Source organism: Streptomyces iranensis (genome assembly GCF_017874715.1).
GTDB classification, from domain to species: Bacteria; Actinomycetota; Actinomycetes; order Streptomycetales; family Streptomycetaceae; genus Streptomyces; species Streptomyces iranensis.
In genome coordinates this window covers 225193-327789 of record NZ_JAGGLR010000013.1, presented here as the reverse complement: position 1 = coordinate 327789, position 102597 = coordinate 225193, and the positions used below count along the sequence as shown (strand labels likewise).

General features: G+C 69.1%; 76 protein-coding genes and 2 pseudogenes. 32 read left to right on the top strand and 46 right to left on the bottom strand.

Features of this window, described 5'->3' with window-relative positions; translation table 11 throughout:
- Positions 1-751: 751 nt before the first annotated feature.
- The 9 genes from J2Z30_RS25125 to J2Z30_RS25085 form a co-directional block, all read right to left on the bottom strand.
- Complete coding sequence (locus J2Z30_RS25125; RefSeq protein ID WP_281062754.1) at positions 752-1234, bottom strand: ATP-binding protein; 483 nt, start codon at positions 1232-1234, stop codon at positions 752-754.
- Between the two features lie 774 nt (positions 1235-2008).
- Complete coding sequence (mads8, locus tag J2Z30_RS49860; RefSeq protein ID WP_044569973.1) at positions 2009-7681, bottom strand: methylation-associated defense system ATP-binding protein MAD8; 5673 nt, start codon at positions 7679-7681, stop codon at positions 2009-2011.
- Positions 7678-9345 carry a methylation-associated defense system protein MAD7 gene (gene mads7 / locus J2Z30_RS25115; RefSeq protein ID WP_044569975.1) on the bottom strand — a complete coding sequence of 556 codons (1668 nt, stop codon included), beginning with the start codon at positions 9343-9345 and terminating at the stop codon, positions 7678-7680. Before mads7 ends, mads8 begins: the two co-directional genes overlap by 4 nt.
- Positions 9336-13658 (bottom strand): methylation-associated defense system protein kinase MAD6, encoded by a 4323-nt coding sequence (mads6, locus tag J2Z30_RS25110; RefSeq protein WP_044569976.1) that lies wholly within the window; start codon positions 13656-13658, stop codon positions 9336-9338. The genes mads7 and mads6 overlap by 10 nt, the downstream gene beginning before the upstream one ends.
- Positions 13658-15079, bottom strand: a complete 1422-nt coding sequence (gene mads5 / locus J2Z30_RS25105; RefSeq protein ID WP_044569977.1) for a methylation-associated defense system restriction endonuclease subunit S MAD5 — start codon at positions 15077-15079, stop codon at positions 13658-13660. Before mads5 ends, mads6 begins: the two co-directional genes overlap by 1 nt.
- Positions 15076-17217: a methylation-associated defense system DNA methyltransferase MAD2 gene (mads2, locus tag J2Z30_RS25100; protein WP_078956640.1), complete on the bottom strand. Its 2142-nt coding sequence runs from the start codon at positions 17215-17217 to the stop codon at positions 15076-15078. The genes mads5 and mads2 overlap by 4 nt, the downstream gene beginning before the upstream one ends.
- 269 nt (positions 17218-17486) lie before the next feature.
- Positions 17487-19466 (bottom strand): AIPR family protein, encoded by a 1980-nt coding sequence (locus J2Z30_RS25095; RefSeq protein ID WP_308280046.1) that lies wholly within the window; start codon positions 19464-19466, stop codon positions 17487-17489.
- Between the two features lie 503 nt (positions 19467-19969).
- Positions 19970-20164: a DUF397 domain-containing protein gene (locus tag J2Z30_RS25090; RefSeq protein ID WP_044569980.1), complete on the bottom strand. Its 195-nt coding sequence runs from the start codon at positions 20162-20164 to the stop codon at positions 19970-19972.
- 2 nt (positions 20165-20166) lie between these two features.
- Positions 20167-21039 carry a helix-turn-helix domain-containing protein gene (locus J2Z30_RS25085; RefSeq protein WP_044581391.1) on the bottom strand — a complete coding sequence of 291 codons (873 nt, stop codon included), beginning with the start codon at positions 21037-21039 and terminating at the stop codon, positions 20167-20169.
- Between the two features lie 144 nt (positions 21040-21183).
- On the opposite strand from J2Z30_RS25085, the gene J2Z30_RS25080 reads away from it, so the two are divergent.
- Positions 21184-21657: an ATP-binding protein gene (locus J2Z30_RS25080; protein ID WP_044569983.1), complete on the top strand. Its 474-nt coding sequence runs from the start codon at positions 21184-21186 to the stop codon at positions 21655-21657.
- On the opposite strand, the gene J2Z30_RS25075 is transcribed toward J2Z30_RS25080, so the two are convergent.
- From J2Z30_RS25075 to J2Z30_RS25045, 7 genes are all read right to left on the bottom strand, one after another.
- Entirely contained in the window at positions 21635-24928 is a 3294-nt protein-coding gene (locus J2Z30_RS25075; protein ID WP_044569985.1) for an AAA domain-containing protein, read from the bottom strand. The genes J2Z30_RS25080 and J2Z30_RS25075 overlap by 23 nt on opposite strands.
- 193 nt (positions 24929-25121) lie before the next feature.
- Complete coding sequence (locus tag J2Z30_RS25070) at positions 25122-25460, bottom strand: hypothetical protein (protein WP_044569988.1); 339 nt, start codon at positions 25458-25460, stop codon at positions 25122-25124.
- Positions 25461-25569: 109 nt separating this feature from the next.
- Complete coding sequence (locus tag J2Z30_RS25065; RefSeq protein WP_209468822.1) at positions 25570-27192, bottom strand: hypothetical protein; 1623 nt, start codon at positions 27190-27192, stop codon at positions 25570-25572.
- A 185-nt stretch (positions 27193-27377) separates the two neighbouring features.
- Positions 27378-28430 (bottom strand): beta family protein, encoded by a 1053-nt coding sequence (locus J2Z30_RS25060; RefSeq protein ID WP_044569991.1) that lies wholly within the window; start codon positions 28428-28430, stop codon positions 27378-27380.
- 414 nt (positions 28431-28844) lie between these two features.
- Positions 28845-31172, bottom strand: coding sequence for an ATP-binding protein (locus J2Z30_RS25055; protein ID WP_052701360.1), 2328 nt, complete (start codon positions 31170-31172; stop codon positions 28845-28847).
- 94 nt (positions 31173-31266) lie between these two features.
- Entirely contained in the window at positions 31267-31905 is a 639-nt protein-coding gene (locus tag J2Z30_RS25050; protein WP_044569995.1) for a DUF6879 family protein, read from the bottom strand.
- Positions 31898-32167, bottom strand: a complete 270-nt coding sequence (locus tag J2Z30_RS25045) for a hypothetical protein (RefSeq protein ID WP_044569998.1) — start codon at positions 32165-32167, stop codon at positions 31898-31900. Before J2Z30_RS25045 ends, J2Z30_RS25050 begins: the two co-directional genes overlap by 8 nt.
- A gap of 569 nt (positions 32168-32736) precedes the next feature.
- On the opposite strand from J2Z30_RS25045, the gene J2Z30_RS51775 reads away from it, so the two are divergent.
- From J2Z30_RS51775 to J2Z30_RS25030, 4 genes are all read left to right on the top strand, one after another.
- Positions 32737-33132, top strand: coding sequence for an effector-associated constant component EACC1 (locus J2Z30_RS51775; protein WP_372453297.1), 396 nt, complete (start codon positions 32737-32739; stop codon positions 33130-33132).
- Positions 33133-33138: 6 nt separating this feature from the next.
- Complete coding sequence (locus J2Z30_RS25040) at positions 33139-35082, top strand: caspase family protein (protein ID WP_308280044.1); 1944 nt, start codon at positions 33139-33141, stop codon at positions 35080-35082.
- Positions 35083-35853: 771 nt separating this feature from the next.
- Positions 35854-36387, top strand: coding sequence for a DUF302 domain-containing protein (locus J2Z30_RS25035; protein WP_044570000.1), 534 nt, complete (start codon positions 35854-35856; stop codon positions 36385-36387).
- Positions 36388-36884: 497 nt separating this feature from the next.
- Positions 36885-37553 carry a lytic polysaccharide monooxygenase auxiliary activity family 9 protein gene (locus J2Z30_RS25030; RefSeq protein WP_044570003.1) on the top strand — a complete coding sequence of 223 codons (669 nt, stop codon included), beginning with the start codon at positions 36885-36887 and terminating at the stop codon, positions 37551-37553.
- 79 nt (positions 37554-37632) lie between these two features.
- Here the strand turns inward: J2Z30_RS25030 and J2Z30_RS25025 are convergent, their stop codons facing one another.
- The 3 genes from J2Z30_RS25025 to J2Z30_RS25015 all read right to left on the bottom strand — a co-directional run bounded on the left by J2Z30_RS25025 (position 37633) and on the right by J2Z30_RS25015 (position 39277).
- Positions 37633-38094 (bottom strand): hypothetical protein, encoded by a 462-nt coding sequence (locus J2Z30_RS25025; RefSeq protein WP_044570005.1) that lies wholly within the window; start codon positions 38092-38094, stop codon positions 37633-37635.
- Positions 38095-38184: 90 nt separating this feature from the next.
- Positions 38185-38583, bottom strand: a complete 399-nt coding sequence (locus J2Z30_RS25020; protein WP_044570008.1) for a DUF427 domain-containing protein — start codon at positions 38581-38583, stop codon at positions 38185-38187.
- 142 nt (positions 38584-38725) lie between these two features.
- A complete protein-coding gene (locus tag J2Z30_RS25015; RefSeq protein WP_044581393.1) occupies positions 38726-39277 on the bottom strand; it encodes a MarR family winged helix-turn-helix transcriptional regulator in 552 nt (183 codons plus the stop codon).
- A gap of 124 nt (positions 39278-39401) precedes the next feature.
- Here J2Z30_RS25015 and J2Z30_RS25010 point away from each other — a divergent pair, with 124 nt between their 5' ends.
- The gene (locus J2Z30_RS25010; RefSeq protein ID WP_078956641.1) at positions 39402-41804 is read left to right on the top strand and encodes an MFS transporter; all 2403 of its coding nucleotides are present in this window, start codon (positions 39402-39404) and stop codon (positions 41802-41804) included.
- Positions 41805-41890: 86 nt separating this feature from the next.
- Here J2Z30_RS25010 and J2Z30_RS25005 read toward each other — a convergent pair whose 3' ends face one another.
- Entirely contained in the window at positions 41891-42160 is a 270-nt protein-coding gene (locus tag J2Z30_RS25005) for a hypothetical protein (protein ID WP_044570011.1), read from the bottom strand.
- A 204-nt stretch (positions 42161-42364) separates the two neighbouring features.
- Positions 42365-43609: an MFS transporter gene (locus tag J2Z30_RS25000; RefSeq protein WP_044570014.1), complete on the bottom strand. Its 1245-nt coding sequence runs from the start codon at positions 43607-43609 to the stop codon at positions 42365-42367.
- A gap of 143 nt (positions 43610-43752) precedes the next feature.
- On the opposite strand from J2Z30_RS25000, the gene J2Z30_RS24995 reads away from it, so the two are divergent.
- On the top strand, positions 43753-44643 hold the full coding sequence (locus J2Z30_RS24995; RefSeq protein ID WP_044570016.1) for a LysR family transcriptional regulator: 891 nt from the start codon (positions 43753-43755) through the stop codon (positions 44641-44643).
- A 415-nt stretch (positions 44644-45058) separates the two neighbouring features.
- Here the strand turns inward: J2Z30_RS24995 and J2Z30_RS24990 are convergent, their stop codons facing one another.
- Together J2Z30_RS24990 and J2Z30_RS24985 are read right to left on the bottom strand one after the other, a co-directional pair.
- On the bottom strand, positions 45059-45571 hold the full coding sequence (locus J2Z30_RS24990) for a GNAT family N-acetyltransferase (RefSeq protein ID WP_044570019.1): 513 nt from the start codon (positions 45569-45571) through the stop codon (positions 45059-45061).
- A gap of 217 nt (positions 45572-45788) precedes the next feature.
- The gene (locus J2Z30_RS24985; RefSeq protein WP_245388421.1) at positions 45789-46883 is read right to left on the bottom strand and encodes a ferritin-like domain-containing protein; all 1095 of its coding nucleotides are present in this window, start codon (positions 46881-46883) and stop codon (positions 45789-45791) included.
- 215 nt (positions 46884-47098) lie between these two features.
- Between J2Z30_RS24985 and J2Z30_RS24980 the strand changes: the two genes are divergently transcribed.
- From J2Z30_RS24980 to J2Z30_RS24965, 4 genes are all read left to right on the top strand, one after another.
- Entirely contained in the window at positions 47099-48028 is a 930-nt protein-coding gene (locus J2Z30_RS24980; RefSeq protein WP_044570023.1) for an AurF N-oxygenase family protein, read from the top strand.
- A 318-nt stretch (positions 48029-48346) separates the two neighbouring features.
- Positions 48347-49228 carry a TetR/AcrR family transcriptional regulator gene (locus J2Z30_RS24975; protein ID WP_245388382.1) on the top strand — a complete coding sequence of 294 codons (882 nt, stop codon included), beginning with the start codon at positions 48347-48349 and terminating at the stop codon, positions 49226-49228.
- Positions 49229-49310: 82 nt separating this feature from the next.
- A complete protein-coding gene (locus tag J2Z30_RS24970; protein WP_044570024.1) occupies positions 49311-49577 on the top strand; it encodes a DUF8847 domain-containing protein in 267 nt (88 codons plus the stop codon).
- 145 nt (positions 49578-49722) lie between these two features.
- Positions 49723-51000, top strand: a complete 1278-nt coding sequence (locus J2Z30_RS24965) for a C40 family peptidase (protein ID WP_044570025.1) — start codon at positions 49723-49725, stop codon at positions 50998-51000.
- A gap of 21 nt (positions 51001-51021) precedes the next feature.
- On the opposite strand, the gene J2Z30_RS24960 is transcribed toward J2Z30_RS24965, so the two are convergent.
- The 5 genes from J2Z30_RS24960 to J2Z30_RS24940 form a co-directional block, all read right to left on the bottom strand.
- Positions 51022-52431 (bottom strand): styrene monooxygenase/indole monooxygenase family protein, encoded by a 1410-nt coding sequence (locus J2Z30_RS24960; protein ID WP_044570027.1) that lies wholly within the window; start codon positions 52429-52431, stop codon positions 51022-51024.
- Positions 52432-52508: 77 nt separating this feature from the next.
- Positions 52509-53120 carry a GTP-binding protein gene (locus J2Z30_RS24955; RefSeq protein ID WP_106969044.1) on the bottom strand — a complete coding sequence of 204 codons (612 nt, stop codon included), beginning with the start codon at positions 53118-53120 and terminating at the stop codon, positions 52509-52511.
- A 34-nt stretch (positions 53121-53154) separates the two neighbouring features.
- Positions 53155-53547 (bottom strand): DUF742 domain-containing protein, encoded by a 393-nt coding sequence (locus tag J2Z30_RS24950; protein WP_020868455.1) that lies wholly within the window; start codon positions 53545-53547, stop codon positions 53155-53157.
- Positions 53544-54035: a roadblock/LC7 domain-containing protein gene (locus J2Z30_RS24945; RefSeq protein WP_044570029.1), complete on the bottom strand. Its 492-nt coding sequence runs from the start codon at positions 54033-54035 to the stop codon at positions 53544-53546. Before J2Z30_RS24945 ends, J2Z30_RS24950 begins: the two co-directional genes overlap by 4 nt.
- A complete protein-coding gene (locus J2Z30_RS24940; protein WP_044570030.1) occupies positions 54032-57385 on the bottom strand; it encodes a sensor histidine kinase in 3354 nt (1117 codons plus the stop codon). The genes J2Z30_RS24945 and J2Z30_RS24940 overlap by 4 nt, the downstream gene beginning before the upstream one ends.
- A 390-nt stretch (positions 57386-57775) precedes the next feature.
- Between J2Z30_RS24940 and J2Z30_RS24935 the strand changes: the two genes are divergently transcribed.
- Positions 57776-58546 (top strand): protein phosphatase 2C domain-containing protein, encoded by a 771-nt coding sequence (locus J2Z30_RS24935; RefSeq protein ID WP_044570032.1) that lies wholly within the window; start codon positions 57776-57778, stop codon positions 58544-58546.
- A 94-nt stretch (positions 58547-58640) separates the two neighbouring features.
- Here J2Z30_RS24935 and J2Z30_RS24930 read toward each other — a convergent pair whose 3' ends face one another.
- Entirely contained in the window at positions 58641-59171 is a 531-nt protein-coding gene (locus J2Z30_RS24930) for a MarR family winged helix-turn-helix transcriptional regulator (protein ID WP_078956642.1), read from the bottom strand.
- A gap of 202 nt (positions 59172-59373) precedes the next feature.
- Between J2Z30_RS24930 and J2Z30_RS24925 the strand changes: the two genes are divergently transcribed.
- Both J2Z30_RS24925 and J2Z30_RS24920 read left to right on the top strand, forming a co-directional pair.
- Positions 59374-60222: a lysozyme gene (locus tag J2Z30_RS24925; RefSeq protein WP_044570034.1), complete on the top strand. Its 849-nt coding sequence runs from the start codon at positions 59374-59376 to the stop codon at positions 60220-60222.
- A gap of 179 nt (positions 60223-60401) precedes the next feature.
- The gene (locus tag J2Z30_RS24920; protein ID WP_044570036.1) at positions 60402-60980 is read left to right on the top strand and encodes a TetR/AcrR family transcriptional regulator; all 579 of its coding nucleotides are present in this window, start codon (positions 60402-60404) and stop codon (positions 60978-60980) included.
- Between the two features lie 107 nt (positions 60981-61087).
- Here J2Z30_RS24920 and J2Z30_RS24915 read toward each other — a convergent pair whose 3' ends face one another.
- The 3 genes from J2Z30_RS24915 to J2Z30_RS24905 form a co-directional block, all read right to left on the bottom strand.
- A complete protein-coding gene (locus tag J2Z30_RS24915) occupies positions 61088-61639 on the bottom strand; it encodes an NAD(P)H-dependent oxidoreductase (RefSeq protein WP_044570038.1) in 552 nt (183 codons plus the stop codon).
- A 90-nt stretch (positions 61640-61729) separates the two neighbouring features.
- Positions 61730-64147, bottom strand: a complete 2418-nt coding sequence (gene lon / locus J2Z30_RS24910) for an endopeptidase La (RefSeq protein WP_044570040.1) — start codon at positions 64145-64147, stop codon at positions 61730-61732.
- A 74-nt stretch (positions 64148-64221) separates the two neighbouring features.
- Positions 64222-64923, bottom strand: a complete 702-nt coding sequence (locus J2Z30_RS24905; protein ID WP_245388380.1) for a rhomboid-like protein — start codon at positions 64921-64923, stop codon at positions 64222-64224.
- Between the two features lie 177 nt (positions 64924-65100).
- Here J2Z30_RS24905 and J2Z30_RS24900 point away from each other — a divergent pair, with 177 nt between their 5' ends.
- The 4 genes from J2Z30_RS24900 to J2Z30_RS24885 all read left to right on the top strand — a co-directional run bounded on the left by J2Z30_RS24900 (position 65101) and on the right by J2Z30_RS24885 (position 72080).
- The gene (locus J2Z30_RS24900; RefSeq protein WP_044570042.1) at positions 65101-65829 is read left to right on the top strand and encodes a spermidine synthase family protein; all 729 of its coding nucleotides are present in this window, start codon (positions 65101-65103) and stop codon (positions 65827-65829) included.
- Between the two features lie 104 nt (positions 65830-65933).
- The gene (locus tag J2Z30_RS24895; protein WP_014054863.1) at positions 65934-66674 is read left to right on the top strand and encodes a response regulator transcription factor; all 741 of its coding nucleotides are present in this window, start codon (positions 65934-65936) and stop codon (positions 66672-66674) included.
- The gene (locus J2Z30_RS24890; RefSeq protein WP_245388379.1) at positions 66671-67981 is read left to right on the top strand and encodes a HAMP domain-containing sensor histidine kinase; all 1311 of its coding nucleotides are present in this window, start codon (positions 66671-66673) and stop codon (positions 67979-67981) included. The genes J2Z30_RS24895 and J2Z30_RS24890 overlap by 4 nt, the downstream gene beginning before the upstream one ends.
- Before the next feature lie 238 nt (positions 67982-68219).
- Positions 68220-72080: a multifunctional oxoglutarate decarboxylase/oxoglutarate dehydrogenase thiamine pyrophosphate-binding subunit/dihydrolipoyllysine-residue succinyltransferase subunit gene (locus J2Z30_RS24885; protein ID WP_044570046.1), complete on the top strand. Its 3861-nt coding sequence runs from the start codon at positions 68220-68222 to the stop codon at positions 72078-72080.
- 67 nt (positions 72081-72147) lie between these two features.
- Here J2Z30_RS24885 and fxsT read toward each other — a convergent pair whose 3' ends face one another.
- The 3 genes from fxsT to J2Z30_RS24870 form a co-directional block, all read right to left on the bottom strand.
- Complete coding sequence (gene fxsT / locus J2Z30_RS24880) at positions 72148-75417, bottom strand: FxSxx-COOH system tetratricopeptide repeat protein (RefSeq protein WP_052701363.1); 3270 nt, start codon at positions 75415-75417, stop codon at positions 72148-72150.
- Positions 75418-75624: 207 nt separating this feature from the next.
- Positions 75625-76002, bottom strand: a complete 378-nt coding sequence (locus J2Z30_RS24875; protein WP_044570050.1) for a MerR family transcriptional regulator — start codon at positions 76000-76002, stop codon at positions 75625-75627.
- A 454-nt stretch (positions 76003-76456) separates the two neighbouring features.
- Entirely contained in the window at positions 76457-77227 is a 771-nt protein-coding gene (locus J2Z30_RS24870; protein WP_044570052.1) for an SDR family NAD(P)-dependent oxidoreductase, read from the bottom strand.
- 125 nt (positions 77228-77352) lie between these two features.
- Here J2Z30_RS24870 and J2Z30_RS24865 point away from each other — a divergent pair, with 125 nt between their 5' ends.
- Entirely contained in the window at positions 77353-77535 is a 183-nt protein-coding gene (locus J2Z30_RS24865; RefSeq protein WP_044570054.1) for a DUF6104 family protein, read from the top strand.
- Between the two features lie 63 nt (positions 77536-77598).
- Here J2Z30_RS24865 and J2Z30_RS24860 read toward each other — a convergent pair whose 3' ends face one another.
- A complete protein-coding gene (locus tag J2Z30_RS24860) occupies positions 77599-78414 on the bottom strand; it encodes an AfsR/SARP family transcriptional regulator (protein ID WP_044570057.1) in 816 nt (271 codons plus the stop codon).
- A gap of 22 nt (positions 78415-78436) precedes the next feature.
- Entirely contained in the window at positions 78437-79123 is a 687-nt protein-coding gene (locus J2Z30_RS24855) for a TetR/AcrR family transcriptional regulator (protein WP_052701364.1), read from the bottom strand.
- 147 nt (positions 79124-79270) lie between these two features.
- Here J2Z30_RS24855 and J2Z30_RS24850 point away from each other — a divergent pair, with 147 nt between their 5' ends.
- Positions 79271-79891, top strand: coding sequence for a malonic semialdehyde reductase (locus tag J2Z30_RS24850; RefSeq protein ID WP_044570058.1), 621 nt, complete (start codon positions 79271-79273; stop codon positions 79889-79891).
- 111 nt (positions 79892-80002) lie between these two features.
- Here J2Z30_RS24850 and J2Z30_RS24845 read toward each other — a convergent pair whose 3' ends face one another.
- From J2Z30_RS24845 to J2Z30_RS24835, 3 genes are all read right to left on the bottom strand, one after another.
- The gene (locus J2Z30_RS24845; protein ID WP_044570060.1) at positions 80003-80425 is read right to left on the bottom strand and encodes a nuclear transport factor 2 family protein; all 423 of its coding nucleotides are present in this window, start codon (positions 80423-80425) and stop codon (positions 80003-80005) included.
- A 37-nt stretch (positions 80426-80462) separates the two neighbouring features.
- Positions 80463-81386, bottom strand: a complete 924-nt coding sequence (locus J2Z30_RS24840; protein WP_044570063.1) for an NAD-dependent epimerase/dehydratase family protein — start codon at positions 81384-81386, stop codon at positions 80463-80465.
- A 107-nt stretch (positions 81387-81493) separates the two neighbouring features.
- Positions 81494-84340, bottom strand: coding sequence for a non-ribosomal peptide synthetase (locus J2Z30_RS24835; RefSeq protein WP_044570065.1), 2847 nt, complete (start codon positions 84338-84340; stop codon positions 81494-81496).
- Positions 84341-84717: 377 nt separating this feature from the next.
- On the opposite strand from J2Z30_RS24835, the gene J2Z30_RS24830 reads away from it, so the two are divergent.
- The 3 genes from J2Z30_RS24830 to J2Z30_RS24820 all read left to right on the top strand — a co-directional run bounded on the left by J2Z30_RS24830 (position 84718) and on the right by J2Z30_RS24820 (position 88333).
- Positions 84718-85575, top strand: coding sequence for a DUF4097 family beta strand repeat-containing protein (locus tag J2Z30_RS24830; RefSeq protein ID WP_044570066.1), 858 nt, complete (start codon positions 84718-84720; stop codon positions 85573-85575).
- Positions 85575-86657: a PadR family transcriptional regulator gene (locus tag J2Z30_RS24825; RefSeq protein WP_044570067.1), complete on the top strand. Its 1083-nt coding sequence runs from the start codon at positions 85575-85577 to the stop codon at positions 86655-86657. The genes J2Z30_RS24830 and J2Z30_RS24825 overlap by 1 nt, the downstream gene beginning before the upstream one ends.
- A 914-nt stretch (positions 86658-87571) precedes the next feature.
- Positions 87572-88333 (top strand): antibiotic biosynthesis monooxygenase, encoded by a 762-nt coding sequence (locus J2Z30_RS24820; RefSeq protein ID WP_044570069.1) that lies wholly within the window; start codon positions 87572-87574, stop codon positions 88331-88333.
- A gap of 106 nt (positions 88334-88439) precedes the next feature.
- On the opposite strand, the gene J2Z30_RS24815 is transcribed toward J2Z30_RS24820, so the two are convergent.
- Both J2Z30_RS24815 and J2Z30_RS24810 read right to left on the bottom strand, forming a co-directional pair.
- Positions 88440-89402, bottom strand: coding sequence for a zinc-binding dehydrogenase (locus J2Z30_RS24815; protein WP_044581401.1), 963 nt, complete (start codon positions 89400-89402; stop codon positions 88440-88442).
- A gap of 169 nt (positions 89403-89571) precedes the next feature.
- A complete protein-coding gene (locus tag J2Z30_RS24810) occupies positions 89572-90804 on the bottom strand; it encodes an NAD(P)-dependent malic enzyme (protein WP_044570070.1) in 1233 nt (410 codons plus the stop codon).
- A gap of 511 nt (positions 90805-91315) precedes the next feature.
- Between J2Z30_RS24810 and J2Z30_RS24805 the strand changes: the two genes are divergently transcribed.
- From J2Z30_RS24805 to J2Z30_RS24795, 3 genes are read left to right on the top strand one after another with little or no spacing between them, the layout of a single operon-like run.
- Complete coding sequence (locus J2Z30_RS24805) at positions 91316-92269, top strand: ABC transporter substrate-binding protein (RefSeq protein ID WP_044570073.1); 954 nt, start codon at positions 91316-91318, stop codon at positions 92267-92269.
- Between the two features lie 43 nt (positions 92270-92312).
- Positions 92313-93251, top strand: a complete 939-nt coding sequence (locus J2Z30_RS24800; RefSeq protein ID WP_044570075.1) for an amino acid ABC transporter permease — start codon at positions 92313-92315, stop codon at positions 93249-93251.
- On the top strand, positions 93248-94009 hold the full coding sequence (locus J2Z30_RS24795) for an amino acid ABC transporter ATP-binding protein (RefSeq protein WP_044570077.1): 762 nt from the start codon (positions 93248-93250) through the stop codon (positions 94007-94009). The genes J2Z30_RS24800 and J2Z30_RS24795 overlap by 4 nt, the downstream gene beginning before the upstream one ends.
- 215 nt (positions 94010-94224) lie before the next feature.
- On the opposite strand, the gene J2Z30_RS24790 is transcribed toward J2Z30_RS24795, so the two are convergent.
- The gene (locus J2Z30_RS24790) at positions 94225-95001 is read right to left on the bottom strand and encodes a class I SAM-dependent methyltransferase (protein WP_044570080.1); all 777 of its coding nucleotides are present in this window, start codon (positions 94999-95001) and stop codon (positions 94225-94227) included.
- Positions 95002-95119: 118 nt separating this feature from the next.
- Between J2Z30_RS24790 and J2Z30_RS24785 the strand changes: the two genes are divergently transcribed.
- A complete protein-coding gene (locus J2Z30_RS24785) occupies positions 95120-95779 on the top strand; it encodes a CGNR zinc finger domain-containing protein (RefSeq protein WP_044570083.1) in 660 nt (219 codons plus the stop codon).
- A gap of 104 nt (positions 95780-95883) precedes the next feature.
- Here the strand turns inward: J2Z30_RS24785 and J2Z30_RS51770 are convergent.
- Positions 95884-96051: pseudogene (locus J2Z30_RS51770) on the bottom strand (S24 family peptidase); the annotation flags it as partial.
- Between the two features lie 253 nt (positions 96052-96304).
- Between J2Z30_RS51770 and sodN the strand changes: the two are divergent.
- The 3 genes and pseudogenes from sodN (at position 96305) to J2Z30_RS24765 (ending at position 97420) form a co-directional block, all read left to right on the top strand.
- Entirely contained in the window at positions 96305-96700 is a 396-nt protein-coding gene (gene sodN / locus J2Z30_RS24775; RefSeq protein ID WP_020868495.1) for a superoxide dismutase, Ni, read from the top strand.
- A gap of 175 nt (positions 96701-96875) precedes the next feature.
- A pseudogene (locus J2Z30_RS24770) lies at positions 96876-97067 on the top strand (hypothetical protein); the annotation flags it as partial.
- The gene (locus J2Z30_RS24765) at positions 97064-97420 is read left to right on the top strand and encodes an ASCH domain-containing protein (RefSeq protein WP_044570088.1); all 357 of its coding nucleotides are present in this window, start codon (positions 97064-97066) and stop codon (positions 97418-97420) included. The pseudogene J2Z30_RS24770 and the gene J2Z30_RS24765, both read left to right, overlap by 4 nt.
- Before the next feature lie 22 nt (positions 97421-97442).
- Here J2Z30_RS24765 and J2Z30_RS24760 read toward each other — a convergent pair whose 3' ends face one another.
- Positions 97443-98003, bottom strand: coding sequence for a TetR/AcrR family transcriptional regulator (locus J2Z30_RS24760; RefSeq protein WP_044570090.1), 561 nt, complete (start codon positions 98001-98003; stop codon positions 97443-97445).
- Positions 98004-98134: 131 nt separating this feature from the next.
- Here J2Z30_RS24760 and J2Z30_RS24755 point away from each other — a divergent pair, with 131 nt between their 5' ends.
- Both J2Z30_RS24755 and J2Z30_RS24750 read left to right on the top strand, forming a co-directional pair.
- Complete coding sequence (locus J2Z30_RS24755) at positions 98135-99061, top strand: NmrA/HSCARG family protein (RefSeq protein WP_044570092.1); 927 nt, start codon at positions 98135-98137, stop codon at positions 99059-99061.
- Positions 99062-99201: 140 nt separating this feature from the next.
- Positions 99202-101649 (top strand): SpoIIE family protein phosphatase, encoded by a 2448-nt coding sequence (locus tag J2Z30_RS24750; protein ID WP_044570093.1) that lies wholly within the window; start codon positions 99202-99204, stop codon positions 101647-101649.
- A gap of 69 nt (positions 101650-101718) precedes the next feature.
- On the opposite strand, the gene J2Z30_RS24745 is transcribed toward J2Z30_RS24750, so the two are convergent.
- Complete coding sequence (locus J2Z30_RS24745) at positions 101719-102228, bottom strand: pyridoxamine 5'-phosphate oxidase family protein (RefSeq protein ID WP_044570095.1); 510 nt, start codon at positions 102226-102228, stop codon at positions 101719-101721.
- Between the last annotated feature and the right edge of the window lie 369 nt (positions 102229-102597).

The following is a 102597-nucleotide window of genomic DNA, read 5'->3' as shown; positions in this document are numbered from 1 at the left end:
CGATGGCCGTCTGTCTATCTGGGCCCTCACCCCGACGCCGAGGAAAACCCCCGGATCAGGCGGAACCCGGTACACCACTTCCAAAGACGCAACCCGGCGGCACGGACAGACACGGGAGCAGGTGCTCCGAGATCCGCGGGCGCGCTCCCCTGCATCGGGTGCACGACCGCGACCGGCGCAAGCCACGGGGCGCACCCGCGAGAGCACCGCTCCCGTCCATTCCCCGACCGCTCCCGCCGCCCAAACCTGGCGGCATCGGCCGCCAGGCGCAGCCGCCCAGGGCCCCCGCACGCGGCCCGCGCGACCACACGCACCCGCGGGCGCACAGCACCCCTCTCGCGCCCCAGGACCGCCCCGGAGGAGCACCCCGCCCCCAGGCGCGTGACGGGCTCCTGACCCGCACCTCACCAGCCCGTCACGGGTCCCGTGCAGAACCCACGCTGCGCATGAATCCCGCAAGGAGAAAGCGTCCAGCACAGCTCGACGGCCGGGCGAGGAGCAACATGCGTGTACCGCCCCTGCCCGGCCGCACTGACCAGGTAGATCGGAATGCTTTGCTGTACCGATATACAGTCGCCCCCGCTAGCAGTTGGCTCGTCTACGGCCTGGCCTGCGGTGATGCCCGCTCGGGGGCGTCGCATCCAAGGACGGCCCCGGACACGCCGACGGAAACGACGGGGGAAACGACAGGGGAACCGCCAGCGGGCCACGTCCGGTCAGCCCACTCGCCAACGCCCCAGCCGTGCACAAGTCATTCCCCGAACCAGTCCTCCCCAATGGCGGGCAGAGGCAAGGCGATCCAAGCTGCCTTCGTGCCCAGCAACCGGCGGAACCCCCAAGCGCCTCCGGTCAGTTCACGCACGATATGCAAGCCACGACCGCGCTCTGACAACAGTGCGCACAGCACCTCCAGACCGCCACCCCGATCTCCCTCCACCGGAGCAAACAGAGCACCCACCGCAAAAGGCGGGATCTCGGGAATCCTCGGATCGTGATCCACCACTTCGCAGATGACGTCCAATGCCGTGCGGCGCAGCCGCAGCTCATACGGCCCCACCGCGTGCTCAATGGCGTTCGCCACCAACTCCGATACGGCCAGCACGGCATCACTCACCGACTCGCCGTCATACCCCAGACCGCTCAGGGCATACCCCAAGACGGCCCGGACACGAGCCGGAGCCCCCAGCTCCCCACCACGCCAACGCCACAACACAACCGGGGCGCCGTCCGACATGCCCGACGGATTCATCGCTGCCCGCCCCGAGCCGAGTGACGCCCACGCCGGACACGGCGATGTCGCCCCGCACCGGGCCCTACGACCACCCAAACCCCGGGCAGCACAAGCGGCATGAGACAGGAACCGAGCAGAGCGGATGTAACCAGAACAGGCGCCGCCACAACGGCCTCCGGGGGTAGTCGCGACCAGAACGCGACCACCACACCGTCGACCTCGCCAAGAGCGGAAGCCACCTCTCGCAAGGATTTCCCACGCAACAACATGAAACTCAGTCTCGACGTCTTCACAATACCCATGCGGCCGACGGAGTAGTGTTGAACGGCTGACCACAATCCTCGCAATCCAAGAATGAGGAGCAAGACCGCACACACTCCCGGCATCGCAAATACACCGAATAGCGGGAAAGCGTGCGGAATCAATCCATAGCAACCAGCAGAGAACTCTCGCAATCACGCACAGGAAGAAGCGACAAGTAGGTCAGTCCGTAAGCCTTTCGGGTGCCCAAGAAATTCAAGACCACACATATGGGTCCACATAAGGATCAGCATCTGCATTGACGCAGATTCCGAGATCGAGGTCGACGGCTTCGGCTCAATCTTGAGGTAGACAAACTGCGTGATCTTCTGTCGTCGCACACACAAGCAAGGTTCCACAGCTGTGCGTTACGTTCAAAGCCCTCGCAGACCTCGCCGAGGAGCGACAGAACAGGAATGCCTCCACTCACAGCAAGCAGATGACCGACCACGAAAAACCAATAGTGACCCGAATTTATCAGTCAAGCCCCGAGGCCGATGCTTCTCCAGATGCCGTCTTGGTCGCGCCTCCGTGCTTGGTCACCCTAGGACGGCACCGGACACGTACCGCACCGTGAGTAAAAGCCAGATCTGTTGCCTTGCTCGCCCATACGTACGCTTCACCGGGCTGCAACTGGGACATCTGCTCGGACCGCAGCCCGGCGAAAGCAGTATTGGCCTTCTGGAGGTGCTTCAGCCATGCCGGCGATGTGAACTTGTGCAAGATTACGTGATCGGAGAGCTCGATCAAGGAGATCGGTACGGAAGGTGGGTCCTGGCTGGCGACAAGGACGCTCATCCCCTTGTGCCGCATTTCGCGGACGGTCTCGACCAGCCCGGCGACAAGGTCGGGGCTGTCGATGTACTTGTGCGCCTCGTCGAAGACGACCAGCTTGTTGAAGTGCTCGCCGTCGCTACGCGCCTCGGCAAAGAGCTGCATCAGGACGACAAAGAGGCCAAGCGCCTCGTCTTTCTCGATGAACTCGTCACGGAGATCGACGATGATCAGACGCCCAGGCACGATGAGGCTGGTGAGCCGTGCGTTGTCATCGATGTAGTCGCCAGCAAGGTTGAGTCGCTCCTGGGCGAGCTGCTTGACATGGTCCGGCATGCCCGAATCAGCCACGCCCTGCCGGATGACGTCAAGTTTCAGCTCGTTGCGGTGCGCTCGCATGATCCGCGTCAGCTGGCGGATGTAAGTGGACTGGTTACCCACGGCCCCCATGAGGAACCGCCAGTGGGAGGCCTGAAGCTCAGCCGAGGAGAAGGCCAGCGGCTGGATCGCGATGCCGGGGAATTCCCGCTGCCGCGCGGCGACTTGGCCGGATGGCGCGAGCAACAGGACGTCTCCGAGGGCGCGCGGCTCGGCCCCATAGCGCTCCTTGAGGACCTTCAGCTGAGCCTCGTCGTCGTTGGGACGCGCCATCGAGGTGAATTCTGGGGCGTAGTCCATCGTCTGGCTGTAGTGGAAGACCACGGTTGCCAGCGGATGCGGGAGCTCGTTGACCGGCGGTGATGGAAGAGAGGCCGCCTCGATGATGCTGCCAAGGGTGTAGCTCTTCCCGCCCCCTTGGACTCCGAACAAGCTGATCGTGTGAGTTTCGTTGAGGTCGAGCGCGACCTTTTGGCCAGCAATCTCACCTAGCACACCGTGCTGCGGCGACGGGTGGGCAACACCTAGAAATACTCGAGGGGCCGACGAAGCGGACGCTGAAGGAGTCAAGGGAGGATCGACGATGCGGGCGTCGTGAAAGTTCTGTGGGGCGAGCGCTGTGGCCGAGGGGGGAGTTAGATCAGCGTTACCGGGCAGGGGGAGATCTGGTGAATCATTGCGCACGTCACCCCGCTCTGGGACAAGCTCCGCTTCCATCGAGTCCGGTGCCGAGGGGGAAGGCGCGGAGTTCACTCGGCCCCGTTGCTCTGATGCTGTAGTGGGGGCAGAGGTAGGTGCCCGGCCCGTAGCTTCGTCCTGCTCAATGACGGCCGACTCCAGCACTGGAGCATCCTCACTGCCGCTTTCTTGCGGAGCCTCCGCAGCTTCCGGCGCACGGAATTCCGCGTCGGCCAGACGTGGCACCGATAGCTCTAGCAGCGCCAAGGTGGATGCCGTGGCCTCGCCATCTGGATCCGGGATTTCGCTGTCCTGATCCTCGACAGGGGTGTCCCTGAGCGCGGGTACTCCCGGCCGCACGGTGGGGATCGCATTGATCAGTTCGGTGATCAGGTCACTGCCGATCCGGTGGAACTCAACACCGTCGTCAAGTTCGCGGTCCGTACCACTGCGGGCGAGGTCGAAGATCAGGCCGCTGCGGGTGAAGCGAAGGGTATACCCGTTGTCGAGGCTGTCGAGCAGGGTGTGTGCTGCCGCGCGGGGTTCATGGCCCATTGTGCCGTGGCGGGCAGCCCGCTCCAGATAAAAGCGCAGCATGGAGGCCAGGACAAGATTCTTGACCGTGCGGTCGACACGGTCAGGAGTGGTACGTGCCGGGTCGAAGGACTCGGCAAGAACTGTTTCACTGCGCTCCAGCTGCTGGATGACCTTCGCTTTCAGCTTCTGGTAAGCGTCAATGTCATCAAGCGCCGTATAGCACTTGACCTCGACTAGACGGCAGGTGACAGTCCGCTTTCGGGCGTCGAGGTGGAAGAGAGCAAGGTCGCTGCGCTGGAAGGAGAAGACTTCGCCAAGCTTCCGGGCCTGGCGCCGCGCTTCGGCGTACAACTCGGGGTGCGCATCGAGGGGAACAACAATCTGGTTATGGAGGACGCTCTGGTAGTCCAGGTAGAGGCGAGCCAGGGACAGGCCAAGGACTTCCGTGCGCTGGTTGGGTGCAGTGGAGGCCAGCTTGAAGGCAAGGTTGCCGGACAGCAGGCGCAGCTGCTCAAAGAAGGTGTTGAGGTGGCGTTCCTCGACATCGAGTCCGTGTTGCTGCGCTGTTGGGCCGAGCAGAGCACGCAGTTCATCAACGGAGTTGGAGCTCACCATGATCTGGTGGCCGAGCCCGCCGTCGAGGGAGGGCGCATAGTCGATCACATATTCGGGCCTGCCGTGCTGCCCGGCATGGTCGAAGTACTCCAAACCAAGGGTTCGGTCGATGGTAACGACCCAGTCGCTGGCCTGATGTGCCTGATAGAGCAGGGCCCGGTCGGCGTTGTCGAGAGAAAGGACGGTACACGGGACGTTGCGCGGTGCCTGGCCCGCGGTGGCGACATTGGCGGCCGCGCTGGCGAGCAGCTCGGGCATCCTGCTCATGAGGGTGGCGAGATCTTCTGCGTCCTCAATGGGCAAGGCCGTGCCGTGACGCGGAACGGTGCGCCAGACGATCTGCTGGTCGTTGTCCTCGTAGGTGGAGGCTGTCGTTTGAACGAGCCCATGCACCGGCACGTTGCCGATGTCACAACGCACGACGGAGCTGTACTGTTCGCCGCCAAAGGCGTCGATCAGAACGGTCAGGTGGGCGTCGAACTCGGTAGGGCGCTCGTTGAACTCCTGCACGGAACGGACGGAATAGATGAGCTTCGCAGTCCGGGTGCCGCCCTCTGTGTGCAGGAAGGCTTCGGCTTCGGCGGAGGCGATCTGGTTCTGCGCGCTGAGCAGTTCCCCCAAGGCCGACCCGGCCTCTGGTGCCTCCGGGTCAGTCACGCACAGGCGAACGTCGTATGTGAGCTCGCGAGTAGAGGTGCGGCGCTGCAGATCGAGAAGCGCGTCGGCGATGGTCTCTCCGCGTCCTGCGTTGACAACGTTCACCACGAGCGTGCGGACATAGGGGTGGAGGTGGACGTACCGTTCTATGCGGTCGGCCAGCACGGTTCCGGACAGTGCGCTCGCGCCGTTCGCGGTACGCGAGCTTGTGGCAGGGAGGCGCAGTGCGGTGGAAAGGCGGCCGAGCATGCTGCGGGGGTCCGCGGTCTCGCTGGGTAGGTAGGCACCCCAGTACGGGGTGAGGTTGTCCGCAGCGGCCATGAGTCTGCCGTCCTGGCGGGGGACGGCGAACGGGAAACCCAGTGGCAACAGGGCTTCAAGGAGGGAATCCCGGGCCGCGATAATCCGGCGCTTGTCCGCGCCGCCGAGTCGCCCGATCCACTCCTGGCCCATGGCGGACCAGGTCGCCAGCCAGATCGCGCGCAGGGGGTGGGTGGGCGAGACGAGCAGGATGGTGTCTCGCTGCCCGAGACCGTCGGTAAGGGTGATTGCAGCGCAGTCGATCTGCTGAAGCCGCGCCAGTGTCACGAGGGCAGCGCCTCGGGTGTCGTCCGTGGCCCGCTCGGCCTGGAGCGATTGGGCTGCTACGAGCTCGGCATACGCCTCGGCGTAGCCGACCAGGTCTTCACGTACACGTTCGAAATCGACCGCCTCGCTCACCAAGAGGCCCCCGGCATCCGCCTCCCCCGCGGCCTCGTCGCCCTGACCGCCCACTGCGGTGAAGTAGGACTGCCGCGCAGCGAGGAAGGTGTCGTACGCCTCGGCGGCCCGCCCGCTCAGCGCGCTCTCCAAGCCTTCGTCTGCGCCGTTGAGCGACTCTGCCGTTCCGTTCGGGTTCAGCACCACGCGGCGCAGCGTGGTGTCACCGGGTCGCGCGAGGAGGTCCTGTTGAATCTGTACGAGCAATGGGGCGAGACGAATTTCGGCGCTGCCGACCGTCTGAATTCTGACGTTGAGGACGCGCTGCGGGCTGCGCGGGGTGATCGCCTTCCAGCGGATGTCAGTGACTGCGACACGAGACGGGTCGTCGTCAGTGGCCAGGGCTTCGAACTGTAGGGACCGCAATGCCTGGACAACCCCGTCATAGCGTCCAGCGCTCCGCTCAGGCGGTTCTTCCGTCTCCGCATCGGGGATGACGTAGAAGCGTTCGCTCTCACCGCCGGGTTGCTCATGGGCAGCGGGTGCGACTTCGAGCGCATCATCCGATCTGTCGAGCGGGGTGACGCGTACGTAGTGCCACCCCTCCTCCCAGTCGATCTTGTTCAAACGGCGTAGCGGAGCCTTGTACTCGGTCTTGGCCGCCTTTCCCTTGCCGACGTGGGCGATCCGTCCGATCGGTCCGCCATTCTCGGAGACGATCTCCACCCGGAAGCGTTCGAGCCCTTCCACCTTCCGGGGATCCGGCTGGACGGCGAACCGTGCCGTCACCTCGCGTACGCCCTTCTCTCCAGCGAGCAGGTAGGGCTGTCCCACCATGGCTTGGAGTGCCGGATGGGCGCCCAGCTCTTCGGGTTTATCTCCGGCAGCGGGCAGTCCGAGCCCGCGCACCTCGATGGACACGGTCGCACGCCTTCGCTCGTCGATGTGCCAGTTACCGAAGGACAGCCCCCAGTTCTCCCGGTCGACGACGATACGGCGGGTCCAGACCACCGGGTCTTCCAGTCCGCAGCGGGCGGCAAAGCCGGCGAGCCGGGTGGCGAGATCCGCGTCGTTGAGGCCGAGATCCAGGACTCGTTGGCGTTCCGACCGGGTCGACCCGCTCAGCTTGTCGACCAGCCTCCGGTTCCGCTCGACGCGTTCCCTGACGAGGGTGGGATCGGCGAACAGATCGAAGTCGGGCACAAGCCCGAAGTGGAAGACAGCGGCACCGGCGACCTGCTCGCGGTACGCGTTGGTCTGAAGCGTCAGCAAATACATTGCGACATCGCGGTCACTCATACGACGGTCCGAGCGGTCCCGGAGAGTGGCGAGCAGCTCGTCCACGCCTTGACGCAGTCGGTCCGGCACCTGGTCGAGAAGGTGCTCTGCCAACTGTGCGTACGCACCGTCCAGCGACACTTCCTCGAACGTCGCAATGCCGAAGGAGTCTTCGGCGCTCACACGCATCCCTGGCGGCACGAAGACCAGCAACGGGCCCGGAAGGGCGCCTTCGCCCTCCGTGCGGTTACGGAGCTCGACCAGCTTGGTGCTGGTGACAGTGACGTCGTGAGTCGGCTGGTCCGGGACCAGGTTGTCGGCTGTACCGAGGACACAGACCGTGGCGTCGGGACCGAGCGCTCCACGGAGCCGGCGCACCAGCGGTGCCGCCAGTTCGGCCTCCACTTCGGTGACTCGCATGCAGTGCCCGGCGGTCCGTTGACCAACCAGCTTGGCCAGCCGGGGTACAAGGACGCCTTCGAGGGCCTCGCGGAGGTCCTTGGGGGTGATCTCTGCCAGTCCGGTTGCACTCATCGTGTCGTCACTCCCGTCTTCGCCGCAGTGCCGATGGCATACCGGGGGGTGATGGTCTGCGTCAGATAGGCGTCGGACATGTCCTGGTAGTAGCCGATCTCGCGGAGCCGGTTGAGGAATGCCGCCGAGTTGGCGCGCAGTGCTGCCTGGTCGTCGAGGTGTGCGCCTGAGAAGCCGTCGGAATGGGGCAGCTGGTCGATGTAAAGGCCGTAGCGATCCCGTAGGAGGGCGAGGAACTCGTCCACTCGCATCGGCGAGGTCTTCAGATCACCGGACGAGTCGTTGGCTTCCCGCAGAAGCGACACCTGGAGGAGCACCTCCAGGAGCCGCGCGTCCAGTACGAAACGGCGGGCGGAGTTGTCGCCACCGCTGCGGCCGCCGCGCGGCTGTGCCAGCAGCGCCCCAGGCCGGTGCTTGAGCAGCATCGAGTCGAGGCACTCGACAAAGTAGCTCCGGTAATAGCGCCCCTTGTAGTGCATGAGCATCTCGATGTATTCGTCGAAGGGGTCAAGGCCCAGCTGGGTGATCTGCTTCAGCTCTGCTGGGGTGTCCTCCTCTTCGTCGCGCACCCGATTGGTCCGCTGGAGGAAGAAGGCGTCGCGATCCTTGCGGTACGACTTGTTCAGCAGCCGCAGGGCTTCTTCCGCAGTGAAGTAGTTCCTCCCATGTGGGCGGCTGAGTTTGTCAGTCTTGACCGCGAGGTGCTCGGCAAAGTCATCGAGCTTCTTCACCTGGTAGGTCGCCTGGATGAAGCGGGGAATCCGCCGGTACCAGACCTCCGCGCTGCGTTCGGCCAGCAAGGCGGCCGGGGTGGCCGGAGTTCCATCGACGTCGAGGAAGAGCCGCGCCCTGTACGGGCATCGGTCAGCCGCATCTTTCCCCACGTGTCCCTTGCGGCAAGACGCAGGGGCCGCCCCCGCCTCGACGACGGCTGGCAGCAGCTTCATCATGCGCAGGTGGTAGAGGGACAGGTGGAAGGCGAAAAGGACCTTCAGGTAGTCCACGAGCACAGTGCGAGGCATATGGTCCTGGTGGTAAAGCAGCCGCATGACGTCCTCGCACAGCTGCCGCGCGGGCTCTGCACACAGCGGCGGGTAAGGAGTGCGGGGCCTGCTGGTGTCTGCCCGGTCCTGCATTTGGTTTCCGGCTTGCTCGACCAAGTGGAGCAGGGCCTGCGTCTCCACATCGGTACCCGGGCCGGGTGTGATCGCCCCGGTGGCGCGTTCCACGTCGGAGAAGAAGAACTCGCGGAGCCCGTCCAAGGCACCTTGGTTCTCGGCGAGCATTTCGTAAAGCTGCTCGTCAGCCCCGTACGGGCGGGACTTTCGGCTGTTACGGAAGCGGTAGGTGAATCCGTGCAGGGGCCTGGGGCTTGCCACCGCTTCGGTAGCCTTGCCCCGGTTGACCAGGTCCAGGAGATGGGTGGTCGTCCAGCGGGTGGTGGTCTCCCGGTCGAAGCCGTCGAACACCTCGGGATGCTGCAGGAACAGTTTGACGAACACGTCGACCTCAAGGGTCTTGGCCCGGCTGATCTTGCTGGGCATGCCCTGATGCCACAGCCGGGCCAGAAGCGCAGTGAGGACACGGTCCATGTCCAGCGCCTTGTAGTCGATCCGGCTGATGCCTGGGTGGTGGAAGGTGCCCAGGGATCCGGTCAGCGCCACGTCGTCGTCTCCTCCACCCGGTTGACACCGTCGACAAGCCGGTCCTCGTCGCCACTCGGCTGCTGTGCCGTCAGTACTTCCATGTGCAGTACGGAGTCCTCAGTACGGTGGATGCGACGCAGATCGTGTCCGTCCGTGGTGAGGAGCACCTCCTGGTACGGGACAGCGGCCAGCCGATTCTTGAACACGGCGAGCGCGAGCTGCTGTCCCTGGAGGTCCGCAACCGATGGCCGGTAGCCCCGCTCGAACCGCTGCAGCAGCTCGAACAGGTCAAGCCGGATGTCCAGCTCGGCCGTCCCTCCCTGGCTGCCGACCGGGTCCCGGTAGCTGAGACGCAATGAGGTGCGCCCGGATTCGATATATGCCGCGTCCGGGGCTTCTCCGGGTTCGAGGCGGAACCCCGTAGCGGGGAAGCGGCGGAAGCTGCGGATGGTTCCGCCCGACACATCGCGCACCTTCAACGCGAGGGCATCTCCGATCCGCTCAGGAACGACCAGTCCTTCCCCGCGGTTGAGCGCGCGCAGGATGCCATCCCGCTCCTTGGTGAGGGAAGTCCGCGTCGAGAGCAGCTCCATGAAACGCAGCACTGAGGGGAAGGGCAGCATCTGCCCTGCACGGTCCTCGTCGTGGATCTCGAAATAGAGCAGGCGACGGGCCGCGTCCACGTATCGACGGTGCGCCGCCGCCCTGGGGGCGCGGGCAGCGACCGACCGGCCCAGTTGCTGGAACTGCTGGCCCAGCAGCGTGCGGTCCCGGGCGCTGCGGCCGTCGACCGTGACCAGTGCACGGTCATCGAGAAGGCCCGCATAGTCGAGCCGCCGGTCGAGCTGTGGCTGGGGACCCGACGCCACGTCGGCCTCGCGTAGAAGGGACAGCAGCCGGTCCCGTTCCCGCGGAGTCCCATCGGCTGCAGGCGGGTTGCCCAGGTGTGCGGAGAAGTAGTAGCTGTCCAGGATCTCCCGCGCGTTGCCAGTCGCGTACAACTGATGGATCTCGGCGCAGTCTCGGCCCGAGGTGAGGGTAAAGGCAAGTGCCGATCTCAGGTCGCGGAGGGTGATGTGGAGCCTGCCACGCAACTGGGTCAGTTCATAGATCCGCCGCAGCCGTCGCTTGACCTGCGGGCCAGCCGCGGGGTGTTGGAAGGTCTGGGCGTTGTGCCGGGCATAGCAGGTGGCGGCGAGGTCGCAGCTCTCGCAATCCTCCCAAAACCGTTCGTGCGTCATCCGGCTGAGCATGCGCTCCAGCAGCGACTCCCCGTCCTGGGGCGTCCCATCGGCGCCGACGGGACGTGCGGCCACGTCACGCGCGTTGAGGTTGACCACCGCGGCGACCTGCCCGGTGGGCCGACCGGCCAAGCCCAGGTTGACGAGCTTGGCAAGGTGCTGGAAGCGGTCATGGTGATGGCTGAGGAAGTCGATCAGACGCCCCTCATTGATCGCGATCAGCCGGGTCTCGTTCTGGGTCGGCCACGTCGACTCGTCAGCACCGGTGAACGGCGCAAAGAACTCCTCCAAGACCTCGTCGCCGCTTGTCTCGCCCTCGTCCTGGCTACCGTCGTGATTGGTGCGGAAGCAGTGACCCTCCAAGGTGAAGTCGCTACCGTTGGGCCGCTGCGGGCCGAACTCGGCGCCGAGTTCGCGGGCCTGCCTTTCGAAGCTTTCCAGGAAGGCGGTCTTGCCGTCGCCCGCGTTGCCGGTGACTACGACGAGCGCGTGCCGACCTTCGCGAAGCGCCGGTGCAAGCTCACGGTCAAGGGCCGTCTCGATGTATACCGACATGCTGTGCGGGTCGAGTCCACGAGTGCCGCGGTTGCTGCGACGGCTCTGGCTGTACAGCGTCTGGAGGTGTGTGACAAAGGAGTTGTTATTGGGCTCACGTTGTGCTGATACGTCACCGTCGGTGGTGGCAGGTGGAGCGGGCGGCAGTTCAGCGCGCGCAGGGAGTGGCAGGGGCACGGGCTCGACGCGCGCGGATTCCAGGGCTTCCAGAGCGCGAAGCAGCTCTTCAGCCGTGGTGAAACGCTCACCGCGGTAGGGGGAGATGGTCCGCAGCATGACCTCGGCAAAGCCCGGCGAGAGATCCCCGAAGCCGCTGTACGCAGTGCGCGGATCAATCGGGCGTACTCCGGGCAACGGCCGCTTGCCGTCTCCCCACGGGTGCTGCCCGCCGGTCAGCGCCTCGTATACGGTAACTCCGAGCCCGAACAGATCCCGGTCGGTGTACCCACCTCCATCGGCGGGAACCTGATCCAGGTCAGGTGGGGTGTATTGGGGACTGGTGTAGGTGTGCCCTTCGGAGGAATCCGAAGTCTTGGCAATCCCGAAGTCGATCAGCTTGACGCCGTCGTCGGTCCACAGCAGGTTGCTCGGCTTGATGTCACAGTGCCACACCCCGAGCTCGTGGATGTGCTGCAGTCCGCGGGCCGTGTCGATCGCGAGCCGCAACACGTCCGCCGCGCCCATGCGCCCGCCGCGGATCACCTCTGCGACGTCCTTGCCGTCGATGAACTCGAAGACCAGGTACGGATACTCGTCTGGAGGCATGAGCCGATCCGCGTCCACCATCGACACCACGTTGCGGTGCGGTGCGTGCTGGAGCCGCTGCAGGACATCGGCCTCACGGCGCAGTCGTTCGAGGATCGAGTTCCGGTCCCGCAGGACCAGCTTCACCGCCCGATCGACGCTCCTTATCGTGTCGTACACCCGGTAGGCCACGCCGAACGATCCGGGGCGGCCCAGCCGGTGTCGCACCAGGTACTTCGTGCCGAGCTGGAAGTCTGCGGGCAGTTCCCGGTAGAACTCGGGGCCGCGTGAACCGTCCTGCTCGGCGGAAACGGGCCGGTCCCCCGTGGTGGCCACTGCTGCGGAGGAGCCGATGCGCTTGGACGGGACGTTCCGTGAGCCCAAGACGAGGTCGAGCCGCCGCAGTGCCTCAAGGGCGGTGGGCCGCTCGGCCGGATCTGTCGCGCACAGCTTCTGGAGCCAGTGGGCCAGCTCGACCCGCACCCCGGCGGCCTCCAGGCCACTGGCCGGCAGTCGACCGGCCGCGCCTGCCTGTTCGGTGGCCGAGGTGAAGGGCAGCTCGCCGGTGAGTAACTGGTAACCGATGACACCGACCGCGTAGACGTCCGACCTCATCCCCATCGCCGACGGGTCCGCATGGCACTCGGGCGCCAGATAGGCTCTGTCTGCTATCTGGTGCGCCTCCCGCATCACGGTGTGGGTTCGGCGCTGCGCGGTCTTCGCGTATTCGAAGCCGGTCAGCATCGCTCGGCCGTTCTGCGCGATCAGGATCGTCGATGGGTTCAGTTCCCGGTGCGCGATACGACGGCTGTGGGCATGAGCGAGGCCCATCAGGACATGCCGCACGATCCGCAACTTCGCATCGGTGGTCAGCGGATCGCCAACCCCCGACAGGTGCAACTGCAGCGCGTGGCCGGGTACGTCATCGAACACGGTGACGAAGACGTCTTTGTCCTCGTCTGCGAAGAAGTCTCGTACTCCGACGATGTTCGGGTGCGAGGGCAGTTTGCCGAGCGCCTCGTAGGCGATGCCGATCCGCTTCTGCTGCAGCAGCCGCTCTGCCTCGGGAGCGTACGGGTCGGCCTTGCGGACGGAGAGCCGGACCGTTCCCGAGCCCTGCACAGCCAGCGCGTTCTTCGCCCGATACTCGCTGTGGATGTCGTCGCCTTCGTCGGGCGCCGTTTCGCTGAGCCGCTCGATGACTTCCCAACTGCCGAAACGCAGCGGCCCGGACGGCGGTCGGGACGAACCCTGGACGGTACGCACGATCAGCTCGCGGTGCGTCGAAATGTCCGTATCGAACCGCCCGGAGGCTGTGGGCACACGGCTCACGTCGGCGAGCCGCCCGATCAGGTCGGGCAGGGTGACGGTGTCTCTCGCATCCTGTTGTCGCGGCGTACGGTCGTCGAGTACGGCATCCGGCGCGGGCAGCACGACGAGCGCGTCGGTGTAGAGCCGGGCCAAAGGCCGATGCGCCGTCTCCAAGATGGTCTTGAGCTGTTTGGCGTGCCCTCGCAGCTTCGGTAGCGGACTGCGAAACGGGGCTCGTCTCGCGGGATGCCACCGATTTCCGTCGACCTCGATACGGCCGCGCGTGCCCTTGACGTCGATGACGTACACGGCATGCCCGGTGACCACGACCAGGTCGACCTCGAACAGCTGGTTCCGATAAGGGATTTCGATGGAGTGCAGGACCGTCCAGTCGTCAGGGGCGTGATCACGCAGATGTGCGATCACCCTCCGCTCGGCATCGTTGACGGCCTCCCCAACAGCAACGATCCTTGCACCCATCAGCCAGCGGCCTCCTTGATGGCAGTTGTGAGCAGCCCGAGCGCCTTATCCTCCAGGATGTCGGCGCGGTCGCGGCATTGGTAGGCGTAGCGGACGGTGGCGGCGATACGGGCGCGGTCGGCGGGGGACGCGAGCGGGATCGGTAGCTGTCGCAGGAGGGATGGGAGAACACTTTGAGGCCCTGTACCTGCCAACATGCTCCTCACGAGGCGGTACGCCACTTCAGAACGAAAGAAAGCGAATAGGTAGGCCCCTGAAACATCACTTTCACCGGACACAATACGCAAGAAATGCTCCGTATATGCATAATTGAGCCAGCTTCCCGTGACAAAAATTGACCGCCCGAACAATCCGTTTTCGCTGATCAACCCCTGAGCAGTAACCATGATCGTCTCGTCTGTTGCGAAAATTCCCGGGTCCCCTGGATCTTTGACCCACCGGCCCTCCGGACGATTCCAGAAGGCTTGACGCTGACCGATGAGGCGAACGCCGTTCCCTTCCTTTGTTTCGACTCGCACAGTCCGCAGCCCTCTGCCTAGTTTTCCAGAATCACAAATTTCCCCTAGCATTCGGTGTGGAACTTCCGCAAAAGCGCTTTTGATCTCGCGTGCACGCCGACCGTAATTACTGGCTCTCAAACTCACAGGACTCACATTCTCCACTGCGAACCCGAGGTCCCGTTCCTTCTGGTGCCATCGGCTCTCGTTCAGATCGGAAAGCCCGTTGGAGTCGAAGAAGTCCTTCGTCGCGGCCACGAGCTCCGCCTGGTGCCGCGCACGCAGCTTCGCACTCCGCTCCACCAGCCGATGGACCCGCTCCTCAAGGCGTGCATCAAACCGAGGCACGGGAAGACCCGCGATGTGGTGCGGCTCGATGTGCTTCACGGCTGACCCGTAGACCGATCCGCGGACGAGTGACTCCCCGAACTGGCTGAGCAAGAAGGCATACAGATACCCGGACTTGATCTTCTCCGGGTCAGGTTCCACCTTGAGGATGTCCTCCGAAGCCCAGCAGTCGCCCATGTCAGGACGGGCATATGCTCTCCTGCCGGCGTTGAACCCCGAGCGCGAGATCAAGGTCATCCCGGGCTTGACCTGAAGGTAGGACAGGGTCGCCGACGTGGCGTCGGACTTCCGCAGCCGCGGCAGCCCCGTGAGGTCGGCCGTCATCATGTCTTTCGTCCCGAGGAACGGCACACTGTGCTCGGGGTCCGTGAGATAGACCCGACGGAACATGGGCCCGCTGAAGATGCCCCCGTTGTGCCCGGTGGTCAGACTCGCCAGCGGCACCGTGTTCGGCAGGCGCTCGAGCATCTTCTTCGCTTCCAGCGAGCCCGAGATGTACGGCGATGCGTCGAGCCGGAGCCCCTGGTCCGCGAGCCAGTCGGACATCACCGGGTTGGAAAGGCTGGCGACCTTCACGCTCCGACCTCCGCGCCCTTGCGAAGGTCCGCGCCAGGAACCGGATGTTTGACCCGGAACTCCCGGTATTTGTCCGCGATCACCGGCAGGTCGTTGTCGATGACCGGCTGGCTACGCTTCAGCGGCCGGGTCACCTCCTTACCCCGAATACGGAGCCGCTCCATGTCGACCTTCGTCTCCACCACGATGTCCCCGTCGGGCTCACGCTTGAAGAGCTCGTTCCCCCGGCGGTCGAAGCCAACCTTTTCGGCGACCGCCATGAAGACCGGGTACGGCTTCTCCGTCCCCATCCGGTGGTTGCGCACCTCCTGGTCAGTTTTCCGCTTCAGGAAGAGGAGCGTGGTGAGGATGTTGACGTTCGCGTCGACAACAAAGGTCTCCACCGGCAATTCGATGCTCGCAAGTACCCAGCAGTGTTCCAGGATGTACCGGCGGATCGCCTCGTCCGTCGGCCCCGGATTCGACAGGATGCCATTGGGCAGAACAATGCCGATACGGCCGCCGGGCTTGACCCACTCGATGGCCCGCTGGATGAACAACTGCTCTGGAGCCATGCTCCCCGGAGTAGTGGTCCCGCTGGCCTCGACCTCGCCGGTCTCCCTGTTCCGCCCCCACGACTTGGCGATGCCGTCGCGGAACGAGCCAAGAACCGACTCATCGCTAACGGGGATGTCGGCACCAAACGGCGGGTTGGTCAGGAGCACGTCCACGGTCTTGCCGAGCGGGATCTTCTTCTTTGCCGGCTCGACGCCCGAGAGGTGCCCGCGCGGAAATGCGAGGGAGTCCATGTGGAAGACGTTTCCCGTGGTCTGCGCGAGCGTCATGATCGCCATGGTTGTCGCGCGCACCAAGAACGGATCGAAGTCCGCACCGATCAAGTGCTTCTCCGCGTACGCCTTCAGCTTGTCGCCGTACCGCTCCCGCTCCTCATCAGTGTCAGGAAAACCGGGGGTGCCAGCCTCCTTTTTCCATTTCTGGTGCAGGTGCTTGAGCGTGGCCTGGAGGAAGCCACCGGTGCCGCAGGTCGGGTCGAGGACGGTCTCGTCCTCCTGGGGGTCGAGGATCTCCACCATCAGGTTGACCGCGCCGCGCGGGGTGAAGTACTGCCCTCGATCGCCTCGCAGATTGGTGCCCACGAGTTCCTGGTAGGCGATGCCCTTGGCGTCGACGTCCGTGCCACTCAGGTCGTACGGGGCGAGCTCACTGACGATGAAGGCGAGCGCCCGGTCGGAGAGGGTGATCTCGTCAGTGGGCTTGAAGACACCCTTGTACTCGCGCTTGACGTCCTCGAAGAGGGCCTTGACGCGCGTACTGATGGCAGCCCGTCCGTCCTCCTTGAACATCTCCTTGAGGCCCGTCCGGAACCGGCCATGCCCGGTACCTCGGCTGACTCGCTCGTCATACATTTTGGCGAACAGCAGATAGAGGAACTGCCAGAAGGCGGCGTCCTTCGGCATGCCCTCGTTGCCGTGGATGTAGTTGTGGCAGCGCTGGAAGGCGATCTTGAGCATTTCCGGATCCGCCTGGCGCAACCGCTGATGCGAAGCGACAGTCCGACTGCCGATGGTCCCGTCGGCGATCTCCCAGTCACTGCGGTCCTCGAAGTCCGCACCGAAGTCGCCGACCACCTTCTTGAGGAAGAAGAAGTCGACCCCGTCCGTCCACATGCCGTCCGCGCACAGCGGACGGTCCTCGTTGCCCATCAACTCCTGAAGCTCTTCCAGGTCTTTCCTCGCCTGGTCGGGCTCGCGGAGCTTGACGACGTTCTTTCCACGCTTGGGCTCAGGCTTGCAGATCACCACGCGGCGCAGGTTCGCCGTGGTGTGCGGGGCGCCAGACTCGAAGACCGCGATGTCGGCCTTCCTGCTCCGTTTCCGCTTGGCACCTTCTTCGCTGACCGTGACCGAGAAGTCACGCTGCATGTCATGAGGATCGATCCCGTGCTCGTGGACGAGCGCGCGGGCGATGCGCTGGCGGACCTTCTCCTTCGGGGTCTCCTTGATCGCCTTCCCGGTGATGTAGTCAACGACCTGGCCCTCTTCCAGGGCAGTGACCTGGGGCTGGGTGTCCTCCGCCGCCGGATCGGCACCATCCCCGGGCTGCCGCGGGATGTCCAGGTCCAAGGTCAGTTCCTTCATCAGCGTGCTGCTTCTTCCCTATGCTCGGTGGTGCGGGCAGGGCTTCCGGGACGTGGCCGCTTCGCGTCCATCACGCCCGTAACCTGCGATTCTACGGCCGCAGCGGCATCATCTACGGCGCTTTCGCCAGGGACGCAGGCGCGCTCCCATACGGTGCGGCGCGAGCCTACAGCGGACCACCGACAATCCCGGTTTGTCCCGGACAGCAGACTCGGCACAGCCCCACAACGATGTCGCTGGGCTCAGGAGCCGCGTCCCTCGCTCCGAGGTCATTTGCTGGACGGCTCGTCCCCCACGTCGAGTCCCTGTTCCAGGCGGACAGCCAGCGCCAATTCATCGAGCGACCCCTCCCCGGGCACGAACCACCGAAGGGTGCCCTGCACCGAAGAATCCACCCCCGATGCGAGACGGCGCATCTCCCGGGCAAGACCGCTCGGGGAATACCACTTTTCGTCCGCGTGCCACTGCAGTGGGTGGCGGCCACCGTCATTGCTCCAGGTCGCAAGCGAACGCTTGGGGTCCTCTGCCAGCCACTCGGTCATCTCGCGGCGCTCAGGTTTGCTGTACGGCCGGTACTCGAGGACCGTGCCGTCCGGGATACGGCCCTTGGCGGTCAGGGTGGTGACTGCGTTGACCTGGCGTCCCCGGGTCTCGACCTCCGTGACCTGGTAATTCTCTTCCAGCGTGGGCGCGTCGCGACCAGAGTCCAAGCCACGCAGGGCTGCCCGTACGACCCGCTCAATGCGCTCGGTGTTCCGCACTGCAGCGATGATGTGGCTTGTCTTGCCGTACTCCTCGTCGATGGCGGTCAGCGACCAGGCGAGAGTGTCCCGTACCAGGTCGGGAACCTTCGCGAGCTCTGCCGCCCAGTGGTATTCCGGGTCCTCGATGGACCGGGTGTTCAGACGGCGGAAGACGATGTGCGTGACCAGGAGATCTCCGTAGAAGGCGGCGGCGTCGGCGCGCCAGAGCAGTCCGTCGCGCAGTGCTTGGAGCTGGGCACGGATCGCACGGAGGAGCTGAACGCAGCGCCAGACGCGGAAGGCATTCGGGGACGGACCGAAAATCTCCTGGTAGGTCTCGTCCTCCCACAGGCCGGCGAGGTTCTGGTCCCGCTTGGCCACAGCAGCAAGCTGAGCGTTCGGGCTCGTGGCGGCCAGAGCCTCGGCAGCCTCCGTCATCGAGCAACCGTGCTCCGGATCCGGCGTCGTCTCACCCCGTTTGATCACGTAACTGAGGTGCAGCAGAAGGGCGAAGTCGTCGCGGAGCTGGACCTGTCCCTTGTCGAGGGACTTGAAGTCGCGCTCTTCGATCGGGTTCTGTGTATTCGTGGTCGTGGTCACATGATCGCCGAACCCGGGAGGGCAGTCCTCCAGGGAGATCAGACGCACCATCACCCGACCGTACTGCGCGGTGTCGGGGTCGGTGGTGTACGCCCGATGGATGGCGCTCACCGTCTGCGCACCGTTGACCACGCTGGCCCCAGAGAGCTGGAAGTCCCCGACCTTGCCGGGAACAGCCTTACCGACAGGCTTGATCGTCTCGCAGAGCATGGTGATGCCGTTGCTGAAGTACCAGAAGTGCTCCGGCTGCTCAAGCAGAGTGTTTCTGATCTTGATGTTGACATCGGTCAGGTCGAGGGAGTCGCGGATGTTCCGCGCGAAGAGTCCGCGTCGGTGCTCACCGTAGAGGTCGGCGAGGTCGGGCACGGTCATGGTGCCGTACAGGGCCTTGTAGGGGGTCGACTCTTGTACGAAGCCGTCCAGCCGCACCTTGGTATCGATCTTCGGCGCCGCGGCGTCGCCGAGGATGGCGCGGTGGAAGTCCCGAAGGTCGAGGATCTTGTAGTCGACCATGTCCTCGACCTGGTTCAGCTCCGCGACCTTCTCCTCCAGGAGCTCGCGAACATCCTGGTTGATCGGGGCGGTTCGTATCAAGGCGAGGACCAGCGTGATCTTCGGCGTGCCGACTTCGTACGCCCGCTCGATGTCGGGGACGAATGGCTGGAAGCGGCTGTTGAACTTGGTGAAGTGGCGGTCGAGCATCAGGTTCAGGCCCTGGATCATCTTATGAACCTCGGCCTCGCCGAATCCGCCCTTGCCCTGGTCGCTCCATTTGGCCTGCACCAGACAGATTCGCGGCTGGGCGGACCTGACCTCCACGGCGATAGAGTCAAGGCCGCGGTCATCCTGACCATCGAAGACGCTGATCGCCGCAGCACGGTCACTGCACGGGTGCTCGATCTGCACGGCGAGTGCGGCGAGACCGCGGCTGAGGAACGCCTGATGGCGCTTGTCCTCGGAGAACCGTGCCTGGTCCGTCATGTGGATCAAGCCGGTGAAACGCTCCTCGATCGCCTTGCGGACGTACCCGACGTGCAGTTTGCTCATGCCCCGCTCCCGTCAACACTCTGGCCAACGAGACCCTATCGAGCGAAGAACCTTAACGTTCCCCACGTTTCGCACCAAGGTCAAGTATGAGCCTCGATTTGCAAGATCAGCTGTTCAGCGGAGCGAATGAATCCGGTGGGCATGGGAAGAACGGCAACGCTCAGCTTTCGTGATTCGTTCAACGTTCGACTTTCTGGCCGTCGACACTCGATCGCCGACTGCCAGACTCGACAGCAGTACGTATGAGCCGATGTTACGGATGCGATCGGCTGAATCGAGCGATCGCCATCGCGACGGTGCTGGGCTGACCGCTGGGTGTACGCGGGGATACAGACCACTTGGCCGTATCCCCGCCTCGTCTGTCAGTGCCGCGTCGCGAAGTCCACGAACGCCGCCCAGCTCTGCGCCGCGAAAACAAGTTGAGCCCCCTCCGGCTCCTTGGAGTCCCGCACGTGAACGGCGCCGGGAGTCGTGGCGACCTCCACGCATTCGCCGCCCTCGTTGCCGCTGTAGCTGCTCTTGAACCAAGCGAGTCGCGCGGAATCCTCAGTGCTCATCGTTATGTCTGCATCCTCTCGATCAGTTCCAGGGACTCACGTGGCGTGAGCGCCTGGGCCCTGATGGTGCCGTAACGTGCGGCCAGGATACGGACCTCTTCAGTATCCGTCGCCAGTCGCGCATGATTCTGGACCTCGGTGTACCCGACCTGCGGTTTTCCCTTGGGGGTCAGCAGGATGAAGGGCCCTCCCATGCCAGCGTGCTCGGTGCGCTCCATCGGCATCACCTGAAGTTCGACGTTACGCAGCCGCCCCAGCCGAAGCAGCCGTTCCAGCTGCTCCTTGTGTACCTCCCAGCCACCAAGTGGCCTCCGTAGCACGGTCTCCTCCACCACCGCGGTCACCATGGGAGGCGGCCAGCGAGTGAGGATCGTCTGCCGGTCGATGCGGGAGGCCACGCGTTGCTCGATCGTCTCCTCGTCCAGCAACGGCTTTCGCATCTCGTAGAGGGCCCGCGCTCGGCGTTCGGTCTGGAACAGACCGGGAATGTCATGGTTGTTGTAGAAGTTGATCTCAACCGCCTCCCCCTCCAAACGCGCATAGTCTCTGAACCACGCCGGGTGTCGAACCCGTGCTTTCGCTTTGGCCTGTGCGATGTCCTCCTTCGTGACACTCAACAAGCCATCCGCACCAAGGAGGTCGTCCGCGGCATCGAGGAACTCCGGCTGGGGTGTCCGACGCCCGCGTTCCAGCGACGCGATCAGATCTTCGCTGTAGCCGAGCCGTTTACCGAGTTCCTTCTGAGTCCAACCTGACCGCTCCCGAAGCAACTTCACTTGCTTGCCCACGGCCCGGTTGAGGTCCGCCGCGCTGTCCGTGTCCTCCTGCGGTTCAGGCCGCCGTTCCCCCTCCGGGCCGATACTCGTATCCGTCACCCGAGTCACCACCCCATGTCGTACGCCCGGCCCGTACGGTCACGCCCGCCGCCCCTGACAACCAGCCGAACGTGCCGGTACCAGCACACTGTGTACTGGCCGTCTTGCTGGTCAGCGTAGGAGGCTCCGGCCACGCTCTGTGACATGTCGCAGGAAATTCACCCTCATCAACTCGTCCAGGGCTCCCGCCGCTTCAGCCAGCGCCTCAGTCCCACCCGGCGCGGTGCGCGCCTCGCCCGTCTTCTCGCCGTACAGCAACTCGCCGACTGGGGCTGGGACCACAACAACCAGTCCACGCACACCGCCGCGCTGCTCGTTGCCGAGCTCGCCGCGAATGCCGTGCAGCACGGTCGTGTGCCCGGCCGGGACTTCCTTCTGGCTCTCGTCCTGGCAACGCCCGAGTCAGGGGGCGCAACCTTGCGAATCGAGGTCGCTGACTGCCGGGACGAGCGGCTTCCCCTGCCTGTCTCCGTCGCACCTCCGGGCGCCGAGGACGAGCATGGGCGAGGTCTGCTTCTCGTCGAATCGCTGGCGACGCGGTGGGGCGTTGATCCCAGGCACCCGTGCGGCAAGACCGTTTGGGCCGAGATCCAGCTCAGCCCCGGCGTGCCGTCCTGAACCGCACGGCCGTCTCCCACGCCCGGTGGCCCCGTCGCCCCGGGCACGTCCGGTTGAAGCACCGCCAGTACCAGGATCCGTTCACCCGGCGGCGCAGATCCACCTCGTCACCCTTGCACGCACCGCATCGCGGTGGCCTCGCGAAGTCCTCGGCGTGCTCGTGGGCGAGGATCTTGCGGGCGAAATGGTGCCCCTTGATCGTCAGCATGACTTCGCGCGAGTGGCTCTGGGAAAGGGAGTTGAGGCTTCCCAGCAGGGTTGTGTATTCGTCGATGACGACGATCTTCTGGTGCATCACATTGACGCGGACGACGGTCTGCACCACGTCTCGAAGGTGCTGGACCAGCGCGGTCTGTTTCTTCTGACCTGTGTCGTAGGGGTCCCGTACGAAAATGGTGACACGGACTCCGCGGCGTACGGCTTCCTCAAGTACCGGAAGTAGGCCGATCAGCCGTTTCGCCGTCCACGGAGACCAGATCCATAGGGAGGTATTGGCCTCGGCGAGGCGGGCGGCGAAGGTCTCGTAGAAGGAGATCTCGTCGTCGACCTCGGAGACCTCGACATGACGCGAAAGGACCTCGGCGAGGCGGGAGCCGAATTCGCCGAGGCCGGTGACAGGCCGCGCGGCAGGGGCGATGAGCCGGGTTGCGGGGATAGAGCGGGTGCGGCCGGCGCGGATGAGCGCACCCAGTTTGCCGAGGGCCGTCTCCTCTCCCGAGGCGAGGATTCGGCTGCGGCTGCCGATGACGTAGAGCCTGGTCTGGACGCGGGTGACGGCAACGTTGCACAGGCGTACGCCATCGCGGGCCCAGGCCGTTGCCTCAGAGGCCCGGGAAGCATGGGCCATCCAGAGACCGTCACCGTAGTCGTCCTCGACCGTGTCGAAGATAACGACCGGAAACTCGCGGCCCTGGAAACGGTGGGCGGTGCCCACCTCAGTAAGCTGCCCACCCATCTCGGTATCTCGGAGAGCCTCCAGGGTGGCCTCGGCCTGCACTGAATACGGCGTGACCACACCAGCCGATTCGCTGTCCTCGCGGTGCAGGTCGATGAGTGCGCGTGCGAGCAAGGATCCCGCCGGCCACCATCCTTTGCGGCGACCGGTGCGGTGAGCGTGGGCCAGGCTCTGGAGGCCGTCGGTATCGATGATCACGATTTCGGGATCGCCCGACTCGCGTCTTTCAGCACGCCGCACGACGTCGGGGCCGGGCTTCAGTACGCCGTCGTACGCAAGAGTGTTCGCCAGGTCCATGACGTCAAGCCCGAATCGGTGCTGGACATCCAGCACGACACACCCGTGGTGGTTCACCGCTGCCGTCGGCGACTCGATGCCGAAGTGTTCAAAGACCTCACGCAGAATCCACTTCGCGATATCAGGCCGCTTGCTGCCATCCAGTTTCGGCAGGATGGGACCAATCTGCATAAAGTCGCCGAGCAGTACAGCCGTCGCCTTGGCCTTGCCGACCGCGAGGAGCACTTCGGGCAGGGTTGTCGCACCGGCCTCATCGACCAGAACGACGTCGTAATCGCCTTCGAACACCGCCTTGACAGTGCGGAAACGCGCGAGGGTGGTGGCAACGACCTTCGCACCACGAATGATCTCGCCTTGTGCGTCGCGTGCGAGTTTGTCGTACTCCTCCTGCAACTCTCGATGTCGGCGTTCCAGGGCCGGGCGATTCTCCTTGTCCGCTGTGACCTGAGGCTTCAGCGTTACTGCCGCAGCATGGCGGTGGGGGTGTCCGAGGCGATCGGCCTCCATGACACGTGCTTCGGCCGCCCTTGACAGGTCGAGTTGCTTGGCGAGGGGAGAAAGCCGGACAGCCGCCGCCCTCTCCACTCGCCATGCGTCCTCCCGATCGGTCTCCACAGTGCGCAGGGTCGCCTGTCGGAACGTGATCTCCTCCTTGCTGAAGGAGATCTTGGCGCGGTGATCCTCAAGCCGTGCTGTGTATTCCTGCTCGGTTCGGGTGAGTACGGACCGGGCCTCCGCTGCTTTCGTCTGGGCCTTCTCGGTCTCGGTGCGGGCCGTCTCCAGGCGAAGGCGCGCCTTCTCCCTGTCCCGCTTGGCCCGGCGCTTCGCCAAGCCGGTCAACCGCTCAAGGTCCATCAGGGCACGGTCGGCCGCATCGCGCTCGTTCTCCGCGAGCAGTGCCTTCGCCTCCACCGCTGTCACGGCAACTCGGAGCTCGGCGAGGTCTGCCTGCACGTTGTCGTATGCCTTCCAGTCGGCCTGGGCCTGCTCCGTGGCGCGCACGGCCGCAGCAGCCGCCTTGTACTCCTCCTCCAGTTGCTCGACCCGCTTCCCGGCTTCCTCTGCTTCGCGATCCGCCTGACGACGCGCGCGTATCAGAGCTGCAGAGGTGCGGGTGGGATCGTCCAACCGGGTGCGGTCCGCGGCGTACCCGATGGCATCGAAGTTCGCGAGGCTCCGCTCCAGCTCCTCCAGCTCGCGCGCCCGCGCCTGCACTTCAACCAGCTGCGCGGCAACCGCCCGTCGTCGTTCGTCGACATCGGCGAGCCGTTCGCGCACCATCAGTGTCAGACAGACGCTTGCGTCCTCAGCCACTTCACGCAGATGGGGCGGTCCGACACGGACGATGTGACCGTCCGCGTGCCGCCGCTCCTTCATCACGCCCCACAGGGCGTTGTCCACGGCGACATTGGTCGCGGACACCAGCAGGATGCGTTTGCCGCGCGCCATCAGATCCACAATGGCCCGCTTGAGGACCGTGGTCTTCCCGGTGCCGGGAGGTCCCCACACCAGCCACAGCCCTTCGCCCGTGCATGCGCGATACGCGAGGTCCTGAGCGGGCAGCAGCGCTCCCGGTGGCAGCCCGGTCGCCGCGAGCCGTCCCGTCCCGGCTTCGCCTCGCGCCATGAGGTGAGCGAGAGGGGCATCGGTGAGCGCGGCCAAGCCTTCACGCAATGCCTTCACAAGGAAGCCGGCGGGCTGCGGCTTCATCCATAGATGAGGGTCGGCGGGGTCGGCGAACTCGGCGACACGCACCCGCAGTGCGGTGCCGTCCTTGAACACGTCGAGCACGGAGTGGCCTGCGTCCACACCGCCTTCGTCCGGCCCGGCCAGCCTCAGGCTGTCGCCTTGAAGTTGGTCTGTCGTGATGTCGGTGCCACGTACGTCGACGACGTACTCCCCCGGCTTCCCACTCTTCGCCGCTCGCCCCAGCGGACGCCACCGCGGCTCACGCGCCGGCACGCCTTCGTGCGCGACCCAGGCGTCCAGCGCCGAGACGACTTCTTCCTGCCAGCCCACGTTCCCCCGCTACGACGGCGCTGCCGAGTTCTTGTCCCCCGTGGTACCAGCGAAGTCGAGCGATAACCACAGGGGATCTCGCCAAGGTCGGCCTGCCCATGCCCAAAATGCTCCTCAGTGCGTGAGCGGTGGTTCGGGGGCCATGAGAAAGCCAACCCAGATGCACTCGATCACGATGGCTCGGCGGCACTCCTCAATCCCATGGGGCGGTCAAGCCATGCTCTCCAACGGCCCAGGCCAGCGTGTTCTCCACGGCAGTGACATAGTCGAGCCCCTGCTCTTCGGCAACTGCCAGGAGGCTGGGTTCGGCGAGCACGCTCATCGCCTCGTAGGCTCGATCTTGCTCCTGGTACGCATCTGAGGCAGACACAGGGCGGCCAAGCGGAACGTCGCTGACCGGCGGTGCAGCAGTCAGACCGGCGACCCAGTGGAGCGCCGCTAGCAGGCCCCGGGCATACCCGGCGCTGCTGTACCCGTGCTGGCTGACATGGTTGATCATCGCGATGATCTCGTCATGCCTCCGCAGTTCCATGATGCCCCCGCTTCCTGACTTTTCCTCGGTCCAGCCGAATAGCCGTATGGATCGTCACCTGGCCGAAGGCGCTGCCCCTTGTTGCCACTCGCCTCCATGTGCTGGGGACTCACCCTCGTCTCCACGCCTCCAGCGCCAACCAGACGTCGCGAGGCCAGGACATGGTCATCGGGTCAAAGGAGTAGTCCTCCGCGGTGGTCTCCTTCCACAGGGCCTCAGAATGCTCGGCCTCGTCTGTGAGGAGGCGCGCGGTCGCCAGATGACCCCAGGCAGAGCCGTAGTTCCTCTCCTTCGCGGCCTTCACCAAAGCGGGCCAGATCTCCCAAACCAGGCACTGTTGAAGGTTCCGGAGATGATCGGCGGCCTTCTGAAGGATCACGCCACTCACGTGCCGGTTGACCTCGTGCCACTGGTCGTCGACTTCATGAATCCGATCGGTGTCCCAGCCGTGTTTCTCGACAAGTCCTCCCCAGAACGTCCAGGAACGCTGGGCCTGGTCGCGCGCGTGCTCGGCAAGCTCCTGCCGAGTCAGCCGAGGGAAGTCGTCGTCGTCCGGTGTGACGGGCTCGGATCCATCCGGCAGCAGGCTCGAATCGTCTCCGTACCTGATCCGGGTCAGAACCTCCAGGGACCGGAGGGCAGACTCAATGTCCTCGTCCCGTACCAGGCCGCAGATCTCAGCCACGTCTTCTGCCACAGCGGCCCAGTCGGTCTCTGCGAGGTGGTTGTCCAGATCAGTGGCCAACCAGTCCGCCGAACCGCGACCATCAAGGCCATCCAGGATTCCCTGGATCTCAGAGTCAAGCCGCTCCAGAACGGCCTCGGGGGTCTCGCGTGCCCGCTGGGCCACTACCTCGTGTTCCGCCCGCTCGGCCGCCTCACGGTGCTGGTCACGGGCCGCCCGCACAGTCGGAAGACGTGTCTGCAAGGCACGCATCTCCTGAGACTTGGCCGCGTCGACCTCGTCCAGCAATTCGATCGCCTGCATCCGGTGGCTGGGCTGGACCAGCGGATCTGACGCGAGACGGCAAAGCAGACCCACACTCTCCTTGGGGGCACGCTGGGCCACGGCACTCGCCAGAGCAAGACGGTCCGCGCTCGTGGCATCCGGGTGAGCCACAAGCTTCTCCACGGCTTCGGGTACGTACCCAGCCGGACGGTCGTGCTCAGCGAGGGCGAGGCCGACTTTCATGCGTGTCCTGAGCGGAACTGTCTCGTCTTCGGCAAAGAGCTGCGCAGTCCAGACAGCCCAGCCTTCGCGCACCGCATGTGTCAGCAAGCCCCAGCCGCTTCTGGGTAGCAGGTTCCGCGCTTCCGCATAGCCCATCTCATCCCCTCGGGCCACGAGTTCGGCGGCGGCACGGAGGCGCAGTTCCGGCGGCAGGCCCTTGGTGCCTGCTATGTAGCAGAGTCCGACGGTGTACTCGGCATAGGTATACGAGGGGCGGTAAGCGTCAGCGCTCAACTCTGGGGCGATGCGCTGCAGGCCCTCGTGGAATGGGCCCGGTGTCTGAACCATGAACGATGCCGCTGCCAGCGCTGCCCCGCCACGGACCTGACACGCCCGCAGGCCGCCGGTCCGCCAATTGTCGGCCTGCGTCTCGTCGGCAAGGCGAACCAGGGAAGTCTCGATCACCTCGTCGGGTTTTCTGCGAGAGGCCGGTACGTCGCAGTCCGGCAACAACTCGGGGCGCTCTATGCACCCCGCCACATTGCGTTCCTTCATCGACACCAGATAGATCCTAGCCGTGATGCAGGTGATCTCCAGGTGAGCAGGAGGGCCACCCACCAGGCTGGAACCACCACCATGACGACGCCTGGCCTAGCAAGCAGTTTCGCCGCAGACAAGGCCTGCCACAGAAAACTCTGTACCTGCTGTCACGCTGAGCGCGGGATGCCTCCCATCGAAGACGCAAGTCAACGGGGGTGCCCTGCGAGACAACTGACGACGAACGTCATGTGCTGGATGTTCCCCATCCGGTTCCAAACAGAGTGGTTGCCGGTGGTGACGGATCCCTGGGCACAGTCCCGCAGCCAGCCCTCCCCTGTTCCGGCCGACGGGCCACGGAAGTCCGAGAGGCGGGTTAGGCGCCGGGCGGCGTCGCGATTGATCGCGTCACGGTGCTCGCCGCGTTGCAGCACCTTGGCCAGGAAGTAGGAACGGGCGGTGGTGTAACGGAGGATGCCCCACTCCGGTCCGCCGTTGCCCGAGACCGGGGTCTGGGCGGCGTATCCGGTGGGGAGGATGCCGTAGTCGCCGTAGTGCAGTTGGGAAAGGTAGGAGCGCCCGCTGTGGTGGATCTCGTGCCAGGTATCCCAGTCCGATCGTGGCGCCTCGTGCCAGCCGCTCTCCAGGAAGCCCTCAGGCCGCTCGGGGAAGCCGCCCGCCGCGACAGCCACCGTCCGCCAGGTGGCGAGCGGGACCAGCGCGTCGAGAGCGCGCAGAGCCTCTTTGGCGGCGTCCCGGCGAGAGGGCAGTACGGCGCCCAGATCGAGGAATAGATCGACCGGTCCGATGGGACAGGCCCGGTCGAGCAGTTCGCCCAGCCATGGAACATCCCGGTCGTGCCACTCACCCGGGACCTGCATGCGGATACCCAGACCGCCGCCATGCTGCTCGGCCGCCGCAAGGGCCAGGGACTGCTGAGCGACGGGTCGACGCGGGCCGGTCACCGGGCGCAGGTTTCGCAGGGCCCACCACTCGGGCGGCAGGGTTTCGGCTAGGACAGCGGCCTCGCTCTCGTCAGCGAACGGCGCGTCCAGCCACGCAGGCCAATGGCGGTGCGCGGCGGCGACCCGGCGTGCGTCCTTTCGAAGTTCTATGGCAAGCGGATCTGGCAGCATCCCCGGGCGGCATGGCAAGGTCCACAGCGGAGCGACCGTGGCCTGTATGTCCGGCCGTAGTCCACGGTATGCCTCCACCGCATGCGGGCGGGTCGGCAGAACGGCAACGTACAACGGTCCGGACATGGCGGTCCCCTCGGCACAGTCCGTGTCGTCTCCCCGCCCTCAGGGTGATTTGGGGGCCGAGGTATGGAAAGGGCGCTAATCAGCCACGACGGCGTGTATGCGTCAGGGGCGAGGGGTCGAGGAACCAGGGCCCATGCTTCTCTGCTGACGGACGTAGCGTCCTCGCAGCGATGTCGGCCGCCCCGAGCCACGGCCGGCCTCACCGCGGAGGGGCAAGCGTCGGCAGCGGCTCACCTGGCGCGCCCAGGCACGTGGTGTGCGTCGAGCCCTACAGGAACGTCCGCCCGCCGTTGTCCAGCTCTGCCCCGCCGGGAGCGTGGCCAGCACACCCGAGCTCAGGCTGCTACTGCGACACCCCGATGGGGTCTTCGGCTGATCAGCGCCGGACACCATCCGGAACGGTCAGCCCCCGCCTCAGCTTGTTTCTGCCAGTCGACGTTCGATGCCCTCGCGCACCGCTACCGATCGTGGGTCACTGAAGTCTGCGATGAGTCTCAGCGCCTCTGTCCAGTGCCGACGGGCCTCCTCCGGGCTTTCGCCGAGTACGGCCGAGGCCAGGCCGTCGAGGGCCAGCGCCTGGTGCCATCCATCACCCAGGTCGCAATGTGCTGAGGCGGCCTGGCGGTGGAAGTCGGCTCCATCGGCATGACGCCCGAGCCGACGGTAGACCTCGCCGACGCCCTGCCAGGCCAGCGCCTCTCGGCTGCGGTCGGCGAGGCGTCGGTGGAGTGTGGCGGACCGTTGATAGGAGGTCAGGGCCTCGGCGTACTGGCCTTTCGCCTGCTGGGCATCGCCGAGAGTCAGCAGCCAGAAGCCCTCCAGGCGCAGGTTACGGAGGCTGAGGGCGATATCGAGGGCGGCCTGGGCCGAGGCCAGGGATGCCTCGAAATCACCCCGCTCGCGTTGGACGTCGCTCAGCACGCGCAGGATGTTGCCCTCGCCGCGCTGATCGCCGAGGGCCCGGTGCGCTGCCAGGGCCTGGTCGATGGCGGTCGCGGCCTCCGGAAGCCGCCCGGCGCGGTAGTGGGTGGTCGCGAGGTTGGACAGCGCAGTGGCGGCCCAGTGGGCGGCGTCCTGCTCCTGGAAGGCGAAGATGGCCTCCTCGAAGTGGCGGGCAGCGGGGTCGAGTCGTCTGGCGCGGAGGTGGTTCAGCCCGATCAGGTTGAGTGAGCGTGCTTCGCCCAGGCGGTCGCCAAGGTCGCGCCGGATCGTCAGTGCGTTCTCGTGGGATTCGAGGCTCTCGGTCTGGCGGTTGATGCGGGTGTAGGCCATTCCGAGGTAGGTGTGGAGTGCGCCTTGTGCGGCGCGGTCTCCCATCCGTTCGGCTGCCTCTAGGCCTGTGCGGCCCACGGATGGCCAGCTTGTGCCTGAAACGGAGGGGAACTGCGCGTTCCACAGGACTGTGGCCAGCTGCCACGTCAGTCGGTCATGCCCGGTGTCGGCGGCCGTACGTATGGCCTGGAGGAGGTTGTCGTGCTCCCGCTCGGCCCAGTCCACGGCAGCGTCGTACTCGGAAAACGTCAGCGGGCTGATGTCATCCGAGGCGGGCGTGAGGGTCACACGGTCCTCAGCGGGGTTGATCCAGCCCTGCGCAGCGTCGGCGGTGTGCAGGTACCACTCCAGCACGCGTCGCAGCGCTGCCTCCCGCTCGATCGGCGGCTCCTCGTGCTGGGCCTGGTCGATGGCGTAGGCACGCAGAAGGTCATGGAACTGGTAGCGGTCCGGGGCGGTCTGTTCCAGGAGGTGTGCGCCGACCAGAGAGTCCAGCAGTTGCCGGGACCGACTGATGCTGGTCGACCCTGCCAGGGCCGCGGCGGCCCGCAGCCCGAACTCGGGTCCGGGATGCAGGCCGAGCAGGCGGAACAGGCGGGCGGCCTGTTCGGACAGGGCGCGATAGGACCACGCGAAGACGGTGCGGATGGCTTCGGCTTCCTCGTCGTCGCCGGTGCTCAGGGCGTCCCAGAGGGCCGATTCGTCACGCAGGTCGGCGATCAGGTCATCCAGCCGCAGGTGGGGGTGACTGGCAGCGCGTTCCGCGGCTATCCGCAGAGCGAGCGGAAGTCGTGCGCACAACCGGGCCAATTCGGCGAGCTTCCGTTCGTCGTCGACCGGCCGGTATCCCGCGGTGACGACGCGCAGCAGGGCAACCGCCTCCGGCTCCGGCAGCACGCCAAGCGTGAGCCGACGGGCCCCATCACGGACGGCGAGGCCGGACAGACGGCTACGGCTGGTGACCAGCACCAGGCTGTGCGCGCTTCCCGGCAGCAACGGCCTGACCTGGCCGACGGTGGCCGCGTTGTCCAGGACGACCAATACCCGGCGGTCGGCCAGCAACGAGCGGTATAGCGCGGCGGCCGCGTCGAGATCCTGCGGTACGGCTTCGGCCGGGACACCGAGCGAGGTCAGCAAGCGGTGCAGGGCCTCGCGTGCCGCGACCGGCTCTCCGGGGTCGTAGCCGCGCAGATTGGCGTAGAGCTGGCCATCCGGGAAGCGCTCCCGGACCTGGTGTGCCCAGCGCAGTGCCAACGATGTCTTTCCGGCGCCGGCGGTGCCGGCGATCACGTATACCGAGACGACGAGCGGACCACCGTCCTCGGTGGTGAGGACGGCATTCAACTGGCCAAGCTCATCGGTTCGGTTCACGAATCCGCCCACGTCGGCCGGTAACTGGCGTGGGACGGGGCTGGAGGATCTCCCCGCGTCCGGTGTGCCCTGCGCGTGGAAGTGGATGCCTCCGTGCACACTTCTCGCCTGGACGACGTCACGTGAGGATCCCGACAGCTCGGAGTGGGTGCTGCCGAAGTGCTCGTCCTGTCCGCCTGGCGATGTGATCGGCCTACTCCCTTCCCGCGTCGCTCAGGGTCGGCGGATCAAGGTGCGCCACCTCGCGGTCGAAGTAGGAGATCACCTCTTCACCCACCGCGTAGAGCGCCTTGATGTAGTTCTCCCAGCGCTCGACAAGGTCACGGTCGGTGTAGCGGATCGCGCCGTTCGCAATTCCTGCTTCGGTGTACAGGACTTGGAAGAGGGTGCGGCCGCCCAGCACAACTACTTCCGGAAGCGGGCCGGTGTCCTCCGAGGCGGCTACCTGTTCGGCGGGAACGACCCTGATCCGCTGCCCGTACTCCGCGCGCTGCCGCTGGGAGTGGAGTTCCCACTGCACGTACGGCGTCAGTGGCCTCTCGACCACCCTCACACGGTGAAAGGCATACCCTCTGCGCTCGTCCTTCTGGGCGGTCGCGGCCAGGGTGTCGCGCCGGTCGGCGAGCAGCCGAAGCGCCTCACCCCAGTCACCCCGGCGGAGGGCGTCCCGGCTCGAACTGCCCTGCTCCTCGAAGTGCTGTCGGCGCTCCAGCTTCCAGGAACTCCCGTTACGGACCGCGTCCTCCCGTTGCCGGAAGTCCTGCTTGTAGGCGGTGCGGGTGAGCCGATCGCCCTGCTCGGGAACGAGATCGGGAGCGAGGAGGTCAAGCATCGGGGATGTCCTTCTTGGCCGCGCTGAGCATGTTCCCCGGGATGACGACCAGCCGCTCGTCAGGAGCGAGGTTCACGCCCTGCGGCAGGCGGGGGCCGTAGACGGCCGTCAGATCCCGGCCGATCACAGCCACATCACCGTTGTCGAGCTGCCAGATGTCCGGACACTCGTCATTGCCGTCGGAGTTCCCGAGCTCTTCGGCCGACTTCCCCAGCCGACACTCGAATAACGCGGACGGGTCAGCCTCCCAGGCACGGGCCATGTCTGCCTCCGGTCGAGGTGGTCAAGCACGCTGTGGCTACCCACTGTATCCAGGACCACACCCATAGGTGAGAGGGTCGCCCCCTCGGTCGTCACGTGGATGGCCGACATCAGGAACGACGACACCGACGGCGGCAAGGGTGAAGGCGGTGCGGCATCAGCCGTCACCTCCCCCGTGGGGCCAAGGAGCTTGCCTTCTCAGGTCCCGCCACAACGCTGTCGTGATGCCCGGAACCCACACACCTACGGCATTCTTCGGAAGGGTCCAGACGTCTGCCCCCGGCCTGGCTGGTGCGCGCCCTGGCACTGTGCTGCGGACGCGTCACCGTCATCAAGATCTGACGGCGCGCTCCTCACGCCCTGCCGTGTCGGTGGCCGCCTCTGCTGGACGCCCGAGTCGGTAGTACACCTCGCCCACGTCCTGCCAGGACAGCGTCGGCGGTCGGCAGTGTCCCGCTTCATCTTCGAAGACGATCCAGCCGTGCCGCCCAGCAGCTTAGCGACGCCTGGATACCGTCGGCCGAGCCATGAGTTCGAGCTCAGCAGGGCCCCCACGGGCAGGGATGTCTGATGAAAGCATTTACCCTAAGCTGTAAGCCACTTGACGGGCAATCGGGGACTGACGTGGTTATTCGCATCAGCATGCAGGGCCGGGGAGCTGAGGAAGAGCTGCGGTCGCTGCGGACGTGGCTTCTGGAGACCCCAGAGGTACGCCAACACTCCAAGATCTCGTGGGATGCTACGGCCCCAGAACCGGGAGAGATGGGGAGCGGAACGACCGAGATTCTGCAACTCGTTACTGACAACGTCTGGCAAGCAACGACATTCGCCCTGGCCTACATCTCATGGCGTAGCACCCGGCGCAGGGCCCCCAAGGTGACCATTGAGCATAACGGGAACCGGTTGGCCATCGAGGGGGACGAGGAATCGGTCCAGCGTATCGTGCGTGCATTGACGCGGGAGTAAATAGCCGTGACTTTACCTGATCCGCACAAGTCCAGAGCGGTCCTCATCGGCGTGAGCAACTACGTGACGTTGCCCAAGCTTCCCACGGTGAGAAAAAATGTAGAATCCCTGAGAAACATATTGACCGGGGCAGCGTCATGGAATCTCCCGCCCGAACACTGCGATGTAATCCATGACCCTCGAAGCCCAGAAGAACTCGTCGACCCCATTCTCGAAGCTGCTGAAGAAGCCACCGATGCGCTACTCGTCTACTACGCCGGACACGGAATCAAGGGTCCGAACCGAGGAGAGTTGCGGCTTACGCGCACCACAACACGGCAACGCGCACCATATACCGCGACCCAATATGACGATATTCGCGACATCCTTATTGATTCATCAGCGCCTCGCCGCATCGTGATTCTGGACTGTTGCTACGCCGCCAGCGCTCTGGGCACCATGGCCGACCCCGGTAACGAAATCGCTGAAGACGCGCTTATCGAAGGCACTTACCTCATAGCGGCAGCCGGCGAAACCGAGGCAGCCATGGCGGAAGACGGCACTGGGTTCACAGCCTTCACTGGCGAACTCATACGTTTGCTCCAAAATGGAGTTCAGGACGCCGGAAAGATACTGCTCGACCTGGACACCATATTTACCAACTTGGAGCGTTCGCTACGCGCAAAGTCTCGCCCTCGCCCACACAGGAGAGTGCGCAATTCTCCGGGGAATTTGGGACTGGCATGGAATTTTCACTGGCTAGCGAACCAGCACGTACTCTCTTGGCCCGACCGAGAAGTGACGGAACGATCAGATGGCAACCAGGAAGCCGAGCTGGCCCGTGCACTTCTCGCGCAGCTTGGATACGCAGAGAAGCAAGGCGATCCAGTAGCCAACATTGGGGAGACACGCACAATAACGTCTCCTCGAGAAAAACCTCACCCGCCGCCCTCTCCTACGACCACCCCCGTTCCCCATCTCTGGCCTGTAGTCACGCAGAGACCCGTGGACAGCTTACCGACGGACAACACTTCACGAGCACGCCAGCTGTGGCCCGCAATCCTTGAGGCCGTCAAAAATCGCCGACGCTTCACCTGGATCCTGCTCGCCCAAAACGCACACATCTCCAACTTCGACGGCACCACACTACAGCTCAGTTTCTCAAACCCCGGATCAAGAGACAGCTTCACAGCCGGAGGAAGCGAAGAAGTAGTACGGAAGGCACTCCGCGAAGAATTCAACCTCGAATGGAACATCGAAGCAATTTCCGACCCAGCAAGCACGGGAGACGTTGGACTCCACATTCCGACCGATTCCGCAGTCGGTAATCACACCGCGGGCGAGTCAGTAATCACGCCACCCCGCGGATCCTGGCCTATAGTCGCGCAGAGACCTGTGGAAAGCTTGCCGACGGACAACACTTCACGAGCACGCCAGCTGTGGCCCGCAATCCTTGAGGCCGTCAAAAATCGCCGACGCTTCACCTGGATCCTGCTCGCCCAAAACGCACACATCTCCAACTTCGACGGCACCACACTACAGCTCAGTTTCTCAAACCCCGGATCAAGAGACAGCTTCACAGCCGGAGGAAGCGAAGAAGTAGTACGGAAGGCACTCCGCGAAGAATTCAACCTCGAATGGAACATCGAAGCAATTTCCGACCCACCGACTGCGACCAGACCCGACCCCCGCAACTCAACTGACACCACGGTTCCCCCCTCGGCCATTGCCAATGTAAAACAACATCCCGAAACTCAGTACGAAGCCGAGCAGAGGCCCGCACCACAGAAAGATGTGCAGCGCAAGCTGCCCAGCCTCGAAGTCGGTGATCAGATCACACACGAATCATTCGGGCACGGTACAGTCATCGCCGTCGGCGGCAGCGGACAAAATAGCGAGGCGACGATCGATTTCGGCCAAAAAAACACAAAGCGACTTTTACTACGTTACGCCCCCGTAGTAAAGCTTTGAAGGTACCAACTAGCTTTGCCATCGGACATGGATTCGATCATGTACACAGTCGAGTGCAGCGATCCTCGCCCACGACTGCGAAACCTGTCCCCCACTGATCAGCAGCCTATCGGCACTCACCCTCACCGTGCCGCGAGAGGGTTGTTTCACGGCGGAGCCGCCGGGGGTGGCGTGGGAGCCGTCAGGGGCAGCTCCCCGTGCCGTCGGAGCGCCGGTCGGTTACGTGCGCGCTCAGGGCACCGGCACCGGGAAGGTCGTCTGGACCACCAGCTCACCGGGCATCGATGGTTCGGTTCGTCCCCGTGCGCTGCGCCCCCGGCGGGGGCACCTCGGTTCAGCCAGCATGATCATGCGGTTGACCAACTGGGTGCCTTGGATGAAGAGCGGGAACCAGTCTCGCTGAGTCCCGCTCTTTCTCGTTGCCCACTGTTCGCGGCACACCTGCGACACACCTCCGAACGCAAGGCGATCAAACCAACCGGGCGGCCCCGGGAGACACGTGCCCAGGTACACGATTTATGTAGAGCGAAAATTCCAAGCTTTACATGCATTCGTCGATCGTCGGAATTCCTCGCCGCAGATACTTCGAGTGCCAGCACCTGAGCCCCGGGCATCTCGGGTCGGTCGCACATCCTTGCGGTCTTCGGGGAGGGCTGTGCCGGAGTCGGCCGGACCGGCCGTTGCAGCGGGTGGTCGTACGCAAGCTGAACTCGCAACGTGTGTGAGCTCGGGATATTCTGGGCGTGGGTCCCAGACGCAGGGAGTGGTCGCATGGCCAGTCAACGCAGTCACACCGTGACCCGGATCGAAGTCTCCACGGGAATTGCCTATGACGACTTCGTTGCGGCATTGGAGAAGGCGGCGCCCGCATTCGATCCGGGGCCGGTGGAGCTCATCGGGGAAACCGGGGGAACCTGGGACGACATCCGCAGTGCAATCGCCGTGAACGCGCCCAACGATCTGATCCGTTACGCCCGGATCAACGCCACCGCACTGTTTGCCATCGCAGGACACGCAACCAGGTCGATTGAGTATCTGATCGGCAACCACGTCACTGCCGAAACCATGTTTCGTCATGACCCGAGAGCTCTGCTGTATGCGCCTTTGCGGATGCTGATCTACAGCGACGGCGACGGTAATGCGGTGTTCACCATGCACCGGCCCAGCGATGAGTTCGGCAGCCTCGGCATTCCGGAGGTCACCAAAGTCGGCGAGGAGTTGGATCGCGAGGTGGTCAACCTGTTGCGGATCTGTGGGGTCGATGCCTCGCAAGCCTTCGCCACGACAGGTCCCCAACAGCAGTAGCCCGATGACGTATACGCTCGACCGTCGGTGCTTCGGCCTCGCCCAACAGCGTAATTTCCTCGGCGACGAGCCAATTGGAAGAGCAGGGCGCCGAGCCGTCCTCCACCACCGGGACTGGGCGGCGTAGTGCCGTAGTCTTCCCTCCGCGTCGCGCGGCCCCAGTGGGTACCAGCCGCCGGACACCAGCGCGCGGTCCGTCCATGAACATGTGCCGACCAGAATCTTGCCCATGTCCTGCCGACTACCCCGGGTGCGCGTGAGTGCCACCGGCGGGCTGTCGGGTGGATGGATGGGGGTGGTTGTCGGTCAACTGCTTCTGAGGCTGGGGGAGTTGTCGGCCCCGGTGGGAGTGGGCGCGGCGCGTCTTGCTGGCCGTCCGATTCGGTGCGTGGCTCCCGGCCTACGTTTCGGGGGCTCATCGTTGGGGAAGCAGCCAGTTTGGGAGCGCTCCCACTCGCTCTCCCACTCCCCCTAGGACGATGGAGGAAGATCGCGAAATGATTTGTCATGAACGCGGCAATTCCTTACGTTGGACATCTCGCGCGCTCGGCCTGCTGGCCGCGGCGCTGCTGTGCCTGATCCCGTGGTCCACCACCGCGAGCGCCCATGGATCCGTCGTCGACCCCGCGTCCCGCAACTACGGCTGCTGGCTGCGCTGGGGAGACGACTTCCAGAACCCCGAGATGGCGCAGCTGGACCCCATGTGCTGGCAGGCATGGCAGGACAACCCGAACGCCATGTGGAACTGGAACGGGCTGTACCGCAACGGCTCCGCCGGCAACTTCCCGGCGGTGATCCCGGACGGGCAGCTGTGCAGCGGCGGCCACACCGAGGGTGGCCGCTACAACTCGCTGGACAAGCCGGGCGCCTGGCAGACGACGAAGATCGGCGGCAAGTTCACCGTCAAGCTGTACGACCAGGCCAGCCACGGTGCGGACTACTTCAAGGTGTATGTGTCCCGCCAGGGGTACGACCCCACCACCCAGCCGCTGAAGTGGAGTGACCTGCAACTGGTCACCACGACCGGCAAGTACGCCCCCAGCCAGAACTACTCGATCGACGTCAGCACCTCCGGCTACACCGGCCGCCACGTCGTCTACACCGTCTGGCAGGCATCGCACATGGACCAGACGTACTTCCTGTGCAGTGACGTGAACTTCGGCTGAGCGAGACCCCACGGCTCAGGCACCCGCACCACGGCCCCGCCGGACGCACCCTGTCCGGTGGGGCCGTCTCGCCCGGGGGTCAGGTGAGGGGGCAGCGGAGGGCCGGGGTCCAGTGGTTGGGGGTGCAGGTGACCAGGGCCAGGGAGAGGAACGACGTGCGGCCCACGTAGAAGCCGAAGGAGACGTCCGTGCCGCGGGTCAGGCGGGTGGTGGCCGTGGTGACCAGGCGGGCCAGGCGGGCGGTGTCGGCTTCCTGGTGGGAGAGGAAGCCGGGGGCGTGTTCGGTCAGTTCGCGGCCCAGCCACGCCGCCGCGTCCTTCGGTTCCTCGAAGGTGGCGCGGATCAGGGTGGGGGTCTTCAGGAGCCAGAGGGATGTCTCCAGTGGGGGGAGCTCCGAGTGGCGGAACGTTTCCAGGAGCGTGCGGTAGTGCTCCTCGTCCTCCGCCGTGACGGGCGGGTGGGGGCGGTCGGGCGGGCGGCGTAGGGCCTCCCGGTCGAACAGCTCCTTCTCGCCCAGCCACGAGTACGCGTGGATGTGCACGCGTCAGGGGTTCCCCCCGGGGGGTTCCCGGAAGGCCCCTGATGGGGTGATGTCGGGGTGGGGCCGCCCCGCCGGTCTGTTGGTGTGCTCTTACTTCGCGACGTCGATCTTTGCCACCTCGTCGTAGAACGACAGGTGGTCCTTGATTTCCGTCACCTTCTCGATCGGCTGCGGGTACGCCCACACCACGTCCGGCCGTGGCTCCGCGCCCTCGCCTGCCGGGCCGCGGTAGGTCCAGTACGCGGCCTCGCCCTTGAAGGGGCAGATGGTGTGGGTGTCGGTGGGCTCGAAGAGGGTCAGGTCCACGTCCTCCGGGGGGAGGTAGTAGCGGACCGGGAGACCGGTCTCGTGGACGAGCAGGGGGCGGGTCGACTCGGCGACTACGCGGCCGTCGATCGTTACCGTGACGTGCTGCGCGCCGCGCTCCACGGTCACGAGGTGTCCGCCGCTGGTGCCGGTGGTCTTGGGGTGGGAAGCGGGGGTGGACATTTCTTCCTGGCCTCCTCGGTGGGTGTACGTGTACGCGGTTCCGGAGGTTCGTTCCGGGGGTTCGTTCTGGGGGTTCCCGGCCGGGTTCCCCCGTGTGATACGCGTCATGTTCCTGTTTGTGGCAACGCTCTTCGCCGCGCCCTCATTCCGCGGTGCGGGCCGCCTCGTCCGTCTCCCTTGGCCAGGCCCGGCCCTCCTGGCGTTCCACCTCGCGGTTGAAGCGGGTCAGGACGTCCTCGAAGCGGGCCACGTCCTCCGGCGTCCACTTCTCCAGGAGCCGGGACAGGTCGGTCTGCCTGCAGGTCCGCTCCGCTGCCATGCGGTCGGCTCCCCGCGGGGTGACGCGGAGCTTGCGGGCCAGGCCGCCCTCCGGGTCCGGGATGCGTTCGACGAGGCCGGCCCGGAGCAGGGCGCCGGTCTGGCGGTTGACGGTCGAGACGTCCAGCTGGAACGCGTCGGCCAGCCGGCCGATGGTCATCGCGCCCTCGGCGTCCAGGCGGGAGAGGAGCAGGTAGCCGGAGCGGTCCAGGCGGATGGGGGTGCACGGTTCGGTGCTGGGGGTTGTGCCGGTGTCCGGCTGTGTCGTGGGGGCCTGGGGGTCCGCCGCCTGGCCCTTTCGTTCGCGGGGGGTCAGGACTGAGCACCTGGCCACCAGCATCAGCTCGCGTTCCAGTCGCTCCAGCCGACGATCCAGCACGATTCCTCCTCGCCTCCCCCGCGCCCCTCTATGGAAGTGTGCACGATACACACCATGTGTAGGATGCACATCTCTCATGCTTCCATCAATCTCCTGAACTTTCTTTGGAGGCGGCATTCGCATGCCCCAGTCAGCCCCACCTCGCGTCGCGGAACATCTGAGCGCCGCGCCGTCCGGCACGCCGCTCCCGCGGGAGGTCGGCGGCGGCTTCGTGGCGGTGCTCGCGTTCTGCGGCATCGCCGTGTCCGTCATGCAGACACTGGTCGTTCCGCTGGTCACCGAGCTGCCCCAGCTGCTGCACACCACCAGCTCCAACGCGTCCTGGGTGGTCACCGCCACCCTGCTCGCCGGTGCCGTCTCCACGCCCGTCATGGGGCGGCTCGGGGACATGTTCGGCAAGCGCCGGATGCTGATGGTCGCGCTGGCGCTGATGGTCGTCGGCTCGCTGACCTGCGCTGTCACCTCCGACCTGGTGGTGATGGTGATCGGCCGGGCCATCCAGGGCGGGGCCATGGGTGCCATTCCGCTCGGCATCAGCGTCATGCGGGACGAGCTTCCGCCGCACAAGCTGGGCTCGGCGATGGCCCTGATGAGCTCGTCGCTCGGCGTCGGCGGCGCGCTGGGGCTGCCCGCCGCCGCGTTCGTGGCGCAGCACACCAACTGGCATGCGCTCTTCTACGGGGCCGCGGGGCTCGGCGTGATATCCATCGCCCTCGTGCTCGCCGTCGTCCCGGAGTCCTCCGTCCGCACTCCCAGCCGCTTCGACGCCATCGGCGCGCTCGGGCTGACGGCCGGTCTCGTCTGTCTGCTGCTGCCGATCACCAAGGGCGGTGACTGGGGGTGGACGAGCGGCACCACGCTCGGGCTGTTCGGCACGTCCGTCGTGATCCTGCTGCTCTGGGGCGTCTTCGAGCTGCGCACCGCCGAACCGCTGGTCGATCTGCGGACCACGGCGCGGCGCCAGGTGCTGCTGACCAACCTCACCTCGATCATGGTCGGCTTCTCGTTCTACTCGATGTCGCTGATCCTGCCGCAGCTGCTGCAGCTGCCGGAGGCCACCGGGTACGGCCTGGGCCAGTCGATGGTCATGGCCGGGCTCTACTTCGCCCCCATGGGCGTCGCGATGATGCTGGTCTCCCCGCTGTCCGCGCGGATCAACGCCTCGAGCGGGCCGAAGGTCTCGCTGGTCCTCGGGCTGCTCGTCATCGGCGCGACGTACGGTGCGGGGCTCGTCATGATCGACCACATCTGGCAGATCGTGGTGCTCTCCACCGCGCTCGGCGTCGGCATCGGCATCTCGTACTCGGCGATGCCCACCCTGATCGTCAGCGCCGTCCCCGCCGCTGAGACGGGCGCGGCGAACGGGCTCAACACCCTCATGCGGTCGATCGGCATGTCCACCTCCAGCGCGGTCGTGGGCGTGATCCTGGCGCACCAGACCATCGACTTCGGTGGGGTGGCGCTGCCGAGCAAGGACGGGTTCAAGGTCTCGTTCCTGGTGGCGTGCGCCGCCGCGGTCGGCGGTCTGCTGATCGCCCTCTGCCTGCCCGGACGGCGGCGCGCGGGGCGGGTGGCGGGCTCGGGTCCCCTGGCCGCTTCGGGTCCCCTGGCCGCTTCGGGTCCGGTGGCCGCTTCGGGTCCGGTGGCTGATTCCGCGCCGGTTGGTGTTCCGGTCGCCGTTGCCGCCGCTGGGGCGGTCGCCGAGGCGCCTGCCTCAGAGGTCGTCGACGGCCTCCCCGTCCTCACCGGCAGCGTCATCCACGGCCGTGTCCTCGGCCCCGGCGACACCCCGCTCGCCGACGCCGCCATCACCCTCATCGACACGGGCGGCCGTCAGCTCGGCCGTACGGTCACCGGCCGCGACGGCCGGTACCACCTGCCCGCCCCCGACGCCGCGAGCGTCGTCCTCATCGGCTCGGCCGCCGGGCATCAGCCGCAGGCCGCCACGCTGCTGGTCTCGGATCTGCCGGTCGTCTGCGATCTGCGGCTGTCCGGCGGGGGCGGACTGACCGGGTCCGTACGGGCCGTCGGCGGGGAGCCGCTGGCCGGGGCGACCGCCACGGCCACCGGGCCCGAGGGCGAGGTCGCGGGGTCGGTGACCGCCGACGAGAAGGGCGAGTTCGCGTTGCCGGAACTGGCCCCGGGGACGTACACGCTGACCGTGGCCGCCGCCGGGCACCGGCCGTACGCCACCCAGGTGGAACTCATCGCCGGTGAACCGGTGCGCGTGGACGCCGAGCTGCCGCCCGCGGCCCGGGTCCGGGGCACCGTGCGGGACCGGGGCGGCCTACCGCTCGGGGACGCGCGGGTCTCGTTGCTGGACGCCTCCGGGGACGTGGTCGGCCAGGTCATCACCGGTGCGGACGGGTCCTTCGGCTTCGGGGCGCTCACCGGCGACCACTACACGGTGGTGGCCAGCGGCTACGCCCCGGCGACCCGCCAGATCACGGTCGGCGACGCGGCGGGCACCGAGCGGCGGGATGTGGACTTCCTGCTGGGGCACGGCGACGACGGCGAGGAGTGAGTCCGGGCCCTCAGCGGCAGGGCCGGGGCAGAGCATGACGTAAGGAGCAGCGTGTAAGGAGCAGCGCCCTGGGCGCTGCTCCTTACTCATTCGTCCTCCTCGGGAAGGCCCTCCTCGGAGAGCCCCTCCTCCTCGGGGAGGCTCTCCCACGCCTCGCCCTTCCGGTACAGCTCGAAGCCCTCCTCGTCCGCGATGGACTCCGCCTGGGCCCGGCTGCGGAGGGAGATCTCGTACGTATGGCTGTCAACGGTCGCGTGGACGCCCGAGCCGTCGGTGACCGTCTCGATCGAATGCGTCTCGTAGATGACGCGTCCTGGCTCGCACTTGCTCCAGACCACGTGCATGCTCACTGCCATCGGACCGACCCACTCCCGCAGACGAGTCCCCTGGTTTCAGGGTCTCACCTGATCGCCGGGTCCACATGGCCTGACGTGGCCCTCAGGCCTGACGTGCCCCTCATGGCCCGACGTGGACCTCACAGCCCGACGTGACCTTCACAGCCCGACGTGACCCTCACAGCCCGACGTGCCCTCATGGCCTCCGTACTCCCCGCGGCCCCCTCACCTCCGTCTGCCGAACAGCACCACGTTCGCCAAGGCGAGGACCACCAGCGCGCCCCCGAACCACATGACGCTGGGGGCCGCGATCCCGTCCGCCGCCCGGCCGCCGAGCAGCGCGCCCAGCGATATCGCCACGTTGAAGACGCCGACGTACAGCGCCGACGCCGCCTCCCGCGCGTCCGGCGCCGCGTGCAGCACCCAGGTCTGGCAGGTCACCGACACCCCGCCGTATGCCAGCCCCCACGCCAGCAGCAGTACGGCCGCCCCCGCCGTCGTGGCCCCGGCAACCGGGACCAGCAGCTCGGCCGCCGCCAGCAGGGTGAAGATGACCATGAGGGTGCGGCGCGGATCGCGGTGGGCGGTGGCACCGGCCAGGAAGTTCCCGGCGATGCCCGCCACGCCGTACGCCAGCAGCAGGGTGCTGATCAGGCCCGTACCGACCCCGGCGACGTCCTCGAGCACCGGGCGGACATACGTATACGCGCCGAAGTGGCCGGTGACCAGTAGCAGGGTGGTGATGAGGCCGGTGCGCAGCCGGGCGTTGCGGAACAGGCCCGGCACCTCGCGCAGCCGGATGGTGCCGGTGGCGGGCAGCGGCGGCAGGGTGACGGCCATGGCGGCGGCCACGGCCAGCGACAGGGCGGCGAAGGCGGCGAACGCGACCCGCCAGTGGACCAGATCGCCGATGAGCGTCCCGATCGGCACCCCGAGCACCGAGGCCACCGCGATACCGCTGAAGATCAGCGTGGTGGCGTGGCCCGCGGAGCGCTCGGGCACCAGCCGCACCGCGAGCCCGCCCGCGATGGACCACACCCCGCCGATGCTCACCCCGACCAGCACCCGGGCGAACAGCAGGACGGCGAAGCCGGGCGCGAGCGCGGAGAGCAGATTGGCGACGGCCAGCAGCCCCATCAGACCGCACAGCACCAGCCGCCGGTCGTAGCGGCCGACGGTGACGGTCAGCAGCGGGGCGGCGAGCGCGGCGACCAGACCGGGCACGGTCATGGCCAGCCCCGCCGTACCGTCCGAGACCTGGAGGGAGGAGCCGATCGAGGTGAGCAGGCCTACCGGCAGCATCTCGGTGGTGACCACCGCGAAGGTGCCGACCGCGACGGCGACTACGGCGAGCCAGGCCCCGAGCCGGGCCCCGAGCAGGGCTCTGATCCGGGCTCTGAGCGGCGAGGGCACCAACGGAGGTGACCCGGATGGGCCTGCCGGAGCGGTGAATTCCGTGCTATTGGACATGCCTTTAGCGAACAGCTGTGCCCCTGCGGGAACAACGCCGAAGTTTTCAGCCTTCCATGAGCGAGGCTCATCAATCGCTGATCGGTGAACGGTGTCGGTGTCGGTGTCGGTGTCGGTGTCGGTGTCGGTGTCGGGAGGAGGCCATGGCCGAGTTGGAGATCCGCGAGCTGGAGTGCTTCCTCGTGCTGAGCGAGGAGCTTCATTTCGGCCGCGCGGCGGAGCGGTTGTACGTCTCGCAGAGCCGGGTGAGCCAGCTGCTGCGGAACCTGGAGCGCCGGATCGGCGCCCGGTTGCTGGAGCGCACCAGCCGCCGGGCGCGGCTGACCCCGCTCGGCGAGCGGTTCCTGGCCGAGCTCCGGCCCGCCTACGAGGCGTTGTACGGGGCCTTCGAGAGCGCCCGCGGAGCGGCGCGCGGAGTGGACGGCGTGCTGCGGATCGGGTTCCAGGGGGCCGCCGATGAACGGGTGACGGCGGCCATCGCGGCCTTCCGGGAGCGCCACCCCGGCTGTGAACTAACGACCGTGGAGATCCCGCTGGCCGATCCGTTCGGCGCGGTGCGGGCAGGTGAGGTGGACGCCGCGATCGTCTGCCTGCCGGTGGCCGAGCCCGATCTGGTCCTCGGCCCGGTCTTCTCCAAGCAGCCGCAGACCGTGGTGGTCTCGGCCCGCCATCCGTTCGCGGGGCGCGGCCGGGTGGACGCCGAGGCGCTGGCCGACTGCCCGCTGGTCGGGCCATCCGCCCCCGCGCCGCGCTACTGGCACGACGCGATGGCGCCCACCGCCACCCCCGGCGGGCGGCCCATCCCGCGCGGGCCGCTGGTGCACACGCTCCAGGAGGGGCTGGCGGCGGTCGCGGCGGGCCGGGGCGGAATGCTGCTGTGCGCCCCGACGGCGGAGTACCACGGCCGCCGGGACATCACCTTCGTACCGGTCGAGGGGGTGCCGGACTCGATGCTCGGCCTGGTGTGGCGCCGGGCGGACGAGACCGCGCGGTTACGGGGGTTCGGGCGGGCCGTGGAGGAGCTGTGCACGTAGGCGGCGGCCTGGGCCGCCTCGGGGTCGTCCCGCCGCCGGGCGCCGGGGTCCTCCGGGGGCCCTCCCCGCCGCCGGGCACCGGGGTCCTCCGGGCCCTCCCCGTCCCGGGCCCCGGTCCGCGCCCTGTCGGCGTCTCGGCTGCGGGGTGTCCGGCGGACCACATGGGGGAGCCGCATATCGGTGCTTCCCCCTCCCCGCCCCTTCCCGTTATCAGGGGCTTCGCCCCTGGACCCCGGGGTTGAGGGGCGGAGCCACGCCACGCGGCGGGGCCGCATATCGACGCCGCGGCGGGGCCGCATATCGATGCCGCGAGAAGGGGCGGGGCCCGGGGGCTGGGGCGCGGCCCCAGTGTCGGGAAGGGGCGGGGAGGAGAAGGGAGCGGCCCGCCGCAGCGTCACGGTCCGTCGGACGCCTCCTAGCCCACGTCCCTGCGCATGCACACCCGTGGCCAGCGGTCCAGCCCATGACCGGCCTCGCTGAGCCGGATCTCACGGAGCCCGGGGGTCAGCTCGGCCTCGGTCAGGGCCCGGAAGCCGCATCGCGCGGCGTAGTACGGGGCGTTCCAGGCCACGTCGACGAAGGTGGTCAGGGTGAGCGCGGGGACGCCGTCGCCCGCGGCGCGCGCCGCGATGTGGTCGATCAGGGCCCGTCCCACGCCCCGGCGGGCGCTGTCGGGGTGGACCGAGATCTGCTCGATATGGACGTTTCCGTCGACGGGGTCGGTGATCAGGTACGCCATCGCCCGGTCGGCGTCGTCCACCGCGACCCAGGCCCGTCCGGTCCGCTGGTAGCGGCTCAGCTCTTCCAGGCTCAGGGGCTCGTCATCGGCGACTTCGTCCATTCCGATGTCCCGGAAGCAGAGTCCGGCGGCGCGCTCTATGTCCTGGAGGACGGGGAGTTCTTCACAGGTGCTCGTTCGAATCCGCACCGCACCATCATCCTCCGGAACGCCGGAACAAAGGCGTGCCCCCCACCGCCGTGGAGAGCACCCTTCGGCCGTTCCTTCATATGAACGCATATGAACGCATATGAACGCCACCGGACCGAGGTCACCCCAATGACCTCGGCCTCATTCGCTGGCGGTGATCATGAATCTACCAAGTTAGGTGCGCTGAGGCGAGGTTGAGGGGGTGTCATGTACGTATTCACGCCTGCGCCTCGGCCGACGCCCCCTCCGCGATCGCCTCGTCGACCTCGCCCGTGCGCGCCGCCTCCTCCGCCGCGAAGCGCTGCTGGTCCAGCCGCTCGGCCAGCTCCTCGTCCTGGTTCATCAGCAGGTCGAGATTGCTGTCGCCCAGCTCCAGCACGCCCATGTCGACATATGCCCGCTGAAGCCGCTCGCCCCACAGCCCGATGTCCTTCACACACGGCACGATCCGGCTGAAGAGCAGCTTGCGGAACATATGCAGGAACTGCGACTGCTCGCAGTACTGCTCGGCCTCGGCCTTCGGGATGCCGAAGTTCTCCAGGACCTCCACGCCGCGCAGCCGGTCGCGCATCAAGTAGCAGCCCTCGATGACGAATTCCTCGCGCTCGCGCAGCTCCGCGTCGCTCAGCTGCCGGTAGTAGTCGCGCAGCGCCATCCGGCCGAAGGCCACATGGCGGGCCTCGTCCTGCATGACGTAGGCGAGGATCTGCTGGGGCAGCGGCTTGTCGGTGGTGTCGCGGATGAGGCCGAACGCGGCGAGCGCCAGACCCTCGATGAGCACCTGCATGCCCAGGTAGGCCATGTCCCAGCGGGAGTCGCGGAGAGTGTCGCCGAGGAGGGTCCGCAGATCGGTGTTGATGGGGTAGACCGTGCCGAGCTTGTCATGCAGGAAACGGCTGTAGAGCTCGGCGTGGCGCGCCTCGTCCATGGTCTGGGTCGCGGAGTAGAACTTGGCGTCGAGGTCGGGCGCGGCCTCCACGATCCGGGCCGCGCACACCATCGCGCCCTGTTCGCCGTGGAGGAACTGGCTGAACTGCCAGGCGGCGACGTGATGGCGCAGCTCGCCCTTGTCCCGGTCGGTCATCCGGTCCCAGTGGCGGGTGCCGTAGAGGGCGAGCGACTCATCGGGGGTGCCCAGCGGATCGTACGGGTCCACGTCCAGGCCCCAGTCAATCCGCTTGACCGCGTCCCACTGCTTGTCCTTGCCCTTCTGGTAGAGGGCGAGCAGCCGGGCCCGGTGGTCGTCGTACTCCCAGCTGAATCGGGCGGCGCCGCCGGCGGGCACCTGCCAGAGGGGGTCTCCGGGATCCATCGCGTAGAGCTCTTGCGTCGCCACCGACGCCTCCTTCGCCTCGCTCCCCCGTGAACGGATGCGTACTCGGCAGGCTCACACGTCCGTTACTCAGCGGTCAATAAGACCTCCGCAAGGGATTGACGGCCTTGCTGACACGGAGTCTCATAAGAGGTATCCGCCGGTAACCGTTCCCCCCGGCGCCTGTCCGAGCCATCAGTGAGGTGCCCTCGACGATGTCCACCACGACCGAACCACCCGCGCTCCGGGACGCGCTCGGGCTGATCAAGGACCGCGAACGGGTCGCGGAGCGGCTGCTCCAGTCCTCCGCCAAGCACTCCTTCGACCCCGACACCGAACTGGACTGGGACGCGCCGTTCGAACCCGGCAAGTGGTTCTGGCCACCGGAGCTGGTGTCGCTCTACGACACGCCCATGTGGCGCCGGATGTCGCAGGAGCAGCGGCTACTGCTCTCCCAGCACGAGGCGGCGGCCCTCGCCTCCCTGGGCATATGGTTCGAGATCATCCTGATCCAGCTGCTCACCCGGCACATCTACGACAAGCCCGCGACCAGCGCCCATGTGCGGTACGCGCTCACCGAGATCGCCGACGAGTGCCGTCACTCCAAGATGTTCGCGCGGCTGATCACCAAGGGCGGCACCCCGGCGTATCCGGTCGCCCCGCTCCACCACAACCTGGGCCGATTCTTCAAGACGTTCTCCACCACGCCCGGTTCGTTCACCGCGACCCTCCTCGGCGAGGAGATCCTGGACTGGATGCAGCGGCTGACCTTCCCCGACGAGCGCGTTCAGCCGCTGATTCGCGGGGTGACCCGGATCCATGTGGTCGAGGAGGCCCGCCATGTGCGGTACGCGCGCGAGGAGCTGCGCCGCCAGATGCTGCGGGCGCCGCGCTGGGAGGCGGAGCTGACCCGGATCGGTTCCGGGGAGTTCTCCCGGATCTTCTCGCAGGCGTTCATCAACCCCAAGGTCTACACGGACGTGGGACTCGACCGCCGCGCGGCCGTCGCTCAAGTGCGGGCCAGCGCCCACCGGCGCGAGGTGATGCGCAACGGCGCCCGCAAGCTCACCGAATTCCTCGATGACGTCGGGGTGATGCGGGGCGTGGGGCGCCGACTGTGGAGGAGCTCGGGGCTGCTGGCCTAGGGGCCGCCTGCGGCGGGCTGTTCCCCTCTCCGCCCCTATCCCACGCAGCGTCGATATGCGGCTCCGCCGCGTGGGGGCTCCGCCCCAGACCCCGGGGTCCAGGAGCGAAGCCCCGTGCGAGGGAAAGGATCCGCCGGATGGGAGGGAAAGGATCCGCCGGACACCCCGTAGGGCTGAGGCCAGGGGGCATCGGCCGCCGGGCCAAGGGGCGTTGGGCCGCCGGGCCCAAGGGCGCGTTCGGACCGGGCCCAAGGGCCCATTCGGGTCGGACCGAAGGGGGCATCCGCTCCGTAACGACGGGCGGTTACGCTGCCAGGCATGACGACAGGCAGCGGCACCGCTCCGGCGCCCCCGGAGGCGACACCCCCGGCGGAGGCGAGTGCCGCCGCGCGCCCGGCGGCGGAACCCCCGGCCACCGCGAGCCCATCGGCCACCGCGAGCCCATCGGCCATCGCGCGGCCACCGGCCACCGCGAGCCCACCGGCCGCGCGCCGGGGCAGCTACCGCAGGCTGAGCGTCGAGGCGCGGCGCGCCGAACTCCTCACCGCCGCGCTCGGCCTCTTCGCCCACCGCGCGCCCGAGGACGTGTCGCTGGACGATGTGGCCTCGGCCGCCGGGGCCTCCCGTCCGCTGGTCTACCGCTACTTCCCGGGCGGCAAGCAGCAGTTGTACGAGGCGGCGCTGCGCAGCGCCGCGGATGAGCTGGAACGGTGCTTCGAGGAGCCCAGGAGCGGTCCGCTCAGCGCCCGGCTGAGCCGGGTGCTGGACCGCTATCTGGCCTTCGTGGACGAGCACGACGCGGGGTTCAGCGCGCTGTTGCAGAGCGGCAGCGTGGCCGAGACCTCGCGGACGAACGCGATCGTGGACGAGGTCCGGCGGGCGGCGGCCGAGGAGATCCTGCTCCATCTGGCGGTCGAGGAGCCCGGTGCGCGGCTGCGGATGATGGTGCGCACCTGGATCACGGCCGTCGAGGCGGCCTCGTTGATCTGGCTGGACGAGGAGAAGCGGCCGTCACTGGAGGAACTGCGCGACTGGCTGGTGGACCAGTTCGTGGCGATGCTGACCGCCACCGCGGCCACCGACCCGCAGACGGCCCGGGTGATGAAGGCCGCGGTCAGGATGGAGCCCGCAGAGGGACCGGTCGGGCGGCTGGCGCGCCGCGTGGTGCCGTCGCTGGGCGAGGCGTCGCATCTGCTCTGACGAGCGCGGCCGGTGAGACGTACGTGGCGAGACGTACAGCCGTGCTGGGACGAACGGTCGTCGTGAGACGTACGGTCGTGGTGTGAGAAGCGAGGAGACGCCCTTCGTGGGCGGGCCGCTGGACGGCCGGGTGCTGCCGGTGCTGGTCGGCCTCACGGGCCAGCCGCCGAAGACCTACGAGGTGCCGGTGGAGAACGAGGCGGGCGGACCGCCGACGGTGTATGTCTACCGCAGGGTTCCCGCCGCCACCTCCAAGCGGCTGGGCCTGGTCCGGGTCTGGGCCTATGAGTACGACCCGGAGGGGAAGCCGGGTGGCGGGCCGAAGTGGCCGTGGTCCAAGCCGAACTGACCGTCGGGCCGAGCTGATCGCCCGCCGGACGGGTGACCGTATTCGTCCGACTCGCCCACAATTCTCCTGAAGATACGAACGTCATGCCACGATCCCTGCTGAGCTGGACGCCGAACAGAGGCGTCTCGGAGCCGGAGGTGATCACGTGTCAGGACGGATCGTGGGCTCGGTCTGCGCGGCGGCGATCACCGCGGCCGCCGCGCTGGTGCCCGCCGTTCCGGCGGCCAAGGCGTCGGCCGCCCCCGTCCACCCCGCCGACCGGTCCGTGTCCGAGCTGCTGACGCAGCTCAAGACGCTGTACCGGCAGGCAGAGGAGGCGACGGAGGCGTACAACGGGACCGAGGAGAAGCTGCACAAGCAGCGCACCAGGACCAGGGAGCTCACGGCCCAGCTCGTCCACGCCCGTACCGAGCTCGCCGTCAGCCACGACGACGCGGGACGGCTGGCCCGCCGGCAGTACCAGGGCCACAGCGCGCTCTCCTCCTACAGTTTCCTGCTGACTCTGCTCACCCCGCACCCGGAGAACGCCGCCGACGAGGCGCGGGAGCTGGATCGGGCGGCCGGCCGCGAGGCCGCCCTGATCCAGCGGCTGACCAAGGGCGAGCGGCGCGCCGACACCATCGCCACCCGGGCACGGACCGCGCTGGACAAACAGCTGTCCCTGGCGGCGAAGCGCATGAAACAGCGGGACAAGGTGAAGAAACAGCTCCGCTCCATCGAGAAGCTGCTGGCCGCGCTCAGCACCCGCCAGATCGCCCAGGTGGCCCAGCGCGAGCGCCAGGAGACCGCGAAGGCCCAGCGCAAACTGCTCGCCTCCGGGGCGCTCGGCTCCGCGAATGGCACCTCACCCGGCGCCGCGGGCCCGCCCGCCACCACGAACGGCGGCACGGGCGGCACCACGAACGGCGGCACGGGCACCGGCGCCGCCCCGGCCCCCGGAAGCCGCCGGGACACCCCGGCGGCGGGCGCCCCCTCACCGGTGGCCACCGTCACCGCGCCCCGCCCCCACCCCCACCAGTCCCCTGGCCGCCGCCCCGGAATGGCGTCCGCGGAGGCCGGGCGGCGGGCGCTCGCCTACGCCCTGAACCAGATCGGCAAGCCGTACGTCTGGGGCGCCGAGGGGCCGAACTCCTTCGACTGCTCGGGGCTGACCTCATCCGCCTGGGCGTATGCCGGGCGGACCATCCCGCGCACCAGCCAGGAGCAGTGGCGCCAGCTGCCACGGGTGCCACTCAGCCGACTGCGCCCCGGCGATCTGGTGATCTACTACAAGGGGGCGAGCCATGTGGCGATGTACGCGGGCAACGGCCAGGTGGTCCAGGCGCCGCGCCCCGGCCAGCGGGTGAAGCTCTCCCCGCTCGCCTCCAATCCGCTGCAGGGCGTGGTGCGCCCGGGTCCGGTCACGGTGGCCAAGAAGCGGTGACGGCTGCGGCGACGGCCGGTGTCAGCGGAAGGACCGGACGGCCTCGGGGACGCGGTCGTCCGCCTCGGCCTCGTCGTCGGCCCCAGCCACAGCGCAGACCTCGGCTGCAATGGCCTCAGCCACATCGCAGGCCTCGACTTCAGTGGCCTCAGCCACATCGCAGGCCTCGACTTCAGCAGCCCGGGTCTCTTCCCTGACCTCGTCCAGATAGGCGGCCGTCTTCTCCGGCTCGTAGAAGAAGTTCTCGAAGTCGGAGGGGTCGTCGAAGCCGTTGGCGATGCGGTGGGCGACGGCCGGGAAGGCGGACCCCGCGCCGAGGAGGTTCACGATGTGCTCCGGCGGCGGGGCCAGCATCGCGTTGCTCCACTTGGTGACGTGCCGCGCGCTCTCCCAGTAGCGGTCGAACGTCGTCCGCATCCACTCCTCGTCGAACGGCCGGTCGCCGCGCTCGAGGATGCTCTCCAGATAGGCCGCCGCGCACTTGGCCGCGGAGTTGGAGCCCTGGCCGGTGATCGGGTCGTTGGCCACCACGACATCGGCCACGCCCAGGACCAGCCCGCCGCCCGGCAGCCGCCCGATGGGGTGGCGCACGGTCGGCGCGTACCGCCCGGACAGCGTGGCGCCCGCGTCCGTCAGCTCGACCTTGGTGGCGCGCGCGTACTCCCAGGGCGTGAAGTGTTCCATCAGCTCCAGGACGCGCTCCAGGTGCTCCGAGGGGTCGGTGATGCCCTGGAACGAGTCGGCCGGACCGCCCGGGACGGTCTCCCAGAAGAGAATGTCGGCGCGGCCGCTGTTGGTGAGCGCGGGCATCACGAAGAGCTCACCGACGCCGGGGACGAGGTTGCAGCGCACCGCGTCGACGTCGGGGTGCTCGGGGCGCGGGCCGAGGCCGTGCACATAGGCGACCGCGAGGGCGCGCCGCGGGGTGTCGTACGGGGAGCGGGCGGCGTCCCGGCCGAAGAGCGAGACCAGTTCGCCCTTGCCCGCGGCCACCAGCACCAGGTCGTACTTCCTGGCGAGGACGTCCAGGTCGGAGACGGCGGCGCCGTGGATGACCACCTGGCCGCCGCGCTGCTCGAACGTCTCCATCCAGCCGGCCATCTTGATCCGCTGGTCGACGGACTGGGCGTAACCGTCGAGCCGGCCGACCCAGTCGATGACCCGCGGATGGCCCCCGGGAGCCGGCGGCCCGGCGACCGAGACCCCGAGGCCCCAGGCCCGCGGCGCCCGCTCCTCCCAGAAGTTGAGCTCCAGATCGCGCTCGTGCCCCAGCGCGGTGTGGAACATGCACTGGGTGGACATCACCCGCCCGCCGCGGATCTCATCGGCCGTCCGGCTGGACATCAGCGTGAGCTCGTAGCCCCGGGACTGGAGGCCGAGAGCGAGTTGGAGGCCGGATTGACCGGCACCCACGATGAGTATCTTCCGCATGGCCGTCGACTCTCCCTCATGCTCGGGCCGGAAAGAGGAACAGAGCATTCCATCCCACGGGCGGAGCAGAGGTTACGTCACTCGGGTGACACGTCAACGGCGTGCCTCACCAGCGCCAGCAGCGCGTCCACGACCGCGATCCGGCGCCGGGCGTCCATCATCACCACGGGCACGGAGGACGCCACGGAGAGCGCGTCCCGTACGTCCTCGGCCTGGTAGAGCGGAGTCCCCTCGAAGTGGTTGACCGCCACCACGTACGGCAGTCCGAGGCTCTCGAAGTAGTCCAGTGCCGGGAAGCTCTCGTCCAGGCGCCGGGTGTCGACCATCACCACCGCGCCGATGGCCCCGCGCATCAGGTCGTCCCACATGAACCAGAAGCGCTGCTGACCGGGGGTGCCGAAGAGATACAGGACCAGATCGTTCTCCAGCGTGATCCGGCCGAAGTCCATCGCGACGGTGGTGGTCAGCTTCTCGGGCGTCGCCTCGAGGTCATCCACACTCTCGCTGGCCTGCGTCATCAGCGCTTCGGTCTGCAGCGGAGTGATCTCCGAAACCGCGCCGACGAAGGTCGTCTTGCCGACGCCGAAGCCTCCCGCTATCACGATCTTGGTGGCGATCGGCGCGCGGGAGCGGTCCGTCTGCCACCTCTGGAGCACCTCCTCGGCCCCGGGTATCCCGGCCCCGGGTATCTCCGACGTCGCCGGCGGGGTCGCCGTGATCGTCTCAGAGCCTGCGAAGTCCACTGAGCACCCTTTCGAGCAACGCGCGGTCCGGCTGGCCGGGGCCCCGCCCGGTGCCGTAGACGCGGATCTTTCCCTGGTCGGCCAGGTCACTGAGCAGGACGCGCACCACACCGAGTGGGATCTTGAGCATCGCGGAGACCTCCGCGACGGAGCGCATCCTGGCGCACAGTTCGATGATCGCCCGGATCTCCGGCAGCATCCGGGAGTTCAACCCGCTGGGGGCCAGGTCGAGCCGTCCGTCCGGAGATTCCAGCGCCGCGACGAAGGTCTCCACCAGCAGCACATGGCCGGAGCGGGTGCGGCCACCGGTGAGTGAGTACGGACGTACGCGAGCGGGTTTACGGGCGGGTCGGCCGGACCCGGCGGCCGTCACTGTGCGTGCTCCAGCGACCTGCGTAGTTCATTGCGGAGCTCGGGGGTGAGCACATGTCCGGCCCGGCCCACGAACAACGCCATGTGATAGGCGACGACGGTCATGTCGCAGTCGGGGGTGGCGTGCACCCCCAGCAGCGAACCGTCGCTGATCGACATGACGAACAGACTGCCCTCGTCCATCGCCACCATCGTCTGCTTGACACTGCCGGCTTCCATCAGCTTCGCCGCGCCGAGCGTGAGGCTGCCGAGCCCCGAGACGATCGTCGCGAGATCCGCGCTGGAGCCCTTGGGGCCGTCCTGCACCGACGGATCGGCCGCCGCGGCCGCGGCGTGGTGCCGTGTGTCGGAGGAGAGCAACATCAGCCCGTCGGTCGAGACGACCACGACCGAACGGACGCCCGGCACCTCCTCGACCAGGTTCGCCAGCAACCAGTGCAGATTACGGGCCTCGCGACTCAACCCGTAGGTACTACTGGGCGCATTCACCCGCGTGCCTCCTCAACCGTGCCACCCTCGTTCTGCGCCCCCGTTTGCCCTGCTGGTCCCCCGTGCCCCCGCGCGGGCTCGCCGCGGGCGGCGAGCTCGGCGGCGGCGTCGCGGTGTCCCTCGCGGGCGCCGCGCTGGAACCCACCGAGCCGGCGCCGCAGTTCCTCCGCGTTCACCGAGCCGGTCCGCTCCCGTGGATCGGGCTCCCGGAGGGCCACGTTCCGCGGTCGCCGCTTGGGAAGCCCCTTGTCGGTGCGCGCCGCCTCGTCGTCCGGGCGGCCGTGCTGGTCGGGGCCGATGGCGTACGGATCGGCGGACGGCTCACCGCCGCCTGCCCGCTCACCACCCTCCGCCGTCCTGCCGCCGGGCGACGGCGGGACGCTGCCTTCCGGGCCGTCGTACGACGCCGGGGCGCGGTCCGCCGGGCCGCCGGGCCACGCCGGGCCGCGGTTGGCCGGGCCCCAGGCGGCCGCGCCGACCGGGCGTATGCCGTGGCCGCCGATGTACCACTCGCGGTCCGCGTGGTCGTCGCCGTCCGCGTGGCCGTCGCGGCCGTCGGCGCCCGCGCGGTCCGCGGCGTCCTCATGTACGTCGCGACCCTCGCGGTCCTCGCGACCCTCGCGGCCTTCGCGACCCTCGCGGTCGTCGGGATCCGTACGGTCCGAGCGGCCACCGCGGTCCTCGGAGTCGTCCCCTTGGCTCTCGCCCAGGCGCCGGAGCGTCAGCTCCATCGTCTGCTCGACGGCCGGGACCTCCGGCTCCTCGGGCTCCTCGGGCTGAGGTGCCGGGGCCTTGTCGTCCGCGCCGGGCCGGGCGTCGTCCTGCCCGTCGGCCTGGGCCAACTTGGGGACGCGCTTGGGCAGGGCGGGCAGCGCACCGGGGCTTTCCGGGGCCGGATGGCCGCGCGGCGGCGTGGGCTCCAGGGGGTAGTCACGGCCCGTGTCCCCGGTCCGGCCCCACTGCTCACCGGGGACGGCCCAGGGGGCGCTCGGCTCCGGTTCGGCGGCGGCGTCGACGGGCTCGGGCCCAAGGCGGGACTCAGACCCAAGGCGGGGCTCAGACCCAAGGCGGGGCTCAGGCCCAAGGCGGGGCTCGTCCTCGGGCTCCGGCTCGACGGCCTGCGGCGCCGGGTCCGGCTCCGCGGACGGAGCGGGCAGCGCGACCGGCTCGGCACCGGCCCCCGCCACACCCTCTTGGCCGGGCGCGACCGAACGGACCTGCCCCGGCAGCGCGTTGGAGTTCGCCTCGGCCTCCGAGCCCGGGAAGCCCAGGAAGGAGGAGGGTCCGGTGGCGCCGAACGTCGCGCTCGCGCCCACCGGCGGGGCGGGCGGCAGCCCGGCGCCGGGCGAACCGGAGGGGAGGATCTTCGTCGGGAGGACGACCACGGCCGCCACCCCGCCCGGCTGCTGCTCGCGCAGCTGTACGCGGATGCCGTGGCGCGCGGCCAGCCGGGTCACCACATACAGCCCGAGGCCCAGCGGGTCCTCCGGCTGGGGGCCCTGGCAGTACTCGGGAACGGGGTCCGCGAGCCGGTTGTTCAGCTCGACGAAGCGCTCGGGCGTCATGCCGATGCCCTCGTCCTGGACGGAGAGCATGACCTCGCCGGTCTCCAGCAGCCAGCCGGAGATCTGGACCGCCGCGTCCGGCGGAGAAAACGATGTCGCGTTCTCCAAAAGCTCGGCGATCAGGTGGCTGACGCTGTCCGCGGCGAACCCCGCGACCTGGGCATGCGGCGGCAGCGCCTGGATCTGCACCCGGTCGTACCGCTCGACCTCGCTGATCGAGGCGCGCAGCACATCCAGCAGCGGCACCGGCCCCGGGTGGGTCGCCTTCTGCTCGGAGCCCGCGATGACCAGAAGGTTCTCGCCGTAGCGGCGCATCCCGGTGGCCAGGTGGTCGAGCTGGAAGAGCGTCTCGAGGCGGTCGGGGTCCTGCTCCCGCTCCTCCAGGGATTCGATGATGGCGAGCTGGCGCTCGATCAGGCCCAGCGAGCGCAGCGCGAGGCTGACGAAGCTGCCGTGGACCCGGGCCCGCAGCCCCTCCAGCCGGGTGGTGACCGCGTCCCGCTCGGCGCGCAGCCCGTCCCGCTCATCGGCCAGCCGCTGCCGCTCACCGATGAGCCGGGTGCGCTCGCGCTCGAGCTCGGCGACCCGCTCGTATGTCTGCGCGGCCTTGGCGTGCAGTTCGTTGACGGCCCGTACGGCGTCCGCGAACTCGTCGTCGCGGCCCTTGAACTCCACCGGTTCCTCGGCCGCCGGATCGGCCGCGACCCGCCGGGCGCCGAGCCGCAGGGCGGCCAGCGGCCGGGTCATCGAGCGGGCGCTGTGCACTCCGGCGCCGAGGGCGACCAGCAGGGCGGCGCCCACGATGCCGATGCGCAGTTCCAGGTCGGTGACCTCGTCGTCCCGCACCCGCGCGAGCTGGGCGGCCTCGGCGGAGGCCAGCGAGGACTGTGCGCCGCGCATCTGGTCGATCCGGGCGTTCAGGGCGGCCTCGACGCGGTCCTTCTGGAGGAAGAAGTCATTGCCCGAGAGGCGGCTCTGGTCGGTGAGCCGGGCGAGGTAGCGCTCGGCGGAGCCGACCTCGGTGCCGCTGACGGTGCGCTGGTAGGCCTCGCGCATGGCGGCCGGGGCCAACTGCTCGAAGTCGTCGAGCGCCGACTGCTCGCGGAGGTTGGTCCGCTGCGCGGCCGAGACCAGCGTGGGCTGGCCGCCGCCCGCGTCGAGCGCGGCCAGCAGCAGTCCGCGGGTGGCGGACGCCTCCTCCACCGCGCGGCCGAGCGGGGCCAGCGCGGCGGTGCCGCCGGACTCGGCGTCGGCCGGGAGCCGGCGGGCGAGGGTGTCGCTGATCCCGTTCAGCGCCTGGACGGTGCGGGTGTAGGCGGTGAAGACGTCGGTGGCCGAGCCCTTGCCGGTCAGCGCCTCCTGCCGCAGCTCGGGGAGGGCGTCGAGGCGCCGCCGGACCGAGGCGGGGACGTCCCCGCGCGCCTCCCGGACCCGGCGGTCGACGCGGGCGCGCATCTCCTCGGAGACCCCGTGGCCGGAGGCCGAGGTGCGGCCGTCGGCGACATAGCGGGTCATGGCGTCGCGCTCGTCGGCGAGGGCGTGGGAGAGGGTCACCGTGGAGCGGTTGGTCTCCGCGAGGTCGACGAGGTGCTGGGCGTCGGTGGTGTCGTCGAGGGCGAGCAGGACGGCGGGGGTTCCGGCCCCGAGGACGGCGACGGAGACGAGGGCGACGGACGTGGTGAGCCGACGGCGGACGCGTACGGTGCGCCGTCGCGGCGCCGCCTCATCCTGGCGTGGCTCGCCGACCGCATCGCGCGTGGTGCCCCGAAGCCGCTTCTTCCGCACCGGTGCTCACAATCCATTCTCGCCCGACCGCTGACGTGGACCAGAGGTGACGACGGATCACCAATTGTGTTTCCCCACCTCTGGTAGGGATTCCGACCCTTTCAGGACGGGTCTGGGGCGGGTACGCATCACCCACCCGGCCACCCGAACGAGTGAACCGTATTGCGTAGTTGACCACCAACTTTGGCTCGCGGCCATACCTTCCCACCACCTTGCGCGGATTGGTAAAGACCTCGACGCCCTGACAAGATGCCCACCCGCAGCTTCCCAGAAGTGTCAATCCCGCCCCAATCAGGCAGCGGAGAAACCGGCGACGGATTTGGTACGGACCAACACCCGGTCCGGCCCTCGCCGCCGTAGTGATCGACAGGGGTCCGGCAGACTGAGGGAATGCGCATCGAACTCGCGACCGCCCCCGGCGATCAGCAATATCCCAACGAGGACTACGCGTCAGTAGCCCTCCCCGCCTCGGGGAGCGGCGGTGCGCTCGTGGTGCTGGACGGGGTGACCCCGCCCGAGGGAGGGGACGGATGCGTCCACAGCGTGGACTGGTTCACCGCACGGCTCGGCGGATCGCTGCTCGAACTGTCCGGTTCACGACGGGATATGCCCCTGACACAATGCCTCTCCGAGGCGATCGCCCGGACCGCCGCCGCTCATAGTTCAACATGTGACCTTTCTCACCCCCTCACACCCCAGGCGACCGTCGTCGCGGCGCGCTGGAACACCGAGCGAATCGAGCATCTGGTGCTGTCCGACTCGGTGTTGCTCATCGAGCGGACCCATGACGGAGTGACCCCGGTCCTGGACGACCGCATCGACCGGCTGCGGGCCGAGGGCCGGCGGCTCGCCCCGCTGCGCAACGTGGCGGGCGGCTTCTTCACCGCCGCCGCCGACCCCGCCGTCTCCCATAAGGCGGTCACCGGGGAGCTCCCGCGCGGCGAGGTGCGGGCGCTGGCGGCGCTCACCGACGGGGCGTCGCGCTGGGTGGAGAGGTTCGGTGAGGGCGACTGGACCGAGTGCTTCGCGCTGCTGCGCAAGGAGGGCCCGCAGGCGCTGATCGACCGGGTGCGGGCGGCCGAGCACGCCGATCCGGACCGTACGGCCTTCCCCCGGGGCAAGAACCATGACGACGCGGCCGTGGTCTTCGTGGAGCCCTGACCGCGGGGGCCGCCCCCACCAGTGGGGTAGCGCGGTTGCCACGTCCGCGTCGCCGGATGCGCGCCGGTCGCCGATCCTGACGTGTATGAGCGCCCTACTCCTGCGCCGCGCGCGCCGTCTGACCGCGGTCGTCGGCCTCCTGCTCCGCGTTCAACCGGTGCAGCAGCCTGGCGAGTTCGGCGACCTCGCTGCGCTCCCACCCGGCGAGGCGGCGGGCGTACCGCGCCCGCCGGGCGCCCCGCACGGCGCTGAAGCGGCTGCGGCCCTCCTCGGTCAACTCCACCAGGAAGGCCCGGCCGTCGGCCGGATCGGGCGTCCGCGTCACCAGTCCGAGCCCCTCGAGAGCCCGGAGCTGACGGCTCATCGTGGCCTTGCCGACGCCCACGAAGCCCGCGAGCTCGGTGGCGCGCTGCGCACCGGCGTCCTCGAGCCTCATCAGCAGTCCGTAGGCGGCGGATTCGAGCTCCGGGTGGACCTCCCGGGCCAATTCCCCCGAAGCGGCACGGGCTCTGCGGAGGAAGACCGCCAATTCGCGCTCCAGAGCCAGGAATGCATGGTCCAAACCAATGCCACCCACGGTGCCCCCCTCACCCCGCTCAGGGGGCAACGCCCCGTTGTTGTGCACGTCAGAGCCCTCTCCGGGTTTTCACTTCGTGAAAGTTTCTACCACGCACGGCTGTTACCGCAGCTCCACCAGTATTTCGCAGGATTAGACCAACGGCATCACACTCTCCCCCTTCCGTCGGCCTATCTACGCCCGTAGCGTCAACTCCTGACATGGTCATTCCAATCGGAGCTCCCCCCACCGAGGTTTCGGAGGCAACGCCATGCCTGTGCACAGACCTGGTTCGGCCCGACGCGCCCTCAGTGCGCTGATCGGCATTCTCGCCACGTTCCTCGCCATGGCCCTCGCACTGCCCGGTTCGGCGTTCGCCGCCCAGGGACAGGGCGACAAGGCCATCCCCCATCCCGAGGACGACTGGGCGGGTTCCCAGATAGCCAAGCACGAGGGCGGATCCACGACCGGTGAGGCGCCGACGGGGCTGCTCGCCACCGTCGAGGGCGTGGACGTCAGCAGCCACCAGGGCAATGTCAGCTGGTCGACGCTGTGGAGCAGCGGCGTCCGGTTCGCCTACGCCAAGGCGACCGAGGGCACCAGCTACACCAACCCCTACTTCGCCCAGCAGTACAACGGCTCGTACAACGTCGGCATGATCCGCGGCGCGTATCACTTCGCCCTGCCGAACAACTCGACCGGCGCCGCACAGGCCAACTACTTCGTCGACCACGGCGGCGGCTGGTCCAAGGACGGCAAGACCCTGCCGGGCGCGCTCGACATGGAGTACAACCCCTACGGCGCGACCTGCTACGGGCTGAGCGCCAGTGCGATGGTCAACTGGATCAAGTCCTTCAGCAGCACCTACAAGTCGCGCACCGGCCGCGATCCGGTCATCTACACCTCCACTAGCTGGTGGAAGACCTGCACGGGCAACTCCGCCGCCTTCGGTGGCGTCAACCCGCTGTGGATTCCGCGCTACGGCTCGTCCGTCGGTGAGCTTCCCGCCGGCTGGGGCTTCCACACCATCTGGCAGTACACCTCCTCCGGCCCGACGGTCGGCGACCACAACAAGTTCAACGGCGCCATGGACCGGCTGCAGGCCCTCGCCAACGGCTGAGCCCCGCCTCGCGGCACCCCCCACACCTGGCGCGTCGACCGCATGCGGCGCGTCCCGCCCTCCGGCGTACGGACAGGTCTGTCTGTACGCTGGAGGGCGTCGGTCGTTCTACGGCCCCGGTCGCTCCACGGCCCCGGTCGCCCCCACGGCCCCGTGTGCCCGCGTCAAGGAGCTTGATCATGAGCAGCGCCCGTCCCTCCGCCCATGAGCGGATCCTGTCCACCGCGACCGCGCTGTTCAACGCCCATGGGGTGCGCGGGGTCGGAGTGGACCGGATCATCGCCGAGTCGGGCGTGGCGAAGGCGACGCTCTACTCCCACTTCCGCGCCAAGGACGATCTGGTGCTGGCCTATCTGAGCAGAGCGGACGAGCACTGGCGCCGGGCGCTGCGGGAGGCCGCCGAGGCGGTCGGCGCCGACCCCCGGGACCGGCTCATCGGCCTCTTCGACGCGCTGGACTCGGCGACCGAGCGCGACGGCTTCCGCGGCTGCGCCTTCATCAGGACCGCGGGCGAGACCGAGCCGGACACCGCCACCCACGCCGCGACCGCCGAGCACAAGCGGGCCGTGAGAGCCTGGCTGACCGAGCTGGCCCGGGAGGCCGGGGCCGCCGGCCCCGAGCGGCTCGCCGTGCAGATCTCCGTGCTCGTGGACGGGGTGATGGCAGCGGCGGCGCTGGAGCCGAGGCCGGAATTCACGGAGGCCGCCCGGGAGGCGGCGCGGGCACTGGTCACGCAGGCGTGCCCGGTGCGGGTGTAGCACCCCTTACGTACGGACGTACGCGAAGGGCCCGGACGTACGCGGAAGGGCCCGGCCGCCATATGAGCGAGCGGCCGGGCCCTTCTCGTGTGTCGCGCCCCGGGCCGTCAGGCCGCGGACAGCGCGCGCTTCCGCAGCACACCGGAGGCCAGCAGCTCGCGATAGCGGTCCTGGTACGCGGCGAGCTCGGCGTCGCCGAGCCCATGGGTGCCGTGCACGATGAGCGGCTCCTCGTAACGCATCCCGGTGATGTTGGCGGTGGCGTCGAAGGAGTTGAGCAGATCGACGACCGGGTAGGGGTGGGCCCCGCCCGGCCCGTACTGCTCCTCGGTGCTGCCCGTCGAGGTGGCGATCAGCAGCGACTTGCCGCTCAGCGAGGTGCCGCCGCTGCCGTAGGCGAAGCCGCGCAGGAACACCTCGTCCAGCCACTTCTTCAGCAGCGGCGGCGCCGAGTACCAGTAGAAGGGGAACTGCAGGACGATCCGGTCGTGCTCCAGCAGCAGCCGCTGCTCGCGCTCGACGTCGATCCGCAGATCGGGATAGGTGGCGTAGAGGTCGTGGAGCGTGACGTTCTCCACCGGCCGGGCCGCCTCGGCGAGGGCGGCGTTGACCCGGGATGCGGCGAGATCGGGGTGGGCGAGGACGAGCAGGGTGCGCACGGAGTTCCTCCGAGGACGGTACGGCATGCGAACAGACAGGTCTGTCTGGGTCGCTGCCGAAGCTACCAGACAGACCTGTCTGCCTCAATCTCACGCCGCTACCGGAACCTCTGGGGCCGCCGCCCGAGCGGGTTCGAGGGCCAGCTCCAGCACCCGGCGGACGTCGGCGACCGGGTGGACGTCGAGCTTGTCCAGGACCTCGGCGGGGACGTCGTCCAGATCGGGCTCATTGCGCTTGGGGATGATCACGGTGGTCACCCCGGCCCGGTGCGCCGCCAGCAGCTTCTGCTTGACGCCGCCGATGGGCAGCACCCGCCCGGTCAGGGACACCTCGCCGGTCATCGCCACGTCCGGGCGCACCTGGCGGCCGGAGAGCAGCGAGGCCAGCGCGGTGGTCATGGTGACGCCCGCGCTCGGGCCGTCCTTGGGCACCGCGCCCGCCGGGACGTGGAGGTGGACGCCGCGCTCCTTCAGATCGCCGACCGGCAGCTCCAGCTCCGCGCCGTGCGAGCGCAGGAAGGAGAGCGCGATCTGGGCGGACTCCTTCATGACGTCGCCGAGCTGACCGGTGAGGCTCAGCCCCGCGCCGCCCGTCTCCGGGTCGGCCAGCGACGCCTCCACGAACAGCACGTCACCGCCCGCGCCGGTGACCGCGAGCCCGGTCGCGACGCCGGGGACGGCGGTGCGGCGCTCGGCCGGGTCCTGGGCGGACTCGGGGGTGTGGTGCGGCCGGCCGATCAGCGGGCGCAGCTCCGCCACGCCGACGGTGAAGGGCAGTTCGCGCTCGTCGAGCTCGTGCTGGGCCGCCACCTTGCGCAGCAGCCGGGCGATGGACCGCTCCAGGGTCCGTACGCCCGCCTCGCGGGTGTACTCGCCCGCCAGCTTGCGCAGCGCCTCGTCGGTCACCGTGACCTCGCCCGGCTCCAGACCGGCCCGCTCCAGCTGACGGGACAGCAGGTGGTCACGGGCGATGGTGACCTTCTCGTCCTCGGTGTAGCCGTCCAGGCGCACCAGCTCCATCCGGTCCAGCAGCGCCTCCGGGATGGCCTCAAGGACGTTGGCGGTGGCGAGGAAGACCACGTCGCTCAGGTCGAGTTCGACCTCCAGGTAGTGGTCGCGGAAGGTGTGGTTCTGCGCCGGGTCCAGGACCTCGAGCAGGGCCGCGGCCGGATCGCCGCGGAAGTCGGAGCCCACCTTGTCGATCTCGTCCAGGAGGACGACGGGGTTCATGGAACCCGCCTCCTTGATGGCCCGGACGACCCGGCCGGGCAGCGCGCCCACGTAGGTGCGCCGGTGGCCGCGGATCTCCGCCTCGTCCCGGACGCCGCCGAGCGCGACCCGGACGAACTTCCGCCCCATCGCGCGGGCGACGCTCTCGCCCAGGCTGGTCTTGCCGACGCCGGGCGGGCCGACCAGCGCGAGCACCGCGCCGCCGCGGCGGCCGCCGACGACGCCGAGGCCCCGGTCGGCGCGGCGCTTGCGCACCGCCAGGTACTCGGTGATCCGCTCCTTGACGTGCTCCAGGCCCGCGTGGTCGGCGTCGAGCACGGCCTTGGCGCCCTGGATGTCGTACGCGTCCTCGGTGCGCTCGTTCCAGGGCAGCTCCAGGACGGTGTCCAGCCAGGTGCGGATCCAGCTGCCCTCGGGGCTCTGGTCGCTGGACCGCTCCAGCTTGTCGACCTCCTTGAGGGCCGCCTCGCGGACCTTCTCGGGCAGATCGGCGGCCTCCACGCGGGCGCGGTAGTCGTCGGACTCGTCCTCGGGGTCGCCGTTGAGGTCGGCGAGCTCCTTACGGACGGCTTCGAGCTGGCGCCGCAGCAGGAACTCGCGCTGCTGCTTGTCGACGCCCTCCTGGACGTCCTTGGCGATCGACTCGGCCACGTCCTGCTCGGCGATGTGGTCGCTCAGCCAGGTGACGGCCAGCTTCAGCCGGGCCACCGGGTCGGCGGTCTCCAGCAGCTCGACGCGCTGGGCCACGGACAGGAAGGGCGAGTAGCCGGAGTTGTCGGCGAGCTGCGAGACGTCGTCGATCTGCTGCACCCGGTCCACGACCTGCCAGGCGCCGCGCTTGCGCAGCCAGCTGGTGGCCAGCGCCTTGTACTCCTTGATCAGCTCGGTGACGGCACCGGGCAGGGGGTCGGGCACGATCTCCTCGACCGTGGTCCCCTCCACCCACAGGGCCGCCCCGGGTCCGGTGGTCCCGGCCCCGATGCGGACGCGGCGCACCCCTCGGATCAGCGCGCCGGGGTCTCCGTCGGAGAGCCGGCCCACCTGCTCGATGGTGCCGAGCGTGCCGATACCGGCGTAGGTGCCGTCGACGCGCGGCACCAGCAGCACCTTCGGCTTACCGCCCCCGCTCCCACTGGAGCGAGCGGCGGCCTGGGCGGCCTCCACCGCGGCGCGTACCTCGGTATCGGAAAGGTCCAGCGGCACCACCATGCCGGGGAGCACCACCTCGTCATCGAGAGGCAGTACGGGCAGGGTGAGCGGTGTCGACAGCGAAGCCATGATCTCCCCTTCGGCAGGCAAGTTGAGTCACGAGGACTCAATAAGTCAATGCCCACTCAATGCGCGGAGGGGGTTCAGGTGTTCCCGGACGCTCGTTCGCTGTGAGCGAAGCCGGGCGAGGCGTCGTCGCTTCGCCGTGACCACGGGCGCCACCTGGCGTTTCGCCGGACGTACGGCCAGGAGAGGACGCCGAGCAGCAGGGCGAAGGCATGGCCCCAGCCGGTGAGCGGATCGAAGTCGACGAGGACCCCGGCGGCGAGCGCGAGGCCGATCCCGCCGAGCAGCGCCCACCGCCGCCGGGGCGACAGCAGCCCGCCGAGCGCGGCGGCGCAGGCGATCAGCCCGTAGCTCACCCCGTAGTCGAGGCGGCGCAGCGAGCTGTCCGGGAGATGCCCGGCGGCCACGGAGACGGCCACCGGAACCTCGGTGAGCAGCGTCGCCAGCACATGCCCGAGCAGGAAGACCCCGGCGGTGCGCACCCCGCCGAGCCGCCGCTCCAGCGCGCCGAGTACCAGGGGGAAGGCGACCAGATACGGCGAGGTGAGCCCGCCCACCGCCCACAACGCGCTGACCAGCAGCGTCAGCAGCGGCCGCTCGGAGAGGTGGGACACATCGGTACTGGAGCCCGCGAGCAGATCGCGCACGGTGCCGGGGTCGCCGAGCCGGGCGTAGAGCCCGGTGCCGAGCAGGACAAGCGTGTAGCCGAGGGTGAACGGCACGGTGAGCGGCGCGCGCGGGCCCGCCCCCGCTCCCCCCGCTGCCCGGTTGTCCGCCATGGCCGGAACAACAACCGGGACCCGGTGAGTCATGTCACGGCGCCCCGTGCTGTGACATGGACGACGCCGCACCACGCCACCGCACGGCGCCGGACCACCGTTGAATCGGTTGGACCAGCGAGCCGCGGCGGCGCGAGGATGGCGGGGTCAGGAACCGCCCGGGAGGATCCCACACCCATGCAGCCGCAGCCGCCGTACGACCTCCACACCGCCGCCGACGACCGGCCGGTGACCGTCGACCGCCGGGAGGGCCCGTACGGCGAGGTGGTGCTGCGGCGGCGCGGCGGCGCGGAATCCTCGGCCGACGCCGTCTTCGAGATCATCGCCAACGGCTGCTTCCTCATGGACACCTCCGACGGCCGCTCCGAGCGGCTGCTCATCCGTGCCGCCCTCGACGCGCTGCCCGCCGACCGGCCCTCCCCCGCCCTGCTCATCGGCGGGCTCGGCGTCGGGTTTTCGCTGGTCGAGGCGGTGGCGGCGGCCCGGTGGGGGCGGATCGCGGTGGTCGAACGGGAGGCCGCGGTGATCGACTGGCACCGTGCTGGACCCCTGGCGGCCGTGACCTCCGGGGCGCTGGCCGATCCGCGCACCGAGGTCGTCCACGCCGATCTGGTCGAGTGGCTGCGAACGGGCCCGCGCACCTTTGACGCGCTGTGCCTGGACATCGACAACGGCCCCGACTGGACCGTCACCGAGGACAACGGAGGCCTCTACTCCGCCACCGGGCTCGCGGCCTGCGCGGCGCGTCTCGCACCGGGCGGGGTACTGGCCGTATGGTCGGCGCAGCCGTCGCCCGCGTTCGGGGAATCTCTCCGGAATGCCGGGTTCACACAGGTGCGTACGGAAGAGGTCGCCGTTGCCCGGGGTGTTCCCGACGTCGTGCATCTCGCGGTTCGGGGCGCGTAGCAAAGCCGCGTACGCTGGCTTTACGCTTGCTTGCCTACCAAACGCGGCTGAGCGATGACCAGGCGCGAGCCGCGGGTTTCACCGGAAGACGCAGGGGCGGGCGTATGGAGCAGACTCACAACGGTCACAACGGGACCGCCACGACCACCCCTGGCGCACAGCGCCGGGTCCTCGTCGTCGAGGACGATCCGACCATAGTGGACGCCATCGCGGCCCGGCTGCGTGCCGAGGGGTTCCAGGTCCAGACGGCGGGAGACGGTCCGGCGGCGGTCGACACGGCCGAGGCGTGGCAGCCCGATCTGCTCGTCCTCGACGTGATGCTGCCGGGCTTCGACGGTCTGGAGGTCTGCCGACGGGTGCAGGCCCGGCGCCCGGTGCCCGTGCTGATGCTGACCGCGCGCGACGACGAGACCGACATGCTGGTGGGGCTCGGGGTCGGCGCCGACGACTACATGACCAAGCCGTTCTCCATGCGCGAACTGGCCGCGCGGGTGCACGTACTGCTGCGGCGGGTGGAGCGGGCGGCGCTGGCCGCGCACACCCCGCGCAGCGGGATCCTGCGCCTGGGCGAGCTGGAGATCGACCACGCCCAGCGCCGGGTGCGGGTGCGCGGCTCGGATGTGCACCTCACCCCGACCGAGTTCGATCTGCTGGTCTGTCTGGCCAACACCCCGCGCGCGGTGCTCTCGCGCGAGCAGCTGCTGGCCGAGGTCTGGGACTGGGCGGACGCCTCGGGCACCCGCACCGTGGACAGCCATATCAAGGCGCTGCGCCGGAAGATCGGCGCGGAGCGGATCCGTACGGTGCACGGCGTGGGCTACGCCCTGGAGACCCCGGCGGCATGACGAAGGCCCGCTGGGCACGCAGGATCCCCAAGGTCCGGGCAGGCACGGCTGCCAGGGGCCGGGCGCACAGGGACCGGGCGCCCAGGGCTCCCCAGGTCTGGGCGGACAAGGCTCCCGGGGGCTGGGCGCGCAGGGTCTGGCGGCTGCCCGGGGCCCCTACGGGCCGGCGGGCGTGGTCCCGCGCCACCTGGGCCCGGATCTGGGAGGCGCTGCGCCCCTTCGACCCGTACCGCTCGGTCAAGGCGGCGCTGGGGGCGCTGGTCGTCGGCTCGGTGATCATCACCACGCTGCTCGTCTTCGCGGCGATGCACTCCGACACCGAGCTGCGCGTCATCACCATCTTCTCGATCATCGCCTCGCTGCTGATCACCCAGTTCGTGGCGAACGGGCTCACGGCCCCGCTGGACGAGATGACCGAGGTCACCCGGGCGATGGCCAACGGCGACTACACCCGGCGGGTGCAGGCCGCGCAGCGCGGGGACGAGTTCGGCGACCTGGCGTCCGCGTTCAACCGGATGGCGGCCGACCTGGAGGCGGTGGACACCCACCGCAAGGAGCTGGTGGCCAACGTCTCGCATGAGCTGCGCACCCCGATCGCGGCGCTGCGGGCGGTCCTGGAGAACGTGGTGGACGGGGTCTCGGACGCCGATCCGGAGACCATGCGGGTCGCGCTGAAGCAGACCCAGCGCCTGGGCCGCCTGGTGGACCAGCTGCTCGACCTCTCCCGCCTCGACAACGGGGTGGTGCCGCTGCACGCGCGGCGGTTCGAGGTCTGGCCGTATCTGGCCGGGATCCTCAAGGAGGCCGGGATGGCCAAGGGCGCGGAGTCCCATTCGGGCGCGCACACCCGTAAGGACGTCCACCTCAACCTGGACGTCTCGCCGCCCGAGCTGACCGCCCACGCCGACGCCGAGCGGCTGCACCAGGTGATGGCGAACCTCATCGACAACGCGGTGAAGCACAGCCCGGCACACGGCCGGGTGACCGTGCGCGCCCGGCGCGGCGACGGCCCGGAGAGCCTGGAGCTGGAGGTGCTCGACGAGGGCCCCGGCATCCCGGAGGCGGAGCGGCACCGGGTCTTCGAGCGGTTCAACCGGGGCGGGCTCTCCCCGGTGGACGGCCGGCGGCGGCCTGGTGCGGGCAGCGACGGCGGCACCGGTCTGGGGCTTGCGATCGCGCGCTGGGCGGTGGATCTGCACGGCGGGCGGATAGGGGTGGCGGAGTCGCCGCGCGGCTGCCGGATCAAGGTCAGCCTCCCCGGACCTGGCCCGGAACCCAAACCAGGCACCCCCAGAGATCAAAGCTGAAGTAAAGTCGATCCCGTCGCGCACATACGAGCGGCAGGGGTGCACGTCTGCGCTGCCCAGCGCCCGAGGAAACGCACGAAACCCCGTGTGTTTCCCGGTGCGTCATGCGCTGAAACCCGCCAATCAATGTGACTTGCACGACGATGACCAGTGCGGCCTGCACGTAAGGGTCCAAGAGGCGTAGCCTTTATTCCCGCTGTCCACCACCTTTAGGAAGCGGAAGAGGGCGGTTGCCGCCGTGTCGCCACAGTCCCCCAACACCTCGAGCGTCTCGACCGATGAACAGGACGGGCAGGGGAGTAACCCTGCCGCTGCCTTCGGCCCCAATGAGTGGCTCGTCGACGAGATCTACCAGCAGTACCTCCAGGACCCGAACTCGGTCGACCGAGCCTGGTGGGACTTCTTCGCCGACTACAAGCCGGGTCAGGACACCGGCTCAGCGGTGGCCACGCCACCACAGGGAGTAGCCGCGAGCGCCGCCCCGGCGGCCCCGGCCCAGCCCGCCGCGGCGGGCCCAGCGGAGGCCAAGCCCGCCGCCCCGGCCGCGAAGCCCGCCGAGGCCAAGCCGGCCGCCGCGGCTCCGGCCGCTCCCGCTGCCGCGAAGCCCGCGGCGGCGCAGCCCGTGGCCCCCGCCGCGAAGGCCGCCCCCGCGGCCCCGGCCAAGCCCGCGCCGGTCAAGCCGACCCCGGCCGAGCCGACGGTCTCCAAGAAGGAGCCCGCCGCGCCGTCCGCGGGGCCCGAGCTGGTCACGCTGCGCGGTCCGTCCGCCGCCGTGGCGAAGAACATGAACGCGTCGCTGGAACTGCCGACCGCCACCTCGGTCCGCGCCGTCCCGGTGAAGCTGCTGTTCGACAACCGCATCGTCATCAACAACCACCTCAAGCGCGCCCGCGGCGGCAAGGTGTCCTTCACGCACCTGATCGGCTACGCCATGGTGCAGGCGCTGAAGGCGATGCCCTCGATGAACCACTCGTTCACCGAGAAGGACGGCAAGCCGACCCTCGTCAAGCCCGAGCACATCAACCTCGGTCTCGCCATCGACCTGGTCAAGCCCAACGGCGACCGCCAGCTCGTCGTCGCGGCGATCAAGAAGGCCGAGACGCTCAACTTCTTCGAGTTCTGGCAGGCCTACGAGGACATCGTCCGCCGCGCCCGCGCGAACAAGCTGACGATGGACGACTTCACCGGGGTCACGGCCTCCCTCACCAACCCCGGCGGCATCGGCACCGTCCACTCGGTGCCGCGGCTGATGCCCGGCCAGGGCCTGATCATCGGCGTCGGCGCCATGGAGTACCCGGCCGAGTTCCAGGGCACCTCCCAGGACACCCTGAACAAGCTGGGCATCGCCAAGATCATGACGCTGACCAGCACCTATGACCACCGGGTGATCCAGGGCGCCGCCTCCGGCGAGTTCCTGCGGATCATGAGCCAGCTGCTGCTCGGCGAGAACGACTTCTTCGACGAGATCTTCAAGGCGCTGCGCATCCCGTACGAGCCGGTCCGCTGGCTCAAGGACATCGACGTCAGCCACGACGACGACGTCACCAAGGCGGCGCGGGTCTTCGACCTGATCCACTCCTACCGGGTCCGCGGCCATGTCATGGCCGACACCGACCCGCTTGAGTACCGCCAGCGCAAGCACCCCGACCTGGACATCATCGAGCACGGGCTCACCCTGTGGGACCTGGAGCGCGAGTTCGCGGTCGGCGGCTTCGCGGGCAAGTCCATGATGAAGCTGCGCGACATCCTGGGCGTGCTGCGCGACTCGTACTGCCGCACCACCGGCATCGAGTTCATGCACATCCAGGACCCCAAGCAGCGCAAGTGGATCCAGGACCGCGTCGAGCGCAACCACGACAAGCCGGAGCGCGAGGAGCAGCTGCGCATCCTGCGGCGGCTCAACGCGGCCGAGGCGTTCGAGACCTTCCTCCAGACCAAGTACGTCGGCCAGAAGCGGTTCTCCCTGGAGGGCGGCGAGTCCGTCATCCCGCTGCTGGACGCGGTGCTGGACGCGGCCGCCGAGTCGCGTCTTGACGAGGTCGTCGTCGGCATGGCCCACCGCGGCCGGCTCAACGTGCTCGCCAACATCGTCGGCAAGTCGTACGCGCAGATCTTCCGCGAGTTCGAGGGCAACCTCGACCCGAAGTCCATGCACGGCTCCGGTGACGTCAAGTACCACCTGGGCGCCGAGGGCACCTTCACCGGTCTGGACGGCGAGCAGATCAAGGTCTCGCTCGCCGCGAACCCCTCCCACCTGGAGGCCGTGGACCCGGTCCTGGAGGGCGTCGTCCGCGCCAAGCAGGACATCATCGGCAAGGCCGGCACCGACTTCACGGTGCTGCCCATCGCCCTCCACGGCGACGCGGCCTTCGCGGGCCAGGGCGTCGTGGCCGAGACGCTGAACATGTCGCAGCTGCGCGGCTACCGCACCGGCGGCACCGTGCACATCGTGATCAACAACCAGGTCGGCTTCACCGCCGCCCCGGCCGCGTCCCGCTCCTCGATGTACGCCACGGACGTCGCGCGCATGATCGAGGCGCCGATCTTCCACGTCAACGGCGACGACCCGGAGGCCGTCGTGCGCGTCGCGCGGCTCGCCTTCGAGTTCCGCCAGGCGTTCAACAAGGACGTGGTCATCGACCTGATCTGCTACCGCCGCCGCGGCCACAACGAGACCGACAACCCCGGTTTCACCCAGCCGCTGATGTACGACCTGATCGACAAGAAGCGCTCGGTGCGCAAGCTCTACACCGAGTCGCTGATCGGGCGCGGCGACATCACCCTGGAAGAGGCCGAGCAGGCGCTGCAGGACTTCCAGGGCCAGCTGGAGAAGGTCTTCACCGAGGTCCGCGACGCGGTCTCGGCCCCGGCCCCGGCCGAGGTCCCCGAGCCGCAGGCGGAGTTCCCGGTCACGGTCCAGACGGCCGTCTCCCAGGAGGTCGTCAAGCGGATCGCCGAGTCCCAGGTCAACACCCCCGACCGGATCACCGTCCACCCGCGGCTGTTCCCGCAGCTCCAGCGGCGCGCGGCGATGATCGAGGACGACTCGATCGACTGGGGCATGGGCGAGACCCTCGCCATCGGCTCGCTGCTGATGGAGGGCACCCCGGTCCGGCTCGCCGGCCAGGACTCCCGCCGCGGCACCTTCGGCCAGCGCCACGCGGTGCTGGTGGACCGCGAGACCGGCGACGACTACACCCCGCTGCTGTACCTCACCGAGGACCAGGCGCGGTACAACATCTACGACTCGCTGCTCAGCGAGTACGCGGCGATGGGCTTCGAGTACGGCTACTCGCTGGCCCGCCCGAACGCGCTGGTCATGTGGGAGGCGCAGTTCGGCGACTTCGTCAACGGCGCGCAGACCATCGTCGACGAGTTCATCTCCTCGGCCGAGCAGAAGTGGGGCCAGACCTCTGGTGTCACCCTGCTGCTGCCGCACGGCTACGAGGGCCAGGGGCCGGACCACTCCTCGGCCCGGATCGAGCGCTTCCTCCAGCTGTGCGCGCAGAACAACATGACGGTCGCCGCGCCGACGCTGCCGTCGAACTACTTCCACCTGCTGCGCTGGCAGGTCCACAACCCGCACCACAAGCCGCTGGTCGTCTTCACCCCGAAGTCGATGCTGCGTCTGAAGGCCGCGGCGTCGAAGACCGACGAGTTCCTCAACGGCTCGTTCCGCCCGGTGATCGGCGACGAGACGGCCGACCCGGCGTCGGTGCGCAAGGTGGTCTTCTGCTCCGGCAAGGTCTACTACGACCTGGCCGCGGAGCGGGACAAGCGCGGTGCGAACGACACGGCGATCATCCGCCTGGAGCGGCTGTACCCGCTGCCCGGTGCGGAGCTGCAGGCCGAGATCGCCAAGTACTCGGGCGTCGAGAAGTTCGTCTGGGCGCAGGAGGAACCGGCCAACCAGGGTGCGTGGCCGTTCGTCGCGCTCAACCTGATCGACCACCTGGAGCTGTCGGTCGGCGCGGACGTCCCCGCCGCCGAGCGCCTGGTCCGGGTCTCCCGCCCGCACTCGTCCTCGCCCGCGGTGGGGTCGAACAAGCGGCACCAGTCGGAGCAGGGGGCGCTGGTGGGCGAGGTCTTCGAGATCTGACGCACCCGTGCGTACCGGAAGGCCAGGTCCCGAAGGGGGCCTGGCCTTCCGGCCGTTCCGAGCCGCGTCAGACCGGAAGCGGCTCGAAGTGCCAGGTGGTCCGGGTGCGGTTGCGGGCCGCCACGGTCTCGGGGTGATCCGGTCCCAGGACGGCCGTCAGGCCGCCGAGGGCCACCTCCTCGATCACATTCGCCTCGTCACGTCCGCCAGGGATTACCCGCAGATCCGCGGCCAGCCCGGTCTGGGCCAGCAGGGTCAGCGGATGCCGCTCGCCGAGTGTCCGGGCGGCGTGCAGCGCGGTTTCGCGGCTCATGGCGCAACCGTCCCGGGGCTGCTGGCCGGCGGCCGTGTTGAGCGCGATCCCCAGCGTCCAGGGATGGCGCTCACCAACAGTGGCGGTCATGTCCGTGAGCACCGTCTCCAGGAACCGCGCCCGGTCCCTCGTGGGGAGCATGAGCGCCTGGTTCGCACGGGCCCCGATGGTGTACGGGTGCCGATCCCCCAGAGCGGCTTGGTAATGCTCGGTGGTCTTCTCAGCGATGTCCCATCCCTCGTCCCAGTCACCGCCACGCCAGATGGCGCGGGTGACCCCCGTCGCGATCATCAGCGTCAGCGGGGCGCCCTCGCCCAGCAGGCGCCTCGCCCGCTCCCACAGGGCGTGGATATCGAGGTCGCCCTCCCAGTCACACCTCCACAGGTGGTACTCGGCGGTCAGGGTCAGCGGATGCCCGGTGCCCAGCACCGCGCCGTGCCGCTCGACGCTGGGCCCCTGAAGCTCCAGGGCGTCCCGGTGACGTCCGGAGAGCCGCAGGTCGTACGCGTGCTCCGTCTCGCAGGCCAGCGTCACCAGCGCCGTCGGGCCGAGCTCCGCACGCGCGCTGTCCAGCGTCCGCCCGGACAGCTCCGCGGCCTCGGCGTAGGAGCCGAGCATCCGCAGCGAATGGGACAGACTGCGCTGGGCGTTCCGCGCCTCCGCACCGTCCTGTGGACGGCTGTCGGCGCACAGGGCGCGCTGCTGGCGGGCGAGTTCGTACGCCTCGTCATAGCGGGCCAGGCCCCGCAGATCCGTGCCGAGCCGGGCCATCGCGACGAGTCTGCCCGGCGCGTCGAGCCCGCCCAGGCTCTTCAGCACCGCCCGGTCCAGCGCCTCGGCGGCGGCGTAGGCCCCGGTCTCGCGCCGCAGCGCGGCCCGGCGCGCGACCAGTTCCTGATAGTCGCCCGCCGCGCGTTCCGCGATACCCCTGGCCGTCGCGTAGTCGCCGCTCAGGGTCAGATACGTGAGGAACCCGACGACCAGCCGGCGCGCCGCGGCGTCCGGTGACTCCAGCGCGCCCGACGGCTCCAGGTACGGCACCAGCCGGGCGTAGCGGGGCCATGCCGCCGGGTCGTCCGGGCAGCGCGGATCCGCCGCGACGAGGGCGCCGCGGACGACCCGGGCGTCCTTCTCCCGCTTGTCCTCCGGTGTCCGCCGCCGCACCGCGTCCCGTACGAAGCGGCTCATCCACACCGCCTCGGCCTCCAGCGCCGACCGCCCCATCACCGACCACTGGGCCAGCTTGCCGATGGCCAGCTCCAGTTGGCTGGGGTTCTCCAGGAGCGCCGCCACCGCCGGGGAGACCTGCCCCGCCGGGACGGCCCGCAGCAGGGCGAGCGGGACCGGGCCGGGGCCGAACAGGGCACACAGGCGCAGCAGTTCGGCCGCCGCCTTCGTGCTCTCCCGCACCCGGGTGATCAGATCCTTGAAGGCGGAGTGGTACGGCATCGGGTAGTCGGCGGCGGGCCGTACCGGGTTGGGCTCGCCGTCGCTCGCCATGCGCACGTACTCGGCGACCGGTGTGGACGCGCCGTCCAGCCAGCCCGCCGTCTGGTCCAGCGCCAGCGGCAGGTCCTCGACGGCCGCCGCCAGCCGGTCCGCGTCCTCGGGGCCGACACGCGGTGCCCGGCGGCGTACGAAGGCAACGCTGTCCTGCCGGTTCAGCGGCGGGACGTCCAGCAGCTCGGCGTAGTGGTCGGCCCAGGCCCGGTTGCGCGAGGTGATCAGCACATGGCCGCCCCCGGCGGGCAGTACCCCGGCGATGGCCTCCGGGTCGTCGGCGTCGTCCAGGACGATGAGCCAGCGCCCGTACGGATCACCCCGCCGCAGCGCCTCCAGGGCGGCGCGGGCCGGGTCCGGGTCCCTGCCGTCCCCGCCGCCCAGGGCGCGGGCGAGCGCGCCCAGCCGTTCCTCCAGGGCGGGCAGCCCGTCCACCCCGGCCCACCACACGACGTCGTACCGAGCGGCGAACCGATGGGCGTACTCGGCGGCGAGCTGCGTCTTGCCGATGCCGGGCAGCCCGACGAGGGCGACCACGGCGGTGTCGGCGGGGGCGGCCCGCAGCCGCTCGCGCACCTCGGCGAGCAGCTCGTCCCGCCCGGTGAACCGCGGATTGCGGCGCGGCACACCACCCCAGACGTCGGGGACGCGCCCGGATTCCATCGGTGAACGGTCGTCGGGGGCGGCGTCGCCGGTCCGTAACGCCGCCAGTTCCCGCTCCAGCCGCCGCGCCCGCTCCTCGGCCACCACCACCTGTTCCTGGGCGTGCAACAGCCGGTACGGCGCGGGCTCCTCGGACTGGGCCTTCGCCCCGGCGGCCTCCTCCTCCGCCTGAAGCTGGTGTTCCAGCGCCTCACACCGCTGCTCGGCCTCCAGCGCCTGACGGCGGGCCTGGGCCAACGCGTCCTGGAGCCGGGCGACTTCCTCCCGCAACCGGTCGCGTTCGGCCGTCACGTCCTCGCGCTCCTGGCGCAGCCGGTCCAACTCCGCGCCGCGGGTCTCGCGGTCCGCCGCCGCGACCGCGATCCGGCGCTGCTCGACCTCCATCTCGGCGATGCGCTGTTTCCGTACCAGCAACGCCTCCGACAGCGCCTCCGCCCGCACCTCGGCCTGCTGGCGCTGCCGGTCCGCGTCGGCGAGCTGGTCGCGGAGGCGCTGGAGCTCCCAGCCCACCTTGTTGGTGGCCTGCAACGCCCGGCGTTGCAGGGTGTGCACATGGGCCACGACCTCGGTGGAGGGCGGCCGTCCGGCGGCCTTGGCGGCATGGGTGAAGAGCTGGTCCACGAACTCGGCCGGTGGCACCACGGTCCCGTTGAGATAGCGCGAGACGGTCCCCGCGTCGTAGTGCAGCCGTACGGCGAGGACCCGCACCGACACCCCGACCGTGCCGAACAGCTCCCGCAGGTTCTCGGCCAGCGCCCGGCACTCCGGTCTCACCTGCTCCGGGATCGGCTTCAGATCCCCGATCCGCCGCGCCGCGTCCCGCTCCGGCACCAGCTCCCCACTGACGGGTTCGTCCTCCATGGATCGCCCCTCCCCCGTTGCGGCCCACTGCAACGCGTGCGGGCTGCCGCAACACCCCAGACCACGCACATCGTGAAACGTACCCCCGGCGCCTTCGCCGGTTTCACGAAAGCAGGTCAAAAATGCCGAACCGCCGCCGCCCCGCCCTTCTCACCCTCCTCGCCGCCGCGCTCGGCGGCGCCGTCCGCGCGCTGGTGTCCTGGCTGCTCAGCCAGACGGACTGACCGCGGTCCGGTCGCCGGAGGCGATGGCCAGCCGCTCGGCGAGCTCGTCGCGCACCCGGGCGAGGGAGGCGATCCGGTCGTCCAGCACACTCAGGCGGCGACGCCCGACGTCCAGCATGGCCTCGGAGGGGCGGCTGTTCGGCAGGTCGCCGTCCAGGCAGGCGCCGAAGTGCTCGATGTCCTCGAGCGTGAGCCCGGCGTCGAGCAGATAGCGGATGTTGGCCACCCGCCTGACCGCCTGCTCGTCGTACATCCGGTAGCCGTTGAGCGCGCGTGCGGAGCTCAGCAGCCCGCGCTCCTCGTAGAAGCGCAAGGCCCTGGTCGTGGCACCGGTGGCCTTCGCCAACTCCCCTATCCGCATGCGGCGAGACTACCGGCGCCCAGGGACCCGACGGGCCGTTGCCGCCTGCGGCGGGCTGTTCCCCTCCCCGCCCCTTCCCGCTACCAAGGGCTTCGCCCCTGGCCCCCCGGGGGGAGGGCGACGAGCCCACCGCCGCCGCGATCAGCCCACCGCCGCCGCGATCAGCTCACCGCCAGGGCGCCGACCGCGCCACCTGCGGCGCGGTGGTCGAGCCGCAGGCCGGTGACCGGGCGGACGCCCACGCACGTCCGGGTCGTCCGATCGGGGCCTGGGGCGGAGCCCCAGTTGTGGGAAGGGGCGGGGAGGGGCAAAGCCCGCCGCAGGCGACACGGCCCGCCGGATACCCCGCGCACATCCGGGTCGCCCGACCGGGGCCTGGGGCGGAGCCCCAGTTGTGGGAAGGGGCGGGGAGGGGCAAAGCCCGCCGCAGGCGGCACGGTCCGCCGGGCACCCCCTAGCCGACCAGCGCGCCGCCGTCCACCGGCAGTACAACCCCCGTGGTGTAGGCCGCCTCGCGCCGCGCGAGCTGCGTGATCCAGAAGGCGACCTCCTCCGCCCGGCCGAGCCGCCCCAGCGGCACATGCTCGATCAGGGTCGTCCGTAGGGCGTCGACCTGCTCGGCGTCGAGCCCCTGGTGATGCCCGATCCCGGTGGCGATGGGGCCGGGGGCCACACCGGCCACGCGCACCCCGCGCGGGGCGAGTTGGACGGCCCAGCTGCGGGTCAGCGTGTCCAGGGCGGCCTTCAGCGCGGCGTACAGCTCCGAGCCGGCGATCGGCCAGCCGCGCTGACCGATCGCCGTACTGACGTTGATCACGACGCCCCCGCTCTCGCTCAGCTGCGGGACGGCTGCCTGGGCGAGGTACATCGGGGCGAGCAGATTGACGGCCAGCATCTCCTCGACGGCTTCCCGCCGGATGTCCCCGAGCGGCGTCTGCCGGACCACGGCGGCGTTGTTGACCAGCACATCGAGGCGGCCGAACGCCTCCATCGCGGTGTTCACGATCAACTCGGCGGCGCCGGGGGCCGCGATGTCGGCCGTCAGCGGCCGGATGCCCGGGGCGTCGGCGGCCGTCTCGGCCAGCCGGGCCGCCGTACGGCCGACCACCAGGACCTGGGCTCCCTGCTCGGCGAAGGTCCGCGCGGTGACCCGCCCGATCCCCGTGCCCCCGCCGGTGACGATCACCGCTCTGCCGGAAAAGTGTGCTGCTGTCATGTCGGTCATGTCGATGCACCGTAAACATTGACGTCTGCGTCAACGTCAACCCCGGCGGCCCTCGGTCGCTCGCCGGGGTGCGGGGCCGCATATCCTGGGCGGGTAGATCCACACCACCCCTTCCGGAGCGACCCTTGTACTTCACCGATCGCGGTATCGAGGAGCTGGAGCAGCGGCGCGGCGATGAGGCGGTCACCTTCGAGTGGCTCGCCGAGCAGCTGCGGACGTTCGTCGACCTGAACCCGGACTTCGAGGTCCCGGTGGAGCGGCTGGCGACCTGGCTGGCCCGGCTCGACGACGAGGACGACGACGTCTGAGGGCAGCTTCCGAGGCGGCGTAGGACACCGTCTGCCGGGCGCCGCGCCCCTGTCGGCCGCCCCTCACGCCACCACCGGCCCCCGCCCCGGCGTCCCCGCCTCGTGGTCCAGCCGGGGGTCGGACACCAGCACCGCCTGCTGGAGCCGCTGCAGCTTCGCCGAGGGCTCGAGCCCCAGCTCCTCCGTCATCGCCATCCGCAGCCGCTGGTAGACCGTCAGGGCGCGGGTGCGCTGGCCGGAGCGGTGGAGGGCGAGCATGTACTGACCGTGCAGCCCCTCGTGGAAGCGGTGCTCCACGACGAGCGAGGCGAGATCGCTCAGCACCTCCAGATGGCTGCCGAGCCGTAGCCGGGTCTCGATGCCGCGCTCGGTGACCGTGAGCCGGGACTGCTCCAGCCGGGCGACCTCCGCCTGCAGCGGTCGCCCGTGCGGGGTGACGTCGACCAGGGCCGGGCCCTGCCAGAGGGCCAGCGCCCGCCGGAAGGAGGTGTCCGCCGTCCGTTCGTCGCCGACCTCCAGCGCGCCTTCGCCCTCGGCGACGAGGTCGCGGTACTCATGGACGTCGAGCTCGCCCGGACTCACCACCATGGCGTACCCCCCGGGCCGGGTCTGCAGCACATCCCGGGTGACGGCGGCCGACGACATCCCCAGCCCCTCGGCGAGCAGCTTACGCAGATGGAGGATGTACGTCTGGAGCGTGGTCAGCCCGGTGCGCGGCGGCTGATCGCCCCACAGCTCGGCCATCAGCGACTGCACCGGCACCATCCGGCCCGCGTTGAGCAGCAGCAGGGACAGCACCTTGCGCGGCTTCATCGCGCTGGGCACTCCGGACCGGGCGCCGAGGCCGAGTGTCAGCGGTCCGAGCACGCTCACCCGCATGGGTGGCACCTCTCTTCGGGCTTCATGGGCGGTACGCACGGACGAGCAGGTCGGCGGCGCTCTCGCAGACGGCCGTGGCCTCGTCCTCGGGGAGCGGGCGGGTGCCGTACATCGACTGGTAGAGCCCCTGTTGAATGATCAGGGCCACGAACTGGCGGGCGGCGGTGGCCGGGTCGGGCACGCTCAGCTCACCGCTGCCGGTGCGCCGGCCGAGCATCTCGGCGAGGTACTTCACCAGTTGCTGGGGCTCTCCCTCCGCGCACGCGGGGCGCAGCGACGGGTGGCGGGCGACCTCGGCGATGACCAGGCGGCGCAGTGCGGAGGCCCTCGCGTCGAGCAGTACGGCGAGCACCCGGTGGCCGAAGGCGAGCAGCGCGGTGCGGGCGTCGCCGGAGTCGTACGTCTCGGGGGCCGCGGCGTCGCCGTCCGGCCCGAGGGCGTACGGGGAACCGGCGGCGAAACCGGCCGCCACTCGCTCCCGCTCCTCCTCGACGGCGGCGATGAACAGCCGCTCCTTGTCGCCGAAGTGGTTGTAGACGGTCTGTTTGGACACGCGGGCCTCGTCCGCGATGACGTCCACACTCGCCCGGTCGTACCCCTCGCGCAGGAAGACGGCCACCGCCGCCTCCAATATCGCCTGCCGCTTGGCGGGCTGGGGGCCCACGGGCCGTCCCGTCGCGCCGCGCCGGGGACCGCTGTCCGTGCGCAACGGCCCAACCTCCTCGCTTCGAACCGGTCTTGCCCTCGATGGACTTGTGAGTCTAGCCTTCGTTTACCGCAGTGGACTAGCCCGTCCAGTCCAATTAATTCATCGGCGGATCACGTCGTTTCACCATCGCTTCACAAGGAGAGCTCGATGAGCGCACCGGAGAACAGTGAGGCCCTGGGCCCTCTCACCCTGGCGCCGGAGGCGCAGCGGCAGCTCTTCCTGGAGGCCCGTACGGCCAACACCTTCACCGATGAGCCGGTGACGGACGAGCAGCTCCGCGCGATCCACGAACTGGTCAAGTACGCCCCCACCTCGCTGAACCAGCAGCCGCTGCGAGTGGTGCTGGTGCGCTCGGAGGAGGCGCGCGCCCGGCTGGTGACGCATATGACGGGGCGGAACCAGGAGAAGACGGCCAAGGCCCCGCTGGTGGCGGTGCTCGCCGCTGACCTGGACTTCCATGAGGAGTTGCCGCGGCTGGTGCCGTTCATGGAGAACCCGCAGGCGATCTTCGCCGACCCGGAGGCCCGGGAGGGGTCGGCGCGGTTCAACACCGCGCTCCAGGTGGGCTACTTCATCCTGGGCGTGCGCGCCGCGGGGCTCGCCGCCGGGCCCATGATCGGCTTCGACCACGCGGCCGTCTCCAAGGAGTTCTTCGAGGACGGGCGGCACGCGGCGGTGTGTGTGGTCAACATCGGCAAGCCGGGTCCGGACGCCTGGATGGGGCGGCTGCCGCGCCTGGAGTACGAAGAGGTCTTCCGTACGGTCTGAGACCTGAGACCTGAGACCTGAGACCTGAGACCTGACGGCCGTCCGCCCCCGCGCCTTCCCGGCGGGGGGGCGGACGGCCGTCCGCGCTCGTCGCTCTCGCTCAGCTCTCGATCAGCTCTCGATCAGTTCATGGAACGCCACCGTGTCGAAGATGTCCTCCATCCTCGTCGCCCTGCCGTCCCGCATCGTCCACGAGTGGACGAAGTCCAGCGTCACGGTCCTACCGCTCCGCGAGGTCACCTCACGGGTGCCGAACACCACGACCCGGTCGCCCTGTTCGATGAACTCCTCGGGAGCGAGCTTCATCCCGCCCAGCACGGTCGGCACATGGGCGAGGAACTCCTTGATGCCCGCATGGCCCAGCTTGGTGCCGCCGAGCCCGTACTTGGCCATCCCCTCCGGATGCACCCACTCCACATCGGGGTGCATGCCCGAGAGGATCCCCTCGATGTCGCGGTCGCGGAAGCCCGCGTAGGAGGCGCGGATGGCCTCGATGTTCGGTGATGGTGATGGTGATGGTGATGGTGATGCCATGGTGGTCGCCACTCCTCAGACGGCGGTGTGCCGCGGCTTAAGACGGAAGGTACTCGGGGTGGAGCGCCTGGAGCGTGCGCCGTACGCCCTCGCGCCACGGCACCCGGCAGGGGCCGGTGATCTCCCGCCGCTTCGCGGGGTCGAAGTGGTACGTCTCCCGGGTGACCTCGCTCGGGACGAGCCGGGCGGTGACGCCGGTGAGCTCCTCCAGATGGCGCACGCAGTCGGTCATCCCGACCGCCTCGTCCCCGCCCCAGTTGACCAGCGTGGCCGGGGCCGACGCCGCCTGCCACAGATGGGGAACGTGGGCGATGAGATCGTCGGTGTGGAGGAGGGAGCACCAGTTCTGGCCCTCCATGGGCACCGGTATCGGCTCGCCCGCGAGCATCCGCTTGAAGTAGAGCATCGGCACCCCGCCGTAGCCGCCGGGGCCGTAGGCGATATTGAGCCGGGCGATGGTCGTCGGCAGGTTCAGCACCTGGGCGAACGCCCGTACCGCGCCCTCCGCGGCGATCTTGCCCACGGGGTAGGCGGGCAGCCAGTCGGCCACTCCGTCCACGGGGTCGTCCTCGGCGTAGGCGTGGTCGAGGGTCTGCCGCTTGTAGAGCGCCCCGGTGGAGACGAAGAGGAACGCCTCCGCCGTCCGGCAGTGGGACATCAGCCGGCCGGTGGCCACCGAGTTGACCTCGATGGCCGCGTTGACGTCGCCGTCCTCACCGCGGCGCACCGCCGAGTGGAAGACATGGGTGAAGTCGTCCGGCAGCCCCTCGTACGCCGCCTCGCGCGGGTCGTTCATGTCCCAGCGGAACGTGGTGATCCCCTGGTCGTTCAGCTCCTTCTCGACACCCGGGGTGCCGAACCGGCCCAGGCACCACACCTCGTTGCGCTCGGCCAGCGCCTCGGCCACCGGCCGGGCGACCTGCCCGGTGCCGCCGGTGACCAGGATCTTCTTGCCTTCCACCCTGCTCTTCTCCTTGTGCCTGGCCCTGTCGGGTCCTGTGCCTGGCCCTGGCGGGGCCTTGTGTCCGGCCCTTACGGGCCTACCCTTACGGGCCTACCCTTACGGGCCTATGACCGGCCCGCGGTCCGGGCCCGGTCGGCGTCGTCCAGCGCACGGTCGAGCTCTCTGCGCAGAACCGCCTGGAAGGCCGCGACATGCCGCGGGCCCATCAGTGTGTAGTGCTCACCGGGTACGTCCAGATACCGGTTGGGCTCGGTCGTGTAGTCGTCCCACCGGCGCAGCTCGTTCGCCAGCCAGTCCTCCTTGGTGCCGCGCAGCGGGATCGCGTAGAAGACCGACATGGACCGGGTGGTGCCGCTGGGGTGGTAGTCGCGGCCCAGGGTGGTGAGGCCATGAGCCAGCTCCGCCCAGGCGGTGAACTTGTCCAGGTCCAGGTCGAGTTCGTCCAGCCGGGTCCGCGGGGCGATCCGCAGCAGATGCGCCAGCTGCTCCTCCTGGGACAGCGGGCGCAGCTCGGCGGGGAGGTCGAGCGACTGCTTCTTGTTGATCAGGTCGAGGAAGAAGGCGAGGTTGGTCGCGGTCTCGATGAAGTCGAGCTCGTCCATGCGGTACTTGATGTGCGGCGGAAGGTTGAAGCTGCCGACGAAGTCCACCCGCTCGCCCTGGGCCTCGAGCGCCTTGGCGATCTCGAAGGCCACGGCGCCGCCGTAGGAGTATCCGGCGATGGCGTAGGGGCCGTGCGGCTGGCGGGCGCGGATGGCCTCCACATAGCACTCCACCATCTCCGCGAAGCTGGTGAAGGGCTTCTCACCCTCGTTGAAGCCCCGGGCGCGCAGCGCGTGGAACGGCCGGTCGCCGACGAAGTACTTGGCGAGGTTGACGAAGACCAGGACCTCACCGACACCGGGGTGAACGCAGAACAGCGGGGTCTTCTCGCCGCCGGTCTGGAGCGGTACGACCGGGTCGTACACCGCGGCGCCGGGCGCGCCGCCGCCGTCGAGCCGGGCGGCGAGCTGCCGCACCGACGGCGCCGTGAGCACCGCGATGACCGCCAGATCCGCGATCCCCAGGCGCCGGTGGACCTGGCGCCGCAGCCGCAGGATGTCCAGCGAGGTGCCGCCCAGATCGAAGAAGCTCGCGGTGGCGCTGATCCGCTCCGCGGTGGTGTCGAACATCTCGGCGTAGATCTCGGCGAGGATGCGCTCGGTCTCCCCCTCGGGCGGGGTGTGGCCGCCGAGCCGGCGGGTGGTCAGCTCCGCGAACCGCTCGATGACGTCGTCGTACCCGCCGGACTCCAGGCGCCGGCGCATCCGGCGGCGCAGCGTCTTGCCGAGGCTGGTCTTGGGGAAGGCGTCCTTGGGCAGCGGCAGGATGAGGAAGGGCCGGAAGCCCCAGTGGATCACGACGGTGGAGCGCACCGCGGTGATCATGCGGTGCAGCCCGGCCTCGTCGTCGTCCGCCGGCTCGGGGCTGACGGCGATGACCAGCTGCTCGGTGTCGCTGCCGGGGCGGCGGGTCGGGAACGCCGCGACATAGCCGCCGGCGACATCGTCGAGCTGCTCCAGGGCGGCCTCTATCTCATGGCTGAAGTAGTTGACGCCATTGACGATGACGCTGTCCTTGCTGCGCCCGACGAGGGTCAGCCGGCCCTCGTCGATCCGGCCCAGGTCGCCGCTGCGGAACCAGCCGTCGGGGGTGAAGGCTTCCTCGGTGGCCTCGCCGTTGTTGTAGTAGCCAGGGGTGATCATCGGGCCGCTGAGCTGCAGCTCGCCGATCTCGCCCGCGGGCAGCGCCCGGTGGTCGTCGTCGGCGACCCGGATCCGCAGCCCCTCGACGGGGGTGCCGAGGTTGGCGAACTCCTGGCCCGCGTCGGTGGCCGGGAACGCGCGGTTGTAGATGCTGCCCGCGCAGGTCTCCGTCATGCCGAAGGCGGGCCAGAGCGCGACCTCGCGCAGGCCGTACGGGGCGTAATGCGCCAGGAATGCCTCGCCGGTCGCGACGACATTCGCCTCACCGCCGCTTACGATATGGCGCAGCGCGCTGAGATCGAGCCCTTCGCCGCCCGCCGATATCTCCTCCGCCATCTCATGGACGGACGAATTGAGCGGACCGAGGAGGAAGTTCGGCGTAAAGGTCATCGTGACCTTGTGGCGGGATATGATCCGGAGGAAGCGCAGCGGCTCCTCGAGAATGACCGCGGCTTCCGCATGCAATTGCTCGGCGCCCACGTACAGCGGCAGCATATGCGCTTCCAGAAGCGCGGCCACATGGTCGTAGGAAATCCAGTTGAAGGTGGTGTCGGCGGCCGTGAGCCGCTGCTTTCCCGCCTTTCCGGCCATCGACGCCAGGATATTTCCATGGGTCAGCATGACGGCTTTGGAATTCCCGGTGGAGCCGGAGGTCAGTACCAGCAGGGCGAGGTCGTCCGGGGCCGCGGAGTGCACGGCGGGCGGCTGCCCGCGCCCGGCGCCGGAGGCGTCCTGGGCCTTCCGCAGCTCCTCCACGACGGCCACCGCGAGCCCGGACACCTCGGGCAGCTCGGCCCGCGTCGCCTCGGTGGTCACCAGCAGCGGACCGTCCAACAGCTCGTTGACATGGGCGAGTTGGGCCGCCCAGCGGGCCGGGTCACCGGAGATCGGCACCATCGGGCAGGGCACGAAGCCGCCCAGCAGACAGGCCCAGAGGACCGTCAGGAATTCCGGCTGACGGTCCAGCAGCAGGGCCACCTTGTCCTGCGACCGCAATCCCCGGTCGCGGAGTGCGGAGAGGAGCCCGAGCGCAGATTCCAGAAGTTCCGGATAAGACTGCCGCACGGATTCACTCGCAGCGGGTCCGACCAGATAGCGCACCCCCGAATGGGCATGGTCGCGCGCCGCCCGCAACAACAGTCGGGCAACCGAGTTCGGCTCCGCGTCTTCCTGTGGTACCGAGGTATTCAAGGGTTGTGACGTCATTCCCCCACGGCCCCTCTTCCTTCCCGATTCTGAGGCCACGAAGGTAACAGTCCCGAACATATGTCTCCATGACGCTCTACCGGGGCTCCACCGAAGCTCTAGCGGAAATTCTCAGGCCGGAGGAGTTTCTTCAAAAAGTGCGATTCAGCCCACAGAGAAACGATGGCTGCGCCATGCATCTTCCATCACCTCGTGCGATTGTGCACGGATGCAGGGCCGGATCAGGGGCGGATCAGGGCCAGACCAGAGACGGATCGGGCCGGATCAGGGGCGGACCGGGCTTGACTCCGCCCGTCCGCGATATATCGTGTTATGCGGGAGACACGATATGTTGCGTCCAGATGGCGCGTCGCACGTCCAGCCAGGGGAGGCCAGGGATGTCAGCCCGATCACAGTGGTCGATCAACGCGCCACAGAAACTCACCCTCGACGACCCGGTGTCCACGCTCGACGTCCAGATCGCGGGCGGCACGGTCAACGTGGTCGGCGCCGCCCCCGGCCCCGCCCGGCTCGAGGTCTCGGAGATCGACGGCCCGCCGCTGAAGGTCACCCACATCGACGGCACCCTGAGCGTGGGCTATGACGACCTCCCCCGGAAGGGCTTCCGCAAGTGGCTCGGCCATTACACCCGCACCGCCCATGTCACCCTCACCGTGCCCGTCGGCACCAGCGCCACCGTCGGCGTGATCGGGGGCTCCGCCGTGGTCTCCGGGCTGTCCGGCCGTGCCGAGCTGCGCGGCGTCTCCGGCGACTTCACCCTGCTCGGGCTGACCGGTCCGGTCCAGGCCGACACCGTATCCGGCCGGGTCGAGGCCCAGGCCGTCACCGGAGACATGCGGTTCCACTCCGTCTCCGGCGACCTCACCGTCATCGAGGGCTCCGGGCCCTCGGTGCGGGCCGAGTCGGTCAGTGGCGACATGGTGCTCGACCTGGCCCCCGCCCCCGAGTGCTCCGACATCTGCCTCACCACCGTCTCCGGTGAGATCGCCATCCGGCTGCCGCACCCCACCGACGCGGAGGTGGAGGCCAACACGGCCAGCGGCTCGGTCTCCAACGGCTTCGACGATCTGCGGGTCACCGGCCAGTGGGGCGCCAAGAGGATCACCGGCCGGCTCGGCGCGGGCAATGGCAGCCTCAAGGCCACCACCCTCTCGGGCGCCATCGCGCTGCTGCGCCGTCCACCGTCCGAGGAGGACACGGACACCACCGACGGCACCCAGGGAAAGGTCCTCTGATGCCCCCCGTATTCGCCCACGGCCGACTGCGCCTGTATCTGCTCAAGCTGCTCGACGAGGCGCCGCGCCATGGCTATGAGGTCATCCGTCTGCTGGAGGAGCGGTTCCAGGGGCTGTACGCGCCCTCGGCCGGCACCGTCTATCCGCGGCTGGCCAAGCTCGAGGCCGAGGGGCTGGTCACCCACACCACCGAGGGCGGCCGCAAGGTCTACTCCATCACCGACGCCGGGCGCGCCGAACTGGCCGACCGCAGCGGTGAGCTGGCCGATCTGGAGCTGGAGATCCGCGAGTCGGTCGCCGAACTCGCCGCCGAGATCCGGGAGGACGTCCGCGGCTCCGCGAGCGATCTGCGGCGGGAGATGCGCGAGGCGGCCCAGCAGGCCCGCGCCTCCGGCGGCGCCCGGGACAAGCAGGCCCCGTGGGAGGGGACGTGGGGCGACAAGGAGACGTGGCGGCAGGCGAAGGAGGAGATGCGGCGCGCGAAGGAGGAGTGGAAGGAGCAGGCGCGCCGGGCCAAGGAGGAGAGCCGGCGGGCCCGGCAGGACGCCCAGCGCGCCCGTAAGCAGGCCAGGGACGCGCAGGACTTCGCACGCGAGGAGGTCCAGCGGATCGCCCGGCGGGTCCAGGAGCAGACGCAGGAGCACATCCGGGCGGGCGACTGGCAGCGAGCGGTGCGCGAGGGGCTGGCCGAGGTGTCACGCGGGATGGGCCGGATCTCCCGGCCGGGCACCTCGCGCTCGGACTGGGGCTGGGGCTGGGACGACGAGACGTCCGGGCCGGATGTCACGGTCGATCGGGTGGACATGACGAAGCCGGAGGGCGGCAGCGCGGAGGAGAAGCCGACCGCCGGGGACGGTGGCGGCGGCACGGCCGGGGCGCGGGAGCCCGAGTGGGCCAGGGACTTCACCCCCTCCGGCGCCCCCGCCCGCGATCTGGAGCGGTTGCTCGACCGGTTCCGAGACGACGTCCGCGACGCGGCCCGCGACCACGGGGTGACGGACGCCCAGCTGACCGAGGCCCACCACCACCTGGGGGCAGCCGCGGCACGGATCACCGCGCTGCTGCGGGGGGACCGGACGTAGGGGCTGTCCGGCGGGCCTTGACGCCTGCGGCGGGCTGTTCCCCTCCCCGCCCCTTCCCGTTACCAGGGGCTTCGCCCCTGGACCCCGGGCTCCAGGGGCGAAGCCCTGCCACCCGGCGAAGCCGCATATCGATGCGCGGGAAGGGCAGAGCCCCGGTCCGGGATCAGGGGCGGAGCCCCGGTATAGGGATCAGGCGCACAGCCCCGGCCCGGGGACTGGGGCACAGCCCCGGTATCGGGGTCTGGGGCACAGCCCCGGTTTCGGGGTCTGGGGCGGAGCCCCGGGCCGGGGTCTGGGGCGGAGCCCCGGTTTCGGGGTCTGGGGCGGAGCCCCGGGCCGGGGTCTGGGGCGGAGCCCGGGTATCGGGGTCAGGCGCACAGCCCCGGGCCGGGGTCTGGGGCACAGCCCCGGTTTCGGGGTCTGGGGCACAGCCCCGGCCCGGGATCAGGCGCACAGCCCCGGTTTCGGGATCAGGCGCACAGCCCCGGCCCGGGATCAGGCGCACAGCCCCGGCCCGGGATCAGGCGCACAGCCCCGGTTTCGGGGTCAGGGGCACAGCCCCGGTATCGGGGTCTGGGGCGGAGCCCCGGTATCGGGGTCTGGGGCGGAGCCCCGGTTTTGGGAAGGGGCGGGGAGGGGAAAGCCCCGCCGGACACCCCGTAAGCGCTCCGCTGGACGTGCCCTGACCTGCCGTCGATCGTCCGCGGCGCCATCGTGGCTGTTCGCGCCCACGCGCGGCGGAGCCGCACATCGACTCGGCCCCACGCCCCCTGGCCGCTTGACTTGAACCGCGGTTGAAGTTTCAGGATCGGGGTCGGAGGGGCGCACCACGGGGGAGCGCCCCTCCGGCCCCGATGCATGCCTCTCCCCCGGCCTGTTCGGCTTCCGACGTCCGCAACCGCGAGGAGACCGCCATGTCCGCCCCGACCAGCTCCGGACCGCTGCCCGATCTCACCCGGCCCGATGTGGGCGCCGCGCTGTTCAGCACCTGGAGCGTGGGCACACCGGAACGGCAGCGGGCCACGGTCGACACCATCGGCGCCACCTGGGACAGCAGCCCCTGGCCGGCGCCTGAGCTGCTCTCGTACAACCTCTACGCGGGCACCGACGGCGATACGCTGATGCACCACTCCCAGTGGGCCGACGAGGCCGCCTACCACGCCTTCTTCCGGACCCAGCGCCAGCAGCGCAATGACGCGGTCGACAGCGCGGTCCCGGACATCGAGCGGCTCGGTCTCGCGTACTACCGCCACTACCGCCACTACCGCCACTACCGCGGCCTCCAGGCGCCGGCCGCCGACCAGGGGGCAACGACGGATCCCGGGCTGTTCGTCGTGGTCGAGATCGACTTCAACGACCCCGATCCCCAGGCCCGCCGGTCCTGGGTGGACCTGGTCATCGAGGCCCTGGAGAGCGAGCCCGACCCGGGCCTGCTCTCCGCCGACTTCCATCTGATCGCCGATGGCGAGCGCCATCTGTCGACCGACCGCGCCCGGGTGCTCAACTACGCCCGCTGGACCGACGTGGAGGCGTACGAGGCGGCCCTGGCGGCCGACGGGCCGCGCGGCGGCGGCTCGTCCGCCTGGGACCGGGTGCGCGACTTCCCCGCTCTGGTGGGTGCCTCGTCCCGCTCCTATCGCTTCCGGCGGAGCTTCGTACGCCCGTCGGCGCCGTAACGGAATTCCGGGAATTCACCGGAGCGCGAGAGAGTCGGCGGGCAGCCGTGTATTACTCCGCGAATCCCCGGCCCGCACAACGGCCGGGGATATGCCGCCGCGATATTCAGACCGTCAGCACGACCTTGCCGAAGAGATCGCCGCCCGCCATCTTCTCGAACCCCTCACGGGCCCGGTCCAGCGGCAGCACCGAATCGATCACCGGCCGTACCCCGCGCGCGGCGCAGAAGCTCAGCAGATCCTCCAGCTCGTCCTTCCCGCCCATCGTGGAGCCGACGACCTTCAGCTCCAGGAAGAAGATCCGGTTGAGCTCGGCGGCCTTCGGGTTGGGGCCGCTGGTGGCACCCGAAATCACCAGCGTGCCGCCGGGCTTGAGGGACTTCACCGAATGCGACCAGGTCGCGGCGCCCACCGTCTCGATCACGGCGTCCACCCGGCGCGGCAGCCGCTCCCCCGGCTCGTACGCGCCCTCGGCGCCCAGCTCCACGGCGCGTGCCCGCTTGGCCTCGTCACGGCTGGTGGCCAGCACCCGCAGCCCGGCGGCCGCGCCCAGCACGATCGCCGCGGTGGCCACACCGCCCCCGGCGCCCTGGACCAGGACGCTGTCGCCGGGGCGCACCCCCGCGTTGGTGAACAGCATCCGGTACGCGGTCAGCCAGGCCGTGGGCAGGCAGGCGGCCTCCTCGAAGGAGAGCTCCTCGGGCTTGGGCAGCACATTCCAGCTGGGGACGGTCACCTTCTCGGCGAAGGTGCCCTGGTAGCGCTCGGTGAGGATGGAGCGGGGCTCCTTCGGGCCGACGCCGTGTCCGCTCTGGCCGATGACGGAGTGGAGGACGACCTCGTTGCCGTCCTCGTCGATCCCGGCCGCGTCACAGCCGAGGATCATCGGAAGCGACTCCTCGCCGAGGCCCACGCCGCGCAGCGACCACAGGTCGTGGTGGTTGAGCGAGGCGGCCTTGACGTTCACGGTGGTCCAGCCGGGCCGGGCCGCCGGCTCGGGGCGCTCCCCCAGTTCGAGGCCGCTCAGCGGCTGGTCACGGTCGATACGTGCGGCATAGGCAGCGAACATGATCCCGACCTTAGGCCGCGGGGCGACCCCACGGAACCGCACCACGGTGTGACCCCGCTCGCCCGCCGGACAGCGCACGGGCCGGGCCACCCCTCCGGCTGAGGGGCGGCCCGGCCCGTAACGGCACCTGTGGTCGTTGGTGAACGCCACCCGGGCCCCTGGCGGGGCGTCAGCGGCGGGCGACACCCTCCGCGCGGGCGGCCGCGGCGACGGCCGCGGTCACGGCGGGGGCGACCCGATCGTCGAACGGCGAGGGGATGACCTTGTCCGCGCTCAGCTCGTCGGCCACCACGGCGGCCAGCGCCTCGGCGGCCGCGAGCTTCATGCCCTCGGTGATCCGGGAGGCCCGGACCTGGAGGGCGCCCGCGAAGATGCCGGGGAAGGCGAGGACGTTGTTGATCTGGTTCGGGAAGTCGCTGCGCCCGGTGGCGACCACGGACGCGTACTGGTGGGCGACGTCCGGGTGGATCTCCGGGTTGGGGTTGGCCATCGCGAAGATGAAGGCGTCCGGCGCCATCTTGGCCACCGCGTCCTCCGGCACCGTGCCGCCGCTGACGCCGATGAAGACGTCGGCGCCGTCCAGCGCGGCCTCCAGGGATCCGGTGAGCCCGGCCTTGTTGGTGAAGCCGGCCAGCTCGCGCTTGACGTCGGTGAGGTCCTCGCGGTCCGGTGAGACGACGCCCTTGCGGTCGCACACGGCCACGTCGCCGATGCCCGCCTCGGTGAGGATCCGGGCGATGGCCACACCGGCGGCGCCCGCCCCGGAGATGACGGCGCGCAGCTGACCCAGCGCGCGGTTCGTCAGCTTGGCGGCGTTGCGCAGCGCGGCGAGGGTGACCACCGCCGTGCCGTGCTGGTCGTCGTGGAAGATCGGGATGTCGACCCGCTCCTGGAGCTTGCGCTCGATCTCGAAGCAGCGGGGCGCGGAGATGTCCTCCAGATTGACGCCGCCGAACGAGGGCGCGAACCGGGCGACGGTCTCCACGATCTCGTCCACGTCCCGGCAGTCGAGCGCGATCGGCACCGCGTCCACACCACCGAACTGCTTGAAGAGGATCGCCTTGCCCTCCATCACCGGGAGGGACGCCTCCGGACCGATGTCGCCGAGCCCCAGCACCGCGCTGCCGTCCGTCACCACGGCGACGACCTGGGACTTCCAGGTGTAGTCGTGGACGAGCTCGGGCTGCTCGGCGATCGCGCTGCACACCTTGGCCACGCCCGGTGTGTACGCGAGGGACAGATCGTCCCGGTTGCGCACGGGCACGGTCGCCTGGACGGCCATCTTGCCGCCGCGGTGCAGGGCGAACGCCGGATCGAAGGGCTCCCCATCGGTCACGCCTTCGGCTCCTTCGCCACTGCCGCTTGTGCTGTCGCTGCGAGGATTGACCATCTCCGCTGCCACTGTTTTGACCCCTTTGTCGTTTTTCTGTCGAGGGTATCCGCCCCAGGTTCGGAGCGGGCGGGCACCGCGTCGTCCCATCCAGCGGATGACCACCGCATGGGTGTGGGTACGAACGCCGGGCGCGTCGCACACGCGCCCTGAGCCCCGGGTGCGGGGTGTAGCCGTCTTTTCTACCTGAAGCGCGCGCCGAGGGACGAGCGAGTTCTGGTGCCATGACGCCGGTAAACCAGGCATTACGCCTGAAGGCGGGCGAAGCTCTGGGGAAAGTCCATGCCGCTGTCACGCGCTGTTCCCCGCATGATCATGAGCCCGCCCGCGTCACCGGCCGCCGCTGTCCGGCCGGTACCGCTGTCCGATTGTGCACCACGGGGATCGCCCGTTATCCGATTTTGACATGGCCGGTGACCCGTACGGGCCCGTCCGATGGCAAGATGCCCCAATCACACGAGATCGCGACACCCACAAACGTGTTCCCGAAATCTCGCCGCCTCACCCTGCCGGAGGAACCAGCATGACCGCCAGCTTCACGCCCCGTGGGGCCACCCTGAAGTCCCGGATGGCCCCCGTCGGCGCGATAGCGGTGGTAGGCGTCCTGCTGCTGACGGGCTGCGGCGATCAGACCGACAAGGCCACGGGCGGGTCCAACAGCAACTCCGCCCCGCTGTTCAACCAGCTGCCCAAGGAGATCCAGAGCGCCAAGGTGATCAAGGTGGGCTCGGACATCAACTACCCGCCGGTCGAGTTCAAGAAGAACGGCCAGGTCATGGGCATCGACCCGGACATCGCCGATGCGCTCGGCAAGCAGCTCGGGGTGAAGTTCGAGTTCAACAACGGCACCTTCGACACCCTGCTCTCGGGTCTGCGCTCCAAGCGCTACGACATCGCCATGTCGGCCATGACCGACAACAAGGGCCGCCAGGAGGGCGTCGACCCGGACACCGGCAAGAAGGCGGGCGAGGGCGTCGACTTCGTCGACTACTTCACCGCGGGTGTCTCGATCTACACCAAGAAGGGCGCCAACGCGTCCATCAAGACCTGGGACGACCTGTGCGGCAAGAAGATCGTCGTGCAGCGCGGCACCGTCTCCCACGACCTGGCCAAGTCCCAGTCGAAGACCTGCCAGAAGAACGGCAAGGGCAAGATCTCGGTCGAGGCGTTCGGCAATGACACCGAGGCCCAGACCCGGCTGCGCGGCGGTGGCGCCGTCGCCGGCTCCAGCGACTTCCCGGTGGCCGCGTACGCGGTGAAGACCTCCGGCGGCGGCAAGGACTTCGAGCTCGTCGGCGATCAGGTGGAGGCGGCCCCGTACGGCATCGCCGTCGCCAAGAAGAACACCCAGCTGCGCGATGCGCTCAAGCAGGCCCTCGCCCTGATCATCGCGAACGGCGAATACGACAAGATCATCGCGAAGTGGGGCGTCAAGGACGGCGCGGTCACCAAGGCCATCATCAACGGCGGCAAGTGATCCGGCCCTCCCCCGTCCGCGCTCGCGCTGAAAGGCACCATCCGTGACTACTAAGATCGAAAAGGCGGGTCCGGTCGACGCCCCGCCGCCGGCGCCGGAGAGCATCAAGGCCATCCCGGTGCGGCACTACGGCCGCTGGGTCGCCGCGATCATCGCCATCGCCCTGATCGTCCTGCTGATCTCCGCCTTCGCCCGCGGTGACGTCAACTGGAACGCCATCCCGGACTACTTCTTCGACGGCGAGGTCCTCAGGGGCGTTCGCAACACCGTCTGGATCACCGTCCTCTCGATGGTGGTCGGCGTGGTCCTCGGCATCGTCCTCGCGGTGATGCGGCTGTCGAAGAACCCGGTGACCGCCTCCATCGCCTGGGGCTACATCTGGTTCTTCCGTGGCACCCCGGTCTATGTGCAGCTGCTGGTCTGGTTCAACCTCGGTCTGGTGTTCGACTACATCAACATCATGCCGATCTACAAGGACGAGTGGTCGGACTTCATGACCCCGTTCCTGGCCGCCCTGCTGGGCCTGGGCCTGAACGAGGCCGCGTACATGGCGGAGATCTGCCGGGCGGGCATCCAGTCGGTCGACGAGGGCCAGTCCGAGGCCGCCCAGGCGCTCGGCATGAGCCACGCCAAGACGCTGCGCCGGGTGGTGCTGCCGCAGGCGATGCGGGTGATCGTGCCGCCGACCGGCAATGAGTTCATCAACATGCTCAAGACCACCTCGCTGGTGATCGCGGTGCAGTACTGGGACCTGCTCCAGGCGACCTCCGAGGTCGGGCAGAACTCCGGCGCCACGGCGGAGATGCTCTTCCTCGCGGCCGCCTGGTATCTGATCCTCACCTCCGTGCTCAGCGTCGGCCAGTACTACCTGGAGCGGTACTACGCGCGCGGCTCGAGCCGTAGCCTGCCGGACACCCCGCTGCAGCGGGTCCGGGCCAATCTGCTCTCCCTCGGCAACCGCTCCGGAGGTATCGGCGCATGACCGCAATGGTGAAGGCCGAGGGCGTCCACAAGTCCTTCGGCCCGGTTCAGGTCCTCAAGGGCATCGACCTCGAGGTCGCCCCGCGCGAGGTGTTCTGTCTGATCGGCCCGTCCGGCTCCGGCAAGTCCACCTTCCTGCGCTGCATCAACCACCTGGAGAAGGTCAATTCCGGGCGGCTGTACGTGGACGGCGAGCTGGTCGGCTACCGCCAGAAGGGCGACAAGCTCTACGAGCTCAAGGACCGCGAGGTCGCCGAGAAGCGGCGCGACATCGGCATGGTCTTCCAGCGCTTCAACCTCTTCCCGCATATGACCGCGCTGGAGAACGTGATCGAGGCGCCGGTCCAGGTCAAGCGGGAGTCCAAGGCGGTGGCGCGGGAGCGCGCGCAGAAGCTGCTGGACCGGGTGGGCCTCGCCGACAAGGCGGCCAACTACCCCTCCCAGCTCTCCGGCGGCCAGCAGCAGCGCGTGGCGATCGCGCGGGCGCTGGCGATGGAGCCGAAGCTGATGCTCTTCGACGAGCCCACCTCGGCGCTCGACCCGGAGCTGGTCGGCGATGTGCTCGATGTGATGCGCGGGCTCGCGGAGGACGGCATGACGATGATCGTCGTGACGCATGAGATGGGCTTCGCGCGCGAGGTCGGCGACTCGGTCGTCTTCATGGACGACGGCGTGGTGGTGGAGTCCGGCCATCCGCGGGAGGTGCTGACCAATCCGCGGCACGAGCGGACGAAGTCGTTCCTCTCCAAGGTGCTGTAGGCGCTCCGCTGGAAGTGCCCTGACCTGCCGTCGATCGTCCGCGGCACCATCGTGGCTGGTCGCGTCCGCGCGGCGGAGCCGCACATCGGCACAGCCCCGCGCCCCTTCGGGGCGTCACCGAACCGCAGCCGACTTCCGCCGATCCGAGGCGCGGCAGATGCGCGAGGGCGGTACGGCCATCGGCCCGTACCGCCCTCGCGCACTCCGCCCCGGGGTCACTTCAGCCCGAGCACCATCGCGTCCGAGGGCGAGCACCAGACGGCCCGCGCCTCCCCGAAGCCCCCCGTGCGCAGGGCCTCGACATGCCAGGCGACGGACTGCGTCTCCCCGTCCGCGTGGTCGCCGTTCGCCGGATTCCCGAAGATCGCGAACCGCTCGGCTACCGGCCCGGCCAGCGCCTGGTCCCGCGCGGCGGTCTGCCACCAGTCCACCCAGTCCTGGCTGCCCGCGGCCTTGGCCCGCGTCCGCCGCGCCTCCTGGTACGCGTGGTCGGCGGCGTTGAGCCGGGGCGTATCCGGATCGGGCATATGGTCGGCGTTGAGGAACACCCCGCCCTCCCGTACGACGCCCGCGATCTGCCCGTACAGCACCCGCAGCTCGTCAGAGCGCAACCAGTGGAGCGCCGTGGCGGTCAGGACGGCGTCGTACTCGCGGTGCGGCAGCCGCTCGGTCCACTTGGGATCACGCAGATCGACGGTCACGAACTCGGCGCGCGGCTCGGCCGCGAAGTGGCCGCGGGCGATCGTCAGCAGCGCGGGGTCGAGGTCGACACCGGTGCTGGTGGCGCCCGGGAACCGGCGCAGCGCCCGGTCCGAGATACTGCCCGTGCCACACGCCAGGTCGAGGATCCGGGGCTCCGGGCCGACGACGGCCTCGACCGTGTCGAGCATCACCCGGAACCGTTCCTCACGATCGGGGAGGTACCACTCCTGCTGCCGGTCCCAGCTCCGCTGCCACGCCTGCCAGTCCGCCACGGCGACGGTGTCCGTCATCGAGCCCCTCCAAGCCATGCGTCATCGTCTCGGCGCAGCCGCCCGTAATACCCTCGTAGGCAGAACGCCTCTTACCTGACCTGATGTGACCATAGACCGCCGTTCGTAAGGACCACAAGTGGAACTGGCTTATTACTCGGATCTCGCCGTGCGCCTGGTCAACAGCGAGGAGCCGAGCCGCGGCACCGACACCCTGACCTCGGTGGAGGCCGTACGGGCGCTCTTCGGGGAGAGTCAGCAGGCCCGGCGGACGACAGACTCGGATGTCACCCGGCTGAGGTCGGTCAGGGCCCGGCTGCGCGCGGTGTTCGAGGCGGCGGCGGGCGGCGACGAGGTACTGGCGGTGGACCTGCTGAACGCGCTGCTCATCGAGTTCCCGGTGAGTCCGCAGATTTCCGGCCATGAGACCCGCGACGAGGACGGCCGCCCCGACTGGCATATGCATATCGCGGACTACGCCGCCAACGCGGGCGCGGGCTACGCCGCGACCGCCTCGATGGGGCTGGCCTTCCACCTCACCGAACTGGGCGCCGACCGGCTGGGCATCTGTGAGGCGTCACCCTGCCGCAACGCCTATCTCGACACATCGACAAATCGTTCCCGGCGCTACTGCTCCGACCGCTGCGCCACCCGCGCCAATGTGGCCGCCTACCGCGCCCGCAAACGCCTGGACGCCGAGCGGACGGCCGGCCCGGAGCGCAGCCGCCGCCAGGACCGCGAGCCCACGGGCCGTACGGCGGACACCACCCAGGAGACCAGCCCGGCCATCGACCGCTGACCACCGCGCCGGGCGCTCCGCAGCGGCCGCACCCGCACCCAGGCCCGAGCCACCACCAGCTCGTCCGGCACGACGCCGAACTCCCGGCTGTCGTTCTCCACGTACGGGTTGTCGCCCTTGACCCACCAGCCGCCCTCGCGCCGCTCCACCGCGCGTTTGACGATCAGCAGATCCTGCCGGAACGGATGGCGCAAAACCACCACGTCCCCCGGCCGTACGGGCGCGCCGTAGCGCACCACCAACTGGTCGCCGGGGTACAGCGTCGGCTGCATCGACGGGTTGTACACCTCCGCGAGCCCGATCCGCAGCAGCCCGCGCTGGTCGCGGTCCGGCTCCTGGCCGCGATCGCCCTGCTGCTCCCGCATCACGGCACCTCCGGTCCTCACCCTGCACCCATCACGATCCCAGGCATCCCAGCCTTGCACTGGACTTTTGACCTAAGCCCCCCGGGGCACCCGAGAAAAGGCTTCCCCCACGGAGTAATCTCGCACCTGAGAAGACGATCACGTATGGAAGGACAGCTCTATGCTCTCCCGCCTGTTCGCCCCCAAGGTTCAGGTCAGCGCCCACTGCGACCTGCCCTGCGGTGTGTACGACCCGGCTCAGGCCCGCATCGAAGCCGAGTCCGTCAAGGCCGTCCAGGAGAAGTACCAGGCCAACGAGGACCCGCACTTCCGCGCCCGTGCCACCACCATCAAGGAGGAGCGCGCGGAGCTCGCCAAGCACCATGTCTCGGTGCTGTGGAGCGACTACTTCAAGCCCCCGCACTTCGAGAAGTACCCCGAGCTGCACCAGCTGGTCAACGACACCCTCAAGGCCCTGAGCGCGGCCAAGGGCTCGACCGACCCGGCCACGGGGCAGAAGGCCCTGGACTACATCGCCCAGATCGACAAGATCTTCTGGGAGACCAAGAAGGGCTGACCCCGCCCTTCCTCAGCACCACGAGACCGCACCCGAGCCGCCCCGAGCGGCCCGGGTGCGGTCTTCTTTCGGCCCGGCATGGATCCATCGCGTGATGTGGGCGGATCAGCGCCGGCAGACGAGCACACCGCCCTTGCAGTGGATTTCGAACGCACCGTGCCGGGAGATGCCCGCGCCCGACGGCACCGCCGAGTGGATGCTCGACACCCGGAAATGGCCCGGCACCACCACGGAGTACGCCGAGCAACTGCTGTCCCTGGCCGATACCTTGCTGTCGGACCCGCGCCACTTCCTCCGGTCGTACTCAGCGGCCGAGATCGGCCGCATGACGACCGCACCAGCCATCAGGAGCGTCCCCGCCCCGTGACCGACGCCACCGCCCGCGTCCGCGAGCTCAACCTCTACCGCCAGTACTTCGACCTCGTCGCCGCGGGCGCCAAGACCATCGAGGTGCGGGTGACATACCCGCACCTCGCCGACCTCGCCCCCGGCGACACCATCCGCTTCCGCGTCAAGGGCACCGACGAGACCTGCGACGTGAAGGTTCTGCGGGTCACCGGGTACGCCGACTTCGAGGGCCTGCTCGACGGCGAGGGGCCGGCCAACGTCAACCCGACCGCCACCCGCGACGCGCAGCTCGCCAACATCCGCGCCATCTACCCTCCCGGGAAGGAAGCCCTCGGTGCCCTCGCCATCGAGATCGAACTTCTCGCGCCGTGACCAGAATCTCCAGTTGCCATCGCTACGCCCGCGGGCTGATGCCCGCCACGGTCAGGTGCAGCAGTCGGGTCGCCTCGGCGGCGGGGTCGGGGTGGTGTTGGGTGGCCAGGGCGATGCCGGCGATCAGGGTGACCAGGTCGACCGGGGTCACGCCGGGGGCCACCGCACCGGCCCGCTCGGCTCGTCGCAGCAGGGGCTCGCCCGCCTCGGCGAGGGGGTTCACGCAGGGGTTCGCGTGTTCCGGGTCGAGTTCCCCGTCCCGTAGGAGCGCGGTGGCCAGGCCCTGCACCGTGGCGGAGTAGACGGTGAGGGCGCCCAGCCAGTCCAGCAGGGCGGCCCGTACGTCGTCCGACTCCGCGAGTTCGCGAGCGCGGGTGGCCAGGGTTTCGATGCGCCCGCGGAAGACCGCTTCCAGCAGGGCGTGCCGGGTGGGGAAGTGGCGGCGGACGGTGGCCGAGCCGACTCCGGCGGTGCGGGCGATCTGCTCCAGGGAGGCGTCGGCGCCGTGCGTGGCGACCTCCTCCTCGGCGACGGCGAGGATGCGCGCGTAGTTGCGCCGGGCGTCCGCGCGCTGGGCGGGCATGGCGTCACCTCCGGGTTGCTAAGTGGCGGGGCCCTCCGTATCGTACCGAGTCGTAAGTGGCGGGGCCCGCCGTTTAATTTACCCAGTCGACTTGTCGATGAGTCGATGCCTTTCTGCCCGAGGAGCGCAGCATGACCGTGGAATCCCCGATGTCCGCCCCCGTCCTCGTCACCGGTGCCACCGGACAGCAGGGCGGCGCCACCGCCCGCGCCCTGCTCTCGGCGGGCGTTCCGGTGCGGGCCCTGGTCCGCGATCCGGCCGGTGAGCGGGCCAAGGCCGTGGCGGCGCTCGGCGCCGAGCTGGTCACCGGCGATCTGCTCGACCTCGACTCGGTGCGGCGGGCCGCCGAGGGGGCGCGTGCCGTCTTCTCGATCCAGATGCCCGATATGAACGATCTCCAGGGCGACTCCGAGTGGGTCCAGGGGCGCAACCTGATCGAGGCCGCGCGGGACGCGGGGGTGGCGCAGTTCGTGCACACCTCCGTCTCCGGTGCCGGGCAGCACCACACCGCGCCCGGCTGGGCGGAGGGCCGCTGGACGGCGTTGGAGCACTACTTCGCGGCCAAGAGCGGCCTCCAGGACCGGATCCGGGAGGCGGGTTTCCGCCACTGGACGCTCCTCAAGCCCGCCTTCTTCATGGAGAACTTCCTGTCCCTGCTCCCGAACGGACCCGAGGGCGGCCTGGCCACCATCCTCGAGCCCGGCACCGAGCTCTCCCTCATCGCCGTCGCCGACATCGGCACGTCGGCCGCCGCGGCCATCGCAGAGCCCGAGCGATTCCACCAGATCGAGCTGGAACTGGCGGGCGACCACATGACCATGACCCGGGTCGCCGAGGTCCTCTCCGAGGTCACGGGCACCGAGCTGACCGCCCCGTCGATGACCGTGGACGAGGCGCTCGCCGCCGGGATGCCGCAGTGGGGCCTCGGGCACGGATGGCTGAACGCGGTCGACCAGCCCGCCCGCCCCGAGTTCGCACGCGCCCTCGGCCTCCCGCTCACGAGCTTCGCCGAGTGGGCCGGGCACCATCTGCGGCCCGCGCGGCCCGCGGTGGTCTGACCCGCGCGCTCCCCGAGGAGGGGGAGTGGCGGCGTCCGCTCCGGGCTCCGGGCCGTGGTTGATGCCCGGACCGGAGTGGACCAGGCTGGAAGGGAGCCCTGGTGGACGGACCCGGTGCCGTCCCCGGAGGGATGGCGAGGATGAAGCGCCACGACAGCGGCTCCGCGCGGGAGCGGGGCGGCTTCGACGAAGCGGATACAGCACGAGCCACCGTCAGCGATGATGGGACGCTGACCAGCTGGAACGAGGGCGCCCGTCGACTGCTCGGGCATCCGTCCCCCGATGTCGTGGGGCGGCCCGCCGCCGAGCTGCTGGCCGATCCGGGCCGCGCGACGGGCGCCGAGGCCCGCCATGCCCGCACCCGGCTGACCCGGTGGCACGGAATCGTGGCGCTACGCCACCGGGACGGCCGCGAGGTGTCCGTACCACTGCTGGCGCACCGCAGACGGCCGGAGGGCGACTGGCTGCTGGTGACCGCGGCACCCCGCGCGGAGCAGCCCCCCGAGTCGTGGAACGACGCGCTGATGCAATGGGCCTACACCCAGTCGCCCTGCCCGATGGCGATCTACGACGCCGATATGCGGCTGCGCAAGGTGAACGCCGAGATGGCCCGCGTCACCGGCCTCCCCGAGGCGGAGATCCGCGGTCTGCGGCTGTCGGAGATCAAGGGCAAGCTCCAGAGCGAACAGCTCGAAGCGGCCATGCGCCATGTGCTGACCACCGGCGAGCCGCGCGAGGTGGAGACGTATCTGCGCACCGGAAGCGGCGAGGTCAAGGAGCGGGCCTGGTCGGCCCGGTTCGCCCCGCTACAGGCGAGGGACGGGCGGGTGTACGCGGTCTGCATGGCGGCGCACGACATCACCGATCAGTATCTGGCCCGCCAGCGGCTGCTGCTGCTGAGCGCGGCCAGTGAACGGATCGGCTCCACCCTCGACATCGACCACACCGCGCAGGAGCTCGCCGACGTCTGCGTACCGCGGCTGGCCGACTACACCAGCATCGACCTGCTGGACCGGCTGACCCAGGCCGAGGAGCTGCCGTCCGGGCCGCTCACCGACCCCGTCGTGCTGCGCCGCGCCGCCCGGCAGTCCATTTACGAGGGATGCCCGGAGTCCGTGGTGCCGGTGGGGAAGGTGGACACCTACCCGAAGGTCTCACCGATGGCCGAATGCCTGGTGGCGGGGCGTCCCATCATCCACACGTCCTCCGACCCCTCGATCGCCAAGTGGGGGGCGCTGAAGCCCGAGCGCGCCGAGGCGATCCGGCGGTTCGGCGTCCACTCGATCATGTCGGTGCCGATCCGGGCGCGGGGGACGACGCTCGGAGTGGCCGTGTTCGCCCGCCACCGCACCCCCGAGGCGTTCACCCAGGACGATGTGGTGCTGGCCGAGGAGATCACCACCCGGGCCGCCGTCTGTGTGGACAACGCCCGCCGCTTCACCCGGGAGCGCAACACCGCCCTGGCCCTGCAGCGCAGCCTGCTGCCGCAGACCCTCCCCCAGCCGCCGGCCGTCGAGGTCGCCTCCCGCTATCTGCCCGCGGGCCCGTACGCGGGCGCGGGCGGGGACTGGTTCGACGTCATCCCGCTCTCCGGGGCACGGGTCGCGCTGGTGGTGGGCGATGTGGTCGGCCACGGCATCCAGGCGTCGGCCACCATGGGCCGGCTGCGGACGGCGGTCCGTACCCTCGCCGACGTCGATCTGCCGCCGGACGAGCTGCTCACCCACCTCGACGACCTGGTGATCCACCTGGCCGCGGAGACCGGGGCCGAGGAGGCCACCGGCGATGTGGGGGCCACCTGTCTGTACGCGGTCTACGACCCGGTCTCGCACCACTGCTCACTGGCCGCGGCCGGGCATCCCGCCCCGGCGCTGGCCAGGCCCGACGGCTCCGTGGAGTTCCTGCCGGTGCCGCCCGGACCGCCGCTGGGGGTCGGCGGGCTGCCCTTCGAGGCGATGGAGACCGAGCTGCCCGAGGACGCCGTGCTCGCCCTCTACACCAACGGGCTGATGGGGGAATGGGACCGCGATGTGGACGAGGGGCGTCTGCTGCTGGCCGACGCGCTGGCCCACCCCTGCGCCTCCCTGAGCGGCACCTGCGACGCCGTACTGCGGACGCTTCTCCCGGGCGAGGGCGTGCTGGACGACGTCGCGCTGCTGCTCGCCCGCACCCGTGCCCTGGACGCGGCGCACGTGGCCACCTGGGACGTGCCCGCCGACCCGGCGTGGGTGGCGCGGTCCCGCCGGAACGTGACGGAGCGGCTGACCGAATGGGGGCTCGACGAGGCCGTCTTCACCACCGAGCTGGTCGTCAGCGAACTGGTCACCAACGCCATCCGGCACGCCGTCCCGCCCATCCAGCTGCGGCTGATCCATGACCACTCGCTGATCTGCGAGGTCACCGACTCCTCCAGCACCGCTCCGCATATGCGCCGCGCCCGCACCTTCGACGAGGGCGGCCGCGGGCTGCTGCTGGTCGCGCGGCTCAGCCAGCGCTGGGGAAGCCGCCAGACCGCCGAGGGCAAGACGATCTGGTCGGAGCAGACGCTGCCGGTGGGGCTGCCCGGCGGGCTGCTCAACCTGGACTGACGGGGCTGACAGGACCCACGGGACGCACGGGACTGACGGGACTGAACGGCCCAGGGGCCTCCGTAGGCGTCAGAAGCGCCAGCGCGTCTGGCCGTACTCGCCCTTGCGGAAGCCGAACGCAGTGGCCGGGGCGACCCGGAAGACCAGGGCCTCATGGCCCTCGTGGTGGAAGGCGCCGTCGCGCACCTGGAAGGTCCACTCCTCGCCGTACTTCTCCACGTACGCCGCGGCGATCCGCCGCAGCGTGGCGTCGTCCCGCACCGGCTCGGCCGCGCCCTCGACCACCAGGTCAAGACCCTCGCGCAGCACCCCCGCACCCGTGGTGAGGGCGCAGCGCGGATTGTGCGCGAGGTTGCGGGCCTTCTGCTCGGCGGGGCCGGTGCAGAAGCAGAGCGCGCCGTCGAGCCAGACGGCGATGAGCGGGGTGACGTGGGGGCGGCCGTCCCGGCGGACCGTGGACAGCCAGTAGAGCTCCGCGGCCGCCAGCCCCGCACGCCCCTCCGGCCAGGCGATGGCGGTGGCGTCCGGGCTGCTGAAACGGGTGTCCAGCGCGGTCTGCGGTTCGTGCTCGGTGATCATCTGTTCGCTCCTCGCATGGCGTGGCGGTCCGGTGCGGTCCCATGTGCTTGGACCGCCCGGCGGAGCGAAAGTCATCGCTCGCCACCCCGTCGAAGCTACGAATTCGGGGCTACGAATTCGGGGCTACGAGACCTCGGCGGGGCCGGCGAGCCCCAGGATGTCGAGTTCGTCGCGGGTCGGGGGCTCCTGAAGGCGCAGCAGCGGGCTCTCGTTGCGGACCAGCCACTGGCGGTACGCGACGCTCGCCCAGGCGATCTCGAAGTACGCGTCCGCCAGGTCGCCGAAGAGGGCGTCCACATCGAGGGGCGCACCGGATGCCGTGGCATCGACGTCGACGGGCACACCGGACACCGGGTCCGGGGCGGGTTC

Excerpts from the sequence above, each read along its gene's own strand:
- J2Z30_RS24980 (WP_044570023.1), top strand. The coding sequence starts at position 47,099 with ATGTCCACCACGACCGAACCACCCGCGCTCCGGGACGCGCTCGGGCTG.
- mads8 (WP_044569973.1), bottom strand. The coding sequence starts at position 7,681 with ATGAGTGCAACCGGACTGGCAGAGATCACCCCCAAGGACCTCCGCGAG.
- J2Z30_RS25045 (WP_044569998.1), bottom strand. The coding sequence starts at position 32,167 with ATGGCCCGTGCCTGGGAGGCTGACCCGTCCGCGTTATTCGAGTGTCGG.
- J2Z30_RS24830 (WP_044570066.1), top strand. The coding sequence starts at position 84,718 with ATGTCAGCCCGATCACAGTGGTCGATCAACGCGCCACAGAAACTCACC.
- J2Z30_RS24975 (WP_245388382.1), top strand. The coding sequence starts at position 48,347 with ATGACGACAGGCAGCGGCACCGCTCCGGCGCCCCCGGAGGCGACACCC.
- J2Z30_RS24845 (WP_044570060.1), bottom strand. The coding sequence starts at position 80,425 with ATGGCATCACCATCACCATCACCATCACCATCACCGAACATCGAGGCC.
- fxsT (WP_052701363.1), bottom strand. The coding sequence starts at position 75,417 with ATGGAGGACGAACCCGTCAGTGGGGAGCTGGTGCCGGAGCGGGACGCG.
- J2Z30_RS24870 (WP_044570052.1), bottom strand. The coding sequence starts at position 77,227 with ATGACCGACATGACAGCAGCACACTTTTCCGGCAGAGCGGTGATCGTC.
- J2Z30_RS51775 (WP_372453297.1), top strand. The coding sequence starts at position 32,737 with ATGAAAGCATTTACCCTAAGCTGTAAGCCACTTGACGGGCAATCGGGG.
- J2Z30_RS24985 (WP_245388421.1), bottom strand. The coding sequence starts at position 46,883 with ATGGATCCCGGAGACCCCCTCTGGCAGGTGCCCGCCGGCGGCGCCGCC.
- J2Z30_RS25005 (WP_044570011.1), bottom strand. The coding sequence starts at position 42,160 with ATGGCAGTGAGCATGCACGTGGTCTGGAGCAAGTGCGAGCCAGGACGC.
- J2Z30_RS24925 (WP_044570034.1), top strand. The coding sequence starts at position 59,374 with ATGCCTGTGCACAGACCTGGTTCGGCCCGACGCGCCCTCAGTGCGCTG.
- J2Z30_RS24850 (WP_044570058.1), top strand. The coding sequence starts at position 79,271 with ATGAGCGCACCGGAGAACAGTGAGGCCCTGGGCCCTCTCACCCTGGCG.
- J2Z30_RS24900 (WP_044570042.1), top strand. The coding sequence starts at position 65,101 with ATGCAGCCGCAGCCGCCGTACGACCTCCACACCGCCGCCGACGACCGG.
- J2Z30_RS24755 (WP_044570092.1), top strand. The coding sequence starts at position 98,135 with ATGACCGTGGAATCCCCGATGTCCGCCCCCGTCCTCGTCACCGGTGCC.
- J2Z30_RS24995 (WP_044570016.1), top strand. The coding sequence starts at position 43,753 with ATGGCCGAGTTGGAGATCCGCGAGCTGGAGTGCTTCCTCGTGCTGAGC.
- J2Z30_RS24935 (WP_044570032.1), top strand. The coding sequence starts at position 57,776 with ATGCGCATCGAACTCGCGACCGCCCCCGGCGATCAGCAATATCCCAAC.
- J2Z30_RS25000 (WP_044570014.1), bottom strand. The coding sequence starts at position 43,609 with ATGTCCAATAGCACGGAATTCACCGCTCCGGCAGGCCCATCCGGGTCA.
- J2Z30_RS24795 (WP_044570077.1), top strand. The coding sequence starts at position 93,248 with ATGACCGCAATGGTGAAGGCCGAGGGCGTCCACAAGTCCTTCGGCCCG.
- J2Z30_RS25060 (WP_044569991.1), bottom strand. The coding sequence starts at position 28,430 with ATGTCCGGACCGTTGTACGTTGCCGTTCTGCCGACCCGCCCGCATGCG.
- J2Z30_RS24760 (WP_044570090.1), bottom strand. The coding sequence starts at position 98,003 with ATGCCCGCCCAGCGCGCGGACGCCCGGCGCAACTACGCGCGCATCCTC.
- J2Z30_RS24805 (WP_044570073.1), top strand. The coding sequence starts at position 91,316 with ATGACCGCCAGCTTCACGCCCCGTGGGGCCACCCTGAAGTCCCGGATG.
- J2Z30_RS25070 (WP_044569988.1), bottom strand. The coding sequence starts at position 25,460 with ATGGAACTGCGGAGGCATGACGAGATCATCGCGATGATCAACCATGTC.
- J2Z30_RS25080 (WP_044569983.1), top strand. The coding sequence starts at position 21,184 with ATGTCGCAGGAAATTCACCCTCATCAACTCGTCCAGGGCTCCCGCCGC.
- J2Z30_RS24825 (WP_044570067.1), top strand. The coding sequence starts at position 85,575 with ATGCCCCCCGTATTCGCCCACGGCCGACTGCGCCTGTATCTGCTCAAG.
- J2Z30_RS24815 (WP_044581401.1), bottom strand. The coding sequence starts at position 89,402 with ATGTTCGCTGCCTATGCCGCACGTATCGACCGTGACCAGCCGCTGAGC.
- J2Z30_RS24820 (WP_044570069.1), top strand. The coding sequence starts at position 87,572 with ATGTCCGCCCCGACCAGCTCCGGACCGCTGCCCGATCTCACCCGGCCC.
- J2Z30_RS24890 (WP_245388379.1), top strand. The coding sequence starts at position 66,671 with ATGACGAAGGCCCGCTGGGCACGCAGGATCCCCAAGGTCCGGGCAGGC.
- lon (WP_044570040.1), bottom strand. The coding sequence starts at position 64,147 with ATGGCTTCGCTGTCGACACCGCTCACCCTGCCCGTACTGCCTCTCGAT.
- sodN (WP_020868495.1), top strand. The coding sequence starts at position 96,305 with ATGCTCTCCCGCCTGTTCGCCCCCAAGGTTCAGGTCAGCGCCCACTGC.
- J2Z30_RS25020 (WP_044570008.1), bottom strand. The coding sequence starts at position 38,583 with ATGTCCACCCCCGCTTCCCACCCCAAGACCACCGGCACCAGCGGCGGA.
- J2Z30_RS24905 (WP_245388380.1), bottom strand. The coding sequence starts at position 64,923 with ATGGCGGACAACCGGGCAGCGGGGGGAGCGGGGGCGGGCCCGCGCGCG.
- J2Z30_RS25030 (WP_044570003.1), top strand. The coding sequence starts at position 36,885 with ATGATTTGTCATGAACGCGGCAATTCCTTACGTTGGACATCTCGCGCG.
- J2Z30_RS25010 (WP_078956641.1), top strand. The coding sequence starts at position 39,402 with ATGCCCCAGTCAGCCCCACCTCGCGTCGCGGAACATCTGAGCGCCGCG.
- J2Z30_RS25090 (WP_044569980.1), bottom strand. The coding sequence starts at position 20,164 with ATGAGCACTGAGGATTCCGCGCGACTCGCTTGGTTCAAGAGCAGCTAC.
- J2Z30_RS25050 (WP_044569995.1), bottom strand. The coding sequence starts at position 31,905 with ATGCTTGACCTCCTCGCTCCCGATCTCGTTCCCGAGCAGGGCGATCGG.
- mads2 (WP_078956640.1), bottom strand. The coding sequence starts at position 17,217 with ATGAAGGAACTGACCTTGGACCTGGACATCCCGCGGCAGCCCGGGGAT.
- J2Z30_RS24895 (WP_014054863.1), top strand. The coding sequence starts at position 65,934 with ATGGAGCAGACTCACAACGGTCACAACGGGACCGCCACGACCACCCCT.
- J2Z30_RS24750 (WP_044570093.1), top strand. The coding sequence starts at position 99,202 with ATGAAGCGCCACGACAGCGGCTCCGCGCGGGAGCGGGGCGGCTTCGAC.
- J2Z30_RS24790 (WP_044570080.1), bottom strand. The coding sequence starts at position 95,001 with ATGACGGACACCGTCGCCGTGGCGGACTGGCAGGCGTGGCAGCGGAGC.
- J2Z30_RS24920 (WP_044570036.1), top strand. The coding sequence starts at position 60,402 with ATGAGCAGCGCCCGTCCCTCCGCCCATGAGCGGATCCTGTCCACCGCG.
- J2Z30_RS24960 (WP_044570027.1), bottom strand. The coding sequence starts at position 52,431 with ATGCGGAAGATACTCATCGTGGGTGCCGGTCAATCCGGCCTCCAACTC.
- mads6 (WP_044569976.1), bottom strand. The coding sequence starts at position 13,658 with ATGGGTGCAAGGATCGTTGCTGTTGGGGAGGCCGTCAACGATGCCGAG.
- J2Z30_RS25035 (WP_044570000.1), top strand. The coding sequence starts at position 35,854 with ATGGCCAGTCAACGCAGTCACACCGTGACCCGGATCGAAGTCTCCACG.
- J2Z30_RS24835 (WP_044570065.1), bottom strand. The coding sequence starts at position 84,340 with ATGACGTCACAACCCTTGAATACCTCGGTACCACAGGAAGACGCGGAG.
- J2Z30_RS25125 (WP_281062754.1), bottom strand. The coding sequence starts at position 1,234 with ATGTCGGACGGCGCCCCGGTTGTGTTGTGGCGTTGGCGTGGTGGGGAG.
- J2Z30_RS24875 (WP_044570050.1), bottom strand. The coding sequence starts at position 76,002 with ATGCGGATAGGGGAGTTGGCGAAGGCCACCGGTGCCACGACCAGGGCC.
- J2Z30_RS24745 (WP_044570095.1), bottom strand. The coding sequence starts at position 102,228 with ATGATCACCGAGCACGAACCGCAGACCGCGCTGGACACCCGTTTCAGC.
- J2Z30_RS24860 (WP_044570057.1), bottom strand. The coding sequence starts at position 78,414 with ATGCGGGTGAGCGTGCTCGGACCGCTGACACTCGGCCTCGGCGCCCGG.